Below are 115,343 nucleotides of genomic sequence, written 5' to 3' on the forward strand. Positions count from 1 at the left end.
TTCGCGCGCGTGCGCTGTTCCCGGATGTACTCCCCGATGGAGCCGACCTTCGAACTTGCCATGCCTCCACACTGCGTCATGGTGCTTGCAATTGCAAGCGCTCCAGCTAGCACTTTGTGGTGAATCGAGTCACATGCCGGAAAGGTCAGAAAAGTCGCAGGTCAGGGCGGGGGCCGGACAGGTCGGAGCCCGGCCCCGCCGGGAGGGCGGTGCCGGGCTCGGCGGCGGGTCACAGGTTCGCGGTCGCGTAGGGGTCGTGCTCGGCGAGCAGCTTGTCGAGCCGGGCCTGGTCGACCCGGTTCGTGATGGCCTGGTTCTCCTGCTTGTCGCGGACGCACTTGGCCAGCGTGAACGTCGACGTGATCACGTACAGCAGGCCGAGCGCGAGGAACCCGCGGACCCACGTGCTGACGGGCAGGTACGCGACGCCGATGGCGACGGCGCTGCTGGACACGGCGAACGAGATCGCCGCCTGGACGAAGAACGCGGTGCTGCCGGCGGGCGCGGGCGTCTTTGGGGTCGTCATGCCCCAAGCCTGCGCCCGGCCGGCGCCGCGGGCATGAGTAGTAGTGCTCAGACGCCCGCGGGCAAAGCACTCAATCGGTCAGCTCACCTTGGACGGCGGGGCGATCCAGGTGTTGCAGACGGTCAGGTCGCGGCCGTTGAACCCGGCGACGACCCAGCCCGCGTAGTGGGCGCCCGAGCCGTGGTCGCGCTCGTCCACCGGCTTGCGGTCCTCGCCGCGCCCCCGCACGTCCATGATCATCGCGACGTACTGCTCGCGCGTCATCGGCAGGGTGGCGCGCTCGCTGCCGAGGAACGCGCCCGCGAAGCACTGCGCCTGCAGCTCGATGCGGCGGCTGGCCGCGTTGCCGGTGGCCTTGTCGCCGCTCTCGATCTGCCGGTCCCCGTAGAGGAGGATTCCGGCGCGGTCCTGGACGTGGTGGCCGTACTCGTGCGCGATCACCCGCGCGTACACCGCGTAGTGGGACAGCGGCTCACCGCCCGACGTCTCCACGACGTGCCGCAGCCCGACGTACATCGTGTTGTTCGCCGGGCAGTAGAACGCGGACGCGCCGGGGGCCGGGTAGGTGCCGCACGGGCTGCGCCCCGGGTCGACCCAGAACACGCGGTTGGGCTTGTCGAACGCGATCCCGGCCTTCTGGAACTGCCTCGCCCACGCGGAGTCGAGGCAGTCGCTCAGCGTGTCCATGAACTGGCGCATGGACTCGGCGGACGGCAGGATCTGCGGCAGCCGGCAGCTCACCGAGGTCAGCGGCCCCGTCCTGTAGAGCGGGCTGTCGGTGGCCTTCTCCTTGGCCGACAGCGCCGCGTTCCCGCCGCCGGACGCGGTCGGCGTCCGCGTGCTCCCGGTGGCGTCCTGCGTTCCGCCGAGCGCGGCGAGCCCCAGGATCGCGAGGACGACCAGGGCCGTCAGCCCGCCGAAGATGCCCGCGATCGTCCCGCCGGCGCTGCGGCGCGGCGGCGGGCGCATCGGGACGTACCGGTACTGCGGCTGCCCGTAGGCAGGCGGCCCGTACCCCGGGCCGCGCGGGGGCGGCGCACCGTAGGGCGGCCCCCCGTAGGGAGGTCCGCCGTGCGGAGGCCGGCCGTAGGGCGGTGCCGGCGGCCCCGGCGGTGGGGGCGGCGGGGGGTAGTGACCTGCCATAGCGCAGAATCATCGCACGCGTTGCCGATACTATTTGCGGCCATGTCTGCTCTTGCGGCGTTGTTCCGGTTCCGGCCAGTCGTCCTCACGGTGTCGGCCGCGGTCCTGATCCCCGTCCTGACCTCCTCCCCGGCGGCGGCCGGGACGACCGCCGCGGCGGAGCGGGTGCTGAAGGACGAGGTCGTCCTCACCGCCGGCCAGGGCGGCACCGTGAAGGTGAAGGAGACGATCGTCTACCGGTTCGCCGGCCGCAAGGGCTTCGAGCGGGAGTTCCAGACCCGCACCCACGAGAGCCTCAGCGAGGACCGCGTCTGGAGGCTCGGCAACCTGCGCGCGAGCAGCCCCGACGGCGGGCCGACGACGGTGACCGCGTCCGAGTCGGGCCTGCGGACGACCGTCGAGGTGAGCGGCGCCAAGGCCGTCACCGGTGACCGGACGGTCGTGCTGGAGTACGACCTGCGCGGCGCGATCACCCCGATGGGCGCGGCGGAGGAGCTGCGCTGGCCGGTGGTCGGCGGCTGGAAGGTCCCGCTGGACGAGGCGAAGGCGACCGTCGACGGCGGCGCGATGATCCGCAGCGTCAACTGCTTCACCGGGCCGATCGGCAGCACGATCGGCTGCACGCAGTACTACACGAACCACACGCACACGCAGGGCGTCTACGCGCAGCAGGGGATGCTGCCCGGCGAGTTCATGACGGTCGTCGCGGGCCTGCCCGCCGGCACGACCGGGGGCCGCGCGATCCACGAGCGGCGGCACACGGTCGCGACCGCGTTCTCGGTGAACGCGGTGACCGGCGGCGCGCTCGCCGGCCTGCTGGTGCTGCTGGTCGGCGGGGTCGCCGCCCTCTACCTGCTGCGCGGACGGGACGCCCGGGTCGTCGGGAAGAAGGCCGCCGAGGGCGACCAGGCGCCGCTCGCCGGGGCCGAGTTCGAGCCGCCGGACGGGGTGCGCCCCGGCCAGATCGGCACGCTCATCGACGAGCAGGCCGACGTGATCGACGTGACGGCGACGATCGTCGACCTCGCCGTCCGCGGCTACCTGCTGATCGAGGAGGAGGACCGGGCCAGGACCGGCCGCCTCGACTGGACGCTGCGCCGCCTCGACCGCCCCCAGGTCGACCTGCTCCCCTACGAGCGGATCCTGCTGGACGCGCTGCTCACCGCCCCCGACGGGACGGGCCGGGACGCGGTGAAGCTGTCGGAGCTCGGCGGGACGTTCGCGACGAAGCTCGCGCAGGTCCGGTCCGCGATGTACGACGACGTCGTGAAGCAGGGCTGGTTCGCGCGGCGGCCCGACACCGTCCGGTCCCGGTGGACGGTCGCGGGCATCCTCGTGACGCTGCTCGGCATCGCCGGGACGGTCGCGCTGGCCCTCACCACCGAGTGGGCGCTGGCCGGCCTCGCGCTGATCATCGCGGGCGCGGCGCTGGCCTATGGCGGCCAGTACATGCCGGCGAAGACCGCGCGCGGCGCGACCGTCCTCGCGCACACGATCGGGTTCCGCGCGTTCCTGGAGCGGGGCGCCGTCCCGGACGACGGGGACGCGGTCGCGTCCCGGCAGCGGATCGCGCTGTTCTCCCGCTTCCTGCCGTACGCGGTCGTGTTCGACACCGTCCCGACGTGGGCGGAGACGGTGAAGGACGCGGGCGAGCGGGCCGAGGGCGCCGACAACCTCTACTGGTACGAGGGCCCGGCCGAATGGGACCTGTCGAAGTTCGCCGAGTCGATGCGGACGTTCACGCTGGCCACGTCCGGTTCCATCTCCCAGTCGCGCGGCCTGTGACCGCCGCCGGGCGGTTACCCGGCGGTTAACCGCCTGACGCGGGGTAGGGGCCCCGGCGAGGAGGTGTCGCCTCATGCTCGCCGATTTCCCGGACCCCTCGGTGCCCCCGGGCGGCGTCGGGGACCGCTGGTTCCTCTACATCGGACCGGCCGTCATCTTCCTGGCGGTCATCTTCTGGGTCGTGCTGACGCTGGCGGCGTCCCGCATCCGGCCGCGCAGCCGGCACCCGAGGGGCGGCCTGCCGAACCGCGGGCCGGTGCAGGGCGGCGTCATCGCGGGCAGCCCGGCCCAGCGCTCGCGCCGCGACCCGGCCCCGTCGGTGACGCACCGCGAGGTGATGGCGCACATCGAGCAGGCACGGCGCGACGAGGAGGAGGCCGCGCGGGAGGAGGCGCGCGGAGGCCGGGGTGAGCGGTCCCGCGGTGAGCGGTCGGGCCGGGCCTCCGCCGGAACGCGCCGGAAACCGCGGAAGCGGCAGGGGCTGCTCGGACACGCCAAGCACCGCAAGCCCCGGAACTGACCCTCCTCGCACGGCACCCGGAATCCGCACCCGGACGCGGCACCCGGACGCGACGTCCGCCGGACGGCTCCCCGCCCCCCGGCCGCCCGGCGGACGTTGTCCGAGCCCGCGGTGGCCGCCGAGACCCCTCCCGGCGGCCACCGCGGGTCCGAAGCGATCTCCGCCGGCACCCCGTCTGTAAGATGTCTGACGTCTTACTTTGGGAGGGTTCAGTGGGGTTGAGTCCTGTTGCGGGCGGATCGACGGTCGATGCCGTGCTCGAACAGCTCCAGGCGCAGGTCAGCGGGGGCTCCTGGGCGGTCGGTGAGCGGATCCCGGCGGAGCTGGACCTCGCCGCGCAGCTCGGCGTGAGCCGCCCGGCCGTCCGGGAGGCGATCCGGGCGCTGTCGCACGTCGGGGTGCTGGAGGTGCGGCGCGGCGACGGGACCTACGTCCGCAGCAGCGCGGACCCGCGCCCGCTGCTGCGCCGGGTCGCGCGGGCCTCGGCGCGGGACGTGTTCGAGGTGCAGCTCGCCTACGACGTGCAGGCGGCGCGGCTCGCGGCCCGCCGGCGCACCGGCGCCGACCTGGCGCGGCTGGAGGAGCTGCTCCGCGCCCGGGACGAGGCCACCGAGCCCGACGCGTTCGGCGCCGCCGACGCCCGGTTCCACCTCGGCGTCGCGGAGGCGTCCCGGAACCCGGTGCTCATCGAGGCGATGCGCTTCTTCCTCGGCCGGCTGCACGAGTCGATGCGCGCGATCCGGCTGGACCACGAGGTCCCCGAGGCGGGCCCGGCCCGGCACCGCGCCGTCCTGGACGCGATCGCGGCGGGCGACCCGCAGGCGGCGGCCACCGCCGCGGCGGCCGTCGTGGAACCCACCCTCGCCACCCTGGAAGCCCTCCTCGGCAGCACGGAACCGCAGGACGCGCGGTCCGGGAAGGACGCGGGGTGAGCGCCCGGCGGGCCGGGGTCGTCGGCTCACTCCTGATGATCGTCTTCCTGGCGGTCAACCTGCGCCCGGCGATCGCGGCGGTGGGGCCGCTGCTGACCGAGATCAGCGACGAGTTCGGGTTGTCGGGGACGGCGGCGGGCGCGCTCACCACGCTCCCGCTGGTCTTCTTCGGCTCCTACGGGCTGGCGGCGGCGTTCCTGCCGCGGGCGCCGCGCGGCGAGACGCTGCTGGTCAGCGCGATGGCGCTGCTCGTCGGCGGGCTGGTGCTGCGGCTCCTGGACGCCCCGGTCGCGCTGTTCGCCGGGTCGCTGGTCGCCGGGATCGCGATCAGCATCGGCAACATCGCGATGCCCGCGATCATCAAGCGGGACCATCCGTCCAGGATCACCACCGTCACGGCGGTCTACACGGTCGCGGTGACGGCCGGGGCGTCGCTGTCGTCCGGGTTCGCCGTGCCGGTCGAGCACGCCTTCGACTCGAGCTGGCGGCTGCCGCTCGGGCTGCTGGCGATCCCGGCGGCGCTCGCCGAGCTGCTGTGGGTGCCGCGGGCGCGGCGCGCGGCGCACGCGGCGCGGTCGGCGCCGCCCGCCGCCGCGCCGGGCGGCGTCGCGGCACTGGTGTGGCGGTCGGGCCTCGCCTGGCACGTCACGGTGTTCATGGGCATGCAGTCGCTGCTCGCCTACGTCGTCCTCGGCTGGCTGCCGACGATCTGCCAGGACCGCGGGATGGACGAGGCGCCCGCCGGCTACGTCCTGGCGCTGTCCGCGGCGATGCAGGCGCTCGGGTCGCTCGCCGTCCCGGTGCTCGCGCGCCGGACCCGCGACCAGCGTCCGCTGGTGCTGACCACCGTGGTGGTGACCGTGATCGGCTTCGTCGGGGTCACCTGGGCGCCGATCGGGTCGGTGTGGGGGTGGGCGGTGGTCCTCGGCCTCGGTCAGGGGCTCGGGTTCGCGACCGCGCTGTCGTTCATCGGGCTCCGCGCCCACGACGCGCACATCGCGACGCAGCTGTCCGGGATGGCGCAGGGCGTCGGCTACCTCATCGCCGCGCTCGGCCCGCTCGCGCTCGGCGCGCTGCACGACGCCACCGGCGGATGGAGCGTTCCGATGATCGGCGTGCTGGCCGTCTGCATCGTCATGGGGATCCCCGGCCTGGCGGCGGGACGCATCCGCACGGTGGGCGCCCCTGCGGCCGCGTCCGAAGGGGTTAACCCGGCCATTAGCGGACACATCCCTAAATGACCCCTTGAGGGGCCGCCACACCATCGGGAGGTGGACCGAGAATGCCTGCCACGATCCTGGCCGCGACGGACACCAACGTGCCGATCCAGTACCTGTGGATCATCGTGGTGGTCGGCACGGTGGCGATCATCGCCCGGTTCTGGCTGACGCGGAAGGCCGCGACCGAGCACATCCACCCGGGCAAGCGGAACGACCAGATGAACCACCGCGGCATGGAGCAGGGCGGCATGTACACCTACCGGCCCGGGATGTTCTCGCACAGCTACCCGCCGGACCGCCGCGGCCAGTGGGAGGAGTTCCGCAAGGACAACCCCCAGCCGGGCCGCGAGCCGAAGAAGCCGTGGCCGGACGGGATCCTCTACGAGCAGACCGTCTTCAAGGACGAGTTCGAGGTGCTCAAGCGGGAGCCCCAGGGCCGCTAGCGAACACGCCGGGTGCGGGGCGGACGGCGCCCACCACGCCGTCCCCGCCCCGCACCTCGACGTCCGCGAGCCCGTCCAGGCCCGGGTGGCCGAAGCCGAGCGCCCGCAGCAGCGCCACGGTCACCGGCGTCCGCGCCCGCATCGCGCCGTCGTCGATCTTGACGGCGCCGGCCCGCCCGTCGGCGGACGCGAACGCGTCCACGCCCTCCGCGCCGCACTTGACGAGCAGGCCGGGGACGGCCTCCATCAGCTCCCGCTCCTCGCGCCGGGTCCCGGACGTCCACTGCGGGTGCGTGCGCATCGCGTCGGCGACGCGGCGCTCCGGCGTACCGGGCGCGGCGAGGACCAGCGCCCGGAACGCCCGCGCCACCCCCGTCGTGGACACCGCGAACAGCGGCGCCCCGCAGCCGTCCACGCCGAGGGCCGCCGCCGGCTCGCCGGCCAGCTCCTCGACCACGCCGCGGACGGCGAGCTGCAGCGGATGCTCCGCGTCCAGGTAGGACTCGGTCGGCCACCCGGCCGCCACGCACGTCGCGAGCATCGCGGCGTGCTTGCCCGAGCAGTTCATCCGCATCCGCGACGGGCCGCCGCCGTCGCGCGCGACGGCCTGCTGCGTCGCGGGGTCGAGCGGCCAGCTCTCCGGGCAGCGCAGGTCGCCGGCGACCAGCCCGGCGCCCGCGAGGATCTTCTCCGCCCCTTCGACGTGGAAGTCCTCCCCGGAGTGGCTGCCGGCCGCGAGCGCGAGCAGCTCGTCGTCCAGGTCGAGCCCGCAGCGCAGCATCGCGACCGCCTGCATCGGCTTGTTGGCCGACCGCGGGAAGATCGGCACGTCGGGCCGCCCCACCCGCACGGTGACGGCACCGTCCGCCGCGAGCCCGACGGCGGACCCGCGGTGCCTCGACTCCACGAACCCGGACCGCTCGACCTCGACCAGCACAGGATTGACGTCCACCGCACCCCTCCGTCCCACCGCGGGCACCGCGGACCCGATCCGCGGCACCCGACCCCACTCACCAGAGAAAAAACGTGTCTGGGCGAAGCTCGCCCGTGAACTCGCCACGGCTGCTGTCGCCCGCGACGAACTCGCCTTGAAAAGCAGGCCCCACCCACCCGGGGGCGGACCCGCTAACTCCATGGTCAAGTACCCGGCCCGACCCATGGAAGGGAAATCGCAGCCTGTGGATAACCCCAAGATCAGCGGGGTTTGGTCCCCAGCAGGGTGCGGGCGTCGGCGGCCGGCATCGCCGGACGCTGCGCCAGTTCCGCCGCCGCCGCGGCGCGCTCGACCAGTTGGACGTTCGCCGTCACCGGCCGCCCCTTGGCGAAGGTGACCGTGTCCTCCATGCCGACGCGCAGATGCCCGCCCGCGGACAGCGCCGCGAACAGGACGGGAAGGGACGTCCGCCCGATCCCGGTCGCCGACCATGTGGCACCGGACGGCAACGCCTCGACGGCCGCGACCAGCGTGCGGGCATCGCCCGGCATCCCGCCCGGGACGCCCATCACCAGGTCGCAGTGGACGTGCCCGCCATAAGGGAGCCCGTACTTGTCCAGCAGCCGGTGCAGCGCCGCCACATGCCCCAGGTCGAACAGCTCGAACTCTGGGACGACCTCACGTTCCTGGGTGCGCTGGTAAAGCTCCACCATGAACGGCCACGGGTTCATGAAGACGTCGTCGCCGAAGTTGACCGTCCCGCAGGTGAGCGAGCACATGTCCGGCTCCGCGTCGAGGACGCGGAGGCGGTCCTCGTACGGGTCGGTGACCGCGCCGCCCGTGGACAGCTGGACGATCAGTCCCGTGCTCTCCCGCAGGGCCGCGACCGTGTCCCGCAGCCGGGCGGGGTCGAGGGTGGGCCGCGCGTCGTCGTCGCGGATGTGCACGTGGATCACGGCCGCGCCGGCCGCCTCGCACTCCTTGGCCGTCTGAACCAGTTCATCCAGGGTGACGGGCAGGGCCGGAACGTCCGACTTTGCGGACTCCGCGCCCGTGGGCGCCACCGTGATGAGCGTCATTGCTCCCATAGGCGGCAGAATGCATGGTCATGCGTGCGGTAGTCCAGAGGGTGAGCCAGGCCAGCGTGTCCGTCGACGGGCGCGTCGTCGGCGAGATCGAGGGGCCGGGGCTCCTGGTACTCGTCGGCGTGACGCACGACGACGGCCCAGAAAAGGCCCGCAGGCTGGCCGCGAAGCTGTGGGGGCTGCGCATCCTGCAGGACGAGAAGTCGTGCTCGGACGTGAACGCGCCGCTCCTCATCGTGAGCCAATTCACCCTCTACGGGGACGCCCGCAAGGGCCGCCGCCCGTCCTGGACGGCCGCCGCGCCCGGTGACGTCGCCGAACCCCTCGTGGACGCCGTCGTCCGCGAACTGCGCGGGCTCGGCGCCAAGGTCGGGACCGGCGAGTTCGGCGCCGACATGAAGGTCGCCCTCACCAACGACGGCCCCATCACCCTGATCCTCGACATCTGACCGGACGCCCCGCGGCCCGAGCCCCGAGCGCGGGTCCCGAGCACGGGCCGCGAGCGCGGGCCCGCGCGGTCAGCGGAAGCCGTAGACGGTGCCGATCAGGACGGCGATCGTGCCGGCGGCGGCGAGCAGGATGAGGGCCCGGTCGAGCAGCGTGAGGCGCCCGCGGACGTCCGAGGAGACGACCACGACCCCCGTCTCGCCCTCGCCCCGCGCGGGCTCCCGCTGGAACGGGTTGCGGAGGCCGGCGAGCCGCCACAGCGCGTCGTTGCGGAGATGCTGGTGCTCGGGCCCGCAGGCGAACAGCCGCCCCCGGGTGCGCTCGGTGCAGGCGGCGCCCTGCTGGCTCAGGATGCGGCACAGGGTCGGGACGAGCATGAACTGGTACAGGCACCAGGCCAGCAGGCCGAGCAGCGCGACCCGCCACGACTCCAGCCACCAGGCGAAACCGGCGAACGCCGCGAACAGGGCCCACCACACCAGCGGGGACTCCCGGCGCGGGCGGCGCCGCGTCCCCCTCCGGGCAGCAGGCGGCTCCCGCTTCCCCAGGTTCGCGACCATCGGCAGGAATCCACCTTCCCTGGGCGACGCCGGTTAGAAATCGTCCATAGCCGACGATATTCGCCGAGGGGACGCGCTGCTACCCGTGTTTCGCCGGCCGGCGGCGGAGGGCGATCTGCGCGTTGGCCCCGGTGTCGGGCGACACGATGACCTCCTGCGCGGCCGCGACCCCGCCGGCCAGGAGTTCGGCGTCCACCGGGACGTTGCGCTTGACCATCGCCAGCGCGATCGGGCCGAGCTCGTGGTGGCGGGCCGCCGACCCGACGAAGCCGATCGCGCGGCCGCCGGGGACCTCGACCGGGTCGCCGTGCGCGGGCAGCCGGTCGACGCTGCCGTCCAGGTGCAGGAACACCAGGCGGCGCGGCGGCCGCCCCAGGTTGTGGACGCGCGCCACCGTCTCCTGCCCCCGGTAGCAGCCCTTGTTCAGGTGGACGGCCGTCTCGATGTACCCGGCCTCGTGCGGGATCGTCCGCTCGTCGGTGTCGAGGCCGAAGCGGGGGCGGTGCTCGGCGATCCGCAGCGCCTCGTAGGCCCAGATGCCAGCCGGCTTGAGCCCCTCGGGGAACTCGCCTCGCGGAACGATCCGCGTGGTCGTCCCGGCGGCGTCCGGCCAGGCCGGGCCGGCGCCGTCCTCGGGGCCGTCCTCGGGGCCGTCCTCGGGGCCGGACGGCCCGGTCACGACCATGTACTCCGCCGACACGTCGGCGACCTCGACGCGGAGCATGAACCGCATCCGGTCGAGGAACTCCACCAGCGAGGGGGCCTCCCCCGGCTCGACGTGCGCCCAGGTGGCCTCCCCGTCGTCGATGACGAACAGGTGGTGCTCGACGTGGCCCTTCGGGCCGAGCAGCAGCGCCTCGGTCGGCTCGAACGGCTTCAGCGCGTCCAGGTGCTGGCTGAGCAGGCTGTGCAGCCACGTCAGCCGGTCGGGGCCGGAGACCCGGACGACGCCGCGGTTGCTCCGGTCGACGAACGCCGTCCCCTGTTCGAGCGCGCGCTGCTCCCGGGTCGGGTCGCCGTAGTGCGCGGCGACCTCCTGATCGGGCGCATCGGCGGCGACGGCTCCGGGCGACTGCAGCAGCGGGCTCTCCATGCCGTCCAGCCTATGTGGCGCGGCAGTCCTTGCACCGCCCGTAGACGGTGAGGTGGTGCACGTCGGTCTCGAAGCCGAAGTCGCGCTGCAGGACGTCCGCGAGCCCGGCCGCCGCGCGCGGGTCGACGTCCTCGACCGTGTGGCAGCCCCGGCAGACGAGGTGGATGTGCTCGGCCTCGGCGGCGAGGTGGTAGTTCGGCGGCCCGTGCCCGAGATGGGCGTGCTTGACGAGCCCGAGCTCTTCGAGGAGTTCGAGCGTCCGGTACACGGTGGAGATGTTCACGCCGCGGGCGGTGCGCTGCACCTCGGTGCAGATCTCCTCGGGGGTCCCGTGCTCCAGGTGGGTGACCGCTTCGAGAACCAGCTGGCGCTGAGGGGTGACCCGGTACCCCCTGGCCCGCAGCTCCTCCTGCCACGACTCGACCATGCACCGAGTCTAGATCCCGCCCGCCGGGCCCCGCCCCCGCCCGGATTCAGCCGTCGGAAAACCTGTTTGCCTCGCCGCGCGGGCTCACATAGCGTGCTGGGTACGCGCGAAAGGAGGTGGTCCTAAACAATGGTTGCTTGTAGGACTCGCGAGGTGACTGTCCGCTAGTCGCCGTTCCGCCTCGGAACCGCCGTCCTCGGACGGCGGGAGCCGGTCGCGACGGTGACCGGCGAATACCAGGCAGTTACCCGGTCCCCGGACCGATGGACCCGTCCTGTCCATCGCCCGCCACCCGGCGGGAAGGTCCGGGGATCGTTCATTTTCAGGGGCCCGTCTCCCGAACCCGCCCTCAGCGGCCCTTCGCCCCCGCCCGCCTTCCAGGCCCGCTACGACACCTTCTTGAGCTGCGCCGACAGGTGCGACTGGAGCTTCTGGCCGACGGCCGCCATGTCGTAGGCCCAGCCGAGGTCCTCGCCGATCAGCCCGTACAGGCGGTGGCCGCCGGTGACCTCCTTGGCCGACTCCGTCCGCGCGACGACGTCGGTCTGCAGCTCCACCCGGTTGAACGCCACGTTGCCGACGTAGATCTCGACGATGCCGGTCGGGTGGGCGAGCGTCACCTCGACCTGGTGGTCGGGACGCGGCCGCCAGTAGCCGGTCTCGGTGGCGAGCGGACGCCCGAGCGTGCCGTCCGGCTCGATCATCCAGGTGCGGCTCGCGTAGATCAGAAAAGGCTTCCCGATGTGGGTGAAGGACAGCTCCTGGCCGAAGTTGAACGACTCGATCGTGGGGTAGCCGCCCACCCCGGCGCCCTCCCAGGTGCCGAGCAGGAACTTCAGGGGCTCAAGGTCCGGGTGCAGTTCAGGGGCATCCATGGACACCGAGCGTAGCGGCCCGGGCGGGGCGGGCGGGCCGCGTCCCGCGGGCCGTCCTCCGCGGAAGGGGACAGCCGTCCCTGGCCGGGGACGGCGTCCCGTCCCCATCATGGGAGCGTGTCCGGCCTCACGATGGCGATGTTCATTCCGCTGCTGATCGCCGCGGGTCTGCTGGCCGCCGGCTGGGTCTGGCGGATCCGCCTCCGCAACCTGCGCCGCGCCGCCCAGGCGAACTGCGCCGCAGTCGCCGGCATGCCCGCCGGCGTCCCCTGCCAGGTCACCGGGACGGCCGTCCCGATCCGCCCCGCCCCGTTCTCCGGGACGCCCTGCGCGTGGTACCGGACCAAGGCGACGGCCAAGACGAGCCGGGGCACGCGCACCTTCATCGAGGAGAAGTCGAAGGCGCCCTTCTACCTCCAGGACGAGACCGGACGCATCGTCATCGACCCCGAGAACGCGGCCGTGGACGGGCCCGTCCAGACAATGGACGAGCGGCGCCCCGACAACGGGCGACTGCCCGGCCTGGACGAGGACGTCATCGAGTACCGCTACGAGGAGTGGATCCTGCCGGCCGACCGGCCCGTCTACGTCCTCGGCACCTCGACGGGCGGCTCCCTGGGCAAGGACAAGGAGACCGGCCAGTACGCCATCTCCACGCGGACGCGCCGCGAGTACCAGCGCCGGGCCGTGCTGTTCATGGGCATCGGCTACGGCGGCGGCGCGGCGATCTTCCTCATCTGCTGCGCCGTCGTCGGCATCGGCTACCTCTACTCGGACTGACGTCCGCGAGCCCGAGGGCCCCTACTTCAACCGGCCCAGGCGGATCACCAGGAGGACGGCGGCGACCGCCATGAGCCCGAGGGCGAGGACGAGGATCCCCGCGTGCACCATGCCACTCACACCGCAGGATGTTACGTGCGGTGCCCGCACTAGAGTGCGGTTATGGCGAGACCACTGGTGATCAAGGTGACGGCGGGCGCGGACGCCCCCGAGCGCTGCAACCAGGCGTTCACGGTGGCGGCGGCCGCCGCGGCCAGCGGCGTCCCGGTCTCGCTGTGGCTGACCGGGGAGTCGGCGTGGTTCGCGCTCCCGGGGCGGGCCGCCGAGTTCTCACTGCCGCACGCCACTCCCCTCGACGACCTGCTCACCGTGGTCCTCACCGCCGGGCGCGTCACGCTCTGCACCCAGTGCGCGGCCCGCCGCGACATCGGCCCGGACGACGTCCTGCCGGGCATCCGCATCGCCGGCGCGCCGACCTTCGTCGAGGAGATCACGCTGGACGACGTCCAGGCGCTCGTCTACTGACCCCGCCGACGACCCGGACGGTGACCCTGCCGACGACCCGGCCGAGCCGTCCCACGCCAGGTAGACGGTGGTGTCGAGGCTCAGGCTCCGCATGACGCCCGGACGGGCCGGCGCCACCCGCCGATCCGGCGTGGCGCGCGGGCGGCCGCGGCGGGCGAGGGCGGCGACGGCGAGGCCCGCGACGGTGGAGCCGGCGAGGCCGAGCATGAGGTCGCCGATCGTGTCGCGGTAGATCGTGACGGTCTCGGGGGTGTCGAGGATGAAGACGCCGTACTCGAAGAACTCCCACAGGATCGCCGCGATGGCGCCCGCTCCCGCGCAGGTCAGCGCGAGCGTCCACGGCTTGAGGCCGCCCCAGCGGCGCAGCCCGGTGCCGGCGGCGGCGCCGAGCAGCGCCCAGTTCCCGAAGTGGCAGGCGTCGTCGAACCAGCCGACCGTGTCGTAGAGGTCGGCGGCGTTCCCGGCGACGTCCACGAGGAACGGGAGCGTCACGAGGAGGTCGACGTCCCAGGGGAAGGGCCTGCCCCGGTCGCGCCCGGGCCGCAGCGCCCAGACGAGGGTGACGAGCATGACGGCGGCGGGGTAGGCGGCCACGCGGACGCCCATCGCCTTGTCCGCGAACCGGTCCCATTCGGGGAAGGCCACGGCGAGCGCGAGCAGGGCGGCGAGGGCCGCCTTGGCGGTGAGTGCGAGCGGGCGCCAACGCGAAGTGTCCATGCCCGCAAGCCTGGTCGCCGGCGGAGCGGGCGGCATCGGCGCAACTACTCAATCGCCCCTGAGTGCTTCGTCCCCGAGTAGTCCGTCGCCCCGGGATGGGCGCACCCCCGGCCGCGTGTGCGACGGCCGGGAGCGCGCGGCCTGTGACCTCGCAGTACAGGACGCCTGGAGATCATCGGAGGTTTACCCGCGGCGGTGCCCGCGCGTCCGGCGGGGGTAGAAGCGCGGCAGAACGGATATAGGTCAGCGGACGCCCCGTTCACGAGGAGCCTGCCGGATGCTCGACGTACCCCTCTGGGCCTGGGGCGCGACGATCGGACTGATCGCCGCGCTGTTCGTCCTCGACTTCCTCGTCGCCGTCCGGCGGCCGCACGCGGTGCACATCAAGGAGGCCACGTTCTGGTCGGTGTTCTACATCGGCGCCGCGGTCCTGTTCGGCCTGGCCGTGTGGGGCCTCGGCGGGTCGACGGCGGGCACCGAGTACTTCTCCGGCTGGATCGTCGAGAAGAGCCTGTCGGTCGACAACCTCTTCGTCTTCGTGATCATCATGGGCCGGTTCGCGGTGCCCGCCGAGTACCAGCAGAAGACGCTGCTGTTCGGCATCGCCGCCGCGCTGGCGCTGCGCGTGGTGCTCATCGCGATCGGCGCGGCCGCGATCAACCTGTTCTCCTTCACGTTCCTGATCTTCGGGCTGATCCTGATCTGGACGGCGGTCCAGCTGATCCGGCACCGCAACGAGGAACCGGACGTCGAGGACACCTTCCTCGTCCGCCGCGCCCGCACGATCCTGCCGGTGAGCCAGAGCTTCCACGGCGGGCGCATGCTCGCGCACGAGGACGGCCAACGCGTCATGACCCCGCTGCTCCTGGTGTTCGTCGCGATCGGCAGCACGGACGTGCTGTTCGCGCTCGACTCCATCCCCGCCGTGTTCGGCGTGACGAAGGACCCGTTCCTCGTCTTCGCCGCGAACGCGTTCGCGCTGCTCGGCCTGCGCGCCCTCTACTTCCTCATCGAGGGCCTGCTGGAGCGCCTGGTGTACCTGTCGATCGGCCTGTCGGTGATCCTCGCGTTCATCGGCGCCAAGCTGATCCTGCAGTTCCTGCACGAGGACGTCACCACGTCGGTGCCCGAGATCCCGACCCCGCTGTCGCTGGGCGTGATCCTCGCGATCCTGCTGTTCACCACCGCGGCCAGCATCATCCGCGTCCATGCGCACCCGGAGGAGCGGGCGAAGGCCGGCTCCCTGCGCAAGCGCCGCGAGAAGCGGCCCCGCGAAGAGGAGCCGGCCCGCAACTGACCCGGCCCGCAACTGACCCGGCCCGCGACCGACCCCGGCCCGCGACCGCTCCCGGCCCCGCGACCGCTGCGGGCCGGAACGGACTCGGACGGGTTTTCGTGACTCTCGGACACGGAGCCGTCGCTCCCTGCACACTGGGAGGCGCTCATCCCGCAGCCGGAAAGGCGAAGGATCGATGTTCGATGTCTGGGAGACCACCCGGCCGGCCCGCAGGCTCGGCGAAGGGAGCAGTTACGACGACGCCCTCGACGTCCTGGACGAGGCCTGCCTGACCCGGCACCGCCAGGCGGTCGCCAACGGCGAGGGCGCGACCGGGATGCGGTTCCATTTCGAGATCCGCGAGGGGGCCGCCGTGGTGGCGGGGCTGTCGTGGCGTCCCGACCCGGACCGCCCCTACTCCAGCGTCGCCGCCACCATGAGGCGCGTCCAGGAGTGGTGACGCCCCCTCGGGGGGCGAGCGGGGTCAGCCCATGCTCTTCGCGCCGTCCAGGGACTCGCGGATGATGTCGGCGTGGCCGGCGTGCTGGGCGGTCTCGGTCATGATGTGCATGATCACCCGGCGGGCCGACCATTCCGTGTCGGTGAACCAGGGCGCCTTCGGCAGCGGCTGGACGGCGTCGAGGTCGGGCAGCGCGGCCACCAGCTCGTCGGTGCGGCGGGCCACCTCGGCATAGGCGTCGAGGACGCCCTCCAGCGTGTCGTCGGGGAGCATGCGGAACTCGTCCGCGCGCTTCTGCCAGTCCTCGTCGGTCATCTGGGTGAAGTCGCCCATCGCGGACGGGCCCTCCACGATGAACTCGGCCCAGCCCCGCTCGACCGAGGCGACGTGCTTGATGAGCCCGCCCAGGCACAGTTCGCTCGCCGTCGTCCGCAGCCCGGCCTGCTCGTCGGTGAGGTCGCGCGTGGTGAAGCGCAGGAAGTGCCGGTGCTTGGCCAGCATCGCCAGCAGGTCGGCCCGCTCGCCCGTCAGCTGCTCGGTCATGGTCATGGCCTCCGCCTTCTCTTCGGTCGTTCTCCGGATCGTTCCCCGGTCCGTTCGGTCTACGACCACGCTAGGAGGTATTGCGGCCACTTCCTGACCTGAATTACGGGAGACTGGGAGACATGGCGAACACCAGCTCCCGGACGTTGCGGCTCCTGTCCCTGTTGCAGACGCACCGGTACTGGCCGGGCGCCGAGCTGGCCGAGCGGCTGGAGGTCTCCGTCCGCACCCTGCGGCGGGACGTCGACCGGCTGCGCGAGCTGGGCTATCCGGTCGAGGCGCACCGCGGTGTCGAGGGCGGCTACCAGCTGGCGGCGGGCGCGGCCCTGCCGCCGCTGGTCATCGACGACGAGGAGGCCGTCGCGCTGGCCGTCGGCCTGCATTCCGCGACGCGGGTGGAGGGCATCGCGGAGGCGTCGGTGCGGGTCCTGGCGAAGGTGGTGCAGGTGATGCCCACCCGCCTGCGGCGCCAGGTGGACGCGCTGCGGGCGATGACCGTGCCCGCCACCTGGGGAGGCTCCTCCGACGCGGGCATCGACCCGGCCGTCCTCACCGTGATCGCGCTCGCCTGCCGGGACGCCGAGCGCCTCCGCTTCGCCTACACCGCCGCGAACGGCGGCCGGACCGACCGGCACGTCGAACCGCACCGCCTCGTCCCGCTCGGCCGCCGCTGGTACCTGGTCGCCTACGACCTCGACCGGCAGGACTGGCGCAGCTTCCGGCTCGACCGCCTCACCGCCCCGGCCGCCACCGGCGCCCGGTTCCGCCCCCGCGAGCTGCCCGCCGCCGACGCCGCCGAGTTCGTCCGCAGCGGGCTGATGGAGATGCCGCGCCCCTACCGGGTCGAGGTGCTGGTGGACGCCCCGGCCGCGACCGTCCGCGACCGGATCGGCCGCTGGTGCACCGTCGAGGAGGTGGACGCCGGGCACTGCCGCATCCGCATGACGTCGGACGACCTGGCCTGGCCGGCGATGGCGCTGGGGGTCGTGGGGGTGGGCGTCCACGTCCTGGAGCCCCCTGAGCTGCGGGCCGAGCTCCGCTCCTGGGCCACCCGGTTCCTCCGCGCCTGACCTCCGCCGATCACGTCCGCGAGCCTGCGGGGATCTCCCTCACCTGTGCTCAGATGAGACGTGCTCGCGGTTGTCCCCGCAGGCCGGAAGCAGGAGATTGGGAAATGTCGCACGGGCTCCAGTGAGCGCGGGCGAGGGGCCCGCGCCGGTCCGGGCGCAAGGGGGGACCAGCGATGCGCGTCATGCTGAGAGCGGTGATGGACACCGGGATGTCGAACGAGGCGATCAAGAGCGGCAGGCTTCCCGAGATCGTCCAGGCCCTGGTCGACCGGCTCGACCCCGAGGCCGCCTACTTCGGGCCCGGCGACGGCGGGCGCTGCTGCGTCCTCGTCTTCGACATGCAGGACAGTTCGACGCTGCCGACGATCGCCGAGCCGCTGTTCCAGGAACTCGGCGCGAAGCTCGAAGTCCACCCGGTGATGAACAGGGAAGACCTGCAAAAGGGCCTCGCCGCCCTGCAGTAGACCACGGCCCCGCGTGTTCGCACCTCATCCGCTGCACTGATCACGACTCCGCCTTTCGGTATCCCCATCGGGATGACAGGCTCGGGGTGAATCGGCGAGAAATCGCCTGTCTCCGGCGGACGAGGGAACCGGCCATGAGAGTGATCATCGTGGGGGCTGGAATCGGCGGGCTGGTAACGGCTTTGCGGCTGCACCACAAAGGAATCGACTGCGAGGTCCACGAGCAGAGCGAGCGGGTCCGCGAACTGGGCGTGGGGGTCAACACGCTGCCGAACGCGGTCAGAGAACTCGCCGAGGTGGGTCTTCTCGGACGCCTGGAAGAGGTGGGGGTACCGGCCCGCGAACTGATCTACGCGCACCGGCTCGGGCAGGAGATCATGCGCAGGCCGTGCGGGCGGAACGCCGGATTCGACTACCCGCAGATCAGCATTCACCGCGGCCGCCTCCAGGGCTCCCTGCTGCGGGCGGTACGCGAGCGGCTCGGCCCTGACGCGGTGCGGACCGGGCACCGGCTGACCGGTTTCGAGCAGGACGCGAACGGCGTCCGCGCGCATTTCACCGACCGCACCGAGACGGTGCCGGGCGACGTGCTGGTGGCCGCCGACGGAATCCATTCGACGGTTCGGTCCGTCCTTTTCCCGGCGGAAGGCCCGCCGATCTGGAACGGCGTGATGATGTGGCGGGGAGCCGCCGACTGGCCGGAATTCGGCACCGGCCGGTCCGTGGTCATCGCCGGCGGCACCGACGCGAAACTGGTCGTCTACCCCATCGCTCCGGGCGGGCGCCCCGGCACCAGGCTCACCAACTGGGCGATCTGCCGGCGCACCGGCCGGCCCGGCGACCCCGCGCCGCAGCGCCAGGACTGGTCGCGCCGCGCCGCCACGGCGGGCCTGGACGCACTCGCGGCCCGCTTCCGCGTCCCGCTCCTCGACCATGCCGCGCTCATCAGGGCCACGCCCGAGTGCTTCGAGTTCCCGATGTGCGACCGCGACCCGCTGCCCTCCTGGTCACGCGGACGCGTCACGCTGCTGGGCGACGCCGCCCACCCGATGTACCCGATGGGGTCGAACGGCGCCGGCCAGGCGATCCTGGACGCCACGAGCCTCAGCGACCACCTGGCGAGGCACACCGATCCGGCCGAGGCCCTGCGCGCCTACGAGGACGAGCGCCTGCCCATCACCAGCGAGGTGGTGCTCCGCAACCGGAAGGGCGGCCCGGAGAACGTGATCGACGAGGTCGAGCGCCGCGCGCCCGACGGCTTCTCCCGCCTCGAAGACGTCATGGACCCCGCCGAACTGGAGGCCATCGTCAGCGGCTACGCCCGCATCTCCGGCGCCTCCAAAGACCAGGTGAACCGCCCCGCCCCCGTCACCGTCCCGGAGGACGCCCCCGACCACTGAACACCGCACGTCCACCTTCGCCGGCGCTTCGGCGCAAGCAGCCCGACCCCACCAGCGCACCTGGGAGCGAAGCTGCCTCCGTGCCGCTGAGCGAGCCAAGGGGCTTCGAAAGTCCTTTTAGTTGAACAGAAAGTTTCGATCACTGCGATGCGCATCTGGCTGGCGGCAGCGCATCACCGTGTCATGATTTGGACAGTCGCCTACAAGTGATTGCCTGACCAGGCGAAAGAACCTGAAGCCGAGATCAGCGGTTTCGAAAGGTTTCCGAAACCATTGACATGCCCGGAGCGGCGGGCCAACACTGTCGCCATCGACGGACTCGACCACCCCCGAACCACCGTCGGTCCGGGTCACCCGCCCGGCGGCCCGAACCTCCGGTCGTCCGCTCACCCGGACGGCCGGACTCCCCCGCTCCCGACGACGTGACCGCCCTCCGGCCGTCCAGCGCACGGACGGCCGACCGACCCCCGCCCCCCGCCGATCGATCCCCCGCCATCCACCCCGCCGCGTTGTGCGACGCCGACGCCGCGGTGGCCGCCACCCCTGGCCGCCGACGGACGCGCCGGGTCGCATCGCGCTGCCCGGCCGCCCCCGCCAGCGCTCACGAGTGAGGAACACCCCCATGCACAGCACCCCCGTGAACGACACCGCAGCCCCTCCCGAGGCCAGGAGACGCCGCAGGTCCAAGGCCGTCCTCCGCACCAGGCCGTTCATCGGCGCCTGCGCGGTCGCGCTGGCGGCGGCCACGGCCGTCCTGCCGGGGACCGCCTACGCCGACACGACCATCTCCTCGAACCAGACCGGCAGTGACGGCGGCTACTACTACTCCTTCTGGTCGGACGGCGGCGGACAGTCCTCCATGACCCTCAAGGGCGGCGGCAGCTACAGCACCAGCTGGAGCAACGTCGGCAACTTCGTCGCCGGCAAGGGGTGGAGCAACGGCGCGCGCAGGAGCGTGAACTACTCGGGCAGCTTCAACCCGTCCGGCAACGCCTACCTCGCCCTCTACGGGTGGACGTCCAACCCGCTCGTCGAGTACTACATCGTCGACAACTGGGGCACCTACCGGCCCACCGGGACGTACAAGGGCACCGTCACCAGCGACGGCGGCACCTACGACATCTACGAGACCACCCGCACCAACGCCCCGTCCGTCGAGGGCACGAAGACCTTCCAGCAGTACTGGAGCGTCCGGCAGTCGAAGCGCACGGGCGGCACCATCACCACCGGGAACCACTTCGACGCCTGGGCCAGCAAGGGCATGAACCTCGGCAGCTTCAACTACTACATGATCCTCGCGACGGAGGGTTACCAGAGCAGCGGCAACTCCAACATCACGGTCGGCGGCACCAGCGGCGGTGGTGGGGGCGGCGGCGGTGGCGGCGGGGGCGGCGGGGGCGGCGGCACCGGAGGCTGCACCGCGACCCTGTCCGCAGGCCAGCAGTGGGGCGACCGGTACAACCTCAACGTGTCGGTGTCCGGGTCCAGCAACTGGACCGTGACGATGAACGTCCCGTCCCCCGAGAAGATCAGCGCCACCTGGAACACCAGCGCCAGCTGGGACTCCAGCGGCCAGATCATGACCGCGCGGCCGAACGGCAACGGCAACAACTTCGGCGTCACCATCATGGCCAACGGCAACTGGACGTGGCCGACGGTCTCCTGCAGCGCCTGACCCGATCCCGGCACGCACACCCCGCCCACGGCGCGGCGGCCTCCCCGGCCGCCGCGCCGCAGTCGTCCGGGCCTCCCCTGGGCTTGACCTCAACCAAACTCCAGGTTGGAGGCTGGTCAGGACATGACTCGTGAGAAGGGTGCTGTTCATGCGTGCGATCCAGGTGGCCTCGTTCGGCGGTCCGGAAGTGCTGTCCCCCGCGGAGGTGCCCGACCCGGTGCCCGGCCCCGGCCAGGTGGTCGTGGGCATGGCCGTCGCGGACGTCATCTTCCTCGACACCCTGCTGCGCAGCGGCTGGGGCCAGGACTTCTTCCCTCGGACGCCGCCGTACGTGCCGGGCGGCGGGGGCGCCGGCGAGGTGGTCGAGGTCGGGGAAGGCGTGGACCCGTCATGGACCGGGCGGCGCGTGACCGTCCGGACCGGCACCGGCTACGCCGAGCGGGTCGTCGCCGGGGAAGGCGAGATCATGCCGGTGCCGGACGGCCTGGCCACCGAGGTCGCGGCCGCGCTGGTGCACGACGGCGTGACCGCGCTCGCCTTCGACCGGCTCGGCAGACCGCAGAAGGACGAGTGGGTGCTCGTCACCGCGGCGGCGGGTGGGGCGGGGTCGCTGCTGGTGCAGTTGGCGGTGGACGCCGGAGCCCGGGTGGTGGCGGCCGCGTCCAGCGGCGGCAAACTCGCCCTGGCCCGCGAGCTCGGCGCGGAGGCCACCGTCGACTACACGCGGCCCGGCTGGATCCAGCGGGTGCGCGAGGCGACCGGCGGGGGCGCCGCGCTGGTCTACGACGGCGCGGGCGGCGCGCTCGGGACGGCCGCCTTCGACGCCGCGGCCGACGGCGGGCGGTTCGTCACTTACGGCACCGCCGAGGGGTTCGCCGCCCCCGACCCGGAGGTGGCCGCGCGCCGCTCCATCCGGGTGTTCGCCCCGCTGACGGAGGGCCCGCCGGACGAGGGGACCGTGCGCGAGCTGCTCGGCCTGGCGCTGGAGAAGGCCGCCGAGGGACGGCTGCGCCCGGTGATCGGCGCCGCCTACCCGCTGGAACGCGCCGCCGACGCCCACCGGTCGCTGGCCGCGCGCGCCACGGTGGGCAAGTCGCTGCTGCTGGTCGGCGCCGCACCGGCAGCGGGCTAGCCGCACCGCGGAGCTCGCGGATTCGGTCATTTGCGGTGGCGCGGAGAGGCGGTCCTCAATTCGACGTGAATTGTTGACCGTTCAATTCCTCGCGGCTCCGCCGCGGCTTACCGGTTGATGATTCAAGTTCCGCCGATTATCGCTCGGTAAGGGTCATCTTGATGTCGTCGGCGGCCCAGAGGACGAAGCGTTCGATGGGCTTGACGGTCTGCCCGGGGACGAGGTCGAACCGGAACCGCTTCAGCAGGACGGCCAGGACGAGTTCCGCCTCGACCATCGCCAGCGCCGAGCCCTCACAGCTGCGCGGGCCGAGCCCGAACGGGATGTAGGCGAGCCTCGGACGTCCCGCCGACGCCTCCGGGGTGAACCGGTCGGGGTCGAAGACGTGCGGGTCGGGCCAGTACTCGGGGTTCATGTGGACGGCCCAGAACGGGTAGAAGATCGTCGTCCCGGCGGGGACCTCGTACTCGCCGAGGACGAGGTCCTCGGTGGCCTCGCGGGCGCCGTACGGGCCCGGCGGGTAGAGGCGCATCGCCTCCTTGAGGGCCCGGTCCAGGCGGACCAGGTGCTTCAGGTCGCCGTACTCGGGGGCGGCCCGGTCGCCGAGGACCCGGTCGACCTCCTCGGCGACGCGCGCGGCCGCGTCGGGGTGCTCGGCCAGCAGGTAGAGCGTCCAGGAGATGGCGACGCCGGTGGTGTGGTGGGCGGCGAGCATCGTCATCAGCACCGTGTCGCGGATCCGCGCCGGGGACTCGCCCGAGGCCGCCAGGGCGGCGATCAGATCGGCCCGGTCATCGGTCCGGCCGCCCGCGCGCTCGCCGTGTGCGGCCAGGACCCGGTCGACGGTCGCGCGCAGGTGGGCGAGGGCCTCCTTCGCCTCGGCGCCCGGCCCCTCGGCCCGGCCCATGTACTCGGTGAGGACGGTCTCGAACGCCGACACCACCCGTCCCGCGGCCCCCTCCTCGTCCAGGCCGCTGCCGAGCGCGTAGTGGCAGATCATGCGCAGCGACAGCTCGCTCAGGTCCCGCTGGAGGACGACCGGGCCGGCGGACGCCGCCCAGCGGTCGGCGAGCTCGGCCGCCAGCGCGGTGAACTGCGCGAAGTGCGCCTCGTGCGAGGGGCGTCCGGCGAGGACCGACAGCATGGCGCGGCGCCACGGGCCGTGCTCGTCGGCCGGGATCGTCTGCAGGTTGCCCGCCTCCTGCAGCGGCGCCAGGAACTCGAACAGCTTCTCCGGACGCTTGTCGATCTTCGCGGTGGCCTCCAGCAGGACGGGGTCGGCGACCGAGACCGCGACATCCGCGCCGGGCAGCGGGAATCGCACCACCGGTCCGTACTCGGCGTGCAGTTTCAGCTGGTAGTCGTGCAGCCCGCCGGCCGCGGCGATGGCCGCCGCGCCGTCATTTTCGGTGGCCGGCCCGGGGATCTGCGATGGGGTGCCGACGTCGCCTCGCATTTGCGCTCTCCCGCCGTCAGGATCGTCGATTCGGTTGTTCCGGAGTTGATCACAATGCTTACATGTTCTCGCATACTTCGCGATAAGACCGGGCAGAAAAGCGCCCATGACGACCGGCCGGGAGAAGACACTGGACACCGTCGATCCGACGACGCCGAACGTCCCTCGGATGTACGACTACCTGCTCGGCGGCAAGGACAACTACGCCGCCGACCGGGAGGCCGTGGAGGAGGTCGTCCGGCACGCGCCCGACACGCCGTTCCTGGCGCGCGAGAACCGGGCCTTCCTGCGTCGTGCGGTGCGCTTCCTGGCCGAGTCGGGGATCCGGCAGTTCATCGACATCGGCTCCGGCCTGCCCACCCAGGGCAACGTGCACGAGATCGCGCACGAGATCGACCCGTCCGCCCACGTCGTGTACGTGGACATCGAGCCGGTCGTGCTGGCCCACGGCCGGGCGCTGCTGGGCGGCACGCCCGAGGTGACCGTCATCCAGGGCGACGCCCGGCGCACCGATGACATCCTGGACGACCCGGAGCTGAACAAGCTCATCGACTTCGACCGGCCGGTCGCCGTGCTGATGCTCGCCGTCCTGCATTTCATCGGCGACAGGGACGACCCGCCCGGCATCGTGGCGCGGCTCCGCTCCGCCATGGCACCGGGCAGCTACCTCGCCGTGTCGCACGTGACCGCCGACTTCGACGCCGACAGCCGCGTCCGGGACGCCGGCGCCGTGTACAAGAGGGCCACCTACCAGATCACCCTGCGCAGCCGCGAACAGATCACCCGCCTGTTCGACGGCTTCGACCTCGTGGAGCCGGGCCTCACCACCCTGTCGATGTGGCGGCCCGACCCCGGCTCGTCCCTCCCGGCCCGCGCCGACCGCCAGTGGTGCTACGCCGGCGTGGCCCGCAGGCCCGGCTAGCCCCGGATACCGCGTCAGCCCAGGCCGGAGAGGTCGCGGGCCATGACGGTGTTGCGGTCGGCGGGACGGTTTCCGAGGGAGAGCTGCGGCCATTGGCCGGCGAGTTCCTGGCGGCTGCGTTCGCTCCAGGCGCGGGCTTCGGCGCTGCGGGTCTTGTAGAAGTTGAGCGCGTAGCCGCCGGTGTGGACGCGCAGGAGCGTGAAACCGCCCGGGTATTCCTTGACCGCGCCCACTTCCTGCTGGACGACGCGGGGCGCGAGCGGGAACGTCGAGCGCTGGTTGCGGTGCGTATGCCCGGCGTGGTGGAGGAAGACGCCGGGGGTGCGGTTGTAGGCGGTGAGAATCCGCAGGGATTGGCCCGCGTCCAGGGAGTGGGTTCCGGTTATGGCGAGAGGGTCGTTCTCGGTGAAGAGCGGGTGGTGGCCGAAGACGATGGTGGGACGGTCCGGGTCCTTCGCCAGCTCGGATTCGAACCATGCCTGCTGGTCGGCGGAAAGGCCGCCGGAGTCGCCGCCGTCGCCCGGCTTGTCGTAGGTGTCGAGGCCGATGACGCGCAGGCCCTGCAGGTCGTGCGAGAAGTACGTCCGGCCGGACGGGAAGAAGGCGTCCTTGAAGCAGTCGTTCCCCTGCCACGCTCCGGGGGTGCAGGACGCGTAGGCCGTTCCCGCATGGGCCCGGTCATGGTTGCCGCGCGCCACGAGATAGTCGGTGCCCAGCGTGCCGAACGTGTCGAGGATGCCCTTCGCGTTCCCCAGGTCGGCGGGGGCCGCCTCGCTGGAGACGTCCCCGGCGGCGAGGAGGTAGGACGCGCCCCGGCTGCGGGCGTCCGCCATCAGGGCCTTCGCCATGACCTCGGGGTAGGGCGGGTGGCCCGGCGCCTGCTCGATGCCCTTGATCCACGGGAGCTGCCCGACCAGGCCCGCGACCGTCTCGCCGAGGTGGAGGTCGTTGCACAGGGCGACCGAGAAGAGGTGGCGGCCCGGCGGCGGTTGCGGGGTCGTGAACGCGAACACGTCGCCTTCCGGTCGGCCCGCCGCCGAACCGAAGGCCAGCCAGGTCGGCGACGCGGACCGTCCGGCTGAGCGCGCCCGGTAGTAGTAGGTGCGGCCCGGTTCCAGGTCGGTCAGCTCGACGTAGTGGTACGGCGTGTCCGAGGGGCCGTGGGCCACCGACGTCAGGCGGGACGGGTGCGTCCCGTAGAGCACCTCGGCGTCGGACGGCGCCGGGACCATCCGGCCCAGCCCGTCGTCCGTCCCCGGCACGCCCGTGTACCAGGTGAGGACCGCCGAGGTCTCGGTGACGGTGACCAGTTCCAGGTTCACCGGCTGGACGCCGCCCGCCGCCAGCGCGGACGCGGCCTCGGCGGTGGGCAGCAGGGACGCGCCCGCGACGATCGCGCTCCAGCGGAGCAGGGCCCGGCGGCTCGGACGGCAGCAGATCATGATCGCCACGGTGCCACCGGGGAGATCGTCCGAACAGGCCCAAAGAAGCCGGCTATGCCCGGAGAAGACCGCCGCCGGCACCGCTGGGCTCCGGCGGCGGGCCGAGGTCAGCCGGCGACGGCGCGCAGGCGCTCCTCGCGGAGGCGGCCGGCCCAGGAGTCGTCCAGCGGCTGGAGTTCGGCGCCGACCGCCCAGGTGAGCAGCAGGTCGGCGAGGCCGGGGTTGCGCACCAGGGCGGGCCCGTGCATGTAGGTGCCGAGGACGCGCCCGCTGTAGGCGCCCTCGAAGCCGTCGCCGTTGCCGATGCCGTGCACGACCTTCGCGAACGGGCGCGCGTTCGGGCCGAGCTGCGTGCGGCCCTGGTGGTTCTCGAAGCCGGTGATGCGGGGCACGTTCAGCTCGCCCGCCACGTCGCCGACGATCTCGCCGACCGCGCGCTGCTCGCCGCGTCCGGACCGGATGTCGAGCAGGCCCAGCCCCGCGACGGGCTGCCCCTCCTCGCCGCCGAACTCGTGGCCGAGCAGCTGGTAGCCGGCGCACACCGCGAAGACCACGGCCCCGGACTGGACGGCGCGGGCGAGGCCGCCGTCGCCGCGCAGCCGCTGCGCCGCGAGGATCTGCGGCCGGTCCTCGCCGCCGCCGAGCAGGTAGATGTCGCCGTCGGCGGGGACGGGCTCGTCCGACCGCAGGTTCACGGTCTCGGTCGGGATGCCGCGCAGCGCCGCGCGCCGCTCCAGGACGATGGTGTTGCCCTGGTCGCCGTAGGTGCTGAGCAGGTCCGGGTAGATCCAGACGATCTTGATTCGGTCAGACGACACGGCCGTACCTCGTTCGGATGTTCTGGAAGGCGGTGTAGTTGGCGATCACGTCGAGGTGCCCCGGCGGGACGGCCATGACCGCCTGGTCGATGTCGTCCACGACGGTGAACGACACGTCGGCGGCCTCCAGCCGGGCGGCGAGGTCGATGCGGCGCTCGCCGGTGACCCACACGGGACGGCCCCGCAGGATGCGGTAGTCGACGTCCCACAGCCAGGACGTGTCGCGGCCGTCCGGGCCCTGCGCGTTGATCGACAGGGCGACCGGGCCGGGCGCGGGCTGCAGGACGTCGAACGCCTCCAGCCAGCCGGCCGGGTTCTTCGACAGCAGCAGCCGGATCGAGCGGCCCTCGTGCTCGACCGTCGTGTAGCGGCCGGCGACGGAGGTGACCTGCGACAGCAGCGGCAGCGCCTGCTCGGGCGGGACGCCGAACTGGGCGACGACCGCGAGCGCGATCAGCGCGTTCGAGCGGTTCGCGCGGCCCGGCAGCGACAGCCCGGTGAGCGGGTAGGAGCGGCCGTCCGGCGCGGTGACCGTGTCGCCCTTCAGCGTCCAGTCGGGGCGGGGGCGGCGGAAGTGGCACTGGCGGCAGGCCCAGTCGCTGTCCTCGTCGGTGTCCTGCCGGTCGAGGGGGCCGCCGCACTCGGGGCAGCACCAGGAGTCCTCGCGCCAGTGCTGGCCGGCCGCGACCCAGGTGACGCTCTTGGCGCTCGCGGCGCCCCAGGTGACGAGCGGGTCGTCGCAGTTGGCGATGACGTGGCTGGTCGGGGACGCCTCCAGCGCGCGGCGCCACTTGCCGGCCAGCAGCCAGATCTCGGCGGCGCGGTCCATCTGGTCGCGGCTGAGGTTCATCAGCGCGACGATGTTCGCCCCGGTCTCCTTCAGGACCATCGGGACGTACTTCTCGTCGCACTCCAGCACGCCGTAGCGGGCGGACGGCGCCGACGCGAGCGCGGACACGTGCCCGGTCGGCATGTTCGCGCCGAACGCGTTCGTCGCGACCTCGCCGAGCGGCGTCATCGCCGAGGTGATGAGCCGGGTCGTCGTCGTCTTGCCGTTGGTCGCGCTGACGAGGACGAGCTTGCGGTCCTTCGCGAGCCTGGTCAGCAGCTCGGGGTCGAGGCGGAGGCCGACGCGCCCGCCGATCACCGAGCCGTCCCCGCGGCCCGCCATTCGGGACATCTTGGCGGCCGTGCGACCGAGCGCGACGGCCAGCTGCGAACGCAGCGGAAGATCGCTCATGCTCTCCGTCTTCTCTGGATGCGCCGGGAAACGCTCCGAGCCTAGCCGCTGGGCGGGGGCCTCCGGGCCGTTGCGGGGCGTACCGGCGGGTTCCGGGACGTCCCCCGGCCCGGCAGGGCAGGATGTGAGCATCATCACACGGGGGCGGGGTAAACCATCGTGAGCAATCTTGACCTGTACCGACATGTCGTGATTCGGTGCGACCTCCGACTACGGTGTGCCAGATTTCCGTCCACGCATCCGAGAACGGCGACACCCACTACTTTTGTCGGAGGCCCCGCTGATCGCGGGGCGGCGGTCCCCGTCCCGGCCGGCGGACCAGGACCGCGGGCGCGACGAAGCGGCGAACAAGGCGAGGTCTGAGCGATGCAGTGTCCTACGTGCGGCAACGACACGCCCGGGACGCTCGGCAAGTGTTCGCACTGCGCGGCGCCGATCGACGTGTACTCGGTCGGTCCCGCCGTCCCGCTGGCCGCACCGGTCGCGGACGCCACCCCGGTCACCGGCACCCCGGCCGGCGGCGCCGACGCCCTCGGCGACCGGACGATGATGGTGCCGCCGCCCACGCCGTCCTGGGCCCCCGCCCCGAGTGCGCAGCCGCCCGCGATGCCCGACCTCGCGATGCCGCCGCAGATGCCGGCGGCGCAGACGCCGGGGCCGCAGTCCACCTCGCCGGAACCGCCGGCGCAGCGGCCTCCCTCCCAGCAGCCGCCGCTGCGGCTGTCGGTGGAGCCGTCCGAGCCGCCGGCGCCGACGCCCGCGTCGCCGATGCCGTCCGTCGACCCCGAGGACACCGCGGCCTGGACGTTCAACCCCGACGAGGACTCCGGCGCCTACGGCACCGTCTCGCAGGGGTCCTCCTGGGGCGGCGGGCAGCCGGCGCTGCCGTCGAGCGAGAAGCCCGCGCTGCCCGCGGCCGGCGGCACCCCGTCGAACCCGTTCGGCCTCGCCGAGCACGTCGAGCCGGCCGAGTCGATCGTCCCGGACTCCTGGTTCGCGCAGCCGCGCAGGCCCGAGGGCCCGGACGCGGACGCCACCCAGGTGTGGGGGCAGCAGGGCGGCGGGACGGCGCCGCCGTCGCCGGCCGCGCCGGCCATGCAGCCCGGGATGCAGCCGGGGATGCCGCCGGCGCTTCCGTCCGGCATGCCGGACGCGGAGGCGACGCAGTACGCGCCCGGCCCGATGAACCCCGGCGCGATGAACCAGGGCGGGATGAACCCGGGCCCGATGAACCAGGGCATGCAGGGGTTCGGCGGGAACTTCGACCAGACCCGCATGGACCCCGGTTCCCCGATGGGCGCCCCCATGGGCGCCCCGCCGATGGGCGGGCCGATGGGCCAGCCGATGGGTCAGCCCGGCATGGGGAACATGGGCCCGATGATGGGGCAGGGCGACTCGATGTACGGCGGCTTCCCGCCGCAGCAGCAGCCGCCCGGCGGGAAGAGCGGCGGCGCGAGCAAGCCGCTCATCGCCGCCGTCGCCGCGCTCGTCACGGTCGCGGTCGGGTCCGTGGCGTTCGTCGTGTGGCCGTCCGGTGACGACTCGTCGGCGAGCACGAACCCGACGTCGACGCCGTCCAGCAAGCAGGTCGCGCAGAAGAACACGATCCCGCCGGAGACCAAGCAGCAGGCCCAGGTGCTCAACAAGATCCTGGACGACAGCGTCGCCACCCGCCGGATCCTCGCCGGGGCGCTCGGCCGGGCCGGCAAGTGCAAGACGCTGCCGCAGGCGATCCAGGGCTTCCAGAAGGTCGCGCAGCACCGGCAGAACCAGTTGGCCCGCACCAAGGCCCTCAAGGTCGACAAGCTCGGCAACGGGGAGCGGCTGCGCGGCTCGCTGTCGGAGGCGCTGACGGCGTCGCTGGAAGTCGACATGGTCCTGCTGCGGTGGGCGCAGGCCAACCAGCGCGGCTGCCGCGGCAAGCCGAAGCCGAGCGCGGCGCAGGTGCCCGGACGTGCGGCCCAGGAGCGGCGGGCGACGTCGGCGAAGAAGCAGTTCGTCGTCCTGTGGAACCCCGTCGCGAAGAAGACCGGGCAGCCGCAGCGCAGTTGGAAGCGGGTGTAGCCGCGGGGCGGAAGGCCGGTTACGGCCGGGTTTCGACCGTGGACGGACCGTCCTGACCCGGTGGTCGCGCGTTATGTTGTGACCGTTCGAATCCACGGGGGCAGGGGGGCCGTCATGCGGTGTCCGAACTGCGGGACCGACACCATGGCGTCGTCGCCCACATGCTTGCGGTGCAACGCGCCCCTCCCGCCGGAGGGCGACGCGACCGCCCACGACGCGACCGCCCACGACCCTGCGGCGCATGACCCGACGGCACGCGGCTCGGCGTCTCCGGGCCGCGATCCGTTCGGGGAGATCCCCGTCCCGCGCGAGCCGCTGCCGCCGCCGTGGGCCGGGCAGAGCCCCACCCCGTGGCAGTCGCCGCCCGACTACACGACGCCCATGCCGCCGTCGGAGGAGCGGTCGATCCCGCTGTCCCCCGAGCCGTGGGCGGAGCCGGCGATCTGGCAGCCGCCGAAGCCGCCGGGCAAGAGCCGGCTCCCGTACTTCCTGGGTGCGGCGGGCGTCGTCCTCCTCATCGGGGTGGCGCTCGGGATCGTGTTCTGGCCGAGCGGGTCGAGCGGCCCCGAGAACCCGCCCGCGGCGGTGCGGCCGTCCGCGCCGTCGAGCCAGGGCACCGTGTCCGAGACGGGCGAGACCGGGGCGACCGAGGGCACCGGTGACGCCGACGCGCAGGCCGGGGCGGTGAACGACCTGCTGGACGACATGGGCAGGACCCGCTCCGACCTCGGCACGGTCGTCGAGGAGGGCTGCACGTCGAGCGGCCTGCAGCGCATCCTCGACGAGCGGAGCGGGCAGTTGGAGAAGGCGCGGGCACTGGACGTGGGCGCCCTCGACAACGGCACCCAGATGAAGGACGCGCTCGTCCGCGCGCTGGAGGCGTCGACCGAGTCGAACCAGCGCTACCTCGACGTCGCGCCGGGCTGCCCGTCCGACGACGAGGTCTCGGACGTCAACTCGCGCGCCAGCAACGCCAAGAGCGAGTTCATCGGCTACTGGACCCCGATCGCCGAGAAGGCCGGTCTCCCGTCCCGCACCGAGAGCGACATCTGACCGAGGCCCGGCCCGTACAACGGCCCGGGTGCGTCAGCCGCCCACGCCGATGGCGGTGCCGAGGGCGTGGACGGCCTCGGCCAGCACCGCCACGCCCGCGACGCGGCGGCCGAGCCGTCCGAGCGCGCCCTCCATGCGCTCGGGGTCGGGTTCGTCGGACGCGGCCTCCTCCTGGACGTCGGCGAGGTCGCGGCGCGCCCGTCCGGGTTCGGCGAGGTCGCCGGCGTGCGCCTCCAGCAGCCGCTCCACGCGGGCGAGGGCGTCCACGACGTCCTGTCCGGACCCGGCGGCGTTGATCTGCTGGTTCTGCGTCACATGGTCGCCCGACGCGACCTGCCCGTAGACGTTGCCGCTGATGTTGAGGGTCCGGTCGCCGTGCTCGCTCATGCGTCCTCCGAATGGGTCGGAACCGATGCTTTCGGGACGGCCGGGCGCGCCGGGCCCGCCCTGCCACTGGGCGGCCTCGCGGCCCGCCGCCACCTGCCCGTTGACGGTGCCGCCGGTCATGATGACGCCCTCGTTCAGGATCACTCCGGCCTGCGCCCGGTACGCCGACACGTCCAGGCCGCACTCGCCGCCCAGGTAGTCGAGCAGCGCCTCGTTGACGCGCCGCTCGATCAGCCGCGTGTGCTTGTCGACGTCCATCTGCTGGATGTAGGTGTCGAAGCCGTCGGCCGCGCACAGCTCCCGGACGCTGATCCGCGCACCGAAGTCGTGGGCCGGCCGGTCCTCCGGCTCACCGGCGAACGCCGCGACGACCTCGTTGCGCGCCATCGTCCAGCAGGCCGCGGCGATCCGCGCCCAGGGCATCAGCACACCGTTGAGGACGGTGCGCGGTTCACCCCCGATGGGCCGGAACCGTCGAAGGCCGCCGCTCCGCTCGGACGGCCGGTCCACGATCCTGAACTCGCGCCGGACGGGCGGCAGCACGGTCGTGGCGAGGTGCCCGTAGAGCATGCGGCCCTCGACCGCGAGGTACACGAAGGCCGATACGGAGACGTCCTGGTCTTCGGCGGGGGCGACGACCCGTCCGTCCCGGCCGATGGCCGCCTGCCCCTGGGCGCCGACGGTGATGCGCTGGTAGCAGCGGATGCCCGTCTCCGGGTGCCGGACGAGCGCCTCGACGGCGTCCGGTGAGGCCACCGAGAACGGCACTCCGGGCACCGTATCGATCAGCGGATGGCCGTAGACCGGGCCGGAGCCGCGCATGCCGGGCGGATGGGGCCGCAGGCTGCTCTCGCCGCGCGCGACGACGTGCATGGCGGTGAGCATGCGCGCGATCCGGTCGCCTTGGCGGGGCGGCTGGGAGGGGTCCGGCCGGTCCGCGTCCCGCATCCCGTGCAGCCGCTCCCGCACCCGGAGGTGCATGACCAGCGGATCGACGCGCTGCGGCCGGTCGTCGGCAGCCCGCGCGGCATCGGCCTCGGCATCAGGGGGCTCGATGTCGGCGCCGGGTCGGGAGGGGTCGGTGCCGAGGGGGCCGGGTGCCGGGCGGTCGAGTTCGAGCACGATCGACCACGTCCGCGCCCAGGGCGAGTCGAGGCCGCCGGCGCCGATGAAGGGGTTCGTCCCGGCGTACAGGGTCACGTTGCCGCGCTGCGCCGAGCGGACGCGATCGAGTATGAACCGCACTCGCGGGCTCCGCGTGACCGGCAACCGCCCGATCGCGGCGGGCGCGAGGTCGCGCACGAGGACCCTGTTGACGATGCGGATGTGGAGAATGGCCGTTCCGGCAATCCCGAAGGTGAGAAGCATCAGGCTGCCGAGCGCCAGTCCTGTTTTGAGGCGTTCTGAGAGGTTCTCACTCTGGAACTTGCCGAAATCGTCCAGGCCGCTCGACAGCCAGGCCAGGAGAAACTCCAGGCCGACAAGGAACAGCACCACGGCGGAGCCGATCGCACCCCAGCGGGCGAGGGGCCGCCACACCGGCGAGATCCGCCGCCATGGAGTCGCATAGCAAATCGCGACGGCCAGCCACACAAGAAAGTAGGCGAAGACGACAGCTCCCAGCAGTGCAAGCGCGACCAGCCATATCGCAGCGAGCACAGCATCGCGCAGTAGCCGGTAGCGCCGTGCCTGCAACGCGTGCAGGATCACCGGCCCCACATCGAATCCGAAGGACGGGACAACGGCGCGGTGCGCATCGTCCAGGAACTCGGAAATGACCTGGGCGCAGATCCGGCGGTCCAGATAGACGGCCGCGCACAGGTAGCGGGTGGTGTTCTGGAGCGGCTCGTTGGTCGCGTCGTCCGGGGAGCGCCGACCGTGCTCGAACAGCGGGCCGCCCGAGTCCGCCGCGTCCACGGTCATGGGAAGGAAAATATACGGGCGGGACAAGGACGCGCCATCGGCTCCGGAACTGTGGCCAAATCGCGCCGCCGCTACGGACCGTCAGGACCGCCCGGTTCGCGGGGCTGGCCGAGGAAGGGCAGCCCCTTGGACGGGTCCTCGAAGGGGTCCACGAAGCGTTCGAACCAGCTGAGGACGGGTTCGAGCCATTCGGTGACGCGCATCGTCTCGGCGACGTGGTCGATCTGCTCGTCCTCCTCGAAGCCGAGCGCGACGACGGTGAGGTCCTGGTAGAAGCCGGCCTGGTCGTCGTCGCCGTAGAGGGCGGTGAGGGCGAGGGGCCGGTTGCGGGCCAGTTCCATCGACAGCGGGTGGCGGCGCAGGGCGCGCAGGCGGTGGCCGAGCTTGGCGTCCGGCGGCTGCTTGAGGCCGGGCAGCGGGTAGTCGAGCGGCGGCGCGAGGGTGTGCTTGTCGGGGACGCCGGTGCCGTAGGGGAACAGCCGGTCGAGCTCGTGCAGCCACTTGACCTGCGGGATCATCCACTGCGGACCGGGCGCGGTACCGGCCGCGGCACCGCTGAGGAGGCGCCCGGCGACCTCGGCTACGGCGGCGGTCAACTCGGCGGGCGGATACGCGACGCGCAGCGCTCGCGACCGCCGGGACACGGCCCGTTCGAGGACGGTCGCGAGCGCGCATTCGCGAAGCCTCGGCGTCAGCCGAGACCAGGCGCGTCCCAGCTCGGCCGGAACGGCGGGCAGCGGCCGGTTCACGACATGCGCCAGGACGAGCGTGTCGGCCCACAACCGCAGCCACGCCCAGTCGGGGCCGCCGGCGATGAGGTCGGCCTCGCGCAACTCGAACAGCGTGCAGGCGCGTCCCGACCGGCATTCGCAGCCGCAGGCGGCGGAGCGGCGCCCGTCGACCGGGGGCGGCGGGCCGGGCAGTTCCTCCTCGCGCCCTTCGCCGAGCGGGACGCGGACCCGCAGCGGGCGGTCCATGCCGTCCGCGAACACCGCTGCGACGCCGGGACGCAGCGACACCACCTCGCGGGACTGGTCGCCGTCCAGGTTCATGGCCGCGCCGACCTGGTGCCGGTCGTCGTAGGCGGGCAGCCGGTGGACGACCTTCAGCGCGGTGTTCTTGATGACGTCCGGGACGAGTTTGGTCGGAATCTGCTCGGCGACGACGATGCCTTCCCCATAAGCGCGGATCTCGGCGAGCATCCCCGCGAAGAGTTCAACGGCGTGCGAACTGCCGCGCTCGGGCCCGCGATTGCGGAGCAGCCGGTGCGCCTCCTCGATGACGATGACATGCCGCAGCACCGACCCGGTCGCCCGATCCCGGTTCCGTTCCCGCATGCGCAGGTGCTCGACGATGCGGATGATGAGCGTCCCCATGAGGAACGCCTTGTCCTCGTCATTCGCGACGTCCTCAATCGCAAGCACGATGTTGTCGCGAAGCATTCCGCCGATATCAGCGGGGTGACCGCCCTCGAAGAACCGCCCCGCCGACCCGATGCGCAACGACCGCAACCGAACGTCAACGAACCCCTGCACGTCGGCCATCAGCTCACGCCCGTACCCGACGTCCTGGATCACCTGAAGCGCCGCATTCTGCAACTGCTCAAGCGTAGGCACGGCAGGCTCGATAAGAGAGCCCGGCACACCCCCACCCGTAACCACGTCCCACCCGTTGTTCTCGTAGACCCTCTGCAGCGCCTGCGCCATGATCTGCGGGAACGGCTCCTCGGCATCGAACGCCGCCTGGAACAGCGCCCGCACCATGTCGATATGCGCCTGCACCGGATACCCGGGCTCCGGCGCCAGCGGATTCACCGACAACGGCACCGAGCCGGGATCGGACGGATTGACCACCGTCACCGGCCCGCCCAGATCCTGAATGCGACCGGCCATCGCCGCATACTCCGACTTGGCGGGCTCGATCGCCAGCCACGGAATACCCGCCCGCGTCAACTGCTCCAGCAAATGCCGGACGGTCTGCGACTTACCGGCCCCCGTCGCGCCCGTCACGAACACATGCCGGTTAATGGTCGACCGAGGAACGGTGAACCGTCCGACCTCCCGATCCTGCCCGTCCAGGATCGCGCCGAGCTCGATCTCCGGCTCCCCGAACTGCGGCGTGGTCTCGGACGTGACGTCGAAATACCCGGCCTCCAGCACCCGCAGCCCCGGCACCTCCCGGCGCGGCAACCCGGCGAGCGCCGCCAGCGCCCCCGCCGTCGCAATGAACGGGAACCGCTGCTCCGACTCTGCCATCGGCCGAACCGGCACCGGCGCCGTCCCCGGGCTGAGCATCTCGCTGAACGACCCGCTCCCCTGCCCCGACCTGAGCCGATACGGATGGTGCCCGAGCTCCATCGAGCCCACGAGCACCGGCGCGATCTGGCCCAACTCCTCCTGCGATGCCGCACCCGCGACCACCCGCACCTGCCACAACCCGGCCTCGCGGAAGGCGTCCAGTTCCGCAAGCCGCTGATCGGCCCGCGCGACGGCGAGCCGCGCGTGCTCGTCCTCGCCCCGCCGCAGCATCCGCAGCTCGTGCTGCAACTCCCGAACCTCGTCGTCGATCATCCGCTCATCGCACGGGTCGGCGACGACGAACCATCCGAACGGCCGCTCCATCAAGGTGACAAGCGTGGCCTCGAACAGCCCCGGCCCGCCCCCGGCGCCCTGCGGCGCGAGCCGTCCGGGACACCGCGTCCAGGCCATCCGCTCCGCCTGCCGCAGCCACCCGTCCCCGATCGGCACCCCGCGCCCACCACTGGGGAAGAGCAGCCCATGCGTCTCAACACCATCGACCGGCGTCCCGATGGGCCCCGCATTGGTGATCAGCTCCAACGGCGCCCCGGCCCCAGCCGACAGCCACCCCACAACGAACGGTCGCCGCAACCGTGCCGCCGACAAAGCCGCAGGCAGCACACTCACAAAGTCCCACTCCGCCGAAGCGTCCCGCTGCGGCGCCGGAATAGCCTGAATCCGATACCAGGGCCCCGGCAGCACGAACGGCTGCTGCTCAGGGACGGCCCGCATCCCAGGCGGCGGCCCACCCGGCGGAACCCCCGTCCCCCCTCGATAAGGCGGCACCGGCGGCATCCCAGACGAAGTCACCCCCGCATCCTGACGCGCCCCCGCCCTCCACGCCAACGCACCATCAGAAAGAGTCACAAGGATCGACCACACAGCAGCCCCCGAGCCTCAGACACCAGCAAGCCGCGCGGCAAGGAAGGCACGGGAGGCGCAGGAGAACGCCCCCGCCGCGCGGCGGCCTGAGGGACAGCGGCGGCCCCTCTTGCAGGTCGGCGACCGTCTTCGCGTGGGGCTGGGCCGGCACTTTCGACTGCCGGCCCGGCACCCGCGCCCGTTCACGACGCCGCCCACCACGACCGCCGTGGACGCGATCGGGGGAGCACCCCACGGGCGTACTCAAGCAGAACGTTCGCCGATGCCGGTCTGCGTCACATCGCCGACCCACAGCAGGATCACGACTCAGCCCGTGAATAGATACCCCTCTCGGCTTTCCGTCGGGTTTCAGGGGAGACGATCCGGACTGGGCGTGAAGCGCCGCGTGGGAGTGCGTGGCGGGCCGGGCGGCGCGGGGCGGGGCGGGGCGGGGCGGGGACGAATACTTGCGCTGTGTGTCCTCACCGGCCCCAGGTGGACTCGCGGAACTGCCGCACCTCGGCCGCGCTCGTCACCCACTCGGAGATGCGATTCCCATCCTCATCGACTTCACTGTGCGGCTCTACGTACCGCCACGGCTTTTGCGGGTCGAACGGTTCATTGAGCCCATCCAGGATGATGAGAGAATTCTGGACGTAAATTGCATCCCCGTCTCGATACATTGGCCAGCAAGAGATGAAATTGCTGACCGCCGGGTCGGTCATCGAAGCAATGAGACAGGAGATCGCGTTCTCGGAGCGTTCGATTTCCCTTAGGGCACTCTCCCAGCTTCGGCGGTATTCATCCACTGACCAGAAGCTCAGATCCATCAGGAACATCTCCGTGAAGCCGCCGATTCTGATCCTGGCGACAGCAGCGGAGGATGACGACGTCGCACCCTCCGGAACCGGATCATCGATCACCTCGATCGAGAAGCCATCATTCCCTGACGTAGTTGAGATCCGAGTCATAGGTTCCAATCCGCTGCCCTCTGCGGTTGAACATTTCCCAGCCGTCCGTCGCGTGGCGGCACCCGCCACCACATAGTACGTGTGGAGGTCGGCGACGATGAGGTTGTGGACGCGTTGCTGCGGGGCGGTCTCGTGCTCGGCCGCGGTTCACGGGTGTCGGTCGCGATGAGCACGCCGCTCTTCGTCGTCCTGAGGACGAGAGGTGCCGCGGTCGCGGGTTCGGGCGGGTCATCCGTCGTCCAGCCGAGAGCCGGAGCGTCCGCGGTTCACAGTGATCGGGACCAGGTTCTCGTCACCCTTGCTGCTGATGGTGCCGAGGACGGGTCGATGCCCGGGACGAAACTGCTGGTGCACCGCAGGTCGCAGGCCACCGCCGCCAGCTTCTGCCGGACCGGCGTGCACCAAGCGTGCCATCCGACTGCCGCTAGCCTGGCAGTGGCTTCAAGCAGTCCGCGCTTTCGAGGAGGATCTGGATCCCGTCCTTCTCACCAAGAGGCCGCACGCCAAGCACGGACGCGAACTCAGCGGTAAAGAAGGTCACATACCCAGTGACCACCTCGGGATCGAACAGCGTCGGCTCCACAGATATACGTGACATCAGCGAGACTCTCTGATTCGACGCATTCGCCGCATGGAGCGCAGCCCACGCGAACGCAACCCCTCGCCGCATCAGGTGGCGGACTTTCTCACGCCCCGATGATGGAATGCCATCCTCTGGAATACCCCGGCCATTGACGGCGGTTTCGTACTCACCCACCGTCGAAAATGCGGAACGATCACCGAAGTAGGAGTCTCGGAACGCGACGAGCAGCATGGCGCCGCCTTCCGATACCCATCCCTCCTCAACGACCGAGCGCATCGGAAGGTATACGTCGTCCGCGCGGAGACGTGTCAGAAAGCCCGACCCGAGCGCCTGCTCTGCATCAGGGCTGATCACACTCATCTACTACTTCTCTCGACTCGCATCATGCCAAGTTCACCGCAGCCCGCTACCCGCTACTTCGCCACATGAACGGACGCGCCGATTTCTATGTCGGGGGGTCGGCCTTGTGTTTTCCGTTGGGTTTCAGGGGGGAGACGATTCGGACCGGACGGGAGGCGCCGCGTGGGAGGGCGTGGCGGGCCGGGCGGCGCGGGGCCGGGACGTCCGGTGGCTCCGGTTCGTCGTGGGCGGCGTCGTCGTCCGGCTCGGTGAGGGCCTCCTGCTCTTCGCGGAGGTACTCCTCGAACTCCATGGAGTGCGCGGTCGGCAGCGTGATGATGCCGGGGTTGGCGTCCACCAGGAGAGTACGGCGGCCCGTGGCGCCCGAATGGGTGAACACCATCGCGGTCGGGGGCAGTTCCTGGAGTTGTGGCGGCTCTATCAGGAGTTCGCGGAAGCGCTGTTTGCTCGTTCGACGGTCGGCGACCGTCCTGCCCCAGGCCGTCGCGGAGCTGATGCCCTCCACCAGGACAGAGTCGTCGGCCGCCGGCGCGGGCAGCGGCGACCAGACGGGGTCGGTGAGGCCATCGCCGCGCGGGCGGGCGAAGGCGACCGTGCTGGCGTAGGTCTCCCCCGCGACGTCGAACAGCGTCTCCCCCGCCGCGTCGGTGATCTCGGCGACGATGAGCGGCTGCCCGGCGCCGATGTGCTCGGCGGCGACCCGCGCGTCCTCGGGGTTGCCGAGCCGCATGAACCCGACGGCGGCGTGGCCCCGGCGGCCGAGTCGCTCCCGGACATGCCCCGGAATCGACCGGTACATCAGCACCAGGCCGGTGCCGGTCGCTTCGCAGGCGTCGATGAGCCGGTCGAGGACGTCCCCGCGCAGCTTCTCGGCACCGCAGAGGAAGAGGGTGTGGTCCCAGCGGCCGCCGGGTGGGGCCTCGCGGACGCGGTGGGTCAGCGCGGTCGTGACGTACGTCCCGAGGATGCGGTTGGTCAGGACGCCGGCGCGGCGGTCCATCGACACCACGTGCAGCCTGGACGGCGGCAGCCGCACCGGCTCCGTCGCGAGCTTCTCCAGCTTGCGGAGCTGCGCCTCCAGCGCCCACGCCCGCCGGACGACGATCCGGTCGGTGGCGTCGCGCCCGAAGAGCGTGGCGATGCGTTCGAGCTGCTCGTCGGTCAGCAGGCCCTTGCGGAGGTCGTCGCGCGGGTCGCCGACCTGGGCGAGGACGCGCAGCGCCGCCGTGATGCGCGGGATCGTCGCGTCCGGCCCGAGGACCTCGATGATCCGCTCCAGGATGGAGTTGTCGAACGACAGGTCACGGGTGCCGCCCTCCTCCTCGCCCGCGCTGACGACGAGGGAGAGGACGTCCGCGAGCGCCTCGGGGTTCAGGCCGCGGGTCACGTCCAGCCGGGGCAGGTCGGCGGGCAGGACCCAGACGAGCGGGTCGTCGCCCCGGTCTGAGGCGAGGCGCAGCAGGTCGTGCGCGACCGCGCCCTCCGACAGGTCGATGATGGTGAGCCGCGCGCCCACCGCCAGCCGCGCCGCGCCCATGGTCGTCACGGCCGCGGACCACCCGGCGAGCGTCCCGCCGACGACGTCCACGCGGTCGACCCCCGGCGGGACGGCGACCGGATACCACTCGCGCTGGCCCTCGTAGGCGGCCTGCCGGCGCTCCCACTCGGCCCGCGCCTTGGTGTACGCCTTCTCGGCTGCGTCCCGCTCCCGCCGCCGCGCGGCGCGCTGCCGCTCCTCCTCGTCCCGCTCCTGCGCGAGCCGGGCCCGGACGCCCCGCTCGTCCCGCCACAGCCCGCCGCCGGTGAAGCCGAGGATGACCAGGCACGCCAGCAGCGCGACCCCGGCGAACGCCCACGGGACGACCCCCAGCAGCCCGCACACCAGGAACAGGACGGCGAACGCGATCGTGCCGCCGACCACGATCCGCAGCGGCCGGCCGGCCATGTGCTCCGCGGGCTGCCGCGCCGGCGTCGGCAGCGGCGCCCGTTCACGCTGCTCGGGCGGGGCAGGGGGCGGCCCCGGATCGGGGTGGACCTGCGCGTAGCGCCACCCCACATGGACGCGGTCCGCCTGTGTGAGCCGCGCCATCGCGGACCCGCCCGCCATGTCCGTCACGTCGAGAGACCCCTGGGAGTCGCGGGAGTATATGGAACGCCTCGGGGTTGCCGGTTCGGTTGCCTACACAGCCCAGGGTAAAGAGCTTCCCACCTCCCCGCCCCCCGTTCAACGGAACAGTCCCCCCGACGTCCCCCCACCCCCGACATTTCGGACACCACGCCCACCTGCGACAAGATCAGACACCGCCCCCGCCGCCCCATGACCACACCCGGCCACCCTCCCGGCGGCCGACGCCCGGTCTAGGCGGTAGGGGTGGTCTTCACGGGGAGGAAGGCGTCCAGTTCCATCGTCGGGTGGGGGTACTTCCACTCCGCGGTCTCGAACGGGATGTACATGCCTTCGGGGGTGTCGGCCAGGAAGTAGTTGCCGTCCCACTGGTTGGGGTGCGTGACCGGCGCGTCCTGCGGGTAGCGCGCGCCCAGGGCCTCGTACTTCACGCCGACGCCGAACACGGCGTGGACGGCGGCGTCCACGAAGTTGAGGTGCGCGATGTCGCCGCGGAGATGGGTCCCCTGGATCGCGAGCCCATGCACCCGGTCCCGGGCGAAGTAGAGCGAACTGAGGTCCTTGACGACCTGGTCGAAGGCGTGCGCACTGTCCTGGTGGACGAGGGCGCGCGTCTGCGGCTCGGCGAGCAGCACGTTCGCGACGTAGGTGGGCAGGTCGCCGTGGAACATCCGGACGCGGTTCATGGCGCGGGGGAACAGCCGCCGCAGCCTCTCGTGGGTGAACCGCAGGTAGGCGTCGTTGACGTCGACGAGATCGAGTTCCAGTCCCATCGGCTCGACGCATCCGGCGAGGATCGCCGCGGAGCCGCCCATGAAGACGCCCACGTCGATCAGCCTCGTCAGCTCCAGGTGGCACCGTTCGGCCTGGCGGAACAGGTCGAAGTAGTGGTAGGCGCTGCACTGGTCCTCGTAGACCAGGTCGAGGCCCGCGATCCGGTCGGCGGTGCGGTCGAACACGGTGTTCCGACCGGCGAACGCCTTCAGGTCGGCGTGGTGCCCGCCTCGGATCGGGATGTTCAGCGCCTCATGCGGGCGCTCCACGTCCGCCAGGCCCGGGTCGGGGTCGAGGAACGCGCCCCACGTGGGCTGGTGCATCGCCACGGTCGCGATGTAGTCCGTCATGTCAGATCCTCGGGTTCCGGCGGATGCGTGCGGAGAGCGCCCGTCCCAGCTGCGACACGGCCGCGCCCAGTTCCTCGTCCGGCTCCGGCGGGGCCGCCGCCCGGGCCAGCTCCGTGCGCATGCCCTCCGCCTCCTGCCGGCGGGCGGCGTTCTCGGCCTGCGCCCGCGCGAGTTCGGAGCGCAGTTCGGCGAGTTCCCGCCGCTGCGCGGTGATGGTCTCCGCCAGCCGGTTCGCGTCGTCGGCGCGGGCCTCCGCCTCGTACTGGAGCTGCAGGATGCGGGTGTAGAGCGCGATCCGGTTGTTCTCCATGGCCGCGAGGAGTCCGGAGGACGTGTACGGCCGCAGCGCCTCGAAGATCTCGTCGGCGCCGGGCGCGCCCGTCCTGGCCATGACCCCGAAGCCGAAGACGGCGGGGACGATCGCGAAGCGCCGGTCGCCCGTCTCGGACAGCGCGTCCTCGACGGCGGTGAGGACGCCGTTGCGCTCGCCGCCCGCCTGCGCCGCCACGCTGAACACGCCGTCGCCGATGAACCCGGCCGGGGTGACGTCGTCGTGCCAGACGGTCGGTCCGTCGGCCGTGTCGGGGTGGACGTCCGCCGGCGCCAGCGGTGACGGCTGGTAGTAGAAGTCGCGGCGCCCGCACGGCCACAGCACGTCGTTCATGACGACCACCGCGTCGGGGGCGTTCTTCATGATCCATGCGAGTTCGGCGCGGACCACCGCGTAGTTGTGGTCGCCGTCGAGGACGTACATGTCGGCCACCGGCAGGTCGGCGAGCACCGCCGGGGAGCGCCCCTCCACCAGGTTCAGCCGGGGGTCGCCGTCCAGGACGGCCCGGAGGTCGTCGCCCGGGGCCGGTTCGACGCAGTGGACGGTCGCGCCGAGGTCGGCGTACAGGGAGCTGACCTGCCCGGACTCAACCCCGACCTCGACCACCGTCCGGATCTCGCGGCAGTCGAAGAGCAGCGCGAAGAGTTCCCGGAACACCGACATCGAGTGCAGCAGCAGCGGCTGCTCCCGGGCGGCGCGGGCCTGGGCGTGCGGATCGTCGGGGGAACCGACCACGGCGGCCCCTCGGTCAGCGGTCGTCACCGAGCTTCCTCCTCGCCACTCGCCTGGCGCCGGCGGCGACGCCCCTGACGCCGGCCGTCCGGTACTCCTCGCGCATCCGCCCGGTCAGCCGGGCCGCGCGCGCCGCCCGTTCCGCCATGCGGTCGACCGGCATCCGCGGCGCCAGCCCGGTCGCCGACTGCGGGAGCATCGCGAACGCGATCGTGACCTGCGCGGACGACACCGTGGGCGTCCCCGCGCGGCGGGCCAGCGGGAGCCACACCGCCGCGTAGGAGGTGTCGAACTCCATGAGGTTGCCGCCGAGGTAGCGGCAGTCCGCGTAGTGGAGGCCGACGAAGTCCTCCGGCTTGTCCCAGCGCAGCACCCGCTCGCGGCGTCGCCCCCCGGCGATGACCCTGGCCTCGATCCAGTCGACCCGGACGATCGCCGGACGGCCCGGGATCGCGAGGGAGATGTCGACAGTGTCGTGGTGCTCGAAGTCGATCCGGGCGAAGGACAGCCCGTTGTGGTTGATCCTGACGCGGCGGCGGATCGGGTCGTGCCACCGGTCGTCGGCCGTCCGGTACCGCAGCCGCGTCTCGTACGGCTCGCCGGCCGGGTCGAACGCCTCCGGGGCGATCGCACCGTCGGCGACGGCCCTGGCCATGGCCCCGAGCCCGGTGTCGGACGCGGCGATCAGCGCGGGCCAGAACGAGTCCCGCATGTGCAGGTCGTCGAGGTCGCCCGGCGACAGGTACGGGACGGCGGGCCTCAGGTCGGCGGGCAGCAGGGTCGTGACCTGGGAGGAGCCGAAGTTGTCCTCGTGGGTCCAGTTGCCGAAGACGGCCGCCTCGTCCGCCGTGGGCGCCTCCAGCGCGGCCACCAGGATCCGCGCCAGCCGGTCGCGCGCCGCCTGCGGGCGGGCCAGGTCCGGCCACGCGCCGCCGGACGCCGCGACGTACCTGCTCCACATGTGCTGGAACGCGAACACGCCGTCCTGGACGGTGCGGCGCTCGGCGTTCTGCGACGGCGAGTCGGACGCGTCGCCGAGGACCGGCTCGCCCTCCTCGGTGAACCCGATCAGCGACCCGCACAGCGCGTTGACGCACTGCTCCACGATCTCCGGGCTGCGGGTCACGGTCCGGGCGACGCGCGCCGGATGCCCCGCCTGCGCGAGGTAGCCCTCGGCGCGCAGCCCCGCCAGGTACACCCGCTCCGACCGGTCGTCGGTGGCCAGGTAGAGCCCGGACACCCGTGCGTCGATGCGGGCGATCTCCAGCGCCCGGGCGAGCTGCCGCTGGATCGTGCCGCCCCAGCCGAGGTCGACGAGGGTCAGCTCCGGATCGTCGAGCGCACCGGCGGCCCGCAGCGACTTGATCATGCGTTCGCGGACGGCGGTGACGGTCACCGCGAGCCGGTTGCACAGGTGCGGCGTCTCGGTGAGCGCGCGGGCGACCCGGTCGGCGATGTCGCCGTTGTCGATGACGGTGTCCAGCTCGACGGCGACGCCGGGCACGTCGCCGGGCCGCAGTTCGAGGACGGCCAGCGCCTGCCGGACGGTCAGCCGGTAGCCGGTGCGGATGAAGGCGTGCACCGCGTCGGTGTCGTGCGGGTCGAGCCCGGCCAGCGACGTCACGAACCGCGACAGCCACACGGGCGCGGCCACGACGTCCCAGCCGCGCGCCTCGGCGGCCCGGTTGATGAGCGCGGAGAGCAGCTCCCCTTCGCGCATCGAGCACCACAGCCTGCGCGTCCCGGCCTCGTGCGCCTTCCACGCCGCCCACTCGGCGAACCCGGTGAGCACCGGGCCGAGGACCCCGGCGCCGTACCGCCACGCGACGTCCAGCGCCGAGGTGCTGAACGGGACGCCCGAGTGGACGGCCTTGGCGCGCAGACTGGTGAGGCCGAAGTCGCCGTACCGGTCGTCCAGATCGGGCGCGTGGTCCTCGAGCCGGCCGACCGGCTCCTTTTCCCGCTTCAGCACGTCCAGGCAGGCGTCGTCGAGGCGCCGGTAGTGCACCGTCCGGACGCCGAGCCCGCCGGGCACCTCGTGGTCGGCGATCTCGTGGTCGCCGATGTGCACGACCTGCTCCGGGCTGCGGCCGAGGTCCCGCAGCACGATCTCCCACAGGCCGGACGCCTTGTCCGCGCCGTGCTGGTTGGACCGGAAGATCCGGACGTCGTCCAGCGGGCCCAGCTCGGGGCGGTCGAGGAGCCGGGCGAGCTGGTCCTCGGTGAAGTACGTGTCGGACACCAGGACGACCTGGATGTCCTGCTTCCGAGCGGCCCTGACGACCTCGGCGATGTCCAGGTCCACGACGGTCAGCTCGCGTTCCAGCCCCATCTCGGCCTCGACGAGCTGCTCGAGCGGAGCCGTGCCGAAGATCCCGTCGGGCATGGCGCGCCAGATGTCGAACAGGGACACCTCGGTGCCGAGGGCGTCGCGGCCGCCGCGGGCCGTGTCCTCGGCGGCGATCCGCATCCGGCGGAGGGTCGCGCCGGTCACCCACGGCGGGCACAGACCCGCGTCCCGCAGCCGCGGAGCGAGCAGGCCGAAGACGTCCACCGGCCGCGGCACCCGGCGCCAGAGCACGGTGTCGAAGACGTCCAGGGACAGCACGGAGCAGGCCCGGTCGGCGATGATCCGGTGCACGTCGTCGAGCAACGGGCAGCCGTGTTCCTGCTTGGTCAACGCCGCACCCTTCCCCCTGGCCCCCGGCCGGCCCTCGGCCGGGGCACGGGTCACCTTATCCACCGCTTTCTCCCGACGCAGTCCGCGTTCCGGCGGCGGCCGGACGGTCCGCGAGCGCCGCGGCGGCACGGCGGGCCGCACGGTCCTCGCGGACCAGCCGGCCGGCCTCCTCGGTGTCCCCGTCGAAGATCACCCGGCCCTGCCGCATCGTGATGCCGCGGTCGCACAGCCCGACGAGCATCTTGATGTCGTGCGCGACGACGACCATGGTGCGGCCCTCGCCGCGCAGCTCCCGGATGCGGTCCAGGCACTTCTCCCGGAACGGCGGGTCGCCGACCGCCAGCACCTCGTCGATGAGGAACACGTCCGGCTCGGTGTGCGCCGCGATCGAGAACGCCAGCCGCATGAACATGCCGGACGAGTAGAACTTCACCTGGTCGTCCAGGAAGCGCTCGACGCCGGAGAACTCGACGATCGCGTCGAACTTCCGGAGGACCTCCGCGCGGGACATGCCGAGGATCGCGCCGTTGAGGAAGACGTTCTCCCGGCCGGTCAGCTCCGGGTGCAGCCCGGCGCCCACGTCGATCAGGCCGGCGACGCGGCCGCGGACGCGCACCGACCCCTCGTCCGGCTGCATGACCCCCGAGATGAGCTTCAGCAGGGTGCTCTTGCCCGACCCGTTCAGCCCCATCAGCGCCACGGTCTCGCCCTGGTCGATGGTGACGCTCACCTCGTCCAGCGCGCGGAAGCGGTCCGACAGGCTCTGCCGCCGCAGCGCGCGGACGCTCATCTCCTTGATCGAGCGCGCGTGCCGCAGCGTGAAGTTCTTCGTCACGCGGTCGATGACGATGGACGGCGCGGACGGGGACGGGCCGGGCGAGGACGGCGTCGGCGGTGAGGGGGTCAACGGCTACAGCTCCTGCGCGAAACGCTTCTGCATGCGGGCGAACGCCGCGTGCCCGGCGATGAACACCAGCACGCTCACGGCGAGGGACTCGCACGCGCGGGCGTAGAGGTCGGGCGGGAACGCGAACCCGCCGTCCGCTCCGGGGTACCAGAACGCCCGCTGGAACAGGGACACCGCGCTGACGAGCGGGTTGGCGAGGTAGACGTCCAGCACCCAGCCGGGCGCGTGGGTCTGGACGTGCGTCCACGGGTAGATCATCGGCACCGACCAGGTGATGACGATCATCGAGATGTCGACCGCCTGCTCCAGGTCGCGGAAGAACACGTTCACCGCCGCGCACAGCAGTCCGACGCCGAACCCGAGGACGACGATGATCGTGAACCCGAGGACGGCGGCGCCGATGCCCGCCGGCGAGGGCCGCCACCCGGCGGCGACCGCCCCGCCCAGCAGGATCAGGAAGCCGGGCAGGAAATGGACCAGCGAGACCAGCGCCGACGCCGCCGGGAACATCTCCCGGGGCAGGAACACCTTGCGGACGAGCGCGGCGTTGCCGGTGACCGACCGGGTCGCCGAGTGCAGCGTCTCGGTGAACAGGTTGACCAGGACCATGCCCGCGAACAGGTAGACGGGGAAGTCGTCGATCTGCCGGTCCATGCCGAGGAACACGCCGATGACGTAGAAGTAGACGGCGAAGTGCACGGCGGGCCGCACGTAGGACCAGCCGAGCCCGAGCAGCGAGCCCTTGTACCGGGCCCGCAGCTCGCGACGCACCAGGAGCCGCAGCAGATACCTGTTCTGGAAGGTCCGGCGCAGCCCGCCGCCGGCCCCGGGCGCCCGGAGGCCGTCGTCGGCGCGGATCGGCGCGGTGGTCATCCCGGCCCGCCCCCGGACTCCTCGGAACCCGAGGCACCGGAACCCGGAGTACGGGGTCCGGCCGCCTCGAAGGTGGCGCGCCACGCCTCCGGGGAGGCGATCTCGGCCATGGCCGCCCGGTACCGCCGGCTGAGCTCCGGCCATTCCCGGCCGAGCCGGGCGTGCAGCAGCGACGTCCGCGCGAGCAGCCTCTTGAAGCGCTCCGGGTCGCGCTGGTACCAGGCCACCTTCGTGCCGTCGGCGGAGGAGACCAGCGCGCTGTCGACCTGCGACAGCAGGCTCCAGTGCCGGTCGATGTGCGGCACCACCAGCTGCGGGTTGCCCCGGGCGGCGGGGTCCACCGGGCGCAGCTGCTTGACGGTGCCGAGCATCGCGCTCGCCAGCACGTTCACCTTGCCGCGCGGCGGCTTGAACGCGCGTCCCCGCTTGGGCGGCCGGTCCCGCCGCACCTGCGGGAACTCCTCGTGGCTGACGCGGTTGCGCGCGTCGGGGAACTCCTTCCGGAACGCCATGATCTCCGGCAGCTTGGCCGCGATCCCGGCGTGCATGTGCTCCGGGCCGCTCAGCACGTCCTCGATCGCCGACAGCATCAACTCGGCGGTCGAGTACTGCATGGCGAGCGCGTGCTTCACCGAGATGATGAAGCTCTCCTTGAGGAGGTTCCCGCCGCGCTCGTAGGGCGAGTGCATCAGCGCGGTGACGAGCCGGTTCCGCTCGTGGAAGTACGCCTGCCAGTCGATGCCGTCGTCCTTGTCCTGCCACGGGACGTGCCACGCCGCCATGCCCGGCAGCGACACGGTCGGGAAGCCGGCCTCACCCGCGCGGACGCAGTACTCGGCGTCGTCCCACTTGATGAACATCGGCATGGACAGGCCGATCTTGCGCACGACGTCGGTGGGGATCAGGCACATCCACCAGCCGTTGTAGTCGACGTCGACGCGCCGGTGCAGCCACTTGGTCTCGCGCAGGCTCCCCGAACTGGTGCGCTTCCGCGGGTCCGCGTTGAGGGCCGGGTACGGGTTCCGGATGGGCGGCAGCGCGAAGTCGTGTTCGCGCTTGGTGTGCGGGGCCTCCTCCCACCACCAGCGGTACCGCGCGATCGTCTCGCCGTAGGCGTGCAACTGCGAGCGGACGAACAGGTTGAACATGTGCCCGCCCACGATCGTCGGCGTGCGGGCGAAGTCGGCGAACGCGACCGCGCGGAGGATGCCCTCGGTCTCGGTGACCACGTCGTCGTCGAGGAGCAGGACGTAGTCGCTGGCGCCGGCCGCGACCGTCTCGTCCATCGCCCGGGAGAAGCCTCCGGATCCGCCCAGGTTGCCCTGCTCGATGACATGCAGCTTGGCGCCGAGCGCGTCGGCAGCCCCCGCGTAGCCCGCGTCGTCGCGCACCCGGTCGGTGCCCTGGTCGACGACGTAGACGGCGTCGACCACGTCCAGCACCTCGGGCGCGGCGGCCAGCGCGACGAGCTGGTCCACGCAGAAGTCCGGGCGGTTGAACGTGGTGATGCCGAGGCTCACCCGGCCCTGCCGGACGTCCCCCGCCGCGTCGAGGTCCGCGCACCAGTCGGCCCGTTCGAGGACGGCGTTGCCCTCGCCGGCCAGGACGTCCATCCAGTACCAGCCGCCGTCGATGAACGGGAGCAGCGGCAGCCGGAACGTCTCCTCCCGGGAGGCACCGGAGTCGAACCGCGCGGAGGCGACGCGCTGCACGTGGCCCTTCGCGCTGGACCGGTAGACGATGACGGTGCCCTGGCCGCGCATCCGGACCCGCAGCGTCACCTCCTCCACGCGCGTCCAGCGCCGCCAGTAGCTGGCGGGGAACGCGTTGAAGTAGGTGGCGAAGGAGGCGCGCCGCCCGACGGGGACCACGACGCTGCGCCGCCCCACGGCGGCGGCGGGCCCGGCCTCCACCTCGGTCTCGGCGGCAAGGGCCTCGGCCCCCCGGGCGATCTCGCCCTCCACGTACAGCTTGAGGACGTCGAGGTCGCGGTCGACCGGCATCACGACGCGCTGCAGGACGCGCGCTCGGCGGGGGGTCTCGTCCTCGGCCGTCGCCGCGGCGGGTTCACTCACTCGTCCACACCTCCGCTTATGAGACGCGAACCCTCGGCGAAATGGGGACGCAGTCTGTTGTCGACCATGCTGAGCGCGCTCGCGATCGCCATGTGCATGTCGAGGTACCGGTACGTGCCGAGCCGCCCGCCGAAGAGGACCCCGTGCTCGCCCTTCGCCAGGTCGCGGTAGGCGAGCAGGCGGGCGCGGTCGGCGGCGGTGTTCACCGGGTAGTACGGCTCGTCTCCCCGTCCCGCGGCCCGCGAGTACTCGCGCATGATCACCGTTCTGTCGGGCGGATGGCCGTCGCGCTCGGGATGGAAGTGCCGGAACTCGTGGATCCGGGTGTAGGGGACGTCCTCGTCCGCGTAGTTCATCACCGGGGTGCCCTGGAAGTCGCCGGTCGGCTCGACGCTCAGCTCGAAGTCGAGCGTCCGCCAGCCCAACTCGCCCTCGGCGTAGCCGAAGTAGTGGTCCAGCGGCCCGGTGTAGACGACGGGCACGTTGCCGACGATGTCGTCGCGCAGGTCGAGGAAGTCGGTGTTCAGCCGGACCTCGATGTTCGGGTGGTCGGCCATCCGCTCCAGCCAGGCGGTGTAGCCGTCGACCGGAAGCCCCTCGTGGACGTCGTTGAAGTACCGGTTGTCGAAGGTGTACCGCACCGGGAGCCGGGTGATGATCTCGGCGGGCAGGTCGCGCGGGTCGGTCTGCCACTGCTTGGCGGTGTAGCCGCGGATGAACGCCTCGTACAGGGGGCGCCCGATCAGCGAGATCGCCTTCTCCTCCAGGTTGGCCGGGTCCGACACCTCGGCGGCCTGGCCGGCGATCAGCGCCCGCGCCTCGTCCGGGCTGAAGACCCTGCCGAAGAACGTGCAGATCGTGCCGAGATTGATCGGCATCGGGTACACCCGGCCCTTGAACGTCGAGTACACCTGGTGCCGGTAGCCGGTGAAGGCGGTGAACCGGTTGGCGTACTCCCACACCCGCTCGTTGGAGGTGTGGAACAGGTGCGCGCCGTAGCGGTGGATCTCGATGCCCGTCTCCGGCTCGGCCTCGCTGTAGGCGTTGCCGCCGATGTGGTCGCGCCGGTCGAGGACGAGCACGCGCAGGCCGAGCCGGGCCGCGCAGCGTTCGGCGACCGTGAGCCCGAAGAACCCGGAACCGGCCACCACGAGATCAACGTTCACTGGACGGTGTCCATCCCGTGCGGGGAGCAGAGGACCGGGCCGCACTACGGCACCGGCCGGTCGATACGTACGGATCGCGGCTAAGATACCGGGGATTTCATCGGCACCAAGGCAGGGCTCCCAAGGATCGCGGTGGTCTCGTCCACTCCTGGCCGCACGTCGCGCGGCACGCGCCCGGTGGTCTTCCTGCACGTCGGAGCCGCCAAGTCCGGGACGACGTTCCTCCAGCAGGTGCTGTGGCACAACCGCGCCCGGCTGCGCGAGCAGGGCGTCCTCTACCCCGGCGCGGACTTCTCCGCCCACGTCAGGGCGGCCTTCGACCTGCGCCGGACGTTCTTCCGCGAGGCGTCCGACCCGAGGACGCGCGGCGCCTGGCGGGATCTGGTGGACGAGATCCGCGACTGGCCCGGCACCGCGATCATCTCGCAGGAGCTCCTCGCCCCGGCCCGGCCCGCCTACGTCCGGCAGGCCATGGCCGACCTCGATTTCGCCGACGTCCACGTGGTGTTCACCGCGCGCGACCTCGGCCGGCAGATCCCGGCGCACTGGCAGGAGGACGTCAAGAACCGGTTCGCCACGTCGTTCACCGAGTTCGTGGCCGCCCTCCGGCGGCGCAACTGGCGGACGTTCGAGAGCGCGCGGCTGTTCTGGGGCCTCCAGGACCCGGTCGCGGTGCTCGGGCGCTGGGGAGCGGACCTGCCGCCCGAACGCGTCCACGTCGTCACGCTGCCCCGGCCCGGCGCACCGCGCGACCTGCTCTGGCGGCGCTTCTGCGCGGCCACCGGGCTCGCCCCGGACGACGCCGACCTCTCCGGCACGTACGCCAACGCGTCGCTGGGCCTGACCGAGACCCAGTTCCTGCTCCAGCTCAACGCGGCGCTCACCGAGCGGATCGGCTGGCAGGTCTACAACGACGAGGTGAAGCTCTTCCTCGCGCAGCACGTGCTGGCCGGGCGGCCGGGTCCGGTCAGGATCGAGCTGCCCGCCGAGCACCTGCCGTGGGCGACCGAGCGGGCCATCGAGACGGTCGAGGGGCTGCGCGCGGCCGGCTACCACGTGGTGGGCGACCTGTACGAGCTGATGCCGATGGCCGCATCCGGCCCCGCGCTCGGGACGGCGCCCGCCCCCGATCCGGCCGACCCGCGCTGGACGGAGATGGCGGACGCGGGCATCGATGCCATCGCGGCGCTGCTGCGGCGCGTCCAGCAGAGGCAGGAGCACGCCGCGTCCGTGCCCGGCGCCGGCATGCCGGTCCGCGACCGGGTCGGGCTGCTGCGGCGCGAGTCGGCCGGCCTGGCGGAGACCACCGGCCGGCTGGCGCGCGACGCCGCCCCGCTCGTCGAGCGCGCCGCACGCAGCGCGCGCGAACGGTACCCGGCCGTGCGCCGCCTCGGCGGCGCCTACCGGAGGGTGCAGGGCAGGGCGGCGCCGTCCGAGACCGGGACGAGCACTGAAACGAGCACTGAAACGACTGCGAGGTGAACCCGCGGATGGACGAGCGGCGGCCCGACAAGCCCGCCAAGTCGGTATATCTGCACATCGGTGCGCCCGCCGCCGGAACGGCCTTCCTCCACCGGGCGCTGTGGGGCAACCGGCGGCGCCTCGCCGACGCCGGCGTCTGCTACCCGATCGCCGGGCCGCAGGAGCACTTCGGTGCCGTGATGGACCTGCGCGAGATGAGCTGGGGCGGCCGCCGCGACCCGAGCTGGGACGGCGCCTGGGAGCGGATGGCCGAGCGCGCCCGCGACTGGGACGGCCCGGCGGTCGTCTTCTCGCAGGGGCTGCTGGCGGGCGCGACCGAGCGGCAGGTCGAGCGGGCGGTGGCGTCCCTGGAGCCGGCCGAGGTGCACGTGGTGTTCGCCACCCGCGACCTCGGCTGGCAGCTGATCCTCGACTGGCAGGAGCAGATCCGGCACGCCCACACCATCACGTTCGAGCGCTTCGTCGACGACCTGGTCAAGCGGGGCATCGACGCGCCGGAACCGTACGGGGAGATGTTCTGGGGGCAGCACGACCCCGTGCGGGTGCTCGCCGCGTGGGAGTCGGCGGTGCCGAAGGAGCGCGTCCACGTGCTGACGATTCCGCCGCCCGGCGGCCCCGCCGGGGTGCCGTGGGACCGGTTCCGCGAGGTGACCGGGATCGGCGGCGGTGTGTGCGACACCGACGGGATACCGGCGGACGAGCCGCTGTCGGCGGTCGACGCGGAGCTGCTGCGCCGGCTGAACGAGCGGATCGGCCCCGCGCTGGGCGAGGACTACGAGCGCGTGGTCCGCGAGCACCTCGTCGACCGCGCCCGCGCCGCGGGCGACGGCCGGACGCGGATGCGCCTGCCCGCCCGGCACGCGGAGTGGGCGGCGGCGAAGACGCGGGAGATCACCGCGTCGCTGCGCGCCTCCGGCTATGCCGTGGCCGGCGACCTCGCCGAGCTGACCACGTCCCGCGAGCCCGGACCCGGCCTCCTTCCGGGCGACGTCCCGGACGAGCTGATCGCGACCGCGTCCGTCGGGGTCGTGGCGCACCTCCTGGCGGAGCTCGCGGCGGCCGACGAGCGGATCGGGCTCGCGCACCTGCACAGCGAGTTGGCCGGCGTCCGGGAGAACCTGCGGGAGCTCATCGAGACCGCGGCCGATCCGTCCCCGGCCCTGCAGCGTGCCGCCCGCCGCGCGACCGGCAGGCGCGGCCGGTGACGCCCGGCCCGGGCCCGGTCGCGGCGGTGGTCGTCACCCACGACCGGCGGGACCTCCTCGGCGAGGCCCTGTCCGCGCTCGCCGCCCAGCGGCGCCCGCCGGACCGGACCATCGTGGTCGACAACGCCTCGTCCGACGGCACCGCCGCGATGGTCACGGAGCGCTTCCCGGACGCCGACCTGCTGGTGCTGCCCCGCAACATCGGCGGGGCGGGCGGGTTCAGCGCCGGGCTGGCCCGCGCCCTGGGCGGCGGCGCCGGGCTGGTCTGGCTGCTGGACGACGACACGGTGCCGCGCCCCGACGCGCTCGGCGAACTGCTCGCGGCCCGCGCGAGGGCCACCGCGGACGACGGCCCGCCCGCGCTGGTCGCGAGCCGCGTCGTGTGGACCGACGGCCGCGACCACCCGATGAACACGCCGCGCCGCAAGCCCCGCGCCACGGCCGCCGAGTCCCGCGTCGCGGACGCGGCCGGCTGCGTCCCGATCCGCTCCGCGTCGTTCGTCTCCGTGCTGGTCGACGCGGCCGCCGTGCGGGAGCGCGGGCTGCCGGTCGCCGACTACTTCCTGTGGAACGACGACTTCGAGTTCACCACCCGGCTGCTGCGCGGCCGGCGCGGCCTGCTCTGCCCGGACAGCGTCGTCGTGCACAAGACGCGCGGCTTCGGCGGCGCGGACGCCGACCCCGGCGACCGCTTCTTCTTCGAGGTCCGCAACAAGATCTGGCTGTTCACCGGCAGCCGGGGGCTGGCGCCGGCCGAACGCGCCCTGTACGCCGGTTCCACCCTGCGGCGCTGGGCCCGCACCTTCGCGGGATCATCGGACCGGACGGTCCTGCGCCGCGCCATGCTCCGCGGGCTCAAGGACGGGTTCACCCGCCGCCCGCAACCCACCCCAGCGCTGCTGCGCGAAATCGGAGTCGAGGTCCCCCAGCATGACGGCGACGCCCCATGAGACGGAACGGCACGGCCGGCCGGACGGCGAAGCGCCCGGACCGCCCCCGGCCGGTGCCGGCGGCCCGGCCCGCACGGACGCCACGGCCCGCACGGACGCCGTGGCCCCCGCGGACGCGCCCCGGTGGCGTCCGACCGCGCCCTGGACCCTGCCGCTGGTCCCCGCCGCGCTGACCCTCGCGATCACCCTCATCGGCATCGGGAACCCGTCGCTCTGGCTCGACGAGGCCGCCACGATCAGCATGACGACCCGGTCGTACGGGGAGATGCTGCGCGTCTTCGACCATCTCGACCTCGTCCACGCCCTCTACTACATGGTGATGAAGCCGTGGGTGGCGGTGTTCGGGACGAGCGCGGTCGCGCTGCGGCTGCCGAGCGCGCTCGCGATGGCGGCCGCCGCCGCGGGGATCACGGTCATCGGCCGCCGCTGCCTCGGCACTGCCGCCGGGGTCCTCGCCGGGCTGGCGTGGGCGGTCGCCCTGCAGACCTCCCGTTGGGCGCAGGAGGGCCGCTCCTACGCGATGACGGCCGCGGTCGCGGTGCTCGCGACCTACCTGCTCGTCCGGGCCGTGGACCGAGACGAGCGGCGCCCGTGGCCCTGGTTCGCGGGCTACGCCGCCGCGATCGCGCTGCTGGGGTTCCTGCACCTGCACGGCGCCCTGCTGCTGGCGGCGCACGGCACCACGCTCCTGCTGATCCGCCCGAGGGCCGGGGTCTGGGTCCGCTGGACGGTCTCCGCCGTACTGGCCGCGGCGCCGCTGGTGCCGTTCGCGCTCGCCGCCCGGAACCAGAAGCTGCAGGTCGAGTGGCTGCCGAAGCCGACCTGGGACGTCGCCTGGTCGCAGTTGCAGTTCTTCAGCGGCGGCCGGGCGATCGTCTGGCTGGTGGTGACGCTGTCGGTGATCGGCGTGATCGCCGACGTCCGGGTGCGGCGGGGCCGCCCGATCGCCCTGCTGTCGCCCGGAACGGTCTCGCTGCCGGCCGTGGCCCTGCCCTGGCTCGTGCTGCCGACCGTGCTGCTGGTGGCCGTCTCGCTCGTGAGCGACCCGGTCTTCTTCTTCCGGTACACGACCTACTGCCTGCCCGCGATGGCGCTGCTCGTCGGCGCGGGGCTGGCCCGGGTCCTCGCCGCCGCCGGGCGCCGCGCCGACCAGGCCGCGGTGATGGCGGTGGCCCTGGTCGCGCTCGTCACCCCGTCCATCCAGGACCACATGTTCATCCGGGAGCAGGGAAGCCGCCCGGAGGACATGGAGAAGGCCGCGGACGTCATCCGCGACCACGCGCGGCCGGGCGACGCCATCGTGTACCTCGCGGGCGTCGTGCGGTGGAGCGCGGCGGCCTACCCCGACGTCTTCGGACGGCTCCGCGACGTCGACCAGCGCATCGACCCGGTGAGGGCCGCCAACCTCAAGGGCCGCGACGTGTACCCGCGCGACCTGCCGCCGAAGCTCGCCCGCATCGACCGGGTGTGGGTGATGAGCCACCAGCACCTCGACCTGGGCAACCCGGTCATCCAGCGCCGTGAGCGGGCCGTGCAGGCGGGCGGGCCCTGGCGGCAGGTCGGCAGGTGGACGTACACGGGCGGCTGGCTCGTCCTGTACGTGCGGACCGGCCCCTACCGGACGTCGAGGTAGTCGACCTGCCCCTGGCCCTGCCCGCCGAGTCGGCGCAGGCTGAGGGTGTTCCACCCGGCGGCCAGCTTCACCTCCGCCGAGACGGACGCCCAGCCGGCGCCCTTCGTCGGGCGGAGCCGCAGGGACGTCGCGACGGTCCCGTTCGCGAAGAGCTCCAGGTAGGAGTCGGTCCCGGAGCGGTTCGCGTACTGGGTCCGGACCGTGTACTTCCCAGCGGCGGGTGCGAAGACCGGGACGTCCACGCGGCAGCCGTCCTGGGCGAACGGGCCGATGGCGCGCCCGCCGGAGGCGTGGGGCCGCGCCAGCACGGAGACGCAGCCGTTCAGCCGCCCGCGCTCCGCCTCGTAGCGGACGGGCACCCCGCGCACGACGGGACGCGCGCCGTCCCAGCCGAGCCGGGCGACGTACATGCCGCGGGTCACCCGGGAGCCGCCGTGGCGGTCCAGGATGCCGTGGAAGACCAGGTAGTCGCCCGTCTCGTCGCTGAGCACGTCGGCGCTGCCCGGCCCGTCGACCTGCCCGCCGTACTGGCCGGTCGACTGGATCGGCCCGCCCTTCCGGTACGGCCCCCCGATGGCGGACGCCACCGCGTAGCGGGTCTGGTAGTTCGACTGGAAGTACCAGCCCGCCGCGTAGAGCAGCACGTAGGAGTCGCCGCGGCGGACGAGGTCGGGCGCCTCCACCAGGACGGGCTCGTCCGCGGCGCGGCCCATGATCCGCTTCGGCGGGCCCGCCGGGCGCAGCCCGTCCGGACTCATCCTGACCAGGTAGATCGCCGCCGTCCGGCGCTCATCGCTCTTGTAGAGCAGGTAGCGCGTCCCGTCCTTCTCGATGTAGGACGCCGGGTCGATCGCGCCGCCCAGGTCCAGCGGGCACACCAGCGGATCGCCCTCCATCGGGACGAACGGCCCGGCCGGGGAGGAGGCGGTCGCCACCCCGATGCACTGCTGGTCGCCGTCCTTGCGGCGGGCGGAGAAGTACAGCACGTACGACCGGGACCCGCCCTGCGGCGGGACGACCTCGGGCGCCCACGTCCAGCCCTCGGCGGCCCACGCGGGGAGCCGGGCGAGGCCGTCGCCGGGCGAGGGGGTCCACGGCCCGGTCGGGGTCGGAGCGGTGGCGACGGGCATCGTCGCGTCGGCGTTGTTGGTGCCGTAGGCGAAGTACGTCCCGGCGGCCTTGATGACGGTCGGGTCGGCGAACGACCCGGCGATCACCGGCTTGACCGGCGAGTAGCCGGGCGGGTCGATCGGCACCGGGGATCCGGCCGGGCTCGGCGGCGGCGGCTTCGCCGGCTTGCCGGAGCCGTGCGCGGCCCCCGGTGAGGGGCGCGCGGCCGTCGCGTCGGAGGAGGGCAGGCAGGACACGGCCAGCCCGATGACCAGCGCGATCACGGCGCTGATCGCGGCCCCGGCCAGCAGCGGCAGCAGGGGCGCGAGCGCCTGCAGGTCCCCGCCAGGTCTCCTCATCCCATCCGGCATCATGCCAACAGACCGCGGGCACGGCGAACCGCCCGGAGTACGCGGAATGTCGTCCAGATCGTTACGCTGGCCCGGCGACCGCATCGTGGAAGGGAAGACGTTGACCCGACACCGGCGGCTGGCGGCCGTCCTGTGCGTGCTCGCCCTCCTCGCACTGAGCGGTTGCAGCCTCCAGCCGGGCGGGCACGCCGACGACGGGAAGGGCGGCGGGAAGGGGAGGCCCGGCACGGCCGCGAAGAAGCCGAACATCGTCTTCGTCCTGACCGACGACCTGTCCTGGGACCTCGTCGCGCACATGCCGCAGGTGCTGCGGATGCAGCGGGACGGGCTCACGTTCGACAACTTCATCGTGGCGGACTCGCTGTGCTGCACCTCCCGCGCCACGATCTTCACCGGCCGGTACCCGCACAACACCGGGGTCCGGACGAACTTCCCGCCCCTCGGCGGCTACCAGGTCTTCAAGGGGAACGGCGGCGAGCAGGCGTCCTTCGCGCCGTTCCTGCAGAAGGCCGGCTACCGCACCGCGCTGCTCGGCAAGTACATGAACGGCTACCAGCCCGGCGACGTCCAGGGCGGGACGAAGCCGTACGTCCCGCCTGGCTGGACGGAATGGTACGTCAACGGCAACGGCTACCCCGAGTACGACTACAACCTGAACGAGAACGGCCGGCTCGTCCACTACGGCTCCGAGCCGCAGGACTACCTCACCGACGTGCTCGCGAACAAGGGCGTGGACTTCATCAACCGCTCCCGGGGGTCGGCGCAGCCGTTCTTCATCGAGATCGCGACGTTCGCGCCGCACGGGCCGTTCGTGCCCGCGCCGAGGCACGCCGGGAAGTTCCCCGCGCTGCGGGCGCCGCGGCCGCCGTCGTTCAACGAGGCGGACGTCCGCGACAAGCCGTCCTGGCTGCGGCCGCACCCGAAGCTGCGCAAGCCCGGGATCCGGCGGATCGACGAGGGCTTCCGCAACCGGGTCCGGATGGTCCAGGCGGTGGACGAGATGCTCGGCCGGATCCGGACAACTTTGAAGGAACTGGACATCGACCGCGACACCTATGTCGTGTTCGGCTCCGACAACGGCTTCCACCTGGGGGAGCACCGGCTCGCCGGCGGCAAGATGACCGCGTTCGACACCGACGTCCGGGTGCCGTTCGTCTTCACCGGGCCCGGTGTCCCGGCCGGGCGCAAGGTCGCGCAGATCGCGCAGAACACCGACCTCGCCCCCACCTTCCAGGACCTCGCCGGCCTGCGCCCGCCCGCCGCGACGGACGGCCGGTCGCTCGCCCCGTTCCTGCGCGGCGGCACCCCGGCGGACTGGCGCGAGACCGCGCTCATCGAGCACGTCAAGCCGGCGCCGTCCCCGGAGGACCCCGACCGGCAGGACTCGGCGCCCGGCGCGCCGACGACCTACAACGCGCTCCGCACGAACGACATGCTCTACGTCGAGTACGCCGACGGGGAACGCGAGTACTACGACCGCACCCGCGACCCCCACGAGCTGAGCAACATCGCCGCGACCCTGCCGGAGCAGCGGCGGCGGCACCTGTCCGATCTGCTGTACGCGCTGACGCACTGCGCGGGCGCCAAATGCACCGACGCGGGCCGGAGCCGGTGAGGGCTCGCGTCCCTTATGCGCCGCTATCATCGCTGACGATTGCGGCGACTCGGTGCGATGTGCACCGCGAGCCGGATACAGGGTGAGCCGATGCGGGGAGAGCGGGCGTGACTCCAACGGGAAAGCCGGACGACGACCACGAGGCGGAGCGTCCCGGCTCGGGCGAGCCGGCTCAGGTCCCGCCCCCGCCGCGTTGGCTGGACGACCAGGGCGGCCCGTCCGGCCCGCTGCTTCCGTCGGACGGGCCGGCGCAGCGGCTCCCCGCCGAGCCGCCGGCGCCCGAACCGCCCGCGGCGGAGCCGCCCGCGGCCGACGACTCCGGTGAGAAGGACGCGGAGGCCGGTCTGGCCGACCGCACCATGCTCGAGTTCAGGTTCGAGCGCGACGAGGCAGAGCCCGCCGCGGAGGCTCCCGCGGCCGGCGGTCCCGCCGCGATCCCGGCGCCGCCGCCGTTCCCGTACGCGCAGGAGATGCCCGACGCGACGCAGGTGCAGCCCCACCCGGCACCCGCGCAGCCGCCCGCACCGCAACTCCCCGCACCGCAACTCCCCGCACCGCAGGCGCCCGCACCCCAGCCGCCGGCACCGCAACCACCCGCAGCCCAGCCGGCGGCACCGCAGCCGCCGGCACCACCCGCTCCGCCTCCGCCGGCTCCGCCCGCGCAGTTGCCGGCTCCGCGCCCGCCGGTCGCGCAGCCGCCCGCCGCGCAGCCGCCCGCCGCGCAGCCGCCGCCCGCTCAGAGCCCCCCGGCTCACGACCCGTTCCCCTACGCGCAGGAGATCCCCGCCGCGCCGCCCCGTCCGGCACCGGAGCCGTTCCCCTACGCGCAGGAGGTCCCGGGCGGCGCGCCGAGCGCTCCCCCGGCGGCCCAGCCGTTCCCGTGGGCGCAGCAGGTCCCCGGAGCGCCGCAGGCCGCCCAGGAGGGCGTCCAGCCGGTGGCGCCGCCGCCGGTGGTCGACGAACCGTGGCGGACGACGCAGAGCAAGCCCAAGAAACCGCGCAGGAGCCTCAAGAAGCCGCTGCTCATCGCCGGCGCGGGTCTGGCCGCCGCGGCCCTGGTCGCCGCCGCGGTGATCGTGGTGCCCGGCCTGCTCGGCGGCGACGAGGACGAGGGCGGTGCGGGCGCCACGCTCGCCGGGGCGCTGTTCCCCGTCGACGGCGCGGCGGCCACCGACGGCCGCGACCAGCAGATCAGCGGCGTCGCGGCGCTCGGCTCCACCGTGGTCGCGGTCGGCGGCGAGACCGACCCGCAGAACGCCCGCGGTCTGTTCCTGGTCTCCACGGACGCCGGCCGGACCTTCAAGTCCGTCCCGCAGCAGAGCACCGACGGCGGCGTCGCGCCGTCCGGCGGCGTGCCCGAGGCGGTCGGCGGCTCGCCCCGCGGCTGGGTCGCCATCGGCAGCCGCGCGGGAGGCGGCGGCGCCGTGTGGACGAGCGAGAACGGGACGGAATGGCGGCGGCAGCCCGACGCCGTCGGCGACGTCTTCGGCCCGAAGGACCGGGTGAAGCGCATCGTCGGGACGCGCAGCGGGTTCATGGCCATCGGCGAGAACTCCCCCAAGGGCGACTTCAGCGACTCCCGCCCGGCGGTGTGGCTGTCCGCCGACGGCCGCCGCTGGGAGGCGCGCATCGGCGACCAGACCGGCCTGGACGTGCAGAAGGCGGCGCTCTCCCTGGTCGAGGCCGCCGCGAGCGGCGACGTGATCCTGCTGGAGGGGCTGGTCACGCCCGACTCCAAGAAGCCCGGCCCGTACCGGAAGGTGTGGCGTTCGCAGGACGGCGGCCGGACCTGGGCGACCTCCGACGTGCCGGTGCCGAAGGGCAGCCGCGGCCTGATGATCGGCGGCGGGCCCGCGGGCTTCCTGGCGATGCGGGAGATCAAGGCGTCCGGGAAGCTCGCCGGCCAGGCGTTCCTGTCCAAGGACGGCAGGACCTGGACCAAGGCCGGGACCCTGGGCGCGTCCGGCTACCGCATGACCAGCGGGATCGCCGTGGACGAGCAGGGCTTCACCGCCGTGGTCGTCCGCAACGGGGACACGCTGCTGTCGCGCAGCGCGGACGGCATGACCTGGCGCGGCGCGGGCACGGCCGAGTCGAAGCCGGGCCGCGAGCTCACCGGCGCGGCGGCGTCCGGCGGCCAGACCGTCCTGGTCGGCCGCGAGCCCGGCGGCGGCGACACCAACGCGGTGCTCGGCGTCTGGGACGCGAACGGCACGGCGCTCCCCGTCGACCCGTCCAAGGTCCCGGGCGCCGTCCGGCCCGACCATGCGGTCCGCTCCGTCGGCGCCGCCGGGAAACTGGCCGTGGCGGTGGGGAGCGCGAGCGGCGACGCCGCCGTCTGGTCGTCGCAGGACGGGAACACCTGGAAGCCCGCGCAGGGGCTCGGGGCCGCGTTCACCCGGCCTGGGCCGCAGCAGCTGAACGACGTCGCCGCCGGGACGGCGGGCTGGGTCGCGGTCGGCTACGACCAGGCGGCGCCGCGGCGTCCGCTCGTCGTCACCTCGGCCGACGGCACGACCTGGCAGGCCGCCGACTCGGGCGCCGCCTTCGCCGCGGGCAAGACGGGCCAGCCCGTCACCTACGCGGTCACCGCCGGCTCGCAGGGGTACGCGGTCATCGGCACCCAGGGGTACTCGGTCGCCACCTGGTTCTCCCCCGACCTCAAGACCTGGACCCGCGGCACCGGGGCGGACCCGAAGATGATGGTGGGCGGGCAGACCAACCCGCGCTGGATGCTGGACGTCGCGTCCGGTCCGTTCGGCTTCGCCGCCGTCGGCGGCAGCCGCGGCGCCCAGGGGAACCGGCCGTCCGTGTGGCTGTCGCCCGACGGCAAGACGTGGACGCTGCAGGAGCTGCAACTGCCGGCGTCCGGTGTCACCGAGGCCCACCTCACGCACGTCGCCGCGCGGGAGAACACGATCGTCGCCGCGGGGATCGCCGCGACGGCGAAGGGCATCGACTGGATCGGCTACGTCTCCACCGACGGCGGCCGGACGTGGCGCCCGATCCCGTCCCCGAGCGGCGGCACGCTCGTCACCGTCACCGCGATGGCCGCGACGCCCAAGGGGTTCGCCGCCACCGGCACGAGCGGGCGCGCGGGCGCCACGGACGTCGTGTCCTGGACGTCCTCGGACGGCGTCTCGTGGAAGGCCTCGACACCCGGCGGCACCGGTCTCGCGGGCGTCGGCGACCAGCAGATCACCGGCCTCGCGGCCTTCGGGGGCACGCTCCTCGGCGTGGGCCGCAGCGCGGACGCGAACGGCGACCAGCCCGTCCTGTGGGCCCGGTCGAACTGACCGGATCACCCGGCCGGATCACCCGGCCGGGTCGCTCGGCCCGGCTCAGCGGACGGGCGGGGCCGGCGGCTCCGGTGGGGGCGTCGGGATCGGCGCCGGGGTCTGGTCGGGGCGGCGGGCGTGGCGGGGGATGTAGGAGAGGGCGCCCGGCGGGGTGCCGCCGGCGGCGCGGTCGCGGGAGCGGTTGCGGCGGGCGCCGTAGGGGGCGACCACGGCGCGGTAGAACGGCTTGCGGATCGCCGTGGGGACGAGGCGGTAGCCGCCGCGGACCATGACGTTGCGCCAGTACTGCGGCTGGGAGATGAAGCCCTCGCGCAGCATCGCGCGCTGCAGCCGCAGTTCGGAGCGGAGCAGGTCGCGGCCGCCGCGGCGCTCGTAGGCGCCCTCCCCGACACGGTAGTAGACGAGGGGTTCCGCGACGTTCACCATCCGGGCGCCGCCCGCGATCATGCGGACGAACAGCCAGTAGTCCTCCATCAGCGGCAGGTCGCCGTAGCCGCCCGCGGCGATGACGGCGCTGCGCCGGTAGACGACCGTCGGATGGTTGAACGGGTCGTGCAGCCGCGAGTAGCGGGCGATGTCGGCGGGGTCGCTCGGCGGGATGCGCCGGCCGACGACGTCGGTGATGTCGGCGCCGAACTCCAGCAGCCCGGCGCCGACGAGGTCGGCGCCCGCGCGGACGAGCGGGACCTGCGTCTGGAAGCGGTGCGGCATGGCGACGTCGTCGGCGTCCATGCGGGCGACGATGTCGTGCCAGGCGGCGTGCAGGCCGGCGTCGAGGGCGGGGCCGAGGCCGCGGTTGTTCTCCAGCCGGATGAAGGCGACCTTGACGGGGCTGCCGGCGACGAGTTCGCGCAGGCAGTCCGCCAGCGGGGGCGGGACGGGGCCGTCCTGGACGAGGACGACCTGGTCGGGGCGCATGGTCTGCAGCTGCACGGCGCTCCGGAACGCGTCCCGGACGTGCTCCGCCTGGTCGCCGCCGTAGACGGTCATTAACAGGGTGAAGGGTTCGGGCTGCATGCGTCCGTTCCGGGGGAGCTGTGGCGGCCGGTCGAGCCCGGAGGCGGGGAGGCGGCTCGTCGGGCCACGGTCGGGGGGATTCAACTACGCCGTCCTATTGGGGACGCTTTGAGGCGGTCAAGGGTTGGCGCGGGCCAAGATACCGGTGATGCGTGGCCACATCAGGTCCGGGCGCAGATGTCGCGGTCCGCCCGGATCTCGCCGGCCACCTTCGGGACGGCCGGCGTCAGCCCGCGGAGCCGGGCGCCGTCCTTGCCGATGAACAGGTACACGTAGCCGGGCCTGGCCGACCGCCAGGGCCGCGGCGGATGCCCCGGCACGGCGATCGCCAGCCGCGCGGCCTGCCGTTCGGCGCCCGCACCGTAGAGGATGCGGGTGCGGGCGTACTTCTTCTTGCTGGTGCCGACCTTGACGACCTTGTAGCCGCGCTCGGTGAGCTGCTCGGCGGTCCGTCCGGCGAGGCCCTCGGTGGGGGACGCGTTGAAGACGCCGACCCGGACCTGGGCGGGCGGGACGGGCTGCACCTTGTTCTGCGCGGGCACCGGCGCAGGCGCGGGGTCGGGGAGCCTGTTGTCCTCCCGGACGGCCTCGAACAGCGGCTCGGCGAGCGCCTGGTTGAACTGGACGCGGTTCTTGTCCTGCGGATACGCCTGCACCGGGACGGTCACGAACCGCACCTTCCCGGCGCTCATCCCGCGCAGGCTCGCGGCGAGCTTCTGCATCACCGACAGGGTGAGCCGGTCGTCCGCCTTGATGGACTTCGTGGCGGCGGACAGGAAGTCGTAGGTGCGGCCGGGGTCGGTGAGCATGCCCTTGCTGGTCGCCTTGTTGACGACCGAGGCCATGAACGCCTGCTGCCGCTTGATGCGGTCGAGGTCGGAGCCGTCCCCGAGGACGTAGCGGGTGCGGACGTAGCCGAGCGCCTGGTCGCCGTGCACGACCTGCCGGCCGGCCCGCAGGTGCAGTTCGGCCTTGGGGTCGTCGATGCGCTTCGGGACGCAGATCTCGACGCCGCCGAGCGCGTCCACGACCCGCTTGAAGCCGGCGAAGTCGACCTCGACGTAGTGGTCGATGTGGATCTTGGTGAGGGACTCGATGGTGCGCCAGGTGCAGGCCGGGCCGCCGTTGGAGAACGCCGCGTTGATCATCCCGAACTGGGCCGGGACCGTCCGGCCGTTCTTCTTCTTGCACGGCGGCATCCGCACCATCGAGTCGCGGGGGAAGCTGATGCCGATGGCGCTCTCCCCGCCGGGCGAGATGTGCAGCAGGATCGTGGTGTCGGAGCGCTGCCCGGCCTCCTCGCCGTAGCGGGCGTTCTCCCCGGCGCGGCTGTCGGACCCCATCAGCAGGATGTTCAGCGAGCCGTTCAGCTTGGGCGGACGGTTCTGGCCGAGCCGGCCGTCGACGTTCTCGCGGTCGATCTGGCCGTCCAGCCGCCGCCAGAACCCGTACGCGGTGAGGCTGCCGGCCACCAGCAGCACCGAGAGCGCGATCGAGATGCCGCCGAGCACGCGCCACAGGCGCCCCCGCACCGGCGGCTCCGGTGGCGGCGGGGCGCTCTCCGCGTAGTACACCCCGGCGGGCGCGGCGGTTCGCTGCATCCGTAACATTTCAGCACAGATTGGACACGGGCCACGGCGGCCACGGGAAACTCCCCCGCCCCGCGCGGCGACCGCACCGCCGAGCGGTCGCGGGGCGCCGCCGATGACTAGACTCCCCGTCGAGATGAGCACCGTAGACGCGCTGACCGACCAAGCGATGGTCGTCCTCCAGGACCGGCCGGTCGTGCCGCTGAGCACCTGGCTGAACAGGGCCCTCGGCGACTGCGCCGATACCGGCCGCACCCTGCAGCTCGTCACCCCCCTGGACTCCCGGCTCACGCTTCCGCTGCGCACCGCCGCCTCCGGCGACGTCCTGCAGTGGATCGTGCGCAACGGCGACGGCTACTACGAGGGGCTGACCGGGCGTCCGATGAAGTGGGGCGGGCGGACGTTCGTCCCCGTCCCCGAGGCCCGCGACTACGCGCCCGGGTTCACCACCCGGCCGAGCGCGCCGATCGGATCGCAGCTCACCCTCGTCTACCGGGTCCGGCACGGCGCCGAGGGCGACCTCGCCGGGACGGTCGAGCGCCTCCTGCAACTGCTCACCGGCAAGTACCCGTCGGGGCTCGGGCCCGCCGAGCCGCTGGAGCACCCGTGGCGGCGCGACCGGCTCACCGAGTACGCGCGCGGACGGTCCACCGTCCGGCTCGTCGTCGGCGGCGACGGGCCGCGTCCCGCGCAGGCGATCTGCGACTACGCGGCGGGCGAGGGCGGCGCCGTCGCCGAGACCAGCACCGTCACGGTCGGCTACGCGCCCGAGGACCCGCCGCCCCTGCAGCACCTTCCCTCGCTCGTCGGGGCGTTCGCCGCCGACCAGCCGATCGCGTCGCTGTTCGTCCAGCTCACCCCGGGCCGCGCCGACCTCACCACCGAACCGCGCTGGACCGGCGCGCCCGCCCCCGTCGCGCTGGCCGTCGCGGGCACCGTCACCGGCCCGCAGGGCATCCCCGGCCAGCAGGTCGGGCCGCCGCGCGCGCCGCTGACGTTCTTCCCGCTCGGCGACGGCCGCACCCCGGACGGCTGGCAGCGGCACAGCATGCTCATGCAGCACCTCCAGTCGTCCTGATCCGGACACGTCGGGACGACCCGCAGCACGGTGCCACTCGGCCGGATGATCTACCCGGAAGGGATGATGTACGGTCCTGCCCATGGGGATGGCGGGCCGGCTCGACGCGCTTGAACGGGCCGTCGAGGGGACGCTCGCGGAGGGGTCGTTCGCGTTCGACGCCGAGGCGGCGGTCCTGCGCATCGAGGGGTCCCTCGTCCTCACCACCGGCTGGTTCCTCGGCGTCGGTGCGGGCGGCGTGGTGCTGCTGCTCGCCGGCGCCGTCCTGTCCCTCACCGGCCTGCAGGACGAGGCCCGGTGGGCGCTCGCACCCGGCGCCGCGCTGCTCACCGCCGTCGGCTGCTTCCTGCTGCTGTGGCGGTTCGGGCCGCTCGCCCGGCCGTGGTCGTCGCTGGAGCTGCGGTTCGAGGAGCGGGCCATCGTCCACCGGCGGACCCGGATCCCGTTCGGCGACCTGCGCCCCGAGCACCTGGTGTGGAAGACCGGGCCGGTCTTCCGGCGGCTGTACGTCCGGCATCCGTCGCTCCGCAAGCAGCTCGCCGGGTTCTCCGGCGGCGAGAAGCGGCAGGCCGAGGAGTTCCGGCGGCGGCTCTGGGAGCTGATCGCCGCACCCGGCCTGCCCGGCGTCCTCGCCCGCGGCGGCGGCCTCACCCCGGTGCAGCGCTGGATCATCGGGGCGGGCGCCCCCTACGGCGCCGTCCACGGCTTCCGGGTGGACCGGCTCGGCACCGCCTCCGGCGAGTCCGCCGCGGCCGCCGACCGCCGCGCCGCCCACGACCTCCTGCGGGACGCGTGGGGCGCCTACGACCTCGAACAGCTCCTCGCCGCCGTCAACTGGCTCGTCCAGGACGGGCACCGCGCCGACGTCCCCCGCGACGCCCGCCTCGCCGCCCGGCCCCGCGCCGCGCGGGAGGAGTACGGGACGCTGCTGCGCGAGGTCGACGGCCTCATCGCCGGCGACCGGCTCGAACCGCCGTTCGTGGAGCGGCTCATCGAGCTGGTCCGGGTCCGGTACGGGGACGAGGGCGGCTCGTACGCGCGGCTCGTCCCGGCGCTGCTGCGGGACGAACCGGGCGCCGACGCGAGCGAGGAGGGCGCCGAGCTCGCGCTGTTCCTCCACCAGCTCTTCAACGACCGCGACCACGCGGCGGAGGAGCTGCACCGGCTGCGGGTCCTCGCCGACCCGGCGCTGCGCGCCAACGTCGGACGCCTCCTCATCTGGGACTACGGGCGGGCGCTGATGCTCTACCGGTGGGGCCGCATGGCGGGGTGGCTGACCGAGGAGTACTGCTGGGAGCGGATGCTCCCGCTGGCGATCGACATCCAGCGGCGGTACACGTCCTGGCGGGACATGGCCACCTGCTACCTGCAGGGGCGGCTGCTGTGGTCGGGCGGCGGCGGGACGGCGCAGGCCGAGCACGAGCGGCTCGTCGAGGAACTCGCCGGCGACCCGCGCAGCCCGTGGAACCTCGTCCCGTGGGACCTGGACCTGACCCGCGACTGGACCTGACCCGCGACTGGCCCGCGACTGGCCCGCGACTGGCACTGAGCGCCGGTCAGCCGATGACGCCGCCCTGGTAGGCGTCCCCGGGCGCCGGAGCGCTGCCCACGGGCTCGTCGCCGGGCCCGGCGGCCCGCCAGCTGCGGGCCGGGGCGTCGGTCGCGCCGTCCGGGTAGACGGTCCCGCCGAGCCAGCGGACGAGCGAGTCGGCGAACGCGCGGGCGACCCGCATCGCCTCCGGGATGTCGGCGACCGCGCGGACGTCGATCCACCACACCGGCACCCCGACCCGGTCGGCGAACTCGGCGCCGAGCAGCCGCCGGATCTCGCTCTGCGCCGACACCTGCACCGGGTCCTCGATGGAGACGAGCAGGCGCCCCTCGGCGTCGTACAGCAGGGTCGGCTCGGGCTCTCCGCCGCGCAGCTCCAGCGGCTCCCCCATGGCGATCATCCCGTCGGCCACGGCGTGCACATCCGGGGTCCGGCGCACCAGCGCCACGAGGTCACTGCTCATCGGCCACCTACCTCCCCTCTCCACCGCAACTTTATGAGAGATCCGCACGCGCTGCCCACGGGAAGGCCCGCCTCCCTCGACATACCTAACCATTCGCCGAGATACCAACACGTCCCGACCACCACGCCGATCCGGCCGACGTCCCGCCCCGGCCAACACGCCGCCCCGACCAACACGCCGACACGGTCAACACGCCGACACGGTCGGCGCCGCCCAGCGTCCCGGCTCGGTCAGTGTGCCGGGCGGGCCGCCGTCGCTCAGCGAGGGACCGTGGCGTTCAGCGGCCGGTGCCGGCGCTGAGGGCCCGCGCGAACACCTCGTGGACGACGCGGGTCACCGCGGCCCTCGCCGCGGCGGAGACCTTGGACAGGTCGACCGAGCTGCCGGTGGCCAGGTGGCGGTCGTAGGGGACGAACACCACCGGCAGGCCCCACGCGGTGAGCATCTGGTGCGCCCGGTGCAGGTCGGCGCCGACCTGGGGGGCGTGCGAGACCATCGCGATGACCGTCCGGCGGAGCAGGTCCTGCTGGTCGTTGCCCGCGTACCATTCGAGCGCCCCGCGCGCGCTGAGCGCACCGTCCACCGTGCCCGGCGTGACGAGGACGAGGCCGTGCGACGACGCGACGACGCCCCGGTTCAGCTCCGTGAGGATCCCGGCGCCGCAGTCGACGACCGTCGCGCCGACGTAGCGGGCCACCACGTTCAGCGCGCTCTGGAACATCTCCAGCGTGAACTCGCCCGCGATGCGCCCGCCCCGCGTCGACGACAGCACGAACAGGCCCTCGGGCGTCCGCGCCAGGAACCGCGCCGCCTCCTCGAACGTGCGCGGGTTCTGGCCCGCGAGGTCGAACAGCGACAGCTGCGTCCGGACGCCGAGGCGCAGCGGGAGCGACCCCAGCTCGGCGTCGGCGTCGGCGGCCAGCACGCGGTCCTGCCGGTACCGGGCCAGCTCGGTCGCGACGAGCGCCGCCATCGTCGTCTTGCCGGCGCCGCCGCGCACGCTGGCGACCGCGATCTGGCGGCTGCCGGGGACCGGGGTCCGCATCAGCTCCAGGAACGCGCCCATCTCCCGGGCCTCGCGGGACCCGCCGCCGACGGCCTTGCGGACGGACCGCCCCATCCGGCGGGCGAGCGGGTCACCGTGCTGGTTCCTGCGGACCAGCTCCTCGGCCGCCGGAACCGCCGCTCCCCCCTGCGCCTGCGGCGGCTGCGGCTGCGCGTGCGGCTCGGTGGACGCCGGCGCGGACGGCCCCGCGGCGGCATGCTCGGGTGCGGGATGCGCCGGAGCGTCCGCGTTGTCCACCCCGATGAGCGGATTGACCGCCGCCGCCCAGTCGTAGTCGAAGTGCGTCTGCGGGGCCGGGTCCGGCTGGGGCTGCTCGGGCGGCGCCTCCACCGGGGCCGGGGGCTCGACGTCCTCACGGGAGGGCGAAGACGCGGCGTCGCGTTGGGACGGGACCTCGACTCCCGGCGGAAACACAGGAGGCGGAGGGGGCGGAGGCTCGGCGTCGCCCTGGGAGGGCACCTCGACCCCCGGCGGAAACACAGGAGGCGGAGGAGGCGGAGGAGGCGGAGGCTCGGCATCGCCCTGGGAAGGCGCCTCAGCCCGCGGCGGAGCCACCGGCGGCGGAGGCGGCTCGGCGTCGCCCTGCGACGGCGCCTCGGCCTGCGGCGTGAACGCGGGCGGTGGAGGGGGCGGGGGCGGGGGCTCGACGGGCGCGGGCGGCGGCTGAGGGGCCGCCTGGACCTGCTCCGGCATGACGCCGGGGGTCACGGAAGGCTGCGGCTCCGGAACGGGCAGCGGCGGCGCGTCGGCACCCCACGCGGGCTGCGCCTGAGACGCCGCCGGATCGAGCACCCGCAGCCCCCGCCGCGAAACGCCGAGATCGCGCAGGACGCCCTGCTGCCAAGTGGAGTCCGGCACCCGCCCTCCTTTCGTCGCACGACAGCCTACGAGGTCCCGACCGCACCGCGTCCCCCCGCCGCTCGGCGGACCCGCCTCACCCGCCCGTCGGCATGGGCGGCATCGACGGCATCGTCTGCTTCAGGCACTCGCCCTGGTCCTTGATGACCTGCTCCTGGCTCTTGCCGTTCGTGTTCGTCGGCTTCATACCGGGGTTGTCCACGCTCGCCGCGGGCATCTCGTACCCCTTCTTGACCATGCAGTCCCGAAGCTTGGCCTGCAACTCCCGCTGCGCCGGCGTCAGCTTCCCACCGCCGTTCGAGGTCTGCCCGCCGTTTCCAGGCGTCGCCCCGGTCTCACCCCCCGCCGGGGTCGCCGGCGCAGTGGCACCGGTCGACGCGGCCGTGGGCCCCGCATCGTCCTTGGAGTCGCCGCACGCGCTGACACTCAACGCCACCGCGAGAGCGGCAACCGGAATGAACAGAGCCTTCTTCATGACCACTCTTCCTGTCGTTCGACTGCACACCCGAAGGACGGCCGCCCGGCAGCGGATGACCGCCAGAACCCATTTCGACAGCCGCGCACTCACCGGCCAACTTGATTCGTGGCCGCGTACGCCAACATGCCGCCATCGCGATGGAGCAACGCGGCAGCCCCGCTCTTCGTCTCGGAGTAGGCCGCCCCAACGCCGTCCATCACGCCATGCGCCCGCGCCGCCCGCAGGCTCCGGCGGCACATGGCCCGCGGCCCCGTTGCTCTCGGCAACGAGCCGAGTCGTCCGTAACACAACGCACCCTCACCGCACGAACACGAACACGATGCAAGCAACCCAAGAAATTGCCGCAGCATCCGGCCAACGAGCGCACATCATGTCATGGACCGCAGACCCACCGATGCGGTTTCCGACATTTCACCAAACCAACTTTGACGCACCGCGTCATGACCACTCGACGATCAACGTCACTCCGGCCCATCCACCCACGTCACGTCCGGTAACACCCCGAAAATGCGCACCGTCGTCCGCAGAGCCGGCCCTTACCGAGGGGGCCGCACAGGCGGAGCGCCGTCCGGCGGAGACTGACCGGGCGGTACGGGCGGCGGATGCGGTTGGTAATGCGGCCCCGCTTCCCGGAGCGGTCCGGGTACTTGATGCGGCCCGAAACCCACCGGGGCCCCAGGCCCGACGCCAGGCCCCAGGGGAGGCGGCGGTCCACCCCGCTTCCGCCGAGAGAAGAAGAACGCGAAGACGCACACCGCCGCAGACATGGCGAGAATCGCACCCCACACGACGAACAGGGGCAAGGACGAATCATCGTCCTTCTCCGGTGCAGCCGGCTCGGCCGCTCCGGGGCTTTGCGTCGTCATCCACTCATCGAACTCATCGAACACCGGATTCACCGTGCCCTTCGGCGCCTTACCGGCAAGCGGCCGATACGGACGGATGATCCCGTACCCGGTCCGGTCGTCCTTCCCCTTCTTGTAGATGTCCATGGCCGAGGCGGTGAGCTGCCGGACGACCTCACGGTTCTTCATACCGGGATGCTTGGCCCGGATGATCGCCACCGCCGCCGACGTCACAGCGGCCGCGGCATCCGAGCCACGTGCCCTGTAGAGCTTCCCGTCTCTGAGAACAACCCGCATCTCAACGCCAGGAGCTGCGACTTTCACATAAGCCTGGCGCTGCGTCTTCTCCCATGGCTCGAAGTGCGCGTTCACCGCACCTACGGAAAGAACGCCCTTGCAACTGGCGGGCGTCATCAACGTATTGGCGCCGTCACCGTAGTTGCCCGCCGACGCAACGACCACCGCGTCCTTGCCCACGGCGTAGGCGATCGCCTCCTGCATCAAGGCCGAGCACCGACCGGGAAACCCTTGAGAGATGTTGATCACCTGGGCCCCGCGATCCGCTGCGAACCGGATCGCTGTGACGTAGGCGTCGTGGCCCTGGGCCACGATCGGGAGGATCTTCGCGTCCGGCGCCACCCCTACGAGTCCCGTGCCGCGCCCTTGTGCGGCGATCAGTGACGCCATCGCCGTACCGTGGCCAGGAGACTCCTGGGAGGGGTCCACGTCCTCTCGCCCGTCGCCGCTCCTGTTCCCAGCGTCCATGCCGGGGAGCACGACACCCTGCAGGTCCGGCAGATCGGCTTGCACGCCGGTATCGATCAATGCGACCGTGACGCCCTTGCCCGTGGACAGCGACCAAAGGTGGGGCTGCACGCCCCACGATGTGAACCACCACTCGTCCAGGCCCGGTCGGGGCGCGGCCGCAGCCGAGCCGGGCGAGGCCACAGCCATAAGGACGAGCACGGCCAAGGCCGAACCGACGACCCTCCGAGTCCGCCGCAGCATCCGTGCTCCCCACCGGTCAAGCCCTGCCGGTCCAGCCGTGCCGATCCCTGTACGTTCCGCGCTACCTGGGCGGCTGCCCGGGAGGACCGCCCGCCGGCGGCCGCTGGCCGGGCGGCGCGGGCGGGTGCGGCTGGAACTGAGGCTGCCCGCCCGGCGGATACTGGGCTCCCGGCAGCGGTCCGGGCGGCTGCTGCTGTCCGAACCCCGGCGGCGCGCCATAACCGGCACCAGGCCCCATCGGAGGCTGCGGCGGCCCACCCCGCTTGCGGCGAGAGAGGAAGAACAAGAAGATGCACATCGCCAAGCCCACGACGATGACCGTCCCCCACACTAGGAAGACGGTCGTGGAGCTGTCGTCCTTCGAGGCTGCCGGAGCCGCTGACTTCGCTCCTTCAGGATGATGTGTCTTCATCCAGCGATCGAATTCCTCGAACACCGGGTTCGCGGTCCCCTTCGGCGCCTTCCCCGCGAGCGGCCGGTAGGGACGGATCATCCCGTAGCCGGTCCGATCATCCTTTCCCTTCTCATAGAGGTCCGCCGCGGATGCGATGAGCTCTCCCACCAACTCCCGGTTCTTCATATCCGGATGCTTGGCTCGAATGATCGCCACAGCTCCGGAAACCAGTGCCGTCGCGGCACTCGTGCCATCACCCCGGTAGACCTTTCCATCCTTGAGGATGACTCGCGTGTTGACCCCGGGGGCAGCCACGGTGACATACGGCTGCCTCTGTGTTTTCTCCCAAGGATTACCCTTCAGGTCGACGGCGCCGACTGACACAACACCCTTGCAGTTGGCCGGGGAATTGCTGGCATTTCCGCCATTTCCGTCGTTTCCCGCTCCAGCGACGACTACGGCGTCCTTGCTCAACGCGTAGGCGATCGATTCCTGCAGGTCTTCCGGGCACCGACCGGCGACCGCCTGAGAAAGGTTAATCACCTGCGCCCCGTGATCCACCGCGAACCGGATGCCCTTGGTGTAGGCGGGCGTGCTTTGCGCAACCACGGGAAGGATCTTCACGTCCGGAGCAATACCTACCATCCCGGTATTGCCTCCCTGGCCGGCGATCAGCGACGCCATCGCCGTGCCATGCCCGGGTGGATCGTTGAACGTGTCAAGGTCTTCGCGGCCGTCACCGCCTCCGCTTTCGGCGTTCGTTCCGGGAAGTACGACGCCTTGCAACTCGGGAAGATCCGCTTGAACGCCGGTATCGAGCAAGGCGACCGTGACGCCCTTACCCGTGGACAGCGGCCAAAGGTAGTCCTGCACGCCCCAGGCCTTGAACCACCATTCGTCCGGCCGTGGCTTGGGAGCCGCCGCTGCGGAGCCTTGCCCGACAACAGCACCGATGATGAGCACGGCCAACGTCGAGCTGACCAGTCTCCGAGCCCGTTGCAGCATCAGCACTCCTCGCCTACGGGAACCGGTTTACAAAAGTATCGGCAGACCAGGCGGCGCCTGGTCTGCCGATACCATCACGTCTGCCATCCGACGTCTCTACGTCAGCCGATCACCGGTGGTGCGGTGTCGTCGTTGCCGCCCCAGACGTCCTCGTCCTCGGTCAGCCACGTGCTGCGCTCGTGCTCGTTGCCGTCGCCGCCGCCTCCGCGGGCGCCGGCGCCCATCGGCATTCCCATACCGGTCATGCCGCCCTTGGCGCCGAGAGCGTTCTTGCCGAACGCACCCGGACCGGCGCCGAACGCACCCGGGCCGGCACCGAGGCCGGGACCTCCCGGGCCCATACCGGGACCACCGGGAACACCGCCGCCGCCGAGACCGGGGGGGCCGCCGGGAACACCGCCGCCGCCGAGACTGGGGCCGCCGCCGGGGCCGCCGGGCGGCAGGCTGGCCAGGTCGGTGCCGGGCCCGCCGAAGTCGCCCGGACCGCCCGGCAAGTCGGGACCGCCGGGACCGCCGGGGATGCCGCCCGGTCCGTTCGGGCCGCCCGGCAGGTTGCCAGGACCACCGGGGCCACCGGGAAGATCACCGGGTCCGCCGGGGCCACCGGGGAGGTCGCCGGGACCGCCGGGGAGGTCGCCCGGACCGCCCGGTCCGCCCGGCATGTCACCGGGGCCACCGGGGCCACCGGGCATCTTGGGAGACTTGGGGCCGCCTCCAGGTCCCGGGGGGTCACCGATGGGGTCGGTCCCCAGGACGTTGGGGTTGGCCAGGTCTTGGCGGATGGAAGGCGGGAAGTTGTTGTTGGACTGCTCGGTGCCATCGTTGATGTTGTCCATCACGTTTCTGGCCCCGACGTTGTTGCCGATAAGGGTGGCGATGGCCCCCGGCGCAGTCGCCGGATTGAGCGATAGGGCTCGATTGCCCCAGTTGAACACGTCCTTGACCCAGCCGTCCATGTGGCTGCCGCTACCGTACGCGTTCTTCCAACCATGCTGAGACTTGGCATGAGCCGACATGGCCTTGCCTGTCTTGTCGGAGATACTCTCGATCTCCTGGACCTGGCGGTACGTCTTGTTCATAGCCTCCATGGCCTTCTTGGCGTCGTCCCCGCCCCACGCCTCGGCCATGCGCGTGCCCTGGTTGTAAATCAGCTTTGCGGAGCTGTTCATCCGCTTCGCGAGGGCCGCGTAAGCACTCGCACCGGTCTCCAACTGACCGGGCTGCATGCCGTCGACGATCTCGCGGACCTTATCGAAATTGTCGCGCCAGACAGCCAGCATGTTCCAGCCGCCGACGTCCTCGCCCGTCTTCTGGAGCTGGTCGAACCTGATCTTCTTTTCTTGACCCACAGCTGCTCACCCCTGTCGGCTCGTGTGCCGCATCAGACGTAGGTATTCGGAGACCCGGCCGCCTCCACACCGCGCTTCGATGCGTCGTCGGCCTTGCGGTGGGTCTTGTCCGAGTTCCGAATGGCCTCGATCACCTTCTTGTACGACGTGATGAACTCGTCGTATGTGGTACCGATCGAGTCCCGGGCCGTCCGGATGGTGGTGTGCAGACCACGGCCGGCCGTGTAGTCGCCCATCGCACCCTCGGCGGGCGTGGCGTCCGTGATCCTTTCGCTGTAGCGCATGTTCTCCAGCTCGTGAAGATCCTTCTCGAGCTTCTTGACGATGTCGTCGAGAGCATCGTGGTCGATCTTGATCTCTTTGCCGCCGGCAGCGGGCAGATGCGGGTGACCCATATGCGCTTACCTCCTGTCAGTCTTGTGGCTCTTCGACTGTCCGGGACACAGGACGGCATATGTTCCCCCGTCGGACCCGGTGCGGCGAAGCTGGCCCTGGCCGCGTGCACGGCCAGGGCCATCTCATCCAGAGTTCGGATGAGCCGTCGTCGGCCGTCCGATCAGCCCCAGATGCCGGAGTTGCTCCGCTCGGCCTGCTGGTAGTTGTCGTGGGCGTCGCGGATGGCGAGGCCCAGCTGCGCGACGACGTTCTGCATGTCCTTGGCGGCGCCGTCCCACTGCTTCTGAAAGACCCAGTAGGCCTCCTGGGCGGAGCCCTCCCACTGGTTGAGCTTCGTCCGGAGCTTGCCCTCCAGGTCGTTCAGCTCGTCCATCAGCGCCCGCGCGGCCTGGCTGAACTGCGCCTCACCCTCGCTGAGGCCACCGAAATTGGCTCTCGTGTAGCTCATGATTCTCCTTCTCCAGCCGTTGACACCTAAAGCGAATTCGGTCAGGTCGTGCCGTTGAGCAGGGACTGAACCTTGTTCACGGCCTGCTCCGACATCTCTTCCTTCGACTCGTAGGTGATCTTCGTCTGGACGAGGCTCTGGTGCATGCCCTCCAGCGCGCGAAGGACCTTGCCGAAGTCCTCGTTGAACCGGTTGAACACCGACTCGAAGGCCATGGAGGCGTTACCCTCCCAGGCCGAGCGGACCTGCTGCTTGTGCCCTTCGAGCTGCGTCTGCAGCCCCTTGATGATGTTCGCGGATGCGTCGATGTCGTCCGCGGCCTGCTTCATTGCCGCTCTGTCGACGGCAGACTGCTGCCCCATCAGTCACCTCCAGTGACTCGTATCGTCGTGACCCGCGAGGGTGGTCCGGAACAGAGGCGCCGGGCCAACACCAACTGCCCCCGTTTCGGCAGCGCTTTCAACCCTGTGGCCCTTGAAGGCGGGGGGTCGCACCGCAGAGTGCCTCCTACCATAGGATCTTCCTCGCCGGGTGTCCATCCGTTCATGCGCAGGGTTAGACGCAATAACGTCCATTGCGGTTCGGTTGAATCTGAAACCATCCGCTGATCAGTTCCCTGCCTGCGTATTCGCGGTCTGGGTGGCCGATACGGCGGCCGGATCGAGCACCGGACCCTGCACGATGAGGTCCAGCACACCCGCCGGAACATTGGACGCGTCGCCGGGCAGGGAGTAGCCCAGCTTCTCCGCCGTCTCCTTGTCCTTGATGGGGAATCGCTTGCCCTCGGCGACGAGGTAATAGGTGTTGACCTGGTCGGCCTGGCCGGGGCTCGGCACCCGTCCGGCGAGCGCCGCGCTGCCGGGCGGGAAGACGAGCTGGTCGGCGCCGTTCGCGTTCGCCGTCTCCGGCGGCGCGGGCAGCGAGCCGTTGAGGGTGAGGGTCGCGTCCTCGTTGCCGCTCGGGTCGCTGTAGAGCGCGCACAGCGGGCTCGTCCCGGTGAAGGGGACGATCTCGGGCGCCTTGCCCTCCAGTTTCTGGTCCCGGATCTGCTGCGCGGACCGTCCGATGGCGTTGACCTGCCCCGCGTTGATGTCGATCGGACGGACGCCGCCCGCGCCGTAGGCCTTGCGGGTCTCCGGGTCGGCGACCAGCAGGTCCCGCTGGATCGGCGTGATCGGCGCGAGCCCGTCCGCGAGCAGGACGAACGAGGAGGACGCGCCGGACGCGGTGCTCAGGTTGAAGATCTGCCCGACCCGCGCCTTGCCGGCCGGCCCGGTCGCGTCCTGCCCGAGGCCGGGGATGCGGGGTGCGGCGAAGTCCGGGCCCTGCGTGACGGAGTTCAGCCACTTCCCGGCGATCTGCACGGGGGTGGCGCCGAGCGTGGCCAGCGCGTACGGCGGCATCCGCATCCGCGTGTTGCGCCACAGCAGCCAGTTCTGCCCGTCCGCCTGCACGGCCAGCGCCTGGCCGTCCTTCAGCGGGGTGCCGCCGACCTTGCGCCCGGCGGTGAGCGTGACGAGCGACCGGCGGCCCAGCGAGGTGCCCTCGACCGTCCGGACGCAGACCGCCCACGGGGCCTGGGTCAGGTCGTCCGGCTTCGGCAGGGTGTTCGGCGCGCCCGGGATGCCGATGGCGGGGCCGCGCTGGAACTCCTTGAGGGACGCCCCGGAGACCGTCCGGCGGCTCTTGTCGTCGGCGCCCGCGACCAGCCGCGCGGACACGTAGTTGCTGACCGGGCACAGCTTGCCGTTCTCGCACCACACGTAGCGGGCGCCGGTCTCCTTCTCCACGATCAGCATCCCGGCCTTCTCCAGGCCGGTGGCGCCGCCCGGCCGGATGATGCCGTAGATGCCGAACGCCGCCATGCACAGGATGCCGATCATGATGCCGCTGAACGCGGCGATGTTCATCCGGCGCATCGGCAGTTCGGGGTGGTCCGGCTCACCGGAGATGAGCGCCAGCGACGCGCGCTGGCTCATCAGGCGGTGGGCCTGCAGCAGGTCCTTGCGAGTCTGCACGGGGGGCTCCTAACCGGCGAGCCCGCGCATGTACGCGAACAGACCGCACTCTCCGAGGGCCAGCGGGATGAGCGCGATCAGCAGGAACATCTCCAGGATGTCCCCGGCGCGGCTCCAGAACGGCGACGGCCGGTGCCCGGGCAGCCAGAGCCCGACGCCGGTGAAGGTCCCCGCGACGAGCACGAGCGGGATGATCGCGCCGGCGACCAGGCCCGCCGCCGAGGCGTCCCACGCCTGCCCGACCACCACCGCGGCGATGCCGAGCACGCCCGGCACCAGCAGGTTCAGCCGCTGCGCCCGGCTGCGGAACAGCCGCGAGCGCAGCAGCACCAGCACCGAGATGACCGACGCGGTGGTCGGGCCGAGCCAGCCGTCGTCGAACGCGGACGGGACGAGCCCGATGAACGCGATCACGCCTAGCCCGGCGGTGAACCCGGTGATGAACCGGTTGGCGCGGCCGGTGCGGGTCAGCACCTGCCGGCCGTCCACCATGATCGTGTCGCGGCGCAGGTCCTCGGCGCTCTGCGGCACCGGTGGAAGTGTCACCTTGGAGAAACGGAAGGCCAGCGTCGGGGTGAGGGGGGTGAGCATCATCGCGACCACCACCGTGACCGCCGCGATGCCTCCCGCGGACAGGTCCTCGAACGCCAGCGCGACGGCGGAGCCGACCGCGCCGAGCAGCCCGCCGACGACCATCCCCCAGAAGACGGACGCGCCGCCGGTGATGCCGACGACCGCGATCACCGCGGCCAGCACCAGGGTGCCGAACCCGGCGAGCGCGTTCAGCGCGTCCAGGCCGGAGAACGCGGTGTCGCGGGCGGGCGCGAGCAGGCCGGCGAGGAACGCGTGCGGCAGCGCGGCGAAGCCGAGCACCGTCCCCGCCCGCTCGTCGCCCGCGGCGCGCGATACCGAGACGGCGGCGGCGAGGTACAGCAGGCAGATGACGCCGGCCGCGGCGGCGGGGACGATCCAGGACGGACCGGCCAGCAGCACCACGAGGGCGGCCACCACCGAGGCGCCGCCGCCGACCGACAGCGAGAACTGCCGCGTCCACTCGGGCCGCCAGCGGTCGCGCCGGTCGTTGATGGCCGTCGCGACCACGTCCGCGACGTCGTCGAAGGCGAGTTCCGGCAGCTGCGACATGCCGGGCCGCAGGTAGAGGACCTCACCGTCGCGGAGCCCCGCCTGCGACGGCGTCGTCCCGCCGTCGAACGGGGCCTCGTCCAGCCGCTGCAGGACCCATCCGCCGTGGGCGAGACCCGCATCGGCCATCTGCGCGCCGGAGTAGTGGAGGATCGCCGGAAAGAACTGGGCGAAGGGCACGTGAGCGGGGAGCGAGATATCGATGCGGCGCTTCGGGGCCACCACAGTGACCCTGCACAGCTCCGCCCCGGTGACTGAAGCCACTGTTCTTCCTCACCTGTAAGCATGGCTCCTGGGGAGCGTCCGGACACCGGCGAAACCATGACCGCGACAAATCTGAAATCGCGCGCCTACGGGGTCGTTCCACCGTCGAAGGACGGTACCAGGGTCGGCCGTCACCGAGCAGAGCCCGCCGCCGGAAGCACCCCGTCCCACGAGCCGGGTCCGCCGGCGCCCGCCGCACGCCGCAGCCCCTGCCATCTCGGGGAGCCCGAACGCCGGCGGTCACGGGGAGGCGGCGGCGGGATCCTGCTTCCGCGCGGCTCGTCTCCGGTAGACGCCGTACCCGCTCCCCGAGGCGAAGAAGAAGAGGACAAGGGGCGAGGCGACGAGCCCGAACGTCAGGGTCACGGCATGCGTCGCGGAGGCTCGCACTTCGACGGTATCGCCCACGTCGTCTTCTCCGGCGCCGGTGATCCGGCCGTGGCCCCTGCCGCCGCCGGGCAGCGTCCATTCTCCCCAGCAGACGCGATTCCTGCTCGTGCTGGAGTGGCCGCAGCCTTCCACGGTCGCCGTCGCCGATGTGCCCGTCGCGTACCACCACAGGGGACGCGACAAGTAGAAGAAACCCATCGGCAGCGCCGCACAGAGAACGCCGATCAGAAGCCATTTCCGCAGACCGCTCCCCGACCACCACGACTTCCATCTCGACAAGGCCCTGTCCGCGGCCGGTCGTGTGCGCCCTTCGACGCCGAGGGGATCACTCTCCACGGCGCGGATCCACCGGGGCAGCAGGCAGCGCGGAGGATGGATGGCGTAGATGACACCGAGGACCACGCAGACCAGGACGAGCACTAAGCCCGTCACCATCAGCGGCAGCGGGGCCGCGTCGAACAGGGCGTCCAGCCCCACCAGCGCGGCCATCAGCAGAAACCCGCCCGCGAACCACGGTGCCGCCAGCGGCTTGTAGTTCGCCTGCCAGCCGCCGGAATACCAGGATCGCCACCGCCCGGTGAAGGCCAGCACGCCCCCGACGAAGATCCCGACCAAGGCGAGCAGCGCGACGACGGCCAAGGCGACGCGCGATCCGGTGAAGTCCAAGGAGTCCTCCCTCGCCAGGTCACCCGCCACCGCGATGGCACCAGTCAGGACGAGGATCGGCGCGGTCACCGGCCCATGTCCCGGACGCCGAGTTCGCGGCGCAGTTCGTCCATCATCTGCCGGGTGCGGGCCGTCCGATTCGCTATAGCGTGCTGTCCCGAAGGTCGCGGAGAGCGCAATATCCGTATGATGTCGGCCTGCGACGCCTGTCGGCCAGAGGGGAGCCCGGTCCAGTGAGCACGGTACTGGTGCGGCGTAAGGAACGCAGGAAGCCGCCGGAGATGCCGCGGGGCGAGGTGCTCCTGGAGTCTCCGCCCGAACTGCCAGAGGTCACCAACGACGGGTTCCGCAGCGTGCTCACCTACCTGCCGATGGCGGCGGGTTCGGGCGCGATGGCGTTCATGTTCCTGAACCCCAATTCCAACCCGCTGCAGATGGTCGCGGGCGGGATGATGGGCCTGTCGATGTTCGGCATGATGTTCAGCCAGGTCGGCCAGAAGTCCGGCGAGCGCAAGTCCAAGCTGAACAGCGAGCGGCGCGACTACCTGCGCTACCTCGGGCAGGTCCGGGCGAAGGTGCGCAAGGCGGCGTCGCAGCAGCGCGAGGCGCTGGAGTGGTACAACCCCGACCCGACGCGGCTGTGGTCGATCGTGATGAGCTCCCGGCTGTGGGAGCGGCGCCCCGAGGACGGCGACTTCGGCCAGGTCCGGGTCGGCTCCGGGCCGCAGCGGCTCGCCGTCCAGCTGATCGCGCCGGAGACCAAGCCCGTCGAGGACCTGGAGCCGATGAGCGCGGGCGCCCTGCGGCGCTTCATGCGGACGCACTCGACCGTCCCCGCGCTGCCCGTCGCGATCAACCTCCGGTCGTTCTCGCGGATCTTCCTGTCCGGGGACGTGGACGCGAGCCGCGCCATGGTCCGCGCCATGATCATGCAGATGGCGGCGTTCCACTCCCCCGACGACCTGCAGGTGAGCATCTGCACGTCCCAGGAGCAGCTGCCCCACTGGGACTGGACGAAGTGGCTGCCGCACGCCCTGCACCCCACCGAGCACGACGCCGCCGGGCAGGTCCGGCGGATCGCGCCGACGATGTCGGAGCTGGAGATCCTGCTCGGCCCGGAGGTCAAGGACCGCTCCCGGTTCGTGGCGGGCCGCCCGTCCGGTGAGCTGCCGCTGCACGTGGTCGTAGTGGACGGCGGCATGGCGTCCTACGACTCCCAGCTCGCCGCCGACGGAATCGAGGGCGTCTGCGTCATCGACCTCGGCCAGACCGTCGGCCACACCACCGAGGGCGGGACGCTGCGGCTGAACGTCGCCGCCGACCGCGTCCACATGCTGAAGAAGGACCGGACCGGCAAGGACGTCCCGTCCTCGATCGGCACCCCCGACAAGGTCGGCATTCCGCAGGCGGAGAGCCTCGCCCGCCAGCTCTCGCCGTTCCGCGCCAGCGCCAGCGACACCACCGAGGAAGAGGACGTCCTCTCCGGCAACATGACGCTGACGTCGCTGCTCGGCGTCGAGAACCCGTACGCGGTCGACCCGGCGCGGGTGTGGCGGCCGCGCGCCCAGCGCAACCGGTTCCGGGTGCCGATCGGGCTGGACGCCGACGGGCGCCCCATCGAGCTCGACATCAAGGAGTCGGCGCAGGGCGGCATGGGGCCGCACGGCCTGTGCATCGGCGCGACCGGGTCCGGCAAGTCGGAGCTGCTGCGCACGCTGGTGCTGGGCCTCGCCATGACGCACGGGCCCGAGATCCTCAACTTCGTCCTCGTCGACTTCAAGGGCGGCGCGACGTTCCTCGGGATGGACGGCCTGGAGCACGTCTCCGCCATCATCACCAACCTGGAGGACGAGCTCCCGCTGGTCGACCGCATGTACGACGCGCTGCACGGCGAGATGGTGCGGCGGCAGGAGTACCTGCGGGCGATGGGCAACTACGCCTCGCTGCGCGACTACGAGAAGGCCCGGCTGGACGGCGCCGACCTGCCGCCGATGCCGACGCTGTTCCTCGTCCTGGACGAGTTCTCCGAGCTGCTGTCCGCCAAGCCCGACTTCGCCGAGCTGTTCGTCATGATCGGACGTCTCGGCCGGTCCCTCGGCGTCCACCTGCTGCTCGCCTCGCAGCGCCTCGAAGAGGGCAAGCTGCGCGGCCTGGACACGCACCTGTCCTACCGGATCGGCCTGCGGACGTTCTCCGCGATGGAGTCCCGCGTCGTCCTCGGCGTGCCCGACGCCTACGAGCTGCCGCCGGCCCCGGGCAACGGGTACCTGAAGTTCGCGACCGAGCCGATGGTGCGGTTCAAGGCCGCGTACGTGTCGGGCCCGGTGGACGAGCAGCCCAGCAAGCAGGAGAGCGGACGCCAGACCGGCCAGGTCGCCGCGCAGGTCGTCCCCTACCTTCCCGGCTACATGCGGCCGCAGGTCATCGAGCAGCCCGACCAGCCCGAGCCGGAGCCGGAGGAGAACAAGAACAAGGACGCGCTGTTCGACGTGGTGGTCCGGCAGCTCGCCGGGCACGGCGCGAAGGCGCACCAGATCTGGCTGCCGCCGCTGGACGACCCGCCGCCGCTGAACGAGATGCTCCCGCCCCTGCAGGTCACCCACGAGTACGGGCTCACGGCCGCGGGCTGGGAGGGGCGCGGCAAGCTGTACGCCATGGCCGGCATCGTGGACAAGCCGTTCCACCAGCGCCGCGACCCGTACTGGCTGGAGCTGGCCGGCGCCGCCGGCCACGTCGGCATCGCGGGCGGCCCGCAGAGCGGCAAGTCGACCACGATCCGCACGCTGATCGCGTCCCTCGCCCTCACCCACACCCCCGCCGAGGTGCAGTTCTACTGCCTCGACTTCGGCGGCGGCTCGCTCGCCGCGCTGGCCGACCTGCCGCACGTCGGCGGCATCGCGACCCGGCTGGACGCCGACCGCGTCCGCCGGACGGTCGCCGAGGTCAGCGGCCTGCTGGAGCAGCGCGAGCGCGAGTTCGCCGAGCGCGGCATCGACGGCATCGCCACCTACCGGCGGATGCGCGCGTCCGGCGAGCACCCCGGCGACGGCTACGGCGACGTGTTCCTCGTCGTCGACAACTGGCTCACGCTCCGCCAGGACTACGAGGCCATGCAGGACACCATCACCCAGCTCGCCGCCCGCGGCCTCGGGTACGGGATCCACGTCATCGCCTCGTCCAACAAGTGGACGGAGTTCCGCAGCAACGTCCGCGACCTGTTCGGCACCAAGCTGGAGCTGCGGCTCGGCGACCCGTACGAGTCGGAGATCGACCGGAAGCTCGCCGACAACGTCCCCGAGGGGCGTCCCGGCCGCGGCCTGTCCCGCGACGGGTTCCACTTCCTCACCGCCGTCCCGCGGATCGACGGCGGCGGCGCCGACGAGTCGCTGAACGACGGCGTCCTGAAGATGGTGCAGGCGATCAGCGAGTCGTGGACCGGCCAGCGCGCCCCGCAGGTCCGCATGCTCCCGGACGTCCTGCCCGTGTCGGACCTGCCGTCCCCGGCCGAGACCGGCATGCGCATCCCGATCGGCATCGACGAGGAGTCCCTCTCCCCCGTCTACCTCGACTTCACCCAGGACCCGCACTTCCTCGTCCTGGGCGACGCCGAATGCGGCAAGTCGAACCTGCTGCGGCACATCGCCACCGGCATCACGAGCCGCTACACCCCCGAGCAGGCCCGCATCATCTTCATCGACTACGGCCGCTCACTCCTGGACGTCGCCAACACCGAGCACCAGATCGGCTTCGGCGCCTCCGCGCCGGCGGCGACGTCCCTCGTCAACGACATCCGCGGCGCGATGATGCAGCGGCTCCCACCGGCCGACCTGACCCCCGACCAGCTCCGCTCCCGCTCCTGGTGGACGGGCGCCGACCTGTTCCTCATCATCGACGACTACGAGATGGTCGCGACGTCCGACAACCCGCTGCGCCCCCTCGTCGAACTGCTCCCGCAGGCCCGCGACATCGGTCTGCACATCATCCTCGCCCGCGCCATGGGCGGCGCCGGACGCGGCATGTTCGACCCGGCCATCACCCGCATCAAGGAGATGGCGTCCCCGGGCCTGCTGATGTCCGGCAACAAGGACGAGGGCATCCTGCTCGGCAACATCAAGCCCCACAAGCTCCCCCCGGGCCGCGGCTACCACATCGACCGCCGCACCGGCACCCGCCTCATCCAAACCGCCCACCGCAACGACGACCCCGCCCAGTAAGCGCCGAGGCCGCCAAGGAGAAGCCCCCACCAAGAGATCAGTATCCGGTGAGGTCGATGGAATCCACCGCCTTAAGGAGAAGAAGCCGATAGGCGGCGGCATCGACCGAGATAAAGAACGCGTTCGTTCAGTCACGCACTCATCGCCGACACGATCGACTGACCCCGAGCCGGTCGGCAGGATGCGGTCGAGTCAGGCCTTTGATAAGGTACTGGGGCATATTCATAACCCCCGTCATGGCAGGCCAGGGCAAGGGGGTGCCGCACGGGCACCAAGGGCCGGCCGAGCATAGGGAAGTCACCTGACATGGGCAAAGAACTCGAAGGCACTCCCGACAACGTAAAAGCGAAGGCGAAGTCCTACCGGGAAGTCAAAAAGGACTTCGAAAACGCCAAGAACCACCTCCCCAGCACCGTCGTCCACACACCTGCCTTCGGCGTGATCGGCCTGGCATTCGGCGCGTTCTACGACAATGCGCGGGACAGCTACACGCAGACGCTCGATGCCGGGCTCAAGAAGATCGACGAGATCGCGGACAAGCTGGACAAAACCGCTCAGGCCATCGAACTGGCGGAGAAGAACAGCGAGATCCAGATCACGATGACCGACAAGTAGAAGAACGCCGTCAAGACCGCGACGGCAATAGAAAGGCAGCACAGATGACTGATGTCGCCGGCGGGATCACCATGGGCCTCGGAAGTGCGGCGATCGTCGCGTCCGGGTTCGTCCTTCTCAACTTCACGATCGAGTCTTCTGTTCCGTTGGCCGCATCCTGCCTCGCGGCCATTCCCATCATCGCGCTCACGCTGTCCAATCCGTTCGGCATGGGGCAGGCCGCGATCGCCTGGAACCAACTGAACAACACCCTCGGCACCGCTCTGGCCGCATGGCCGACCGACCTCGAGAAGGAGGACTGGCAGGGCGCCGGCCGCGAGCAGTTCGACACCGCAATCCGCAAGATCAAGGCGGAGTTCGAGCAGGTCAAGGCAGCCGCGTCGAGCATGGCGACCGCGATGTGGGGCGTTCTGGCCGGCTACGTGGCGCTCTACGTCGCCATGATCGCGTTCTGGTGGGCCGTTCGGGCAGTGCTCATCGCATGGGCGGCGGGCACGCCGCTGACCAGGCCGGCGGCTGAGGCCACCGGCGCCGCCGCCGTGGCGGCCACCGGCGGAGCCGTGGGCGCTCTGGGTGCCATGCTCTCCGCCGCGGGCGCCGCGCTGATCGGTCTGCTCACCCAGTTCCTGGGCGGCCTGTTCCTGGCGGACACCAACGACCTGCCGGGCCAGGGCTCCGACTTCAACAAGGTCAAGCTCCAGTACCCCGTGGTCACGGTCCGGAACCCCTGAGGGCGGGGAGCGACCCGTGCACTCGAACGGGCGAGAGATCACGTTCGCCGCGCCGCGCAGACCATGGCGCCGGATCGTCATCGCACTCCTCGTGGCCTGCTCGGTCGCGCTCATCGTGTTCCTCGCGGCATCCCCCGACCAGGGATCCGGCTTCTGGCTCGGGATGAGCATCGTCCTGTTCTGCCTCTGGCCGGTATCGCTCATCGGAACACTGTTCGCCTGCTTCAGCTGGTTCGTGCAGGTTCGGCAGGGCGGCGCCGGCTCCGTCGCACGGATGGACCCGACGGGAATCCATATCAGAGGCGGCCAAGCGATCGCGTGGCCGGAGGTGGAATCGGTCTTCACTCGCCGCGCGACGACCGGGGACCTGCTGCTCTGCATCAGGCCCGCCGAGACGGCCGGATTCGTTGCGCGAGCGCCCGCCGAGCGGCAGGACGGGATGCGCGCGAATCTCGCCGCCTACGAAGCACCGATCTTCATCAACCTGAGCGCGTTCTGGCGGGGATCGACCGACGAACTGTCGGCCAGGATCGCAACGCTCACCACCGGCCGCCTCTCCATCGCGGCCGACGACTGAACCCGACTCTCCGACGACAAGCAGGAGCCGATACGCATGATGCCCGATATGCCCACGGAAGAAGAGATCAAGCGGGAAAGCCAGCGCTGGCAGAAGAAGTTCGAAGAGATCGGCGCACTGGAAGACAAGCTGAAAGAAGTGCGAGGCGTCGGCACCGCGGAAGAAGGAAAGGTCGAGGTGATCGCGGCTCCCGGTGGCGTCCTGCTGGAGGTCAACATCAACCCGAGGGCGATGCGCCTGGGGTCCGAGGCGCTCGGCGAGGCGATCATCGAGGCGTCGAGGGCGGCCGCAGTGGACGCGACATCCAAGATCAACGCGCTCATGGAGCCTATTCTCGGAGCCAACAACGGAGTTCTGTCCATGCTATCCGGCGACAACGCCTTCGAAATGCCGAAGGAGATGAAGGACGCACTGGCCGGGGCGTCGGACATCTTCGCGAATATGGAGGCCGACCTGGGCCGCCTGCGCCCTGGCAAAGAGTGAGCACCTCTTCGGCAGGCACGGCTCACGCCACCATCGCCACCCGCCGACAACGCGGGTGGCGAGGCGAGCCCTCCGACTAGAACCCATCCCGGCGACTCCCCGCGCCGCTTTATCATTTGCAAGTCCATCAAGGCCGTCCGGCGGTCGGTGGGCCCCCGGTGGAATGATTCCGCCGCGATGCGCTGAGCGCGTGAACCTCCTCGGCCCCGCAGGATGTGATCTCCTCATGGCCAGCCCGCATACTACGCGGCATCTCCTCGGGACCGCGCCGAGCAGAAGGCGGGCATTGTGATGTCGGAGTTCTCGGCATTGGCGGTCCTGCTCGCCGCTATCGCCTTTCCGCTGGTCGTGCGGGTCTGGTGGCGTAGGCGCTGGGCCGCACGCGCAGGCGTGCAGCAGTGGGCGCCGGGGTCCAAAGACCAGCAGGAGCTCCAGGTCACCCTGGGACCGCGGGCTTACCGATGGCCGGTAGGCATGGCGGTGGCCGGTCCTGTGGTCGGGCTGCTCATCGTCGCGTCCACGCTGCCCGACGCCATGGCGTGGGGGTCCGGCGTTCCCATGTCGACCGCTCTCTTCTACGGCGGCGGTGGGCTGGTCGTGGGTCTAGCCGGTCTCATTTGGGCTCTCCACGTCCATAGGACACGGCTCATCGTGACCATGGGAAGCGACGGTGTCGTGTTGCGTCGCCGCGACGCTGAGGCAGCGCTTCCGGCGAGCGGCGTGTGCGCAATCGGGATCACGTGGCCCATCAGCGATCCGACGTGGACGCTCTGGTACGACCCGGCGGCGGGGCCGGGCATCGACACCGTGACCAAGGTGGAACAGCACGGCCATGAGGCGGCCGCCACCCTGCTGCGGGACCGATCGTTGCCCGTCGGCTGGCTCGAGGCCGTCCGGACCGCCACGGAGATCCTCGACGCCGCCTGGCGCGTTCTGGACGATCGCGGTCAGGAGGTCCCAGAGCCGCCGCGGCGCGCGCTGTTCGAGGCCGATCGCGTTCTCGTGGACGGTGAAGGCCGCTACCGCAACGAACGCGGAGGCGCCCTTCTCGCTCAAGCCTGCGGCCCGTTGGTGAAGCAGACGACGGAGGGGGCGAGCTTCTGGGGCATCAACCCCAACAAGGGACGCAGAAGCATCGTCCTGCGCGATCCCCATGCCCGGACGCTGCTCATCATCAACCGGGCGTCCCGGACGTTGGGCAAGGAGCGCATCACCGTTCTCGACTCCGACGGGCACCGGCTCGGTGAGCTCAGCGGGCGGGGGACCATGTCGCTGCGCTCGGCCGATGGCACTCCACTCGGAACCGCCCGCCAAGACGGAGACCAATACGCGGTCACGGACGCGACCGGACGGGAGGTCGCGTCCCTGCGGACCAAGAGCAGCGCCGACAACAGCCGCATGTGGCTGGAGTTCTCGCACGAGTGCTCGGAGGCGCTTCGCCCGCTGGCTCTTGCGCTGCCCATCGCCGTCCGGCTGACCCGCCAGGTCCGCGGCACCGCCCGTTAACGGGTCACGCCGAGGCGGGCCAGAGCCTCTCTGGTCTGCGGCGCGCTCGCCAGCGGCCCGGCGGCAAGGGCGTCGGCCACCGCCTCCCGCGTCCAGCCAGACGCGGTAGCGGAACACGCTCAGCACCGCCTTCAGCCACAGCCAGACGCCCAGGCAGGCCAGGACGACTGCGGCGGCCTTCCAGACCGGGCCGCCGACCAGCATGATCTCAAGGAAGAAGACCGACACGCCGGCCGCGGACGTCGCCATTGCGACGATGCCTTACTTGTACGTCGCCGACAGACCGGAATCAAGCTTCACGAGACTTCTCTGTTCCATTGAACGCCTCTCCGAAAGGAGCAATGAGAACCGAGTCAAGCATCATATGCAGCGCTATTTGCCGTCGCCGGGAAGAATGGGGTTCCGGTCGGCCGCGATCTCACATGGGGATATCGCCGCCCCGGCTCCAGTCGGCCCGCGCGGTGTGAGTCTGTTCAAGGGCGGGCGGGGCGTCCGCTTCCCGTGGAGGCGCCGAAGCTCCCGACGAGCCTGGCGGAACCGAGTGGAGACGGTGCCGGGCCGTTGTCAGGGGCGGCGGCGGGCGGTGGGGATTACTGTGGCCGCCACGCCCACGGCGGCGGCTATGGCGAGGGTCGCGGCGGCGATGGCGAAGGCCATGTTGCGGCCGAAGCGGTCTTCGGGGGGCGGCTGGTCGATGGAGACGCGCTGGACGCCGGCGACGGGGGCGGCGCTCGGGTTGCCGGCGGTGCCGACCGTGGTGACGGCGCGGAGGGGGTTCACGACGCCGGAGCCGGTGCCCTGGGCCTGGGCGCCGTCGGCGGTGGCCTCGATGCGGTGCTTGACCTGCTGGTAGTTCAGGTTCGGGTTGAACGCGCGGATCAGCGCGGCGGTGCCGGCGACGTAGGGGGCCGCGAGGCTCGTGCCGTCGTCGAGCTTGTAGGAGCCGCGCGGCCAGGTGCTGACCACCGATTGGCCGGGTGCGGTCACGGTGACGGGGGTGACCGTGTTGGAGAAGCCGGCGAGCGTCCCGTCCTTGGCGAGGGCGCCGACGGAGATCACGCCGGGGTAGCTCGCCGGGTAGGCCTTCTGCGGGGTCTGCTTGGTCCGGTCGGTGAGGTTGCCGGCCACCGAGACGATCACCACGTCGCGCTGCTGCGCGTAGTGGACGGCCTGCCGCAGGTCGGGCAGGTCCGGCGACTGGGACGAGATGTTGATGACCTTCGCGCCGAGGTCGACCGCCTTCCTGATCGCCTGCGCGGCCCACTCGGACCGGTTGCCGCTGGCCTTCACCGCCATCTTCACCGAGATGATCTCGGCGTCGGGGGCGACGCCGACGAACGGGATGCCCTTGTCGCGCATGTCCGCGGCGCCGATGATGCCGGCGACCGCGGTGCCGTGGCCGACGCAGTCCCGCAGGCCGCTCTTCGTCACGTCGTACGCCTTGACGTGGCCTCTGAGCTGCGGGTGCGAGGTGTCGACGCCGCTGTCGACGACGGCGACCTTCACGCCCTTGCCGCGCGTGTGCTCCCAGACGTCGGTGAAGTTCAGCCGCTCCTGCGGCCAGAGCTGCCGGGGAAGCTCCTTCGCCGGGCTGCCGTAGACGAGTTCCTGCTCGCAGCCCGCCGCCTGCGCCGGTGCCGGCTGGAACGGGCCGGCCTGGAGCGGGGGCGCGAGGAGCGCGCCCAGCGCGATGGCCGATGCGAGAGCGAGTGTCGACGTACGCCGCACCACCGTTCCTCCAGAGCCCGAATCGCGGCATGAGCAACAAGCACCCTACCGGGATGCGCCGGGACGGACATGTCGGCGTAATACCATCTGGCGGATGCAGTCGACGGCGCCTCACCCTCCAGGGCCCGAGCAGCGTCCGGCGGCGCGGCGGTGGGCCGTGCCGGCGGCCCTGCTGGGCGTGGTCGCCGTGCTGGTGCCCGTGGTGTGGGTCGCGGGCGGGTTCAAGGCGACGCCCAAGCAGCCGGTCAAGAAGGCCGGAGAGCGGCTCGACCTCGGGTTGTTCGAGGTGACCGTCCACGACGTGCGGATCGGGTCGGCCCGCGAGACGTTCGGGACCGCGCAGGAGCGGTACCTCATCGTCCGGATGCGGGTCCTCAACAAGGGCAAGGAGACCGAGTCGCTGGGCAGCGGCGGGTTGACGGACGGCGTCGTCGCGCTCACCAAGGCCGGCACATGGGTCAAGCCCGAGCGGGTGGACGGGGTCGCGGGCGGCGCGCAGACCGACACGACGCAGCCGGGGCTGCCGGTCGAGGCGTCCGCGAAGTGGAAGATGGGCCCCGCGGACTCGCCTGCCGAGCTGACCGTGGGCCTGCGCAAGTGGAGATACGAGCACGGGTTCACCGACAGCGACTTCAACTGGATCGTCGACCAGAAGAGCGACGAGTTCGCCGGACGCCTCACCCTGCCGGTGGCGGCGTCGTGAACGCGCGGCAGGTGCTCCTGCGGGGCGGCGCCGGGGTCGGCGGGACGGCCCTGCTCGCCGGCGCGATGTGGCTGCACTCCGTCCGGCCCGAGATCCGGGCGGCGGCGCTGGACCCGATCCGGACCGGCGGGACGATCGGCGAGGAGGTCGCGACCCGCGACTTCAGCGTCCGGGTCGACGGCGTGGCGGCGGCGCGGTCGCTGGCGCCCGGCTTCTCCCTCGGCGGCAAGCCCCCGGTCGGGACGGACGGCGTCTACCTCATCGTCCGGCTCAGCGCGACGGCGGCGCGGGAACCGCTGCAGCTCAGGTCGGCGGAACTGGAGACGCCGGGCGGCTACACGTTCCGGGAGGACCCGCGCACCGCGGCCGTCTCCGTCAGTCAACCGACGTTCCAGCCGATGATCTGGACGTCCACGAAGCTGGTGTTCGAGCTGCCGGAGGACCGGGTCGAGGGCGCGCGTCTGGTCGTGGGCACCGGCGGGCTGCTGCCGCAGCTGTCCTCGGCGGCCGACATCGACCTGGGCCTCGGCGAGGACCGGGCGGCCGACCTCCTCCGGAAGGCGACCGAGCGGTACGAGGTCAGGACGGGCACCTCATGACGGCTTCCGACACCCGTCCCGACGGGATCCCGCTCCCCGGACGTCCCGGGATGCGTCCCCGCGACCGGCGGATCGTGCAGGCGATCGCGCTCGTCTGCGCGATGGCCGCGATGCTCGCCATCCCCTGGGCGGACGAGACCAGCACGATCCGGAAATCCCTGAAGCCGCCGGAGAAGGTGACGACCGTCCCCGAAGGCCGGATCGGCGAGCTGGTCGGCGCGAAGTGGAAGGTCTACGACCGGCGCGTGACCGAACCCCTCACCGGCAAGGACCAAGGGGACGTCGTCGAGCTGCGGCTCGCCGTCGCCGTCCGCCCCTCGGACGCCGCCAGCGCCAAGGCGGTCGGCTCCTACGGCCTGCAGTACCGCCTCCAGGACGGCGACGGCCGCGCATGGTCCGCGAACGGGATCCGGACGGAGGAGCCGAAGGCGGGCGTCGCGACGCGCATCACCGTCAGGGGGACGGTGCCCCGTGCCAAGGCGGACGCGCTGGAGTTGCGGATCCAGGCACCGAAGGAGACGCGGAAACCGGAGGACCCACTGCCTTCGCTGCGTTTCGCCCGCTGACCCGCGCCATCACCAGGTTGAACGCCGCCGCCAGCAGGCACACGCGCAGGATCTCGAAGACGAGGCCCGTCCCGTAGCCGATGGCCGGCAGCCACTGCATCCACCATGTCACCTCGTGCGGGCCGATCAGCTCGTACACCAGCCGCCGGGACGCGTCCTCCCCCGCGTACAGCCCCGCGAACAGCAGGCAGAACGTGGCGAACGGCATCATCCCGGACCGGCGGACGAGCCGCAGCCCGTACCAGGCGGGCAGCCACATCTCCCGGAGCCCGCGGGTGAGCAGCTCGCGGGGGCTGTTCGTCCGGTCGATCCCGCCGGCCCGCGCGAGCCGCCGCCCCGCCCGGCCGCCGCCGAGCACGACCCGCTCGTCCGCCGCGTCCAGCCCGAGGATCACCCCGGCGATCACCAGCCAGATCAGCGCGCCGAGCACGGCGTCCTTGAACGGCGGCCACAGGCCGAACGCGGGGCCGGCGACGCCGCTCAGCCAGCCCCACACCTCCCGCTCGGTGAGCCAGCCGACGCCGAGGCCGCGCAGATGGTCGATGGTGAAGATGCCGAACAGCGCGAAGTTGATCTCCAGGAAGGCGACGAGCGCGCCGACGGCGCGGGGCAGCCGCTCCTCCAGCCGCCACTCCGCCAGCACCTTCAGCACGAACAGGCCCGCGGTGAGGCCGATCGCGAGGCCGATGTGCTTCTCCAGCGACAGCAGCATCCCGGCGCCCTCGATCTGCCCCTGGATGCCGCCCTCGGCGAACCCGCGGCTCGCCGCCGCCGACGCGAACTCGCGGGCGTCCTCCCTCTGCAGCCCCCACGCCAGGTAGAAGATGACGAACGGGAGCGCGGCGCGGCCGATCGCGCCGATCACCGGCTCCTCGTTGCCGACCGCCCACGGCGTCAGGTCGCCGTCCGCGGCGCGGGCGTGCACGACGTCCAGGCCCTCCCGGACGCTGTGCACCATCAGCACCGCGACCGTCAGCGTGATCACCACGAGCAGGCCGACGGTGACGATCGGCGCGACGGACGCCGCCGTGCCCTTCATCGTCCCGAGCTTGTAGCCCCCGTACATGGCGCCGTAGCGCAGCAGCTCCCCCACCGTGAACCACAGGGACAGCGGCAGGACGAACCGCCCCGCGAGCTTCAGCGCGGCCCACGGGAGGATCAGCGGCGAACGCGCGGACGGCCAGGCCATGGCGCCCGATCGTAGACGATCAGCGCATACCCACCCATCTCAAGCCGCAGGCTTCACAACGACGAACCCCGCCGTCCCGGTGGGGTGGGACGGCGGGGTTCGGCTCCGAGCGGGTCGGCCGGACCGGTCTGCCGGTCGGGTCGATCAGTTCGATCAGATCGCGACTTCGAGGCCGGCGACCGTACCGGTCTTCGCGGTGACGGTGTTGTCGACGCTCACACCGCCGGCCGCGAGGACGCGGACGGTCCAGTCGCCGTCGGCGGCGAAGAACCGGAACACGCCCTCGTCGCCCGTGACCACCTCGGCGGTGAACTCGCCGGACGAGTCGAGCAGGCGGGCGTAGGCGCTGGACACCGGCGCGCCGTCACGGGTGACGGTGCCCTGGATGACGGCCTCGTTGGTCAGGTCGACGGTCGCGGGAAGGTGAGCGGTCTGCTCGGGCGCTGCGCAGCCCTGGGTCATTGCTCCTCCTAGGGGAAGGTCGGCCGGGTTACTTGGCGGCGCCGAGCTCGATCGGCACGCCGATCAGCGAGCCGTACTCGGTCCAGGAACCGTCGTAGTTCTTCACGTTCTCGATGCCGAGCAGCTCGCGCAGCGCGAACCAGGTGTGCGAGGAGCGCTCGCCGATCCGGCAGTAGGCGATCGTGTCCTTGCCCAGGTCGACGCCGGCCGCCGTGTACAGCTCGCGGAGCTCCTCGTCGGACTTGAACGTGCCGTCGTCGTTGGCCGCCTTCGACCACGGGATGTTGGCCGCGGTCGGGATGTGGCCGGCCCGCTGCGACTGCTCCTGCGGCAGGTGCGCCGGGGCGAGCAGCTTGCCGCTGAACTCGTCGGGCGACCGGACGTCCACCAGGTTCTGCTTGCCGATCGCCTCGACGACCTCGTCGCGGAAGGCGCGGATCGTGAGGTCCTGGTCCTTGGCCTTGTAGTCGGTCGCCGGACGGGTCGGGACGTCGGTGACGAGCTCGCGGGAGTCCAGCTCCCACTTCTTGCGGCCGCCGTCGAGCAGCTTCACCTTGTCGTGGCCGTACAGCTTGAAGTACCAGTACGCGTAGGCCGCGAACCAGTTGTTGTTGCCGCCGTACAGGATCACCAGGTCGTCGTTGGCGATGCCCTTGGCGGACAGCAGCTGCTCGAACCCGGTCTTGTCCACGAAGTCGCGGCGGACCGGGTCCTGCAGCTCGGTCTTCCAGTCGATCTTCACGGCGCCACGGATGTGGCCCTTGTCGTACGCGGACACGTCCTCGTCGACCTCGACGAGAACCAGGCCGGGGTCGTCCAGGTGGGACTCGACCCAGGCGGTGTCCACCAGGACGTCGGAGCGGCTCATGCCGGAACCTCCCTCTCGGAGCGAACTTTCGCAGTGATACGTCGGAAGAGCGGATACATCTCGCAGCCGAGGCAGAACCCGAACGCCGCGTTCAGGAACGCCGCCGCCAGTGCGAGGGCGGTGGCACCGATGCCGAGCCAGGTGGTCCCCGTCACGTAGCCGACCGTTCCGACCAGGGCGAACGCCAGGCCGACCCCCTGCGCGAAGCGGGGCGCGGCGGCGTCCTCCAGTTCCCTGGGCGGGGCGAGCCGGGGACGGATCAGCACTCTGAACACCAGTCCGTACGGGGCGTACCGGAGGCCGAGGAAGGTCGCGAGCGCGAACACGACGGCCTGAGCGGCGAGCAATGCCCAGCTTCCGGTCACCAGCACCACGATGAGGACGGCTGTCGTGACGGCAGCGCCGAAGCGCGGCCCACGCGGATCAACCTGCATTGGGGTGCTCCTGGCGGAGGGAAGCGTGCGTACGAGCTGAGAAGTCGGAAAAGCGCTCGGGGGCGGGTGGGCTCGATGCCTCAGGCCATGCGACAGAGCGAGGCGGCCACGCGGCAGAAATCCACCGCACGGCGCTTCGTGAGCATCTGCTCTGTCCAGTTACGCACGGACTCGATGTTAAGCGGCAATCCACGCGCTGTCACATCCGTCTCGCCTTCCGAGACAGTGACATTCGTCTTATCGCAGGTCGTCGCGGTGCCGCTCATGGGATGACCTCACCGAGAGCGGCGATGACATCGGGCTTGCGCGGGGCGCCGGTGGCGCGGCGGACGACGCGTCCGGCGCCGTCCAGGACGAGGACGGTCGGGGTCCGCACGATGTTCAGCCGGCGGACGAGGTCCAGGTTCGCCTCGGCGTCGAGCTCGACGTGCGCGACGCCGTCCACCATCTCGGTGACCTCGCCGAGGACGCGGCGGGTGGCGCGGCACGGAGCGCAGAACGCGCTGGAGAACTGCAGGAGCGTGGCCTTCTCGCCGAGCTCGGCGCCCATGTCGTCCGGCCGGACGGTCTCCGCCACCGCGTCGTCCTCCCCTCGCCGGGCGCGCAGCACACCGTCACGGCGCCGCCGGACGAGGGCGAACGCCGTGGCCGCGATGAGGACCGCCGCAGCGACCAGAGCTCCGATCATTCCCATCGACAACCACGGCGGGCCGCGTTTTCTTCCACGCGTTCTTCCACGCGTTCTTCCACGCGGTGGAGGGGTTCGCTCAAGCCGGTCAGGTCGGGATCGTGAGGAGCGGCCGCCCGTCCAGCCCGACGACCTCGAACGAGAACAGCTGCCCGCGCGGGAACATCGTGGATCCGCGGTACTCGCCGTAGCCCTCGTCGTAGGGGACGTACCAGCTGCCCAGGGCGTCGCGGCGGCCGTCCCGCGCGATCACCAGCAGCCGGCAGTGCGACCCCTTCGGCACCCCGGCGAGGTGGAGTTCGACCTCGGTCCCCCACTCCTTCTTGCGCAGCACCACGTAGCCCTTGATGTTGCTCGCGGGGTTCGAGGCGCTGATCCGCTCGGCAGTCGTCGCCGGGACGGACGTCGCAGGCGGCGGAGGCTGCACCGCGGGCCCGCCGCTGCCGCCGTCCGACCCGATCGGCAGGACGAACCCGCCGAACAGCCCCCCGATCACCAGCAGCAGGCAGGCCGCGGCGGCGAGCGGGGCCCACCCCGCGGGGCCCCGCCCGGCCCGGCGGCCGAACCATCCCCTCCGTCGTTCGGCCGCCCTGGTGAGCAGTCCGTCCAGCAGCTCGGGCGGCGGCCCGGCCACGCCTTCGAGCTGCTCCAGTTCGACCCGCCCCAGCATCGCGGGCAGGCCGGCCAGCCCGGCGAGCTCGTCCCGGCAGGCGGGGCAGCGCTCCAGGTGGCCCTCCACCTGGCTCCGCTCGCCGGGATCCAGCGCGCCGAGCACGTACACGCCGAGTGACGTGCGCACGTCCGTGCAGTCGTTCATGGCGCCAACCCCCGCTCCTCCAATGCGAGTTTGAGCGCCCGCAATGCGTAGAAGGTGCGGGACTTCACCGTGCCGGGCGGTATGCCGAGCGTCTTGGACGCCTCCGCCACCGACCGGCCCTTGTAGTAGGTCTCGACCAGCACCGCCCGGTGCGACGGGCTCAGCCCGGCCAGGGCCTCCGCGACCGTCCAGGACTCCAGGGCGCGGTCGATGTCGTCGGAGCCGTCGGCCGTCATCATGACGTGCTCGTCGATGCCGGTCTCCGGCGGCCGCGCGCGCTTGGCCCGGTGCGCGTCCACGACCAGATTCCGGGCCACCGTGAACAGCCACGGCCGTACCGGACGTCCCGCCAGCGCCTCGGGATGCCTCCACGCGCGCAGCAGCGTCTCCTGGACGACGTCCTCGGCCTGGGTTCGGTCCCCTCCCGTCAGCCGCAGGACGTACCCGAGCAGGGGACCCCCGTGCTCGCTGTACAGGGCGCGAAGCAAACCCTCATCCGCGGTCGGACCCACATCACGTACACGTACGCGCCGACCGGCCGGTTCACCCCTGGTTCCGGCTATTTCCCCGCCTGCTGGAGATCGTTCAGGTGGACGTTCTGCGCCGTCGCGGCGACGCGCAGCCCGTCCGGCGTCGGCTGGATCTCGCTGATCCGCGACCCGACGGGCAGGTCGGCGACCGGCACGACCCAGGTCAGCTGCCGCTTGACCAGCGCCAGCGGGATCTGCGCCGCCCCGTTCGACCCGACCGACACGGGCGAGATCGCGATGCCCTTGGCGGTCGGCTCGACCTCGACGACCGCGGTCCCGGTGAGGGTGAAGCCGAGGACGGTCCCGGTCATCTCCACCTCGAGGTCGTCGCCCTTCGGCCCGATCGACTTGACCTCCTTCGGCGCCTCCTTCTTGATCACGTCATAGGGGACGACGGCGGACGCGGTGGCCGTGCGCGCGGTCACGTTCGCGGCGCTGCCCTTGCTGACCTCCGCCAGCGGCGCGTTCACGCCCCGCATGTCGACCTTGACGTCGGTGACGGTGACGCCCTGCTCCGTCCAGTCCCCGATGCCGACCTCGATGTGCTTGTACTCGCCGCCGATCGCCTGCGTCAGGAACGGAAAGCCGTGGATGGTGACGTCGGGCTGCTGCTGCAGGGCGTACTGCGCGGCCACCTGCTCGCCGATCTTGTCCTGCGCGACCCGGACGCCGATCCGGTCCGCGGCGACCAGCACCACGGCCGCGAGGACCAACAGCACCAGCAGTACTTTCCGCATGTCTCTCCTTCGGGCTGCGGCATGCGATCGCCACACCTTAATGCGCAATCCGCCCGTATCGAGTCACGCCGGAGAATGACCTTGCGTCACCCGCCCGCGAACGGCGGCAGCACCTCCACGACGCCGCCGTCGGGCAGCTCGACGGATTCGTGCGGCCTGCTCCCCACCGGATTCCCGTCGATGAGGAACGAACTCCGCCGGACGACCCGCGCGAACTCCTCGTCCCGCGCCGCCGACGCCTCCGCCAGCGCCTCCGCCAGCGTCACCGCCTCGTACGGCTCCTCATGCGTCCCCGCCGCCGCCTTGGCGGCCGCCCAGTACCGCATCGTCCCCTTGGCCATGCGTCCAGTATTCACGGCCACCGGCCATGGGTTGCGCGGCGCCGGCCGGGTCCCGCGGTGCCGGCCGGTCACGCGGCGGCGGCCGGGTCGCGCGGTGGCGGCCAGGGACCGTCCGTGACGGTTCCGATATGATCCGGGTGAGGGATCCGGGCGACGAGGCCATGGAGTTCATCCGTAAGGCCCTTCACGGTCACCTCGTCCGCGAGCCGCTGACCGGCGCCGTCGGGCTGGAGGATGAGCCGTCCGGGTCCTACGTCATTTGACGGGAGGCGGCACTTGAGCAGCCTGCTCTTACTGACCAACGCGCTGGAACCCTCGGACGAGGTCCTCCCCGCGCTCGGACTTCTGCTGCACTCCACACGGGTCGCCCCCGCCGAGGCGTCCGCGCTCATCGACGCGCCGCCGGCCGACGTCGTGCTGGTGGACGCCCGCCGCGACCTCGTCCAGGCCAAGAGCCTGTGCCGCCTGCTGCGCACCACCGGCCTCGACTGCCCCCTCCTGGCGATCGTGACCGAAGGCGGCCTGGCCGCCCTCAGCCCCGAATGGGGCCTGGACGACGTCCTGCTCCAGACCGCCGGCCCCGCCGAGGTCGAGGCCCGCCTCCGCCTCGCCGTCGGACGCGCCGCCGCCGACGCCGACTCCGACGAGGTGCCGGGCGAGATCCGCAGCGGCGACCTCACCATCGACGAGGCCACCTACACCGCCCGCCTCCGCGGCCGCGTCCTCGACTTGACGTTCAAAGAGTTCGAGCTGCTGAAGTACCTGGCACAGCACCCGGGCCGCGTCTTCACCCGCGCACAACTGCTTCAGGAGGTGTGGGGGTACGACTACTTCGGCGGTACCCGGACGGTCGATGTCCACGTCCGGCGACTCCGCGCCAAACTGGGCGCCGAATACGAATCCCTGATCGGGACCGTCCGCAACGTGGGGTACCGCTTCGTCCCCGACCACCGTCCGGGCGACACGGAAGAGAAGACCCCCGCCCGCGCATGACCCTGGGCAGTCGCTCATCCGCAACAGATTGTCCTTTGCGGACGCAACGAAAGGCGGCGGCCAGACGCGCACCCGCCCCGCCTGGCACCGAACATGCCGGTCTGCCCGCAGCTCAGGCATGCTCGCCCCACATCGTCCGCGCCCTGACAGCGGCTCCCGCTCAGCGAACTCTGCGGCAGCCGGACAGCCCGAAGCCACCGAGAAGACACCACGTCAAGGGGCCTACAGGCCACCGCGTGGCCTGACGGAGGCTGTGGCCCTTGCGCAGCACATCCGGGCTTCTAAGACACACCTGCCTGGAACCTCGCCGTAGGACGCAGGGCCTACTGATGGCCGACCGCTACAAACTGGAGTCACCCCGCCGACCATCAATCGGAGTGACCCACCAACACGGCGGCCAGGGCTTGTCCGGAAGGAAGCTCGGCGAAAGCTCGGAGCCAGACGTCGATCACGGCGAGGTCGTCAGAGCAGATCGCAATCACCTGACGCTGTCTCAGCAGGCTGATGCCGCGCTCCAGGCATGCAGAGCCGACGGGCGCCGGGGACGAGCATCACCATGCGCCCTCCGTAGCCGCCCTTGCCCCGCGACAGACCTGCTGGGTCGGCTTTGACCAAAGGAGTGGCCATGACCTTGCGGCAACACAGACAGACGCCTTTGGCCCCGCGCGAGCAAACCCAAGGATCAGCTAAAGGCTGTCCCGTAACGTCAGGCGTTCAAGATTGTTGATCTTGGCGTGGAGCGGGTGATCAGGGGCGATCGGGGCGAGTGGGTGCCGGTGTTCACCGGCCTGTCGGTGCGGCAGTTCCGGCGTCTGGTGCGGATCGTCGCAGGTCGGGGCGGTGAGCAGGCCGGGACTGGGCGGCGCTGGAGCCTGCCGCCGGCCGACCGGGTGCTGCTGATCGCGGTGTACTACCGCACCAACCTGACGCTGCGGCAGGTCGCACTGCTGTTCGGGGTGTCCAAGTCCGCCGCGCACCGCGTCGTGGACCGCTGGGCGCCGCTGCTCGCACTGGCCCCGGTCACCCGCCGGCACAGCCCGGACACAGTGCTGATCGTGGACGGCACACGCGTCCCGGTCCACGACCGGACGGTCACCGCCTCGTCCAAGAACCACCGGTACTCGGTGAACATGCAAGTCGTCATCGACGCCGACACCCGGCTGGTGGTCGCGGTCGGACGTCCGGTCCCGGGCAATCACAACGACTGCACCGCCTTCCGCGACTCCTGCGCCGGACCGGGCATGCAGGGGTGCGTACGTGATGGCCGACGGCGGCTACCAGGGAAACCGGCAGGTCATCATGCCCTACCGGCGGCCCCGCGACGGCGGCGAACTGGCTGCCTGGCAGCACGAGCTCAACACCGTCCACAAACGGGTGCGTGCCCGCATCGAGCACGCCTTCGCGCACATGAAGTGGTGGAACATCCTGCGCAACTGCCGCCGCAAACGCGACGGCGTCCACCACGCCACCCGCGGCATCGCCCTCATGCACAACCTGGCGACCCCCGGCTGATCCGGCTTGGGGCGGCACGTCACCGCGGCACGCCCGGTCCCACGCCTCCATTACGGGACAGCCTTTAGATCGCAGGGCGCGTTTCGCTCATGCACGTTGCCAGCGCGCTTGTCAGCCAACGCCCGATCCGAACAGGTATGCGCCGGCCCACGCCTGGCGGCCAACCCGGGCCCGCCCGATCATCGGACGAACTGCCGACTTCGGTTTCCAGCCCTGTTCGCAGGTCAGGTGGCCCTTGGTGGTCCGGCTACCGCTCGGGCCCCCAGCCCGTGATCGAGAGCGGCTCGTCCCTCAGTCGCTTGGCCTGTTCGGTGTCATGGGACGCAGTCGGCGGCGTACTGGCGGGGCTCATTTGATGGTCGTCCACCGATACGCTCCAGCCGATCAACCCGATGGTGTCGGTGCAGACCCCAGCTTCGCCCAGTCCAGCATCCAGATCCCAGCGCGCTGGAAACCGCAAGACAAACCGTCCACCGACTGCCGGTGCCCGCCCTCACCAGACACGCCAGCGGCTCTAACCTCCACCACTGGCCTGTCTGGTTAGCGCCGCCTACGGGTCTCCGCTGATCCTTTTATCCATTCACCGGACACCGCATTCGCCTTCGGACACGATAAGTCTCGCAACACCACGCCAGGTGGACGAAGAAGGTCCAAGCCGGCTGCGGCATGGACTAACGGACGCCCCGGGACGTCCGTCCGCGTCTGAGATTCAGAACCACCCCGCCTGAGCCTCGCCATGGGACGCAACGGGTGCCAGGCTTGATCACCTCTATCAAGCGCCATCATTTAGGCACGTGGCCAGCCGCCACATACCGGGTCGTCTGGCCCACGCTCAACGGCGTTAGTCGCCAGCGGCAACGCACAGCCGGCTTGCCAGCTGACCATCTACTTCTGCCCGATGAAACAGGCCTCGGCGTCGGATCTCCCCCTCGGGCAGCTCACCGTCACCAGAGCCTGGCTCCATGTCGCTTCAAACGTTCCCGCCCGAGATGGTCCGTAACACCGCATCGGGGCTTCTCAGTGATCGCACGATGCTCGTCGCGCATGTGGCGGGTGTCGTGATGTTGCACGCGCTCGTCCCCTGTCCGAGCTACCTGTGACTGTCCACCGCGCGGTGATGCTTTCAGCAGCGGTGAATAAATAGCGTTCTCAACGTGAGCACAGCACTCACCCAAAAAAATTTCGAGAACCAATTCTTTCGCCGGAGGAAACGATGATCCGCAACATCAAGAAGACCACTGTCGTCGCGATCTGCTGCGCCGTGGTCGGGGCGGGGCTCACCGGCTGCGACGATATCTCGGACACGGATGCATTCCCGTTCGACTCCCCGTCGCCCAGGAAGTCCGCCGCCGACTTCACCGGCGTGCAGAAGATCAAGGTCGGGGGTCAGTCGGTGAATGTGTCCTGCTCGGGTGATCTGGCGAAGAAGAAGCCTGTCATCGTCCTGCTTCCCGGGCTCGGCGACGGGCTGGACCAGATGGCCGCCATCCAGAAGACCCTGAGCGAGAAGAACCGGGTCTGCTCCTACGACCGGCTCGGCGAAGGCAAGAGCAGCAAGCCGGGCGGCCCGCAGACCTTGTCCGACACCGGGAAGGTCCTGACCACTGTGCTGGACAGCGTCGCCGACGACGGTCCGGTCGTCCTGGCCGGGCACTCGCTGGGCGGGATGATCGCCGCCAGGTACGCACCCGACCACGGGGACCGGGTCAAGGGACTGGTCCTGATGGACGCCACCTCGCCGACCTCGGTCGCCGACATGAAGAACGCGATCCCCCAGTCCGCGACCGGCCAGGCCACCCAGTTGCGCGCGCAGAGCCTCGCGGTGACGGAGGGGCAGAACCCGGAGAAGCTCATCATCCCCGATGGGGAGGTCCGTTCCGCCGGGAGCATCCCTGTGGAGGTGATCCAGCACGGGAAGCAGTACCTCGCGGCCGTCCCCGAGTACGGACCGGCCTTGGAGCGGACATGGGCCGCCGGCCAGCGCAAGTGGCTCGCGGTGTCCAGCCAGAGCAAGCTGAGCACGGCCAAGAACAGCGAGCACTACATCTACGCCGACCAGCCCGAAATCGCCGTCCAAGCCATCCAGCGCGTCACCACTCAGGCCACGAACGCCAAGTGACCGCCGCCTACCAGCCCGTCGCACCGCGCCCGACCGTGCCACCCACGGTCTCGGGCGCGGTCGACGTTTCCGCCCGAGCACACAATGCCAGCCCAGACCAAGCAGCGTCCGCCTCGGGCAACGAGACGGACTGACCACCAAGATCATTCTGCCCTTGAGAGACACCCGGACCACGAGCAACAGCTCAATGGACCGCAGCACGTCCATCCGGCCAGCAGCAGACGGATGGACCCCTGCTTGTGGGCATGCGACACGGGCTCAGACCGCCCAGCTCGCAGGGCCGTGCGGCCCTGCGAACTGCGAGCTTGTAACTCGAAGTGTGTAAAGATGATCTTGTGGTGGGTCTGGTTGTCTTTACTGGATGCGGCCTGGGTAGGCGTCGGCGAGTTCGTTGAGGGCTTCGCTCCACCCGTAGGTTTTCTGGCCTTCGATGAGGCGGGCGGGGTAGCCGGTGCGGGCGCCGTTCTGGGCGGCTCTGGCGGCGCGTTCGCGGGCGCGTTTGTCCTCGATGTTGACGATGGCCAGCCAGAGCAGCTTGACCACCGCCTCATCGGTGGGGAAGTGCCCGCGGGCCGTGCGGCCCTGCGAGCTGCGGGCATTTGGGCGTCATGGCGCGGCGCGGAGACTAGGCGGCCTGAGATGTCGGGGGCGGCCGACTGGCAGCGGTGTTCCATGTTGCTCTGGTGGTGAGGTCGTCGGTCCCGGGTGGGTGGAGGCGGTAGGTGTAGCGGTTGCCGTTGTGTTCTCGGGTGATGTGGATGTGGCGTGGGTTGGTGTGTTTGTAGCGGTTGTGCCAGCCGCAGGTGAGGGTGAGTTGGTCGATGTCGGTGGGGCTGTGGCCCAGGGCCCAGCCGTGGACGTGGTCGACTTCGCACAGGGTGCCGGGGATTTCGCAGCCGTGGACGGCACAGGTGGGGTAGAGGGTTTCCAGGACTTGGCGTTGGGCGGGGCTGGCGAACCGGACGCGGTGGCCGAGGTAGAGGGGCAGGTTCCCGCGCCCGAGCAGGAGGGGTGAGACTCCGGCGGCCAGGGCGATGCGGCGGGCGTGGGCGGCGGGGATGGGTGTTCCGTCGGTGAGGCGGGCGGGTGTGGTGCCGCCGGTGAGGGTGTCCAGGTCGCAGATGACGGTGACTTTGGTGGCCTTGTGCCCGCCCGACAGGACGCTGCTCAACGCTGCGGCGGTGCGTTCGGCCTGGTCGCGGTGGTCGTCGGTGCCGGCGGGTTTGGCGAGCGGGGCCAGGGTGCCGTCCCAGATGGCGGTGTCTTCGGCGTTCAGCCAGCCGCGGATGTAGCGGCCGCCGTCCAGGGAGCGGCTGGAGTCGATCCAGGACTGCTCGTAGCCGTGGCGGGCGTCGTGTGGGGGCGTGCCGGTGCCGTCGCGTTCGGCGATGATGTCGCGGATGCGGCGGCCGAAGGAGGCGACCTTCCCCGCCGAGCACCCCTGCTCGACCAACCCCAGCAGGATCTCTTGAGCGGCGGCGCAGTCGGTGTCGTCCAGGCGTGCGGCGGCGTCGGCGATGGTGGCGGCGTACCCGGTGGACAGCTCCCCGGCGGCCCACCGCCCGGCCACCTCGGTGAGGCGGCGGTGCTGCCGCGCCAGGGTGAGGCGCTCCTTCGCGCGCGCTTCGCGCATGCCCAGCCGGGACCGCAGCCAGGCGCGGGTGGAGGGGAACCCCCAGCGCTGCACTTCCCGGCCCCGGTCCACCACCTCGACCAGCCCCGCCAGCGCCGCCTCCTGCAGGTCACCCGCCGCGGCGAGGGCCTCGGCCAGTTCCATGCACGCCGCCGCGGACTCGGGCGGGGACCGGCGGGCGAGTTCAGCCGCGATCACCGAAGCGGCGTCCACCAATTCGGTGGTGGACGCCTCAGCAACGTCGATCCCGGCCACTTCCATGACCCCCATTTTACCCGCCCCGACCCACCATTGCATCGAATACCGGTTCGAATCTTTTGCCGTCTTCTCGCCGTGCACCGAAAGTGCAGCAAATGCTCTCAGGAATGGCATTTCGGGAAATTCCGGCACCGCCTGCCGGATGCCTCGGGGGCTGCGTGTCGGGGCTCGCCTTTGGTTCCAGTGCGGCGGCCGGCCCGTCCGTTGTTTGCCCTGCCGTACCGTCTGGCGGTTCGAGCCGACAGTCGCTCGAGCCGCGAGCCGCTCGGGCTGTCGGTGGGATCGGCTGTCGGCGGTTCGGGCGCTCGCTGGCACGGCCATGCGCTCGCTGGGACGGGCGCTCAGTGGGACGGGCGCTCAGTGGGACGGGCGCTCAGTGGGACGGACTGTCAGGGCTCTCGGGCACTCGCAGGGACGGGCGCTCAGTGGGAGGCGCGCTCAGCGCGACGGGCACTCGCAGGGACGCCCACTCGGAGGTACGGGCGCTCGCAGGGACGGGCACTCGGCGGGACGGACTGCCAGTGGCTCTCAAGCGCTCAGTGGGACACGCGCTCGGACGGCTGACAGTGTCGGGCAGCTGGCTGTGTCGAGCGGCTGACTGTGTCGGGCGGCTGGTCCAGGGGTGGTCGGGGACTCTTGGGCACCGCCCGCCGGGGAGCTGCCGGGCCCCAGGCCCCAGGTTTCGCCTTCGCCATAGGGTGCGGTCGCCGCATCCTTGTTGCCTTGCTGCGCTGGCCGGTCGAGCGTTCAGTCGGGTGGTTGGCTGCGTCGGGCGGCTGGTCCAGGGGTGGTCGGGGACTCTTGGGCACCGCCCGCCGGGGAACTGCTTGGCCCCGGAATGCGCCTTTGTCACAGGGGTGCGGTCGGCCCGTCCCTCGGTTGCCCTGTTGCGCTGGCCCGTCGAGTGTTTGGTCGGACGGTTCCCCTCTTTTTTGGGGGTGGTGGGGCAGTTTGTTGGGTCGTTGGGTGCGTGGTCAGCGGGAGGGCTGATCCCGGGGGCTGGTGGGTGTGTGGTGGGTCTTGGAGGGGTGGGGGCGGCGCGTCGGGCAGAGGGCAGGCGGAGCCTGCCCGACGAAAGCTGCACTCAGGGGCCGCAGAGGCTCCGAAGTCAAGGGTGGCCGAAGGCCATCGCGAAGCGACGCCGAAGGCGCCCTTGACTTTGGAGGGGCGGCCCCGTACGCAGCGCCGCCCCCACCACAATTCCACGGCATCACGAATAACGCTTGTTCATGCTCGATTCACCTTCCCGCCCGCTGGCCAACTGGCAACAAGGGGTGAGCCTGGCAGCAGCAACTAACAGGCCGTACTGCCGTCGGCTGCTGCATTCGCCAGGTCCACACTTCCCGGCCTTTCGGTCCGCTCTCAGCGGCGGGCGGTTACAGCGCCAGTAGCAGGGTCGAGCAGAAGACGTCCAGCCTTCGGCCGCTGAAAGTCGAACAAGTGCATCAGGCTTCCCGCTCGGCGGTCGAAGGAGGAGCGCCCGATGCGACCGGTGCGCCAGTTGTCCTCGATGAAGCGCAGGATGGACGCCTGTTCCACCGGATGGTGGTCTACGTAGTTCACCTTCGCGTAGGGCGAGATCACCAACAGCGGGAGGCGCTGGCTAGGCCCACAACGATCATCGCGTCCACCGGACACCTCGACACGGCGGCATGCAGGCTGGTCTTCGGATGCATCGTTCGAACCATTAGTAATATGAGGTCGGACGTGGTCGTACCAGCCATCCGAGTCATCGTAGGCGAGGATGACCGCCGTGGACTCCCACTCCGGCGACTTCTGAATCATATTGACAGTGGACGCGACGAATCGCTGCTCGTCCAGCGGGTCGGAGTAACCGGCATGGGCATCCTGGTAGGCCGGAGCCTTGAGGAACGACACGGCGGGCATATTGTGCGCCGCCAGAGCAGCGCCGAAGTCTTCCAGATCATACTGATGGTTCGCCTGGTCAGTACGGCCGATAGCGGACACCGATGACGGCGGCAGGTGTTTTTCGTTAGCCGTCGACTCGTAGTACTGGAACGGCTCGTGGTGCGGACTGTAGTCGATGACCTGATTCTGCCCGATATTGGCATGGGACGAACCGCAAACCCTGTAGCCATCCTTGGCGGCCGTTGGGCGGAATCCGCCCTGAAACCATCCCCAAGTAACGCTTTTCGCGTTGAGAAGGTCGCCTATGTTACGGCCGGTCATCACCGCGAGATTGTTGTCGGACGCGTGACCATTATCGGAGCAGTCATCGAACGCCGGATCGGGGTCGGTGATGACGGTCCCTATGCCTTTGGAGTCCGGCGACGCCACCACAGACGGATCTGCGACCTTGTCATGGGTTCGAGGATCGACCGCGTAGGCGCCATAGGTCTGCCCCGATACCAGGTTGAGTGCACCGGGAGTGGACGGCCCGAACACCGAGTCCCAGGAGTTGTCGCTCATCGCGTAGTGTTGCGCGTAGTTCCACATGGCGGTGACGGTGTTGCCGTCGAAGTAGTCCATGACCAGACCGGGCTCGCCGAAGAGGATGGGTTCTCCGGTGCACCTGCCGCGCTCGGTGAACTCGACGAACTTGTCCATGCGGCCGCCATTGACGGCTTTCTGCTCGGCGCCGTACCCGTGGTTCTGGTCGCAGGTGAGGGCCTGGGACGGGCCAAGGCGCTTCGGGTTGTACCGGTTCGGGTTGTCGTTCAGGAGCCTCTTCGTCAGACCATTGACACCCGGGGTGTGTGCGGCGGCGTGGAAGGGCGTCCCATCGGTATTGGCAGCCTTCGGATATGTACCGAAGTAGTGGTCGAACGAGACGTTCTCCCCGTAGATGACCACCAGATGCTCGATCGGCGTCCGCGGCGAAGCCCCAAGTGAGGCAGGCGCGACCCGGTCGGCCGTCCCGGAAGCGCAGGCAGCCGTCAATACCCCGATGACCACCACGGACATGGCCGATGCTGCGAACTTTCGCATGTTCTCCCCCTCTACTACGCGAGTAGAGCCCTGGCAAAGTGGTCCGAGGCATCAACGACACCCGGAAGTGTGAAGAAATAGCCACCGCCGAACGGAGATATGTAGTCGGTGAGCGGCTCGTCCAGCAGCCGCCGCTGGACGGCCTCGAACTGGCGGCGCGGGTCCTGTTGGAAACATGTGAAGAGCAGGCCCATGTCGAGGTTGCCGACCTCGTCCACACCACGGTCGTAGTTCCAGGAACGGCGCAGCACGCGGCTGTCCTCGGTCTCGCGGACGCGCGGATTCGCCCGCCGGATATGGCTCGTCAACGGTATGACGTCGCCGATCGGATCCATGGCGTAGCGCGGAACGTCCCGCTCACGGGTGCCGTCGAGCGGCGCGCCGGTCTCGCGGCTGCGGCCGAAGATCCGCTCCTGCTCGGCGAGACCGACTCGGTCCCAGAACTCCACGAGCATCCGGATGAGCCGGACGACCTGGTACGTTCCGCCCGCCGTCCAGCCGGGCTCGGACCCGTCCCGCGCGGCCCAGACGAGGCGGGCCATGTCCCCGCCATGCCCGACGTGGGGGTTGGCGATGCCGTCCTTGAAGCCCATGAGGTTCCGAGGCGTCCCGGACGGGCGCGGCCGGCTGACGAAGCCGTTCATCCGCCAGCGGATCTGCATCGCGCCGCGCGTGTACCGGCAGACGTCGCGCAGTGCGTGCAGGACGGTGTCCTCGTCGGGCGCGGCGAACTGCAACAGCAGATCGCCATGGCACCAGGCGGGATCGAGGTCATCGTTAGGGAACATCGGCATCGCCGCCAAGCGCGCGGGGCGCCGCGACGCCAGGCCGAACCGGTCGTCGAAGAGGGACGCGCCGACGCCCACGGTCACCGTGAGACGGCCCGCCGGTGCGTCCGGGCCGAGGATCCCGGAGTCGGGCGGCGGCCCGGCGATTCCCACCGGGGGCGGCGCGCCTCCGCTGGTCAGCGCACGGGCACGTTCGGTCAGCGTCCGCAACAGGGAGACAAGCTCAGCGCGCCGCTCAGCGATCACGTCGAACGCCACGATGATCGCGCGAGGCTGCGGCTCGTCCAGGATCCCCGCCTGGTGGACGCCGTGGAACCCGATCGACGAGCCCGGTGAGGCTGGTGAGTCTGGTGAGACCGGCGAAGCCGTCCCGGATGCCGTCGCGCCCCCGCCCGGCCCGCCCCGGACGACCGCCCCCGCGACGCCGGCAACCGCAGCCCCACGCAGAAACGCACGACGCCCCGGTCGACTCACACCTTCCACCCCCACACCCCACCCCCACTAGGAACTCACCCCGACAAACAAACGGCCCGTACCGACGTCCACTCCGTCTCGAAGTCCCCCCGCGCTCGACGTCCGCCCCGCACTCGACGTCCGCCCCACACTTGGCATACGCCCCACACTTGGCATACGCCCCACAGTTAGCGTCCACCCGACACTTGGCGTCCGCCCCGCACTTGGCGTCCGCTCTTCACGCCCGACGTCTGCCCCGCACTCGAGGGCCTTCGCCAGCTCGCGCCGATATTCGCTCCAGACGACAACCTCCCTCTTCTTACGGCACCCGACGCCTGGCCCATCGGCGACCTCGGCCTGCACTCGACGCCGTCCCCCAGGCAGGAGCCTTCGGGCCTTGACAGCACCTGTCCCGCACCCGACGGTGTTGGCCGCGTGGTAACCCCGGGCCACCCAAGGGCGTGTCCCGGCTCGGACGACCTCCGTCCCGCGCGACGAGTTTCCGTTCCCTGCCGGTGAGGTGCTCTCCGCGCTCAGCCGCCCTGCCAACGCCAGTGCTCATGGAGTTGATGGTCTTGTTCTGACCGCGGCGATCGTCGCGACCGATGACAGACGCTCGACGAGTTCGCCGACGGTGCCGTTCATGCGTTCGCGTTCCGCGGTGCTCAGCCGGTCCAACGGCGTCCACGCGCCGTGCCGATGTCGAGTCCGCAGCAACTGCGCCGTGCGGCCTAGCCAGGTGTCGATCTCGGCCAGGTCCATCCGGTCCTTGAGCAGCGGACGCAGCGGGCGGAGGACGGCACGGGTCCCATCGACGTTGGCGGCGGCGGTGGCGAGCATCGTCCCGCTGCCCTGGTCGGCCTTGCCCGTCAACTCGAACTGGAGCGTGTTCTCAAGGATCTCGTGTGCGCGTAACCCGAGGTCACCGGGGTCGATCTGTTCGCGCGGGAAGTCGTCCCGCAGAGACTTGACGTCAGCGGCGAGGCGGCCGGCGGGGGCGCGCAGGGACTCCGCCGACTCCCCGTGCCACAATCCGTACTCGACCCGGTGAAACCCGGTGAAATCGGCATCGTGGACGCCCTTCGGCAGTCCCGCCGGGCGACCATCGATCTTGTCGGCGAAGTCGCCGAACGTTCCGTAGGCGGCGCCGAGCCGCTCGTAGGCGAGATGTGCGGGTAGCCATGCCGCGCGTGCCGCGTCCAGGTCGCCCGACCGGACGGCGTCGCGCAGCTCGTTCGTGCTCTCCTCCAGGGTGCCGAGTCCGTGAGAAACGTAAGCACGGTAGGCGCGCAAGGCCGGATACAAGTCGTTGCGCGTGATCGGTCGGATGCCGGGTACTCCCCCGGCCGCGCCGGTCACGGCGATGGCCGGCCCCGTGATCGGCGAGGCGTCCTCTGGCCGACAGGTGACTCTGTACGTTCTGGCCGCGAGGCTCAGATGCAGCGGACGGGTCGTTCCCGGCCCCACGCCCTCCAGTTCTGCGAAGACCGCCCCGCCCGAGACGACGGTGACATCGACCGCTGAGGAGTCGCCGTTGTGGACGAGGATGGTCCCTGACCCCGTACGCCCCCGGGGCCAGCCTTGCCCGCAATGAGCCCGCCCCACCTGGACGGTCGCCGCGCCCGGCCCCGAATCCCCACTGCACCCCGATAACGCCGAGGCCGCAGTGATCAGGCACACCAGGACGCGGCGAGGTCTGCCCGTCATCCTGATCACCGCCCAGGTCGCCAGTCACCCTTGAAGCCGACGGCAGAGTAGAACACGCAGCGTTATTCTTCATCGACCCCTGGTTAGTCGGCGCGCCGCTGCACCAAGGCGTCCGCATAAACGACGGCACCATGGAGGACCACATTTACGTCATGGGGGCAACGCAGAATGACGTCAGCGCAGTGCGTTCCGCGGTGTAGGGCAGCACAACCCAAGCAGTGCAAATGCGGTGGCGTGTGGTGCGGAACATTGCAAACAGGGGCCGGCATGGAGGGCAGCGCACCCCTCAGGCGGCGCAGCGCAGCGCACCCTCAGGCGGCGCAGCGCAGCGGAGCGCACGCAGCGCCGCAACGCAGAGAAGCAGCCTGGCACGGTGCGGTGTATTGCCAACGCAACGCGGGCTGGGCTGCGGGTGCAGTTGCTGCTACATGCGGCGGTGAGGGGTGGTGGGACCGCCTCGCGTCGTTAACTCGGGTATGGCCGTGGGCGCCTTACTGACGGTTGTCAGAGGCGCTTGTCAGCGGAGAGACGGCCTGGGCAGGGTTCGCGCGGGTGGGATTAGCCGAAGCGGCCGGTGATGTAGTCCTCGGTGGCCTTTTGCTCGGGGTTCGCGAAGATCTTGCTGGTGTCATCGATTTCGATGAGCTTGCCCGGCTTGCCCGTGCCGGCGATGTTGAAGAAGGCGGTGCGGTCGCTGACGCGCGCCGCCTGCTGCATGTTGTGGGTGACGATCACGATCGTGTACTGGGTCTTCAGCTTGTCGATCAGGTCCTCGATCGCGAGGGTGGAGATGGGGTCGAGGGCGGAGCAGGGCTCGTCCATCAGCAGGACCTGGGGCTGGACGGCGATGGCGCGGGCGATGCAGAGGCGCTGCTGCTGGCCGCCGGAGAGGCCGGCGCCGGGCTTGCCCAGGCGGTCCTTGACCTCGTTCCACAGGTTGGCGCCGCGCAGGGACTCCTCGACGATCTCGTCCAGGCGGGACTTGCGCCGGACGCCGTTCAGCTTGAGCCCGGCGGCGACGTTGTCGTAGATCGACATGGTGGGGAACGGGTTAGGGCGCTGGAAGACCATGCCGACGACGCGGCGCACCGCGACGGGGTCGACGGACGAGTCGTACAGGTCCTCGTCGTCCAGCATGACCTTGCCCTCGACGCGGGCGCCCGGGATGACCTCGTGCATCCGGTTCAGCGTGCGCAGGAAGGTCGACTTGCCGCAGCCCGACGGCCCGATGAACGCGGTCACCGAGCGCGGCTCGATGGTCATCGAGATGTCCTCGATGGCGTGGACGCCGCCGTAGTAGGCGTGCAGCCCGGAGACGTCGATCCGCTTGGCCATGGTTGTCCTTTCTGAGGGTCAGCGGCTCGTGGGCGCGGTGCGCCGGGCGACGAGGCGGGCGACCAGGTTGAGCAGCATGATGATCCCGATCAGCACGAGCGCGCCGGTCCAGGCGCGGTCGATGGAGTGCTGGCTGGGGTCGGCGGCCTGCTCCCAGATGAAGGTGGGCAGGGACGCCTGCGGTCCGTTGAACGGGTCGTTGTTGATCGCCTTGGTGAAGAAGATCGTGAGCAGCAGCGGCGCGGTCTCGCCCATGACGCGGGCGACGGCGAGCATCACGCCGGTCACCATCCCGGTCATCGCGGTGGGCAGGACGACGAAGCAGACCGTCCGCCAGCGGGGGACGCCGAGCGCGTAGGACGCCTCGCGCAGGTCGTTCGGGACGAGCTTCAGCATCTCCTCCGCAGAGCGCACCACGGTCGGGATCATCAGGATCGTCAGCGACAGCGCCCCGGCGAACCCCGAGAAGTCGAACCCGAAGGTGAGCAGCCACAGCGCGAGCACGAACAGGCCGGCGACGATGGACGGGATGCCCGTCATCACGTCCACGGTGAAGCTGATGATCTTGCCGAGCCGCCCGTTGCCGGCGTACTCGACCAGGTAGATCGCGGTGAGGATGGACAGCGGGACGGCGATCGCGGTGGTGATCGCGACCTGCTCCAGGGTGCCGATGATGGCGTGGTAGGCGCCGCCGCCGGGGTCGCTGCCGCTGACCGCGTTCATCGAGAACTGGAAGAACGTGGGGTCGAGCCGCTTGGCGCCGTTGACGACGACCGTCCACAGCACCGACACCAGCGGGACGAGCGCGAGCGCGAACGCCAGATAGACCAGCCCCTGGACGAGCCGGTCCTTGAACCTGCGGGCGGGCGACACCGAGGTCAGGCTCCCGCCCTTGCGGGGCGCGCCCGTGCCGGTGGAAACGGTGGTCACGCGAACTCCTTCCGGCGCGCGACGACCGCGCGGGCGGCCATGTTGACGACCAGGGTGATCACGAACAGCACGAGTCCGGAGGCGATCAGCGCGCCGCGCCCGGTGACGGACGCCTCGGCGAAGCTGTTGGCGATGTTCGCGGCGAACGTCGCGCCGCCGTTCTCCAGGATGTGCCAGTTGATGCCGGGCACGAACGTCAGCACCATCGCGACGGCGATCGTCTCGCCCATCGCGCGGCCGAGGCCGAGCATCGAGGCGCCGATCATGCCGGACCGCCCGTACGGCAGCACCGCCATCCGGATCATCTCCCAGCGGGTCGCGCCGATCGCCAGCGCCGCCTCCACGTTGGCGCGCGGGACCTGCAGGAACACCTCCCGGGAGATGGACGAGATGATCGGCAGGATCATGATCGCCAGCACCACCGAGGCGGTGAAGATCGAGTTCTTGCCGGGGCTGTCGCCGCCGAACAGCGGGATCCAGCCGAGCGTGCCGTTGAGGAAGGCGCTGATCCCCTCCATGTGCTGGGAGAGGAACGCGAGCCCCCACAGCCCGTACACGATGCTGGGGACGGCGGCGAGCAGGTCGACGACGTAGCCGAGCCCGGACGCCAGCCGACGCGGCGAGTAGAAGGAGATGAACAGCGCGATCCCGATCGCGACCGGGGTGGCGATGAGCATCGCGAGCAGCGACGAGATCACCGTGCCGAACGCGAGCTGGGCGATGCCGAACTCCGGCGGCGTCGCGTTCGGGTTCCACGTCTCGCTGGTCAGGAAGTTCGCCTCGTTGTCCTGGAGGGCCGGGACCGCCTTCCACACGAGGAACGCGGCGATCGCGGCGACGATCGCCAGCACGGTGATGCCGGAGCCGCGCGCCGCGCCGGCGAAGACGCGGTCTCCGGCCCGTCCGGTGCCCATCGGCGCGATGGCGCGCTCCCGGGCGGCCGCGTGGGCCCCGACGCCGGTCTCGGTGGCCATGGGGGATCCTCCTTTGTTCGAACCCACTCCGGCCCCGACGCCGAGGTCGCCGGCGTCGGGGCTGGAGGTGCGGTCGCGTGCCGTCAGGGCAGGTCCTTCGGGTCGAGGCCTAGGACAGGGCCTTCACGGACGCCTGGACCTTGGTGAGCACGCTCTGCGGCAGCGGCGCGTACCCGAGGCCGGTCAGGATCTTCTGGCCGTCCGCGCTGGAGGTGTAGGTGAGGAAGGACTTGACGAACCCGGCCTGCTCGGCCGGCAGCCCCTTCTCGCAGGCGATCTCGTAGGTCACGAGGACGATCGGGTAGGCGCCCGGCTCCTTCGTCGCGTAGTCGATCTCCAGCGCGACGTCGTTGCCGGTGCCGGTGACCTTCGCCCCCGCGACGGCCTTGGACGCGCTCTCCGGCGACAGCTCGGTGTACTCGCCGGCGCCGTTCTTCACGTGCGCGGTCTGCAGCTTGTTGTTCGTCGCGTACGACATCTCCACGTAGGAGATCGAGCCCGCGGTGCTCTTCACCTGGCTGGTGACGCCGTCGGACTTGGCGGCGCCCTGGCCGGTGGAGTTCGGCCACTTCTTGGCCTTCTCCCACGTCCAGACGTCCGGCACGACGGTGTGCAGGTAGTTCGTGAAGTTGTCGGTGGTGCCGGACTCGTCCGAGCGGTAGACCGGCTTGATGTCGGACGACGGGAGCTTGGCGCCCTCGTTCTCCTTGGCGATCGCCGGGTCGTTCCACTTGGTGATCTTGCCGGAGAAGATCTTGGCGATGCTCTCGGGGGACAGCTTCAGCCCGTCCACGCCCTGCACGTTGTAGACGACCGCGACCGGGCCGACGACCATCGGCAGGTTCAGCGCGCTGCCGCCCTCGCAGCGCTTCTGCGCGGCGGCGGCCTCCTCGGGCTTCAGTGCCGAGTCCGAGCCGGCGAACGCGACCTGCCCGCTGGTGAACGCCTGGATCCCGGCGCCGGAGCCGCTCGGGTTGTAGTTCAGGTTGGCGCCCGCGCACTTGCTCGCGTAGAGCTTCGTCCACTCCTCGATCGCGTTCTTCTGCGCGCTCGACCCCGCCGCGTTGACGCTGGCCTTCGCGCAGTCGATGTCACCGGCCGGCGCGCTGCTCGAGCTCGCCGTCGTGTTGTTGTCGCTCCCGCAGGCGGACAGGGCCAGCGCGCCCGCGACGACCACACCGCCCAGGGCGGCCAGTCGGGAACCGTTCATCACCGGAGGGTCTCCTCTTAGTTTCGTCGGCCGGGTCCCCTCGTCGCGGTCTCGGCCGGACGTCGGTTCGCCGTCGAGTGCGACGCTAGGCAGGCGAGGTGACCAGCCGCCCCGCTCCAGGTGAACGGCAGATGAACGGAGCCGTGCACGACCACGAAGAATGCCCCGATTTGCCATGGACGCCGGGTTAACAGCGCAGCTCACGCAATCAAAAACCCGGTCGAGACAGGCTCAACCGGGTTTGAGAACGCCAGCACCAGGGCAGCGCGCCGCGGAGTCGGGCAACAGGGCAGGTGGCAGGGCTAGGCAGGTGGCAGGGCTAGGCGGGTGGCGGGGCTAGGCGTACACGACGTCTACGGGGTTGGGCGACAGGCAGGTGGCGGGGCTAGGCGTACATGACGTCTACGGCGTGTCGGGTGAAGCCCAGGGACTCGTAGAGGCGGACGGCGGCGACGTTCGATTCGTCCACGTAGAGCATGATCTGGTCCATGCCGGTGTCGCGGAGGTGATGCAGACCCCGCAGCGTGAGGGTGCGGCCCAGGCCGAGGCCCTGCGCGTCGGGGTCGACGCCCACCACGTA

The 115,343-nt window shown here is 71.4% G+C and carries 99 protein-coding genes and 3 pseudogenes (2 of these 102 only partly in view); 39 read left to right on the plus strand and 63 right to left on the minus strand.

Features of this window, described 5'->3' with window-relative positions; translation table 11 throughout:
• The 3 genes from ABFX46_RS22335 to ABFX46_RS22345 all read right to left on the minus strand — a co-directional run.
• Positions 1–62, minus strand: the start of a protein-coding gene (locus ABFX46_RS22335) for a helix-turn-helix domain-containing protein (RefSeq protein WP_346044836.1). The gene continues 379 nt to the left of window position 1, outside the view; 62 of the gene's 441 nt are visible here — the first part of the coding sequence; the start codon lies at positions 60–62; its stop codon lies off the left edge, out of view.
• 167 nt (positions 63–229) lie between these two features.
• Complete coding sequence (locus ABFX46_RS22340; protein ID WP_346044837.1) at positions 230–526, minus strand: YiaA/YiaB family inner membrane protein; 297 nt, start codon at positions 524–526, stop codon at positions 230–232.
• Between the two features lie 78 nt (positions 527–604).
• Positions 605–1,669 (minus strand): neutral zinc metallopeptidase, encoded by a 1,065-nt coding sequence (locus tag ABFX46_RS22345; RefSeq protein ID WP_346044839.1) that lies wholly within the window; start codon positions 1,667–1,669, stop codon positions 605–607.
• A gap of 42 nt (positions 1,670–1,711) precedes the next feature.
• Between ABFX46_RS22345 and ABFX46_RS22350 the strand changes: the two genes are divergently transcribed.
• The 5 genes from ABFX46_RS22350 to ABFX46_RS22370 all read left to right on the plus strand — a co-directional run bounded on the left by ABFX46_RS22350 (position 1,712) and on the right by ABFX46_RS22370 (position 6,569).
• Complete coding sequence (locus tag ABFX46_RS22350; protein WP_346044841.1) at positions 1,712–3,454, plus strand: DUF2207 domain-containing protein; 1,743 nt, start codon at positions 1,712–1,714, stop codon at positions 3,452–3,454.
• A 73-nt stretch (positions 3,455–3,527) separates the two neighbouring features.
• Positions 3,528–3,974, plus strand: a complete 447-nt coding sequence (locus ABFX46_RS22355) for a hypothetical protein (RefSeq protein ID WP_346044842.1) — start codon at positions 3,528–3,530, stop codon at positions 3,972–3,974.
• Positions 3,975–4,228: 254 nt separating this feature from the next.
• The gene (locus ABFX46_RS22360; RefSeq protein ID WP_346044844.1) at positions 4,229–4,906 is read left to right on the plus strand and encodes a FadR/GntR family transcriptional regulator; all 678 of its coding nucleotides are present in this window, start codon (positions 4,229–4,231) and stop codon (positions 4,904–4,906) included.
• Positions 4,903–6,147 carry a CynX/NimT family MFS transporter gene (locus ABFX46_RS22365; protein WP_346044846.1) on the plus strand — a complete coding sequence of 415 codons (1,245 nt, stop codon included), beginning with the start codon at positions 4,903–4,905 and terminating at the stop codon, positions 6,145–6,147. Before ABFX46_RS22360 ends, ABFX46_RS22365 begins: the two co-directional genes overlap by 4 nt.
• Before the next feature lie 41 nt (positions 6,148–6,188).
• The gene (locus ABFX46_RS22370) at positions 6,189–6,569 is read left to right on the plus strand and encodes a hypothetical protein (protein ID WP_346044848.1); all 381 of its coding nucleotides are present in this window, start codon (positions 6,189–6,191) and stop codon (positions 6,567–6,569) included.
• On the opposite strand, the gene ABFX46_RS22375 is transcribed toward ABFX46_RS22370, so the two are convergent.
• Together ABFX46_RS22375 and ABFX46_RS22380 are read right to left on the minus strand one after the other, a co-directional pair.
• Positions 6,544–7,521 (minus strand): asparaginase, encoded by a 978-nt coding sequence (locus ABFX46_RS22375; protein ID WP_346044850.1) that lies wholly within the window; start codon positions 7,519–7,521, stop codon positions 6,544–6,546. The two genes, ABFX46_RS22370 and ABFX46_RS22375, sit on opposite strands and share 26 nt — an antisense overlap.
• A 242-nt stretch (positions 7,522–7,763) precedes the next feature.
• A complete protein-coding gene (locus ABFX46_RS22380) occupies positions 7,764–8,591 on the minus strand; it encodes a beta-keto acid cleavage family enzyme (RefSeq protein WP_163060656.1) in 828 nt (275 codons plus the stop codon).
• A 20-nt stretch (positions 8,592–8,611) separates the two neighbouring features.
• On the opposite strand from ABFX46_RS22380, the gene dtd reads away from it, so the two are divergent.
• Positions 8,612–9,037, plus strand: coding sequence for a D-aminoacyl-tRNA deacylase (dtd, locus tag ABFX46_RS22385; protein ID WP_346044852.1), 426 nt, complete (start codon positions 8,612–8,614; stop codon positions 9,035–9,037).
• A gap of 69 nt (positions 9,038–9,106) precedes the next feature.
• Here dtd and ABFX46_RS22390 read toward each other — a convergent pair whose 3' ends face one another.
• The 4 genes from ABFX46_RS22390 to ABFX46_RS22405 form a co-directional block, all read right to left on the minus strand.
• Positions 9,107–9,595: a hypothetical protein gene (locus ABFX46_RS22390; protein ID WP_346044853.1), complete on the minus strand. Its 489-nt coding sequence runs from the start codon at positions 9,593–9,595 to the stop codon at positions 9,107–9,109.
• Positions 9,596–9,674: 79 nt separating this feature from the next.
• Positions 9,675–10,688 carry a CAF17-like 4Fe-4S cluster assembly/insertion protein YgfZ gene (gene ygfZ, locus ABFX46_RS22395; protein ID WP_346044855.1) on the minus strand — a complete coding sequence of 338 codons (1,014 nt, stop codon included), beginning with the start codon at positions 10,686–10,688 and terminating at the stop codon, positions 9,675–9,677.
• A gap of 10 nt (positions 10,689–10,698) precedes the next feature.
• Complete coding sequence (locus ABFX46_RS22400; RefSeq protein ID WP_346044856.1) at positions 10,699–11,115, minus strand: Fur family transcriptional regulator; 417 nt, start codon at positions 11,113–11,115, stop codon at positions 10,699–10,701.
• 386 nt (positions 11,116–11,501) lie between these two features.
• Complete coding sequence (locus tag ABFX46_RS22405) at positions 11,502–11,990, minus strand: heme-binding beta-barrel domain-containing protein (RefSeq protein ID WP_346044857.1); 489 nt, start codon at positions 11,988–11,990, stop codon at positions 11,502–11,504.
• Positions 11,991–12,107: 117 nt separating this feature from the next.
• On the opposite strand from ABFX46_RS22405, the gene ABFX46_RS22410 reads away from it, so the two are divergent.
• Positions 12,108–12,770 (plus strand): GIDE domain-containing protein, encoded by a 663-nt coding sequence (locus tag ABFX46_RS22410; RefSeq protein ID WP_346044858.1) that lies wholly within the window; start codon positions 12,108–12,110, stop codon positions 12,768–12,770.
• 162 nt (positions 12,771–12,932) lie between these two features.
• Positions 12,933–13,295, plus strand: a complete 363-nt coding sequence (locus ABFX46_RS22415; RefSeq protein WP_131944111.1) for a DsrE family protein — start codon at positions 12,933–12,935, stop codon at positions 13,293–13,295.
• Positions 13,296–13,463: 168 nt separating this feature from the next.
• On the opposite strand, the pseudogene ABFX46_RS43770 reads toward ABFX46_RS22415, so the two are convergent.
• Positions 13,464–14,048 (minus strand): annotated as a pseudogene (locus ABFX46_RS43770) (DUF2238 domain-containing protein); the annotation flags it as partial.
• A 241-nt stretch (positions 14,049–14,289) separates the two neighbouring features.
• On the opposite strand from ABFX46_RS43770, the gene ABFX46_RS22420 reads away from it, so the two are divergent.
• Together ABFX46_RS22420 and ABFX46_RS22425 are read left to right on the plus strand one after the other, a co-directional pair.
• Complete coding sequence (locus tag ABFX46_RS22420; protein WP_346044859.1) at positions 14,290–15,309, plus strand: TerC family protein; 1,020 nt, start codon at positions 14,290–14,292, stop codon at positions 15,307–15,309.
• A gap of 175 nt (positions 15,310–15,484) precedes the next feature.
• Entirely contained in the window at positions 15,485–15,748 is a 264-nt protein-coding gene (locus ABFX46_RS22425) for a hypothetical protein (RefSeq protein ID WP_346044860.1), read from the plus strand.
• 24 nt (positions 15,749–15,772) lie between these two features.
• Here ABFX46_RS22425 and ABFX46_RS22430 read toward each other — a convergent pair whose 3' ends face one another.
• Positions 15,773–16,297 (minus strand): DinB family protein, encoded by a 525-nt coding sequence (locus ABFX46_RS22430; protein ID WP_346044861.1) that lies wholly within the window; start codon positions 16,295–16,297, stop codon positions 15,773–15,775.
• A 116-nt stretch (positions 16,298–16,413) separates the two neighbouring features.
• On the opposite strand from ABFX46_RS22430, the gene ABFX46_RS22435 reads away from it, so the two are divergent.
• The 5 genes from ABFX46_RS22435 (at position 16,414) to ABFX46_RS22455 (ending at position 22,032) form a co-directional block, all read left to right on the plus strand.
• Entirely contained in the window at positions 16,414–17,361 is a 948-nt protein-coding gene (locus tag ABFX46_RS22435) for a helix-turn-helix transcriptional regulator (RefSeq protein WP_346044862.1), read from the plus strand.
• Positions 17,362–17,534: 173 nt separating this feature from the next.
• The gene (locus ABFX46_RS22440) at positions 17,535–17,825 is read left to right on the plus strand and encodes a hypothetical protein (protein WP_346044863.1); all 291 of its coding nucleotides are present in this window, start codon (positions 17,535–17,537) and stop codon (positions 17,823–17,825) included.
• Between the two features lie 134 nt (positions 17,826–17,959).
• A complete protein-coding gene (locus ABFX46_RS22445) occupies positions 17,960–19,225 on the plus strand; it encodes a flavin-dependent oxidoreductase (RefSeq protein WP_346044864.1) in 1,266 nt (421 codons plus the stop codon).
• 622 nt (positions 19,226–19,847) lie between these two features.
• The gene (locus tag ABFX46_RS22450; RefSeq protein ID WP_346044865.1) at positions 19,848–20,900 is read left to right on the plus strand and encodes a glycoside hydrolase family 11 protein; all 1,053 of its coding nucleotides are present in this window, start codon (positions 19,848–19,850) and stop codon (positions 20,898–20,900) included.
• Between the two features lie 148 nt (positions 20,901–21,048).
• Positions 21,049–22,032, plus strand: coding sequence for a zinc-binding dehydrogenase (locus ABFX46_RS22455; RefSeq protein WP_346044866.1), 984 nt, complete (start codon positions 21,049–21,051; stop codon positions 22,030–22,032).
• Between the two features lie 136 nt (positions 22,033–22,168).
• Here the strand turns inward: ABFX46_RS22455 and ABFX46_RS22460 are convergent, their stop codons facing one another.
• Positions 22,169–23,488: a cytochrome P450 gene (locus ABFX46_RS22460; RefSeq protein WP_346044867.1), complete on the minus strand. Its 1,320-nt coding sequence runs from the start codon at positions 23,486–23,488 to the stop codon at positions 22,169–22,171.
• A gap of 106 nt (positions 23,489–23,594) precedes the next feature.
• Here ABFX46_RS22460 and ABFX46_RS22465 point away from each other — a divergent pair, with 106 nt between their 5' ends.
• Positions 23,595–24,410, plus strand: coding sequence for an SAM-dependent methyltransferase (locus ABFX46_RS22465; protein WP_346044869.1), 816 nt, complete (start codon positions 23,595–23,597; stop codon positions 24,408–24,410).
• Positions 24,411–24,424: 14 nt separating this feature from the next.
• Here the strand turns inward: ABFX46_RS22465 and ABFX46_RS22470 are convergent, their stop codons facing one another.
• The 3 genes from ABFX46_RS22470 to ABFX46_RS22480 all read right to left on the minus strand — a co-directional run bounded on the left by ABFX46_RS22470 (position 24,425) and on the right by ABFX46_RS22480 (position 27,910).
• On the minus strand, positions 24,425–25,852 hold the full coding sequence (locus ABFX46_RS22470; protein WP_346045083.1) for a purple acid phosphatase family protein: 1,428 nt from the start codon (positions 25,850–25,852) through the stop codon (positions 24,425–24,427).
• Between the two features lie 107 nt (positions 25,853–25,959).
• A complete protein-coding gene (locus tag ABFX46_RS22475) occupies positions 25,960–26,670 on the minus strand; it encodes a type 1 glutamine amidotransferase (RefSeq protein ID WP_346044871.1) in 711 nt (236 codons plus the stop codon).
• Positions 26,660–27,910: a Mur ligase family protein gene (locus ABFX46_RS22480; protein WP_346044872.1), complete on the minus strand. Its 1,251-nt coding sequence runs from the start codon at positions 27,908–27,910 to the stop codon at positions 26,660–26,662. Before ABFX46_RS22480 ends, ABFX46_RS22475 begins: the two co-directional genes overlap by 11 nt.
• A gap of 366 nt (positions 27,911–28,276) precedes the next feature.
• On the opposite strand from ABFX46_RS22480, the gene ABFX46_RS22485 reads away from it, so the two are divergent.
• Together ABFX46_RS22485 and ABFX46_RS22490 are read left to right on the plus strand one after the other, a co-directional pair.
• Positions 28,277–29,974 (plus strand): hypothetical protein, encoded by a 1,698-nt coding sequence (locus ABFX46_RS22485; protein WP_346044874.1) that lies wholly within the window; start codon positions 28,277–28,279, stop codon positions 29,972–29,974.
• A gap of 165 nt (positions 29,975–30,139) precedes the next feature.
• A complete protein-coding gene (locus tag ABFX46_RS22490) occupies positions 30,140–31,027 on the plus strand; it encodes a hypothetical protein (protein ID WP_346044876.1) in 888 nt (295 codons plus the stop codon).
• Positions 31,028–31,060: 33 nt separating this feature from the next.
• On the opposite strand, the gene ABFX46_RS22495 is transcribed toward ABFX46_RS22490, so the two are convergent.
• The 12 genes from ABFX46_RS22495 to glf all read right to left on the minus strand — a co-directional run bounded on the left by ABFX46_RS22495 (position 31,061) and on the right by glf (position 50,422).
• Positions 31,061–33,337 (minus strand): vitamin K epoxide reductase family protein, encoded by a 2,277-nt coding sequence (locus ABFX46_RS22495; RefSeq protein ID WP_346044878.1) that lies wholly within the window; start codon positions 33,335–33,337, stop codon positions 31,061–31,063.
• 71 nt (positions 33,338–33,408) lie between these two features.
• Positions 33,409–36,366: an ATP-binding protein gene (locus ABFX46_RS22500; protein ID WP_428831291.1), complete on the minus strand. Its 2,958-nt coding sequence runs from the start codon at positions 36,364–36,366 to the stop codon at positions 33,409–33,411.
• 611 nt (positions 36,367–36,977) lie between these two features.
• A complete protein-coding gene (locus ABFX46_RS22505; protein WP_346044882.1) occupies positions 36,978–37,418 on the minus strand; it encodes a hypothetical protein in 441 nt (146 codons plus the stop codon).
• Between the two features lie 472 nt (positions 37,419–37,890).
• The gene (locus ABFX46_RS22510; protein WP_346044884.1) at positions 37,891–38,409 is read right to left on the minus strand and encodes a hypothetical protein; all 519 of its coding nucleotides are present in this window, start codon (positions 38,407–38,409) and stop codon (positions 37,891–37,893) included.
• A gap of 85 nt (positions 38,410–38,494) precedes the next feature.
• The gene (locus ABFX46_RS22515; protein ID WP_346045085.1) at positions 38,495–40,516 is read right to left on the minus strand and encodes a hypothetical protein; all 2,022 of its coding nucleotides are present in this window, start codon (positions 40,514–40,516) and stop codon (positions 38,495–38,497) included.
• A 251-nt stretch (positions 40,517–40,767) separates the two neighbouring features.
• Positions 40,768–41,658: a class I SAM-dependent methyltransferase gene (locus ABFX46_RS22520; RefSeq protein WP_346044886.1), complete on the minus strand. Its 891-nt coding sequence runs from the start codon at positions 41,656–41,658 to the stop codon at positions 40,768–40,770.
• 1 nt (position 41,659) lies between these two features.
• Positions 41,660–42,751 carry a class I SAM-dependent methyltransferase gene (locus tag ABFX46_RS22525; protein WP_346044888.1) on the minus strand — a complete coding sequence of 364 codons (1,092 nt, stop codon included), beginning with the start codon at positions 42,749–42,751 and terminating at the stop codon, positions 41,660–41,662.
• The gene (locus ABFX46_RS22530; protein ID WP_346044890.1) at positions 42,738–45,401 is read right to left on the minus strand and encodes an HAD family hydrolase; all 2,664 of its coding nucleotides are present in this window, start codon (positions 45,399–45,401) and stop codon (positions 42,738–42,740) included. Before ABFX46_RS22530 ends, ABFX46_RS22525 begins: the two co-directional genes overlap by 14 nt.
• A gap of 55 nt (positions 45,402–45,456) precedes the next feature.
• Positions 45,457–46,308 (minus strand): ABC transporter ATP-binding protein, encoded by an 852-nt coding sequence (locus ABFX46_RS22535; RefSeq protein WP_346044892.1) that lies wholly within the window; start codon positions 46,306–46,308, stop codon positions 45,457–45,459.
• Between the two features lie 3 nt (positions 46,309–46,311).
• Positions 46,312–47,181: an ABC transporter permease gene (locus ABFX46_RS22540; protein ID WP_346044894.1), complete on the minus strand. Its 870-nt coding sequence runs from the start codon at positions 47,179–47,181 to the stop codon at positions 46,312–46,314.
• Positions 47,178–49,256 (minus strand): glycosyltransferase, encoded by a 2,079-nt coding sequence (locus ABFX46_RS22545; protein WP_346044896.1) that lies wholly within the window; start codon positions 49,254–49,256, stop codon positions 47,178–47,180. The genes ABFX46_RS22540 and ABFX46_RS22545 overlap by 4 nt, the downstream gene beginning before the upstream one ends.
• Positions 49,253–50,422, minus strand: a complete 1,170-nt coding sequence (gene glf, locus ABFX46_RS22550; protein WP_346044897.1) for a UDP-galactopyranose mutase — start codon at positions 50,420–50,422, stop codon at positions 49,253–49,255. Before glf ends, ABFX46_RS22545 begins: the two co-directional genes overlap by 4 nt.
• A 132-nt stretch (positions 50,423–50,554) precedes the next feature.
• On the opposite strand from glf, the gene ABFX46_RS22555 reads away from it, so the two are divergent.
• Genes ABFX46_RS22555 through ABFX46_RS22570 form a run of 4 tightly spaced genes read left to right on the plus strand, consistent with a single transcriptional unit; the run spans position 50,555 to position 55,692 of the window.
• Positions 50,555–51,904 carry a hypothetical protein gene (locus tag ABFX46_RS22555; protein WP_346044899.1) on the plus strand — a complete coding sequence of 450 codons (1,350 nt, stop codon included), beginning with the start codon at positions 50,555–50,557 and terminating at the stop codon, positions 51,902–51,904.
• An 8-nt stretch (positions 51,905–51,912) separates the two neighbouring features.
• Positions 51,913–53,109, plus strand: coding sequence for a hypothetical protein (locus ABFX46_RS22560; protein ID WP_346044901.1), 1,197 nt, complete (start codon positions 51,913–51,915; stop codon positions 53,107–53,109).
• Positions 53,106–54,059 (plus strand): glycosyltransferase, encoded by a 954-nt coding sequence (locus tag ABFX46_RS22565; protein WP_346044903.1) that lies wholly within the window; start codon positions 53,106–53,108, stop codon positions 54,057–54,059. The genes ABFX46_RS22560 and ABFX46_RS22565 overlap by 4 nt, the downstream gene beginning before the upstream one ends.
• Positions 54,040–55,692, plus strand: coding sequence for a glycosyltransferase family 39 protein (locus ABFX46_RS22570; RefSeq protein ID WP_346044904.1), 1,653 nt, complete (start codon positions 54,040–54,042; stop codon positions 55,690–55,692). Before ABFX46_RS22565 ends, ABFX46_RS22570 begins: the two co-directional genes overlap by 20 nt.
• Here ABFX46_RS22570 and ABFX46_RS22575 read toward each other — a convergent pair.
• Positions 55,674–57,161, minus strand: coding sequence for a family 43 glycosylhydrolase (locus ABFX46_RS22575; RefSeq protein WP_346044906.1), 1,488 nt, complete (start codon positions 57,159–57,161; stop codon positions 55,674–55,676). The two genes, ABFX46_RS22570 and ABFX46_RS22575, sit on opposite strands and share 19 nt — an antisense overlap.
• 112 nt (positions 57,162–57,273) lie before the next feature.
• On the opposite strand from ABFX46_RS22575, the gene ABFX46_RS22580 reads away from it, so the two are divergent.
• Together ABFX46_RS22580 and ABFX46_RS22585 are read left to right on the plus strand one after the other, a co-directional pair.
• Positions 57,274–58,788, plus strand: a complete 1,515-nt coding sequence (locus ABFX46_RS22580) for a sulfatase family protein (RefSeq protein ID WP_346044908.1) — start codon at positions 57,274–57,276, stop codon at positions 58,786–58,788.
• Positions 58,789–58,895: 107 nt separating this feature from the next.
• Complete coding sequence (locus ABFX46_RS22585) at positions 58,896–62,084, plus strand: beta propeller repeat protein (protein WP_346044909.1); 3,189 nt, start codon at positions 58,896–58,898, stop codon at positions 62,082–62,084.
• Between the two features lie 45 nt (positions 62,085–62,129).
• Here the strand turns inward: ABFX46_RS22585 and ABFX46_RS22590 are convergent, their stop codons facing one another.
• Positions 62,130–63,104: a glycosyltransferase gene (locus ABFX46_RS22590; protein WP_346044910.1), complete on the minus strand. Its 975-nt coding sequence runs from the start codon at positions 63,102–63,104 to the stop codon at positions 62,130–62,132.
• Positions 63,105–63,265: 161 nt separating this feature from the next.
• A complete protein-coding gene (locus tag ABFX46_RS22595; protein WP_346044912.1) occupies positions 63,266–64,705 on the minus strand; it encodes an LCP family protein in 1,440 nt (479 codons plus the stop codon).
• A 124-nt stretch (positions 64,706–64,829) separates the two neighbouring features.
• On the opposite strand from ABFX46_RS22595, the gene ABFX46_RS22600 reads away from it, so the two are divergent.
• On the plus strand, positions 64,830–65,771 hold the full coding sequence (locus tag ABFX46_RS22600) for a DUF6177 family protein (protein WP_346044914.1): 942 nt from the start codon (positions 64,830–64,832) through the stop codon (positions 65,769–65,771).
• 82 nt (positions 65,772–65,853) lie between these two features.
• On the plus strand, positions 65,854–67,281 hold the full coding sequence (locus tag ABFX46_RS22605; protein ID WP_346044916.1) for a DUF1266 domain-containing protein: 1,428 nt from the start codon (positions 65,854–65,856) through the stop codon (positions 67,279–67,281).
• Between the two features lie 46 nt (positions 67,282–67,327).
• Here the strand turns inward: ABFX46_RS22605 and ABFX46_RS22610 are convergent, their stop codons facing one another.
• The 12 genes from ABFX46_RS22610 to ABFX46_RS22665 all read right to left on the minus strand — a co-directional run bounded on the left by ABFX46_RS22610 (position 67,328) and on the right by ABFX46_RS22665 (position 80,183).
• Positions 67,328–67,786 carry a hypothetical protein gene (locus ABFX46_RS22610; RefSeq protein ID WP_346044918.1) on the minus strand — a complete coding sequence of 153 codons (459 nt, stop codon included), beginning with the start codon at positions 67,784–67,786 and terminating at the stop codon, positions 67,328–67,330.
• 277 nt (positions 67,787–68,063) lie between these two features.
• Positions 68,064–69,182, minus strand: a complete 1,119-nt coding sequence (locus tag ABFX46_RS22615) for a CpaE/TadZ family protein (RefSeq protein WP_346044920.1) — start codon at positions 69,180–69,182, stop codon at positions 68,064–68,066.
• Positions 69,183–69,786: 604 nt separating this feature from the next.
• Complete coding sequence (locus ABFX46_RS22620; RefSeq protein ID WP_346044922.1) at positions 69,787–70,185, minus strand: hypothetical protein; 399 nt, start codon at positions 70,183–70,185, stop codon at positions 69,787–69,789.
• Positions 70,186–70,724: 539 nt separating this feature from the next.
• Positions 70,725–71,999, minus strand: coding sequence for a S8 family serine peptidase (locus tag ABFX46_RS22625; protein ID WP_346045087.1), 1,275 nt, complete (start codon positions 71,997–71,999; stop codon positions 70,725–70,727).
• A 103-nt stretch (positions 72,000–72,102) separates the two neighbouring features.
• On the minus strand, positions 72,103–73,440 hold the full coding sequence (locus tag ABFX46_RS22630; RefSeq protein WP_346044924.1) for a S8 family serine peptidase: 1,338 nt from the start codon (positions 73,438–73,440) through the stop codon (positions 72,103–72,105).
• A gap of 101 nt (positions 73,441–73,541) precedes the next feature.
• The gene (locus ABFX46_RS22635; RefSeq protein WP_346044926.1) at positions 73,542–74,789 is read right to left on the minus strand and encodes a WXG100 family type VII secretion target; all 1,248 of its coding nucleotides are present in this window, start codon (positions 74,787–74,789) and stop codon (positions 73,542–73,544) included.
• A 32-nt stretch (positions 74,790–74,821) separates the two neighbouring features.
• On the minus strand, positions 74,822–75,184 hold the full coding sequence (locus ABFX46_RS22640) for a hypothetical protein (protein WP_346044927.1): 363 nt from the start codon (positions 75,182–75,184) through the stop codon (positions 74,822–74,824).
• A 161-nt stretch (positions 75,185–75,345) separates the two neighbouring features.
• Entirely contained in the window at positions 75,346–75,633 is a 288-nt protein-coding gene (locus ABFX46_RS22645) for a WXG100 family type VII secretion target (RefSeq protein WP_067793350.1), read from the minus strand.
• Positions 75,634–75,674: 41 nt separating this feature from the next.
• A complete protein-coding gene (locus ABFX46_RS22650) occupies positions 75,675–75,995 on the minus strand; it encodes a WXG100 family type VII secretion target (protein ID WP_346044929.1) in 321 nt (106 codons plus the stop codon).
• Between the two features lie 246 nt (positions 75,996–76,241).
• Positions 76,242–77,651 (minus strand): type VII secretion protein EccB, encoded by a 1,410-nt coding sequence (eccB, locus tag ABFX46_RS22655; RefSeq protein WP_346044931.1) that lies wholly within the window; start codon positions 77,649–77,651, stop codon positions 76,242–76,244.
• A 9-nt stretch (positions 77,652–77,660) separates the two neighbouring features.
• Entirely contained in the window at positions 77,661–79,058 is a 1,398-nt protein-coding gene (gene eccD / locus ABFX46_RS22660) for a type VII secretion integral membrane protein EccD (RefSeq protein WP_346044933.1), read from the minus strand.
• Positions 79,059–79,298: 240 nt separating this feature from the next.
• A complete protein-coding gene (locus tag ABFX46_RS22665) occupies positions 79,299–80,183 on the minus strand; it encodes a hypothetical protein (RefSeq protein ID WP_346044935.1) in 885 nt (294 codons plus the stop codon).
• 164 nt (positions 80,184–80,347) lie between these two features.
• On the opposite strand from ABFX46_RS22665, the gene eccCa reads away from it, so the two are divergent.
• The 6 genes from eccCa (at position 80,348) to ABFX46_RS22695 (ending at position 88,240) form a co-directional block, all read left to right on the plus strand.
• Complete coding sequence (gene eccCa, locus ABFX46_RS22670; RefSeq protein WP_346044937.1) at positions 80,348–84,328, plus strand: type VII secretion protein EccCa; 3,981 nt, start codon at positions 80,348–80,350, stop codon at positions 84,326–84,328.
• 306 nt (positions 84,329–84,634) lie between these two features.
• Positions 84,635–84,943: a type VII secretion target gene (locus tag ABFX46_RS22675; RefSeq protein ID WP_346044938.1), complete on the plus strand. Its 309-nt coding sequence runs from the start codon at positions 84,635–84,637 to the stop codon at positions 84,941–84,943.
• A 44-nt stretch (positions 84,944–84,987) separates the two neighbouring features.
• Positions 84,988–85,674 carry a hypothetical protein gene (locus ABFX46_RS22680; RefSeq protein WP_346044940.1) on the plus strand — a complete coding sequence of 229 codons (687 nt, stop codon included), beginning with the start codon at positions 84,988–84,990 and terminating at the stop codon, positions 85,672–85,674.
• 16 nt (positions 85,675–85,690) lie between these two features.
• The gene (locus ABFX46_RS22685; RefSeq protein WP_346044941.1) at positions 85,691–86,251 is read left to right on the plus strand and encodes a hypothetical protein; all 561 of its coding nucleotides are present in this window, start codon (positions 85,691–85,693) and stop codon (positions 86,249–86,251) included.
• 36 nt (positions 86,252–86,287) lie between these two features.
• Complete coding sequence (locus ABFX46_RS22690; RefSeq protein WP_346044942.1) at positions 86,288–86,734, plus strand: YbaB/EbfC family nucleoid-associated protein; 447 nt, start codon at positions 86,288–86,290, stop codon at positions 86,732–86,734.
• 291 nt (positions 86,735–87,025) lie between these two features.
• Positions 87,026–88,240, plus strand: coding sequence for a hypothetical protein (locus tag ABFX46_RS22695; RefSeq protein WP_346044944.1), 1,215 nt, complete (start codon positions 87,026–87,028; stop codon positions 88,238–88,240).
• A gap of 564 nt (positions 88,241–88,804) precedes the next feature.
• On the opposite strand, the gene ABFX46_RS22700 is transcribed toward ABFX46_RS22695, so the two are convergent.
• On the minus strand, positions 88,805–89,968 hold the full coding sequence (locus tag ABFX46_RS22700) for a S8 family serine peptidase (protein ID WP_346044946.1): 1,164 nt from the start codon (positions 89,966–89,968) through the stop codon (positions 88,805–88,807).
• 94 nt (positions 89,969–90,062) lie between these two features.
• On the opposite strand from ABFX46_RS22700, the gene ABFX46_RS22705 reads away from it, so the two are divergent.
• From ABFX46_RS22705 to ABFX46_RS22715, 3 genes are read left to right on the plus strand one after another with little or no spacing between them, the layout of a single operon-like run.
• The gene (locus tag ABFX46_RS22705) at positions 90,063–90,671 is read left to right on the plus strand and encodes a hypothetical protein (protein WP_346044948.1); all 609 of its coding nucleotides are present in this window, start codon (positions 90,063–90,065) and stop codon (positions 90,669–90,671) included.
• The gene (locus ABFX46_RS22710) at positions 90,668–91,270 is read left to right on the plus strand and encodes a hypothetical protein (protein ID WP_346044949.1); all 603 of its coding nucleotides are present in this window, start codon (positions 90,668–90,670) and stop codon (positions 91,268–91,270) included. The genes ABFX46_RS22705 and ABFX46_RS22710 overlap by 4 nt, the downstream gene beginning before the upstream one ends.
• Positions 91,267–91,836, plus strand: a complete 570-nt coding sequence (locus ABFX46_RS22715; protein ID WP_346044951.1) for a hypothetical protein — start codon at positions 91,267–91,269, stop codon at positions 91,834–91,836. The genes ABFX46_RS22710 and ABFX46_RS22715 overlap by 4 nt, the downstream gene beginning before the upstream one ends.
• On the opposite strand, the gene ABFX46_RS22720 is transcribed toward ABFX46_RS22715, so the two are convergent.
• The 10 genes from ABFX46_RS22720 to ABFX46_RS22765 form a co-directional block, all read right to left on the minus strand.
• Complete coding sequence (locus ABFX46_RS22720) at positions 91,724–93,025, minus strand: hypothetical protein (RefSeq protein ID WP_346044953.1); 1,302 nt, start codon at positions 93,023–93,025, stop codon at positions 91,724–91,726. The genes ABFX46_RS22715 and ABFX46_RS22720 overlap by 113 nt on opposite strands.
• Before the next feature lie 153 nt (positions 93,026–93,178).
• Entirely contained in the window at positions 93,179–93,487 is a 309-nt protein-coding gene (locus ABFX46_RS22725; protein ID WP_131943531.1) for a DUF1416 domain-containing protein, read from the minus strand.
• Between the two features lie 28 nt (positions 93,488–93,515).
• On the minus strand, positions 93,516–94,355 hold the full coding sequence (locus ABFX46_RS22730; RefSeq protein WP_346044955.1) for a sulfurtransferase: 840 nt from the start codon (positions 94,353–94,355) through the stop codon (positions 93,516–93,518).
• Positions 94,352–94,789 (minus strand): DUF4395 domain-containing protein, encoded by a 438-nt coding sequence (locus ABFX46_RS22735; RefSeq protein WP_346044956.1) that lies wholly within the window; start codon positions 94,787–94,789, stop codon positions 94,352–94,354. Before ABFX46_RS22735 ends, ABFX46_RS22730 begins: the two co-directional genes overlap by 4 nt.
• Before the next feature lie 80 nt (positions 94,790–94,869).
• Positions 94,870–95,055: a putative leader peptide gene (locus ABFX46_RS22740; protein WP_131943528.1), complete on the minus strand. Its 186-nt coding sequence runs from the start codon at positions 95,053–95,055 to the stop codon at positions 94,870–94,872.
• Entirely contained in the window at positions 95,052–95,339 is a 288-nt protein-coding gene (locus ABFX46_RS22745) for a TlpA family protein disulfide reductase (protein WP_243714833.1), read from the minus strand. Before ABFX46_RS22745 ends, ABFX46_RS22740 begins: the two co-directional genes overlap by 4 nt.
• Before the next feature lie 226 nt (positions 95,340–95,565).
• The gene (locus tag ABFX46_RS22750; RefSeq protein ID WP_346044957.1) at positions 95,566–96,294 is read right to left on the minus strand and encodes an anti-sigma factor family protein; all 729 of its coding nucleotides are present in this window, start codon (positions 96,292–96,294) and stop codon (positions 95,566–95,568) included.
• A complete protein-coding gene (locus ABFX46_RS22755) occupies positions 96,291–96,857 on the minus strand; it encodes a sigma-70 family RNA polymerase sigma factor (RefSeq protein WP_428831295.1) in 567 nt (188 codons plus the stop codon). Before ABFX46_RS22755 ends, ABFX46_RS22750 begins: the two co-directional genes overlap by 4 nt.
• Positions 96,854–97,561: an LmeA family phospholipid-binding protein gene (locus ABFX46_RS22760; protein WP_346044959.1), complete on the minus strand. Its 708-nt coding sequence runs from the start codon at positions 97,559–97,561 to the stop codon at positions 96,854–96,856. Before ABFX46_RS22760 ends, ABFX46_RS22755 begins: the two co-directional genes overlap by 4 nt.
• 86 nt (positions 97,562–97,647) lie before the next feature.
• Positions 97,648–97,902: a MoaD/ThiS family protein gene (locus ABFX46_RS22765; RefSeq protein WP_131943524.1), complete on the minus strand. Its 255-nt coding sequence runs from the start codon at positions 97,900–97,902 to the stop codon at positions 97,648–97,650.
• 137 nt (positions 97,903–98,039) lie between these two features.
• On the opposite strand from ABFX46_RS22765, the gene ABFX46_RS22770 reads away from it, so the two are divergent.
• From ABFX46_RS22770 to ABFX46_RS22785, 4 genes and pseudogenes are all read left to right on the plus strand, one after another.
• Positions 98,040–98,165, plus strand: a complete 126-nt coding sequence (locus ABFX46_RS22770) for a hypothetical protein (protein ID WP_346044961.1) — start codon at positions 98,040–98,042, stop codon at positions 98,163–98,165.
• A 13-nt stretch (positions 98,166–98,178) separates the two neighbouring features.
• Positions 98,179–98,895 carry a winged helix-turn-helix transcriptional regulator gene (locus tag ABFX46_RS22775; RefSeq protein ID WP_346044963.1) on the plus strand — a complete coding sequence of 239 codons (717 nt, stop codon included), beginning with the start codon at positions 98,179–98,181 and terminating at the stop codon, positions 98,893–98,895.
• A 905-nt stretch (positions 98,896–99,800) separates the two neighbouring features.
• Positions 99,801–100,407, plus strand: a pseudogene (locus tag ABFX46_RS22780) (transposase).
• 1,213 nt (positions 100,408–101,620) lie between these two features.
• On the plus strand, positions 101,621–102,526 hold the full coding sequence (locus tag ABFX46_RS22785; protein WP_346044965.1) for an alpha/beta fold hydrolase: 906 nt from the start codon (positions 101,621–101,623) through the stop codon (positions 102,524–102,526).
• Between the two features lie 354 nt (positions 102,527–102,880).
• Here ABFX46_RS22785 and ABFX46_RS22790 read toward each other — a convergent pair.
• The 10 genes and pseudogenes from ABFX46_RS22790 to mshD form a co-directional block, all read right to left on the minus strand.
• Positions 102,881–103,099: pseudogene (locus tag ABFX46_RS22790) on the minus strand (IS256 family transposase); the annotation flags it as partial.
• Positions 103,100–103,151: 52 nt separating this feature from the next.
• Complete coding sequence (locus ABFX46_RS22795) at positions 103,152–104,420, minus strand: HNH endonuclease signature motif containing protein (protein WP_346044966.1); 1,269 nt, start codon at positions 104,418–104,420, stop codon at positions 103,152–103,154.
• Positions 104,421–105,779: 1,359 nt separating this feature from the next.
• Positions 105,780–107,366, minus strand: a complete 1,587-nt coding sequence (locus ABFX46_RS22800) for a phospholipase C (protein ID WP_346044967.1) — start codon at positions 107,364–107,366, stop codon at positions 105,780–105,782.
• Between the two features lie 14 nt (positions 107,367–107,380).
• Positions 107,381–108,643 carry an iron uptake transporter deferrochelatase/peroxidase subunit gene (efeB, locus tag ABFX46_RS22805; RefSeq protein ID WP_346044969.1) on the minus strand — a complete coding sequence of 421 codons (1,263 nt, stop codon included), beginning with the start codon at positions 108,641–108,643 and terminating at the stop codon, positions 107,381–107,383.
• A 522-nt stretch (positions 108,644–109,165) separates the two neighbouring features.
• Positions 109,166–109,966 (minus strand): EfeM/EfeO family lipoprotein, encoded by an 801-nt coding sequence (locus ABFX46_RS22810; RefSeq protein WP_346044971.1) that lies wholly within the window; start codon positions 109,964–109,966, stop codon positions 109,166–109,168.
• 906 nt (positions 109,967–110,872) lie between these two features.
• Entirely contained in the window at positions 110,873–111,649 is a 777-nt protein-coding gene (pstB, locus tag ABFX46_RS22815) for a phosphate ABC transporter ATP-binding protein PstB (protein ID WP_131943583.1), read from the minus strand.
• 18 nt (positions 111,650–111,667) lie between these two features.
• Entirely contained in the window at positions 111,668–112,579 is a 912-nt protein-coding gene (gene pstA / locus ABFX46_RS22820; RefSeq protein WP_346044972.1) for a phosphate ABC transporter permease PstA, read from the minus strand.
• Entirely contained in the window at positions 112,576–113,553 is a 978-nt protein-coding gene (gene pstC / locus ABFX46_RS22825) for a phosphate ABC transporter permease subunit PstC (protein ID WP_346044974.1), read from the minus strand. Before pstC ends, pstA begins: the two co-directional genes overlap by 4 nt.
• 109 nt (positions 113,554–113,662) lie before the next feature.
• The gene (pstS, locus tag ABFX46_RS22830) at positions 113,663–114,763 is read right to left on the minus strand and encodes a phosphate ABC transporter substrate-binding protein PstS (protein WP_346044975.1); all 1,101 of its coding nucleotides are present in this window, start codon (positions 114,761–114,763) and stop codon (positions 113,663–113,665) included.
• A gap of 385 nt (positions 114,764–115,148) precedes the next feature.
• Positions 115,149–115,343, minus strand: partial view of a mycothiol synthase gene (mshD, locus tag ABFX46_RS22835; protein ID WP_428831296.1) — the 3' end only. The gene runs 663 nt beyond the window's last position; only the last 195 of its 858 coding nucleotides appear in the window; its start codon lies off the right edge, out of view; it ends in the stop codon at positions 115,149–115,151.

This window comes from Actinomadura chokoriensis, assembly GCF_039529475.1.
Taxonomy (GTDB): domain Bacteria; phylum Actinomycetota; class Actinomycetes; order Streptosporangiales; family Streptosporangiaceae; genus Spirillospora; species Spirillospora bangladeshensis.

Excerpts from the sequence above, each read along its gene's own strand:
- ABFX46_RS22340 (WP_346044837.1), bottom strand. The coding sequence starts at position 526 with ATGACGACCCCAAAGACGCCCGCGCCCGCCGGCAGCACCGCGTTCTTC.
- ABFX46_RS22345 (WP_346044839.1), bottom strand. The coding sequence starts at position 1,669 with ATGGCAGGTCACTACCCCCCGCCGCCCCCACCGCCGGGGCCGCCGGCA.
- ABFX46_RS22350 (WP_346044841.1), top strand. The coding sequence starts at position 1,712 with ATGTCTGCTCTTGCGGCGTTGTTCCGGTTCCGGCCAGTCGTCCTCACG.
- ABFX46_RS22355 (WP_346044842.1), top strand. The coding sequence starts at position 3,528 with ATGCTCGCCGATTTCCCGGACCCCTCGGTGCCCCCGGGCGGCGTCGGG.
- ABFX46_RS22370 (WP_346044848.1), top strand. The coding sequence starts at position 6,189 with ATGCCTGCCACGATCCTGGCCGCGACGGACACCAACGTGCCGATCCAG.
- ABFX46_RS22380 (WP_163060656.1), bottom strand. The coding sequence starts at position 8,591 with ATGGGAGCAATGACGCTCATCACGGTGGCGCCCACGGGCGCGGAGTCC.
- dtd (WP_346044852.1), top strand. The coding sequence starts at position 8,612 with ATGCGTGCGGTAGTCCAGAGGGTGAGCCAGGCCAGCGTGTCCGTCGAC.
- ABFX46_RS22390 (WP_346044853.1), bottom strand. The coding sequence starts at position 9,595 with ATGGTCGCGAACCTGGGGAAGCGGGAGCCGCCTGCTGCCCGGAGGGGG.
- ygfZ (WP_346044855.1), bottom strand. The coding sequence starts at position 10,688 with ATGGAGAGCCCGCTGCTGCAGTCGCCCGGAGCCGTCGCCGCCGATGCG.
- ABFX46_RS22400 (WP_346044856.1), bottom strand. The coding sequence starts at position 11,115 with ATGGTCGAGTCGTGGCAGGAGGAGCTGCGGGCCAGGGGGTACCGGGTC.
- ABFX46_RS22405 (WP_346044857.1), bottom strand. The coding sequence starts at position 11,990 with ATGGATGCCCCTGAACTGCACCCGGACCTTGAGCCCCTGAAGTTCCTG.
- ABFX46_RS22415 (WP_131944111.1), top strand. The coding sequence starts at position 12,933 with ATGGCGAGACCACTGGTGATCAAGGTGACGGCGGGCGCGGACGCCCCC.
- ABFX46_RS22420 (WP_346044859.1), top strand. The coding sequence starts at position 14,290 with ATGCTCGACGTACCCCTCTGGGCCTGGGGCGCGACGATCGGACTGATC.
- ABFX46_RS22425 (WP_346044860.1), top strand. The coding sequence starts at position 15,485 with ATGTTCGATGTCTGGGAGACCACCCGGCCGGCCCGCAGGCTCGGCGAA.
- ABFX46_RS22430 (WP_346044861.1), bottom strand. The coding sequence starts at position 16,297 with ATGACCATGACCGAGCAGCTGACGGGCGAGCGGGCCGACCTGCTGGCG.
- ABFX46_RS22435 (WP_346044862.1), top strand. The coding sequence starts at position 16,414 with ATGGCGAACACCAGCTCCCGGACGTTGCGGCTCCTGTCCCTGTTGCAG.
- ABFX46_RS22440 (WP_346044863.1), top strand. The coding sequence starts at position 17,535 with ATGCGCGTCATGCTGAGAGCGGTGATGGACACCGGGATGTCGAACGAG.
- ABFX46_RS22445 (WP_346044864.1), top strand. The coding sequence starts at position 17,960 with ATGAGAGTGATCATCGTGGGGGCTGGAATCGGCGGGCTGGTAACGGCT.
- ABFX46_RS22450 (WP_346044865.1), top strand. The coding sequence starts at position 19,848 with ATGCACAGCACCCCCGTGAACGACACCGCAGCCCCTCCCGAGGCCAGG.
- ABFX46_RS22455 (WP_346044866.1), top strand. The coding sequence starts at position 21,049 with ATGCGTGCGATCCAGGTGGCCTCGTTCGGCGGTCCGGAAGTGCTGTCC.
- ABFX46_RS22460 (WP_346044867.1), bottom strand. The coding sequence starts at position 23,488 with ATGCGAGGCGACGTCGGCACCCCATCGCAGATCCCCGGGCCGGCCACC.
- ABFX46_RS22465 (WP_346044869.1), top strand. The coding sequence starts at position 23,595 with ATGACGACCGGCCGGGAGAAGACACTGGACACCGTCGATCCGACGACG.
- ABFX46_RS22470 (WP_346045083.1), bottom strand. The coding sequence starts at position 25,852 with ATGATCTGCTGCCGTCCGAGCCGCCGGGCCCTGCTCCGCTGGAGCGCG.
- ABFX46_RS22480 (WP_346044872.1), bottom strand. The coding sequence starts at position 27,910 with ATGAGCGATCTTCCGCTGCGTTCGCAGCTGGCCGTCGCGCTCGGTCGC.
- ABFX46_RS22485 (WP_346044874.1), top strand. The coding sequence starts at position 28,277 with ATGCAGTGTCCTACGTGCGGCAACGACACGCCCGGGACGCTCGGCAAG.
- ABFX46_RS22495 (WP_346044878.1), bottom strand. The coding sequence starts at position 33,337 with ATGACCGTGGACGCGGCGGACTCGGGCGGCCCGCTGTTCGAGCACGGT.
- ABFX46_RS22500 (WP_428831291.1), bottom strand. The coding sequence starts at position 36,366 with ATGCGGGCCGTCCCTGAGCAGCAGCCGTTCGTGCTGCCGGGGCCCTGG.
- ABFX46_RS22510 (WP_346044884.1), bottom strand. The coding sequence starts at position 38,409 with ATGAGTGTGATCAGCCCTGATGCAGAGCAGGCGCTCGGGTCGGGCTTT.
- ABFX46_RS22515 (WP_346045085.1), bottom strand. The coding sequence starts at position 40,516 with ATGGCGGGCGGGTCCGCGATGGCGCGGCTCACACAGGCGGACCGCGTC.
- ABFX46_RS22520 (WP_346044886.1), bottom strand. The coding sequence starts at position 41,658 with ATGACGGACTACATCGCGACCGTGGCGATGCACCAGCCCACGTGGGGC.
- ABFX46_RS22540 (WP_346044894.1), bottom strand. The coding sequence starts at position 47,181 with ATGACCACCGCGCCGATCCGCGCCGACGACGGCCTCCGGGCGCCCGGG.
- ABFX46_RS22560 (WP_346044901.1), top strand. The coding sequence starts at position 51,913 with ATGGACGAGCGGCGGCCCGACAAGCCCGCCAAGTCGGTATATCTGCAC.
- ABFX46_RS22570 (WP_346044904.1), top strand. The coding sequence starts at position 54,040 with ATGACGGCGACGCCCCATGAGACGGAACGGCACGGCCGGCCGGACGGC.
- ABFX46_RS22575 (WP_346044906.1), bottom strand. The coding sequence starts at position 57,161 with ATGAGGAGACCTGGCGGGGACCTGCAGGCGCTCGCGCCCCTGCTGCCG.
- ABFX46_RS22590 (WP_346044910.1), bottom strand. The coding sequence starts at position 63,104 with ATGCAGCCCGAACCCTTCACCCTGTTAATGACCGTCTACGGCGGCGAC.
- ABFX46_RS22595 (WP_346044912.1), bottom strand. The coding sequence starts at position 64,705 with ATGCAGCGAACCGCCGCGCCCGCCGGGGTGTACTACGCGGAGAGCGCC.
- ABFX46_RS22600 (WP_346044914.1), top strand. The coding sequence starts at position 64,830 with ATGAGCACCGTAGACGCGCTGACCGACCAAGCGATGGTCGTCCTCCAG.
- ABFX46_RS22605 (WP_346044916.1), top strand. The coding sequence starts at position 65,854 with ATGGGGATGGCGGGCCGGCTCGACGCGCTTGAACGGGCCGTCGAGGGG.
- ABFX46_RS22610 (WP_346044918.1), bottom strand. The coding sequence starts at position 67,786 with ATGAGCAGTGACCTCGTGGCGCTGGTGCGCCGGACCCCGGATGTGCAC.
- ABFX46_RS22620 (WP_346044922.1), bottom strand. The coding sequence starts at position 70,185 with ATGAAGAAGGCTCTGTTCATTCCGGTTGCCGCTCTCGCGGTGGCGTTG.
- ABFX46_RS22630 (WP_346044924.1), bottom strand. The coding sequence starts at position 73,440 with ATGCTGCAACGGGCTCGGAGACTGGTCAGCTCGACGTTGGCCGTGCTC.
- ABFX46_RS22640 (WP_346044927.1), bottom strand. The coding sequence starts at position 75,184 with ATGGGTCACCCGCATCTGCCCGCTGCCGGCGGCAAAGAGATCAAGATC.
- ABFX46_RS22645 (WP_067793350.1), bottom strand. The coding sequence starts at position 75,633 with ATGAGCTACACGAGAGCCAATTTCGGTGGCCTCAGCGAGGGTGAGGCG.
- ABFX46_RS22650 (WP_346044929.1), bottom strand. The coding sequence starts at position 75,995 with ATGGGGCAGCAGTCTGCCGTCGACAGAGCGGCAATGAAGCAGGCCGCG.
- ABFX46_RS22675 (WP_346044938.1), top strand. The coding sequence starts at position 84,635 with ATGGGCAAAGAACTCGAAGGCACTCCCGACAACGTAAAAGCGAAGGCG.
- ABFX46_RS22680 (WP_346044940.1), top strand. The coding sequence starts at position 84,988 with ATGACTGATGTCGCCGGCGGGATCACCATGGGCCTCGGAAGTGCGGCG.
- ABFX46_RS22690 (WP_346044942.1), top strand. The coding sequence starts at position 86,288 with ATGATGCCCGATATGCCCACGGAAGAAGAGATCAAGCGGGAAAGCCAG.
- ABFX46_RS22695 (WP_346044944.1), top strand. The coding sequence starts at position 87,026 with ATGTCGGAGTTCTCGGCATTGGCGGTCCTGCTCGCCGCTATCGCCTTT.
- ABFX46_RS22705 (WP_346044948.1), top strand. The coding sequence starts at position 90,063 with ATGCAGTCGACGGCGCCTCACCCTCCAGGGCCCGAGCAGCGTCCGGCG.
- ABFX46_RS22715 (WP_346044951.1), top strand. The coding sequence starts at position 91,267 with ATGACGGCTTCCGACACCCGTCCCGACGGGATCCCGCTCCCCGGACGT.
- ABFX46_RS22720 (WP_346044953.1), bottom strand. The coding sequence starts at position 93,025 with ATGGCCTGGCCGTCCGCGCGTTCGCCGCTGATCCTCCCGTGGGCCGCG.
- ABFX46_RS22725 (WP_131943531.1), bottom strand. The coding sequence starts at position 93,487 with ATGACCCAGGGCTGCGCAGCGCCCGAGCAGACCGCTCACCTTCCCGCG.
- ABFX46_RS22730 (WP_346044955.1), bottom strand. The coding sequence starts at position 94,355 with ATGAGCCGCTCCGACGTCCTGGTGGACACCGCCTGGGTCGAGTCCCAC.
- ABFX46_RS22735 (WP_346044956.1), bottom strand. The coding sequence starts at position 94,789 with ATGCAGGTTGATCCGCGTGGGCCGCGCTTCGGCGCTGCCGTCACGACA.
- ABFX46_RS22740 (WP_131943528.1), bottom strand. The coding sequence starts at position 95,055 with ATGAGCGGCACCGCGACGACCTGCGATAAGACGAATGTCACTGTCTCG.
- ABFX46_RS22745 (WP_243714833.1), bottom strand. The coding sequence starts at position 95,339 with ATGGGCGCCGAGCTCGGCGAGAAGGCCACGCTCCTGCAGTTCTCCAGC.
- ABFX46_RS22750 (WP_346044957.1), bottom strand. The coding sequence starts at position 96,294 with ATGAACGACTGCACGGACGTGCGCACGTCACTCGGCGTGTACGTGCTC.
- ABFX46_RS22760 (WP_346044959.1), bottom strand. The coding sequence starts at position 97,561 with ATGCGGAAAGTACTGCTGGTGCTGTTGGTCCTCGCGGCCGTGGTGCTG.
- ABFX46_RS22765 (WP_131943524.1), bottom strand. The coding sequence starts at position 97,902 with ATGGCCAAGGGGACGATGCGGTACTGGGCGGCCGCCAAGGCGGCGGCG.
- ABFX46_RS22785 (WP_346044965.1), top strand. The coding sequence starts at position 101,621 with ATGATCCGCAACATCAAGAAGACCACTGTCGTCGCGATCTGCTGCGCC.
- ABFX46_RS22795 (WP_346044966.1), bottom strand. The coding sequence starts at position 104,420 with ATGGAAGTGGCCGGGATCGACGTTGCTGAGGCGTCCACCACCGAATTG.
- ABFX46_RS22800 (WP_346044967.1), bottom strand. The coding sequence starts at position 107,366 with ATGCGAAAGTTCGCAGCATCGGCCATGTCCGTGGTGGTCATCGGGGTA.
- pstB (WP_131943583.1), bottom strand. The coding sequence starts at position 111,649 with ATGGCCAAGCGGATCGACGTCTCCGGGCTGCACGCCTACTACGGCGGC.
- pstC (WP_346044974.1), bottom strand. The coding sequence starts at position 113,553 with ATGGCCACCGAGACCGGCGTCGGGGCCCACGCGGCCGCCCGGGAGCGC.
- pstS (WP_346044975.1), bottom strand. The coding sequence starts at position 114,763 with ATGAACGGTTCCCGACTGGCCGCCCTGGGCGGTGTGGTCGTCGCGGGC.